Genomic DNA, 109743 nt, shown 5'->3' on the forward strand with positions numbered 1-109743 from the left:
GGCAGGTCGGGGTGGCCGGTCAGATCGAGGAAGGCGCGGTTCGTCGCGACGATCGCTCCGTCGCGATGGACCAGCACCGGCACCGGCAATCCGCCGAGGAGATCGGATTCCGGGGACGGCGGCGCGTCGGCGACCGGCTCGGCCTCCACCGGCCCGGTCTCGACATCGGGATCCGCGGCGGTCGCGCCGGTCTCCGCCGGACCGGCCTGCGGCGCCGGGAACGGCATCACCGCCCCTCCCGCGGTCCGGGGCGACCCCGATCCGGCCTCGTCACCGGCGTAGCGGGCGCCCAGCGCGCGGGCGATCTCGCGGAACGCGGCGTGCTCGTCGTTCGACAGCGGCGCGGCGACGGGATCCGCGTCGACCGCGACAGGAATCGCGACAGGGATCGCGGCGTCGCCGGTCCCGGCCGGGCCAGCAGCGGGCTTGGCAACCTCGGACGTTGCCGGCTCCGGCGTCGCGGAGGGCACGGGCTCGGGAACGCGCTCGGGCATGGGCTCCGGGGTCGGCTCCGGCAGCGCGACCGGTCTCGGGCTGCCGGGCGGGGCGCTGCGGATCAGGCCGAAGCCACCGAAGCCCGAGAAGGCCGCGTCGCCCCGCCCGAGCGGGGCTCCGGACAGGTCGACCCGGAACGCCCCGGTGCCGGCATCGAGGACCGCCGGTTCCCCGCGGAAGGTGCGCCGGTCGCGCAGGGCCGCCAGCACGGCGTCGGCGCCGGAGAGGCGCCCGCTCTTGGCCAGATCCTGCCAGCGCTGCCCGACCAGCCCGGCGAGCGCCTCCGGGCCTGTGAGGGTCGTCAGGACACCGGCGGCATCGAGGCGCCAGAGGAAGCGGTCGTCGCGCCGGAGCGGCGTCGCCGGAGGCGATTGCGGCTCCTGTGGAAGCGCCCGCGCCGCCACCGGATGCCCGGCGGGCGCGTCGACCGGTGGATCGAGCGGGCGGATCGGACGCGCGCGGCCAGCCGCCACCGGCGCGGTCGGGACGATGAGGATCGCGGGCCGGCCGTCGGCCTGCGCGCCGCGCGCCAGCCAGCACAGGACCGGCGGCGCGATCCGGCGGACATCGAGGCGCAGGCGCGCGAGGCGGGGCGCGGCGTCGCCCGCCACCGCGGTCGCGATCTGCCGGGTCAGGTCGGCGAGGGCCGGGCCGTCCAGAACCGCGACGAGACCCGCCGCCGCTTCGGACGCGGACAGGATCCGGGCCTCCGACGGATCGATCACGAGATGCACGGCGTCGCGCGCGCCCAGAGCGGCCGCCAGCGCGGGCAGGCGCTCCCAGGTCGCGAAGGCAGTCCCCAGCCCGGGCGGGGCTGCAGCGGCCGTCGGTGTCACTGTCGTCTCCAAAGCCCGCGACCTCGAACCCTAACGCGATCCTGACGCTCAACGGTCCCGCTTTGCCCGAGAAACGCGCGCGACCGTAGCCCTATTGTAAACTCCCCCGCGCCGCGGCGCTGGACTCTCGGCGCAACCGTCACACGTTTACGTTATGTCAACCTTAACGCCGTGAGCGCGGGTGGCATATGGCGGCGAATCAGTTATTGTGCACCGCACAAAGCGCCATCCACAGGCCAATGAAGAGAGGAGACGACGTATGAGCAACCCCCCGAACTACGAAGTTCCGGCCGAGATGCGCGACTTCGCCGAGAAGAGCGTCGAGCAGGCCCGGAAGGCGTTCGACAGCTTCATCGGCGCGGCTCGCCGCACCGCCGACACCGTGCAGGGCTCTGCCGAGCTGGCGCGCTCCAACGCGCTGGACGCGTCCTCGCGCGGCTTCGAGTATGCCGAGCAGAACGTGAACGCGGCCTTCGACCTCGCCCAGAAGCTCGTCCGCTCCCGGGACATGCAGGAGGCGATGCAGCACCAGGCCGAGTTCGTCCGCAGCCAGTTCGCCGCCATCCAGGCCCAGGCGAAGGAGTTCAGCGGCCTCGCGCAGAGCGCGATGCAGCAGGGCGCCGAGCGCGCCAAGTCGGCGATGCAGCAGGGTGCCGACGAGGCCCGCAAGGCCATGGAGCAGGGCCAGGACGCCGCGAAGCAGACGGCCCAGAACGCCCAGGACGCCGCCGAGCGCGCGTCGCACTGACGCTCGCACCGACGAACGGGGCCGCGGCCCGCTCCCGATCCGGGGGCGGGCCGTCTCGTTTTCGCCGGTATTGCCGCCGAGAGCCGCCGGGCGGACGCGTTGGGTCCGCGCCGAGTGAAGGGTTCAGGGATGCGCCTCACTGTTTCCGGCCGATCCGGCCTGCGTGGACCTCTCCGTCTGGCGGTCGCCGCCCTGGCGCTCGCCGCCGTCGCTCCGAGTAGCGCGGCCTTCGCCCAGTACTACGACGATCCGGGCTACGACGGCGGTTACCGGCCGGTCCCGCGCCGGGCGCAGCGCGCCCCGGTCGGCTACAATTGCGACGCCGTCCAGCAGGGAATCACCGGCCCGAAGCCGTATTCCTGCCCGCTGCCGGGGCCGCGGCCCCTCGGCGTGCGCTGCTTCTGCGACATGCCGATCGCGTCGTTCAGCCCGCCGCAGACGGCCGTCGGCCGCGTCGTTCCCTGAGGCGCAGCCCCGCGCAGGCGACTGCACACGCGACGGGCCGCGCCCCCGGGTGGGATGACGCGGCCCGTGCGGCACAGGCGGGCAAGGGGCGCGGGTGATTCCGCGCCGCGCGCTCAGTTCAGGACGACGACCTTGGCGCCGACCTTCACGCGCTCGTACAGGTCGGTGACGTCGTCGTTGGTCATCCGGATGCAGCCCGACGAGACCGCCTGACCGATCGTGTCCGGCTCGTTGGAGCCGTGGATACGGTACTCGGTGCTGCCGATATACATGGCCCGGGCGCCGAGGGGGTTCTCGATGCCGCCCGCCATGTAACGCGGCAGGTCGGGACGACGGGCGATCATGGCCTTCGGGGGCGTCCACGACGGCCACTCGCGCTTGGCGGTGATCTTGTTGGTGCCGCTCCAGCTAAAGCCCGGACGGCCGACGCCGACGCCGTAGCGGATCGCCTCACCGTTGCCGAGCACGTAGTACAGGCGCCGCTCGGCGGTGGAGACCACGATCGTGCCGGGCGCGTAGGGCGCGTTGAACGCGACGATCTCGCGGGGGATCGGCTGGACCTGCGCCTGCGGCGCGGCCTGCACGCCCTGGCCGAAGCCCGGGGCGTAAGAGCCCTGGTAACCGTACTGTCCCTGATCGGAGTAGTACTCGTCGGCATTATCCGTGCCGAAGGGATCGTACGACGAAGCGGCGAGGACGGGCGTGGCGGCAAGAACAGACACGCCGAGGAGCGCGGCGAGTGCGGTGACCGTGGTCTTCATGAGTGGCCTACCTGTGCAATAACCTTTGCCATTACAAGCGTGAGCATAGGCTAGCAGTTCCATACTTCCGCCCGGAATTTGCTGTCCGGCGGAATACGCAGGCCGGCTTGGCCGTGCGGTGCGCGATATCACGAACGCGTGCGCGGCTCAGGGGGCTTCGTCCGTGTGGACGTCGAAGCGCGCGAGGTGGGCGTAGCCGAAGTTCGTCGAGATGGCGCAGTCGGTGGCGTCGCGGCCGCGGGCCATGACGATGCGGCCGATGCGGGGCCGGTTGTGGCGGGCGTCGAACGTGTACCAGCGCGGCCCCTCGGGCCCTTCGAGGAAGACCTCGAACCACGCGGAGAAGTCCATCGGCGCCGGGTCCTTCGGCACGCCGATATCGCCGAGGTAGCCGGTGGCGTAGCGGGCCGGGATGTTCATGCACCGGCACAGGGTGATCGCCAGGTGCGCGAAGTCCCGGCACACGCCCTCGCGCTGCATGAAGGCGTCGTGCGCGCTCCGGGTCGCGTCGGCGCGCTGATAGTCGAAGCGGATCCGCTCGTGCGTGTAGTCGACGATCGCCTGGACGCGGGCCCAGCCCTCCGGCGTGCCGCCGAACAGGGACCACGCGGTCTGCGAGAGCTTGTCGGTGTCGCAGTAGCGCGAGCCCAGGAGGAAGATCAGGACGTCGTCGGGCAGGTCCTGGACCGGGATCTGCCGGGCGTCCGGCACGACCGGATCGGGCTCGCCCGAATCCTCGACCGTGAAGTCGGCCGCGATGGTCAGCTGACCGGGCGGCGCGACGATGCGGTGGCAGATGTTGTCGAAGCCGTCCCGGTACGTCCGCGCCTCGAGCGGCGGATCGAACCCGATCGCGTGCGGGGTCAGCACGTCGTCGATCCGCGAGGGATGGACGCTCAGCATCAGGATCATCGGTGTCGGCTGCGACAGCGTGAAAGCGATATCGAAACCGGTCCTGATCTTCATCGGGGCCACCTTGCTCTGTCGCCGTCCGCGCGGAGTCGCCACGCACGCTCGTTCCGAGTCCGGGTGCGCGCGAACTCAACGCGCCAGGGTCGTCTCCGGCCCCTGCACGGTTCGGGCCGCCGGCCCGTCGGCAGGCAGTTCCACCACGTCGACGTCGACGCGCATGCCGAGATCGTCGCTGGCGAGGCCGAAGAAGGAGCCGTGCAGCGGCACGGCCTGGGCCGGATCGCGGGTCACCGCCACGCGGATCAGGTCGCGGTTGCCCACGATGCCGTTGGTCGGGTCGAACTCGACCCAGCCGGCGCCCGGCAGGTAGACCTGCAGCCAGGCGTGGGTGGAGCCGCCGCCGACGTGACGCGCCCGGTCGTTGCGCGGGTTGTAGAGGTATCCGGAGACGAAGCGGGCGGCCATGCCGAGCGCCCGGACGCCCTCCATCATCAGCACCGCGAAGTCCCGGCACGAACCGAGCTTCGTGCGCAGGGTCGTGAGCGGGTCCTGCACGCCCTTCTCGGAGCGGGCGAGGTAGGTGAAGTTCGCCCGCACGCTGCGCGTCATCGCGGCCAGCAGCTCCTGCGTCGGGATACGGCCCTGCGGCGGCAGGAAGCTCCGCGCCCAGGCATCGACCTCGTGCCGCGGGTCCGGCCATTGCCGCTCGATGGAGCGGGCGAGGTCCGGCATGTCCTCGGCGCCGTAGCCGAACGGGTAGTGGGTCGCGTGCGGCGCCAGGGGGAAGACCGGCGCGTGCTCCGGGGTGTGGTCGAGGGTGATGCCGCAGTCGAAGGTCAGGGTCTCGGCGCGGGTGTCGAAGGTCGCGACCGCCACGCAGTTGCCGAACACGTCGAACAGCCAGCGCAGGGCGGCCGGCTCCGGGGCGATGTCGAGGGTCGCCGCGATCAGCCGCTGATCGTAGCTGTCGCGCGGCCGGAACAAGATCCGGTGCTCGCCGAAGGCGACCGGACGCCGGTACCGGTAGACCGTGCGGTGGCGGACGGAGAGGATCGGCAAGTCGCAGGCTCCGGGCTCGCGCCGACGCGGTCACCGGCGATGCAAGGGCCGGGCCCGGCCGCGCGGAACGCCTCAGACCACCGGCGGGGCCGGGTCGGCGGCGGCGCGCTCGGCCTCGACCAGCACGTCGAGGGGGCGCCACGGCTTGGCGATGAAGACGGCCTCGGCCGGCAGCTCGGGGCGGGGAATGCCGTGGCCCGAGGTGATCACCAGACGGGCCCGGGGCCACAGGGTCGCCACCGCGCGGGCGAGCTGGAGGCCGTCCATCTCGCCGGCCAGCCGGACGTCGGCGAAGACGAGGGCGACGTCGCCCCCGCGCGCCTGGAGGACCGACAGGGCGGCCTCGGCGCTGTCGCACCCGACCACGTCGAGTTCGGTTTCCTCCAAGAGGGTCTCGGCGAGCGCGCGGATCTCGGGATCGTCCTCCACGACGAGCGCGAGACGCGGCGGACCGGCCTCGGCCGCCACGACGCTCGGCGCGCCCAGGGCGGCCTCGTCGCCCTCGTTCTGCCGCACGCGGCGGACCAGGGCCGCGAGGTGTTCGGGCACACCCTCGGTGACCAGATCATCGTAGAACGACGCCAGTTTCTGACCGATCTGATCGAGCGGAATACCCGGTGACAGCGTATCGGTGAGCGGCAGGGGTGCGCTCGTCTGGTGCTTTTTCAAGGACTCCCCCCGAAGTCGACTTCCGCGCCGCCCGAGGATGCGGCGCTCGAAGGAGGAAAGTCGGCAATCCGCCGCTGGTTGCGCCGGGCGTTCGGAATCCCGCCCGGCGTCACAGAGCCGTTACTGCGTGGCGAGCCCGGCGTCGGCGTCGGCATACGCCATGATTCCAGAGACTTGGCGGACGTTCTGGTAGCGCGTCCCGCGGGTGCTCATCATCGCCTCGAACTTCTCGTGCACCTGTGCGACCGACAGGCTCAGGGGCTTGCGGTGGCGGCCGCGCCCGACGAAGCGCCCGGCGGCGAAGAAGATCGAGCGGTTGGCCCGGGCCGGCCCCGGGAGCAGGGCCGCCGCGGCGGCGGCCGGCTTGTTCACGACGTTGGCGAGGAACTCCTCGGCGTCGTCCGGTCCGAGGAAGTGGGCGAGGTAGACCTCGCCGAGGGTCAGCTCGCGGCCGATGCGCAGGGCGATGCGGGCCGCGTCGCGCTTCAGCATCTCGCCGGCCATCAGCGCCGAGAGGTACGGGTCGCGGCGCAGTTCCAGCACCCGGGCGCGCTCCGCCGGATCGGTGATCACCGGCCGGTCGTTGGCGTCGGAGGTGATCAGCGCCGCGTCCTTCTCCAGCCCGTACTTGGCGCCGAAGTCGCGAACCACGCCGAGCCAGGTCCGCTCGATGAACTGGTAGAGGCCCGTCGCCGAGGACGTCTTGGCCTGGACCGCCGTGACGAAGCTCGATTCCTTGTCGGCTACCGCCATCAGCAGCACCGGATCGGTCTGGACCGCCTGGGCCGCCCGGACGATCGTCTGCACGAGGTGGCGCCGGATCTTCATCGGGCCGAACTCGAGGATGTCGTTCGGATCGCCGACGGCGCTCTCGGAGAGCAGGAAGTCGTACGACACGCGGTCGACCGTGTTGGAGCCGAGTTCGGTGTCGAGGTCGTGCACCGGGGCGAAGCTCGCGGCGGCGCGCAGCGGCGTCTGCTCCAGCGGGGTGGTGAGGGCGACGGTGTGGATGCGCGGGCGCGGCATCGGGAGCTCGGTGGCGGCCTCCGCGACCGACACGGCCGGCGACAGGCCGACCTTGGCGAGGTCCACGCCCGACCCGATCAGCGCGGCGCTGAGGCCGCCGGCGATCATCGAGACGGTGAGCAGGGAGCGGAACAGCGCGGGGCGGCTGCCATGGGCACGGCCCAGCATGGGCTGTGCGGCGATCACGTCGGCGCGGCCCGAGCCGAAATGGCCCTGCTTGCCGGTGATGGTCCTCGGCGATCCGACCGTGCGGCCCTGCATCGTTATCCCGACTCTCCACACGCCGCTGTGGCGCTACGGACTCACCATCGCTTGACAGATGTGGCGACAACACGGCCGCGCTTGTGGCCGAGTTGCGGCGTCCCGTGGAGATTTCGGGGCAGGCCGCCCGTGACTCGCGCGGCATCCCTCCTTAAGAGGGCGCCATGCGGGCGCCGGGCGGATGACGCGCGGCCGCCCTTTCCCGTCCGTACTGCCAGAGTCAGCCCCGATGAGCGGCGTCAACGAGATCCGGTCGACCTTCCTCGACTACTTCGCCAAGGCGGGCCACGAGGTCGTGCCGTCCTCGAGCCTCGTGCCGAAGAACGACCCGACGCTGATGTTCACGAACGCCGGCATGGTGCAGTTCAAGAACGTCTTCACCGGGATGGAGAAGCGCGCCTACGACCGGGCGACGACGGCGCAGAAATGCGTGCGGGCCGGCGGCAAGCACAACGACCTCGACAATGTCGGGTACACCGCGCGCCACCACACGTTCTTCGAGATGCTCGGCAACTTCTCGTTCGGCGACTACTTCAAGGACCGCGCGATCGAGCTGGCCTGGACGCTGATCACCAAGGAGTTCGGCCTCAAGCCCGACAAGCTCCTCGTCACCGTCTACGCCGACGACGACGAGGCCGCAGGCCTGTGGAAGAAGATCGCCGGCTTCTCCGATGACAAGATCATCCGGATCGGGACCTCCGACAATTTCTGGCAGATGGGCGATACCGGCCCCTGCGGCCCCTGCTCGGAGATCTTCATCGACCAGGGCCCGGCGCTGCAGGGCGGCCCGCCCGGCTCGCCGGACGAGGACGGCGACCGCTTCCTCGAGTTCTGGAACCTCGTGTTCATGCAGTACGAGCAGCTGGAGCCGGGCGTCCGGAACCCGCTGCCGCGGCCGTCGATCGACACCGGCATGGGCCTGGAGCGCATGGCGGCGATCCTCCAGGGCGTCCACTCGAACTACGACACCGACCTGTTCCGCGCGCTCATCGACGCGGTGGCCCACGCGGTCTCGCGGGCGCCGGAGGCGGCCACGATGGCGTCCTACCGGGTGATCGCCGACCACCTGCGGGCGGCCTCCTTCCTAGTGGCCGACGGTGTGCTGCCGGGCAACGAGGGCCGCGGCTACGTGCTGCGCCGGATCATGCGCCGCGCCATGCGCCACGCCGAGATCCTGGGGGCCCGCGAGCCCACCATGTTCCGCCTCGTGCCGACCCTCGTGCGCGAGATGGGCCAGGCCTACCCGGAGCTGATGCGGGCCGAGAGCCTGATCGCCGAGACCCTGAAGCTGGAGGAGACCCGCTTCCGCCGCACCCTCGAGCGGGGCTTGTCGATCCTCGACGCCGAGAGCCGCGACCTGCGGGAGGGCGACAAGCTCTCCGGCGAGACCGCCTTCACCCTCTATGACACCTACGGCTTCCCCCTCGACCTGACGCAGGACGCGCTCAAGGCCCGCGGCATCGGCGTGGACACCGACGCCTTCGCGGCCGCGATGCAGCGCCAGAAGCAGGCGGCCCGCGAGGCCTGGAAGGGCTCGGGCGAGGCGGCGACCGAGACGGTGTGGTTCGGACTGCGCGAGCGCGTCGGCGCCACCGAGTTCCTGGGCTACGAGACCGAGACCGCCGAGGGCATCGTGACCGCGCTCCTGCGCGACGGCGCCGAGGTGAAGGCCCTTGAGGCTGGTCAGACCGGCCTCGTCCTCGTCAATCAGACGCCGTTCTACGGGGAGTCGGGCGGCCAGGTCGGCGATACCGGCCTGATCCTGGCGCCGGGCGTGCGGGCGCGGGTGACCGACACCCAGAAGAAGCTCGGCGACGTGTTCGTCCACCACGTCACCGTGGAGGAGGGATCGGTGAGCCTCGACCAGCCGGTCGAGCTGAAGGTCGACAACGCCCGCCGCAGGGCGATCCGGGCCAACCACTCGGCCACCCACCTGCTCCACGAGGCGCTGCGGCAGGTGCTGGGCGACCACGTCGCCCAGAAGGGCTCGCTGGTCAGCCCCGACCGGCTGCGCTTCGACATCAGCCACCCGAAGCCGATCGAGGCCGACGAGCTCGGCCGCGTCGAGGACATCGCCAACGCGGTGCTGCTGCAGAACGCGCCCGTCGTCACGAAGCTGATGGCCGTGGACGACGCGATCGCGTCGGGCGCCCGCGCGCTGTTCGGCGAGAAGTACGGCGACGAGGTGCGGGTGGTCTCGATGGGGCTGCCGATCGACGGCGACGCCGCGCAACCGCGCGCCAAGAACTTCTCCGTGGAGCTCTGCGGCGGCACTCACGCCGCGCGCACCGGCGATATCGGGGCGATCACCATCGTGGCCGAGAGCGCGGTGGGCGCGGGCGTGCGCCGGATCGAGGCGCTGACCGCCGACGCGGCGCGCCGTCACCGGGCCGAGGAGGCCCGGACGCTGGCGGCGCTCGCCGGCATCCTCAAGGCGCCGGTCTCGGAGGCGCCCGACCGCCTGACCGCGCTGATGGAGGACCGGCGCCGCCTGGAGCGCGAACTGGCCGAGACCCGTCGCAAGCTCGCCATGGGCGGCGAGGGCGGCCCGGGCTCGGGCGCGCGGCAGACCGAGATCGGCGGGGTGGCCTTCCGCCGCTCCGTCATCGAGGGGCTCGACATGCGCGACCTCAAGCCGATCGTCGACGAGGAGAAGAAGCGCCTGGGCTCCGGCATCGTGGCGGTGGTCGGCATCGGACCGGACGGCAAGGCCGGGTTGGTGGTCGGCGTCACCGACGACCTGACCGCGCGCTACGACGCGGTCGGGCTGGTCCGGGCCGGGGCCGGGGCGCTCGGCGGGAAGGGCGGCGGCGGCCGCCGCGACATGGCGCAGGCCGGCGGCCCGAACGGGGCCGGGGCCGAGGCCGCCCTCGACGCCGTCGCGCAGGCCCTCACCGAGGCCGCCTAAGGCGCGACGCGCTGCGGAAGGGCCGCACCGTCACGGGTGCGGCCCGATCGTCCTCGGCGAGACCGGCGCGGTCGCCCCGAGAGAGCCCCGCACCCGTTCTAGCCGCGGGCAGATATCACGGCCCCTCTCGCGGGTCCTGTGCCGCTCGGGTTACCGGGGATCAGGCGCCATCACCGGCTGCCGCCGCCGCCACCGCCCTGCGGCGCGACCCGCGACGGCTGGTTGGCATTGCCCGCCGCCGCCGAGTTGTTGGAGATCGTGTCGGCCGGCCGGCCGGTGGGCGAATAGCTCACGGCGGCTCCGTTCCCGGTGGCGTCGATCTGCTGGCTCACCACGCCCGGCGCGCCGGGAGCGGGCGCGACGGGCCGGGCCTCGACCTGGGCGCTGGCCGGCGCGACGGTGGCGAGGGCGAGAAGGGCGGCGAGACATGTCCGGGTCATGAGAATCCTTGCTGGTTCCAGACCCAGGCAACCTCAGTCGCGCGCGATCGATCCCGCGTTGTTGCGACGCGGCACCGCCTCGCCCCGGCGCCCTCCGCGCGCGATCACTTCACGCGCGTCCAGGTCTGCCGCTTGCAGAACACGCTCATGACGCAGCCGGAGACCTCGAGCGAGTCGGGGCCCGTGAGCTTCAGCGAACCGGAATAGGTCTTGCCGTCGTTCGGGTTGTAGAGCGACCCCGAGAAGCCGCCGCCTTCGGGCTGTCGCGCGTCGAGGATCTGGACGCCGACGACGCTGCGGCCTCGCAGGGCCGGGTCCGGGTTCTTCGCGTCGAGCCCCTTCCCGGGTGCGCTGATGATCGTGCCGCAGAAGCCGCCGCCGCAGGGCGCGATGCGGACCTTCGAACTGCCGGTTTCCGTCAGCCATACGCCGGCCGGATCGGCCGCCAGGGCCGGCGCGCACGCCGCGCCCGTCGCGAGCAGGGCCAGAACCGCGCGACGAAACCTCGAACCCATACCTGTTCCTCCCAACCAAGAACGCGGCTGGGTTCTACCGCGATGCCTGCGGCAGCGCACCGCCCAGATACGTCTCGACGACCTCGCAGAACGGCTGCCCGGCCCCGGTCGACAGCACGGCGTCGATCTCGAAGAGCGGATCGTCCGGTCCGGGCGCGGCGCTCCGGACCGGCGCGCGCACCTCGACGGTGCTGCGCACCGGGGCTAGGGGACGCACGACCCGGCCGAAGGGCGTGCGGGTGGTGTCCAGCGTCGCGTTCATCTCCGGCGTGAGCCGGGCCGGCACGTACCAGTTATCCGCCTCGGACAGGACGCGGTCCCCGCAGGCGAGACGGACGCGGCGGTAGCGCACCGGCTCGTCCGGGCCGATCGCGAGACGGGCGCGCTGCGCGGCCGTCAGGGGCTTGTCGGCCACGGGCACGCGCTCCGCCACGAGGTGCGGGTCCCCGGCGAGCTTGTAGTCGGCACACCAGCTCTCGAGAGCGAAGGTCGCGCTGTGCGCCGCGAGGATACGGCTCCGCAGCGAGGCGATGAGCGCCTGCGGCCCGTCGGCGGCGGACGGCGTATCGGCCGGCTTCGGCGCCTCGGCGGCATCGCGCGCCCAGCTCGGCGACCCGGTCACCGCGACCGACCCCAGCAGCACCGCGAGGGCCAGGGGCGGCACCCGGAGCGCCGGTGCGGCCATTGCGGGCCGCGGGGCCCCGCGCGAGAATCGATCCCGCGACAGTAATGACAAGATGTGGGCAGCGGGGCGGAAAGACGGTCCGGTTTGCCACAGCATCTCGGATCATATCCTCCCAGCTGAACCACCAGATCTTCGCCACGTACTGCCGAATCGAGGCCCGGCAGAACGCTCCGACCGGACGGCTTCCCGGCCGTGCCGGCGACGCGGGCCGAGATCTATACAAGACGCGGCGATCCGTCGAGCCGCCGGGCGCACCGGCCCGGCGCCGACGTCGTGTCTACCGGCGGGCGACGGGCGGCAGGTCGGTGCAGAGGCCGAGCCCGGCCTCCGCCGCGAGACCGATCGTCTCGCCGAGGGTCGGGTGGGGGTGGATCGTCCGGCCGATATCGGTGGCGTCGGCGCCCATCTCGATCGCCAGCGCGACCTCGCCGATCATGTCGCCGGCGCTCGGGCCGACGATGGCGCCGCCGACGACGCGCCTGGTCTGCGCGTCGAACAGCAGCTTGGTCAGGCCGTAATCGGCGCCGTTGGCGATGGCCCGGCCCGAAGCGGCCCAGGGGAAGCGCGCCGCCTCGACGGCCCGCCCGGCCGCCTTCGCGGCCGTCTCGGTGAGCCCGGCCCAGGCGATCTCCGGGTCGGTGTAGGCCACCGAGGGGATCACGGCGGCGTCGAACCCGGCCTTGTGGCCGGCGGCGGCCTCGGCGGCGACGTGGCCCTGATGCACCGCCTTGTGGGCGAGCATCGGCTGGCCGACGCAATCGCCGATGGCGAAGATGTGCGGCACGTTCGTGCGCATCTGGGCGTCCACCGGCACGAAGCCGCCGTCCAGCGCCACGCCGGCCGCGTCGAGGCCGAGCGTCGCCCCGTTGGGCCGGCGGCCGGCGGCCTGGAGAACGAGGTCGTAGGTTCCGGGCTCGGCCCCGCCCGAGAAGGTCACGGCGATCCCGTCCGGTTTCGCCTCGGCGGAGACGACCTCGATCCCCGTCAGGACGCGGTCGAAACGGTGGGCGTTGCGCTTCGTCCAGACGCCGACGAGATCCCGGTCGACGCCCTCGAGCAGGCCGGGCAGGCGCTCGACCACGTCGACCCGCGCGCCGAGCGCGCTGTAGACGGTCGCCATCTCCAGGCCGATGATGCCGCCGCCGATCACCAGGAGCCGGCGCGGCACGGCGGGCAGTTCCAGCGCCCCGGTGGAATTCACGATCCGCGGATCGTCCGGGAGCATCGGCAGGGCCACCGGCGCCGAGCCCGCCGCCACGACGGCGCCCGTGAAGGTGACGTCGCGCGTGCCGCCGTCGTGCAGCGTCACCGAGACCGTGCGGGGCCCGGTGAAGCGGGCTGTCCCTCGGACCACCTCGACCTTGCGCTGGCGCGCCATCTGGGCGAGCCCGTCGGTCAGGCGGCGGACGGTGCCGGCCTTGAAGGTCCGCAGCTTCTCCAGATCGACCGTCGGCGCGCCGAAGCTGATCCCGTGCGCGGCCAGCCGGACGGCCTCCTCGGTGACCGCGGCCACGTGGAGCAGCGCCTTCGAGGGGATGCAGCCCACGTTGAGGCAGACGCCGCCGAGGGTCGCGTGGCGCTCGACCAGGATGACCCGCTGCCCGAGATCGGCGGCCCGGAAGGCGGCCGAGTAGCCGCCCGGTCCTCCGCCGATCACCAGGAGATCGCAGCCCGCGCCGGCCTGCGGCTTCGGCGGCGGCGCGGCGGGCGTGGGCGTGGGCGCGGGGGTCGGGGCCGAGGCAGGGGCCGGTTCGCCGCGCGCGTCGGTCGCCTCGACCGCGAGGCGGGCGACGAGGGTGCCGGCCGAGACCGTGTCGCCGAGGCCGACCAGCATCTCGACGAGGCGGCCCGCCGCGGGGGAGGGGATGTCCAGCGTCGCCTTGTCGGATTCGACCACCAGCAGGGTCTGGTCCTTGGCGACCGGCTGGCCGGGCGCCACCGGGATCTCGATGACGGGCACGTCGGCGTAGTCCCCGAGATCGGGGACGCGGATGTCGAGGGTCTCGGGCATGGCGGCGGCGGTCACAGGAGGGCGCGGCGCAGGTCCGACAGGACCGAGGCCACGTGGCCGAGGAAGCGGGCGGCGGCGACGCCGTCCACGACGCGGTGGTCCCAGGACAGACTGAGCGGCAGGATCAGGCGCGGCTGGAAGGCCTTGCCGTCCCAGACCGCCTCGGTGCGCGAGCGCGCCGCGCCCAGGATCGCGACCTCGGGGGCGTTGATGATCGGGGTGAAGCCGTCGCCGCCGATGCCGCCGAGCGACGAGACCGAGAAGCAGCCGCCCTGCATGTCGGAACCCGGGAGGGTTCCGACCCGGGCCTTCTCGGCCATCGCGGCCATCTCGGTGGCGATCTCGATGAGGCCCTTGCGGTCGCAGTCGCGCACCACCGGCACCATCAGGCCCTTCGGCGTGTCCACCGCGAAGCCGACATGGACGTAGTCCTTCAGGACGAGGTCGCTGCCCTCCAGGGAGGAATTGAAGCGCGGATAGGCGCGCAGCGCCGAGGCCGCCGCCTTTATCAGGAAGGCCACCATAGTGACCCGGGCGGGCGGCGTGCGCGTCTCCGTGTTGAGGCCGACCCGGAACGACTCGATCTCGGTGACGTCGGCCCGGTCGAAGTTGGTCACGTGCGGGATCGTCAGCCAGTTGCGGCTGAGATTGGCCCCCGAGAGGCTCTGGATGCGCGACAGCGGCTCGCGCCGCACCGGCCCGTACTTGGCGAAGTCGACCTCCGGCCAGGGCGGCAGGCCGGCGCCGATGCCGGACGCGGCGGCGGGCGCCTGGGCCGGCGCGTTGAGGGCCGCCTTGACGAAGGCGTGCACGTCCTCGCGCAGGATCCGCCCCTTCGGCCCGGTGGCGGCGACGCGGTCGAGCCCGACGCCCAGCTCGCGGGCGAGCTGGCGGACCGACGGGCTGGCATGCACGTCGCCGCTCGTCGCCTGGATCGGATCGGCCTGAATCGGCTTCGGCGAGGCGCGACCGGCTTCCTCTCCCGTGAGGGACAGGATTGGAGTGAGGGGTGCGCCGTTTCCGGAAAACCCCGATCCCTCACCCTGTCCCTCTCCCGAACGGGAGAGGGGACCCGCGCTCCGCTCGGAGGACGCCGAGGTCGCGGCAGCCGGCGAGGTGTCCGGCACCGGTGCGACCCCGCCGCCCTCGGCAGGCTCCACCGTCAGGATCGGCGTGCCCTCGGAGACCTTCGACCCCACCGACACCAGCAACTCGCGCACGATGCCGGCGACCGGGGAGGGGACCTCCATGGTGGCCTTGTCGGACTCGATGCTGAGGATCAGGTCGTCCACCGCGAGGCGGTCACCGGGCTTCACCAGAAGCTCGATGACCGGCACGTCCCGGTAATCGCCGATATCCGGAAGGGCGATCTGCAGCGCGGCGCTCATGCGGGCGAATTCCGTGGCTCGGGCGTTCGGAGAAGGGGTGGGACGGATGGCGCCCCTCGACGGGGCGCCCGGCCTCAGATCGTCCAGGGCGCGGGCGCGTCGGCCGCGACGCCGTAGCGGCGGATCGCGTCCGCCACCGCGGCGCGCGGCACCGTGCCGGCCTCAGACAGGGCGTGCAGGGCGGCGATGACCACGTGCTGCCGGTCGACCTCGAAGAACCGACGGAGCGCGTTGCGGGTGTCGCTGCGCCCGAACCCGTCGGTGCCGAGGGCGACGAAGCGCGCGCCGACATAGGAGGCGATCAGCTGCGGGTAGGCCCGGACGTAGTCGCTCGCCGCGACGATGGGCGCCGTGCCCGGCAGCAGCGCCGCGACGTGGCTGACCGGCGCCTCGGCCTCCGGGTTGAGCATCGCCTGCCGCTCGGCCTCGCGGGCATCGCGGGCCAGCTCGCTGAAGCTCGTCACGCTGAACACCTCGGCCGCGACGCCGAAATCCTGCGCGAGCAGCGCCGCCGCCGCGATCACCTCCGGCAGGATCGCCCCGGAGCCGAGGAGCCGCACAGCGGCGCCCGTCCCTTGTCCGGCCTCCGGCCCCGACAGGCGGTACATGCCCTTCAGGATCCCGGCCTCCGCCCCCTGCGGCATGGACGGCTGGGCGTAGTTCTCGTTCATCGCCGTGAGGTAGTAGAAGGCGTCCTCGCCTTCCTCCATCATCGCCCGGGCGCCCCGGTCGACGATCACCGCCATCTCGTACGCGAAGGCCGGATCGTAGGCCCGGCAGTTCGGGATCGCGGCCGCCTGCATGTGGCTCGAACCGTCCTGGTGCTGCAGGCCCTCGCCGCCGAGCGTCGTGCGGCCCGCCGTGGCGCCGATCAGGAAGCCGCGGGCCCGCTGGTCGGCCGCCGCCCAGATCAGGTCGCCGACCCGCTGGAAGCCGAACATCGAGTAGTAGATGTAGAACGGCAGCATCGACAGGCCGTGGACGCTGTAGGACGTGGCCGCCGCCGTCCAGGACGAGATCGCCCCGGCCTCGGTGATGCCCTCCTCGAGGAGCTGCCCGTCCCGGGCCTCGCGGTAGTAGAGCATGGAGCCGGCATCCTCCGGCTCGTAGAGCTGCCCCTGCGGCGCGTAGATCCCGACCTGCCGGAACAGGTTGGCCATGCCGAAGGTCCGCGCCTCGTCGGCGACGATCGGCACGATGCGCGGCCCGAGATCCTTGTGCTTCAGGAGGTTGCCGAACAGGCGCACCACCGCGGTGGTGGTCGACATCTCCTTCCCGCCGGCCTCGAGGGCGAAGCCCGCGTAGGTGGAGAGTGCCGGGACCGGAACGGTCGGCGCCGTGCGGCGGCGGGCCGGCAGGACGCCGCCGAGCATCTCGCGCCGCTCGCGCAGGTAGCGCATCTCGGCGCCGTCCTCGGCCGGCTTGTAGAAGGCCAGGCCCTCCACCTGCGCGTCCGACAGCGGCAGGGCGAAGCGGTCGCGGAAGGCGCGCAGCGCGTCGACGTCGAGCTTCTTGGCCTGGTGGGCGGTCATGCGCGACTCGCCCGCGCCGCCCATGCCGTAGCCCTTCTTGGTCTTGGCCAGGATCACCGTCGGCCGGCCCTTGGTGGCCTTGGCGGCCGCGAAGGCCGCGTAGAGCTTGCGGAAGTCGTGGCCGCCGCGCTTCAGCCGGTCGACGTCGGCGTCCGACATGTGGGCGACGAGCTCGCGCACCTCCGGGTCCTCGCCGAAGAAGTGCGCGAGGTTGTATGCGCCGTCCTTGGCACCGAGCGTCTGGTACTTGCCGTCCACCGTGTCGGCGAAGCGGCGCAGCAGGGCGTGGTTGGTGTCGCGGGCGAAGATCCCGTCCCACTCCGAGCCCCACAGCACCTTGATGACGTTCCAGCCGGCGCCGCGGAACAGGCTCTCCAACTCCTGGATGATCTGGCCGTTGCCGCGCACCGGCCCGTCGAGCCGCTGCAGGTTGCAGTTGATGACAAAGGTCAGGTTGTCGAGATTCTCGCGCGCGGCGAGCGCCAGGCCGCCGATCGACTCGGGCTCGTCCATCTCGCCGTCGCCGAACACGCCCCAGACGTGCCGGCCGGTGGTGTCGGCGAGGCCCCGGTCGCCGAGGTAGCGCATGAACCGCGCTTGGTAGACCGCGTGGATCGGGCCGATGCCCATGGAGCCGGTGGGGACCTGCCAGAAATCCGGCATCAACCAGGGATGCGGGTAGGAGCAGAGCCCGTCGCCGGCGATCTCCTGGCGGTAGTGCTTCAGCTGCTCCTCGGACAGCCGGCCCTCGAGGAAGGCCCGCGCGTAGACGCCCGGCGCGGAGTGCGGCTGGAAATAGACGAGGTCGCCGTCCGTGCCGCCCTTGAAGAAGTGATTGAAGCCGACCTCGAACAGCTCCGCCGCCGAGGCGTAGCTCGCCACGTGGCCGCCGAGCTCGCCGTAGGCCATGTTGGCACGCACCACCATGGCCAGCGCGTTCCAGCGCATGATCGAGGTCAGGCGCTCCTCGATGTCGAGGTCGCCGGGGTAGCGCGGCTGCTTCTCCAGCGCGATCGTGTTCCGGTAGGGCGAGTAGGGCAGGGCCTCGTCGAGGATGCCGATCTCCTTCGAGCGCCGCTCCAGGCGATCGAGGATGAAGCGCGCCCGGGCCGCACCCTCGGTGCGGAAGACGGATTCCAGCGCGGCGAGCCAGTCCTGGGTCTCGGCCGGATCGTGATCCACCTCGGCGGACCGCGCGATCGTGGCTTTCGGCGGTATGGCGTTCATCGGCGCGGCCTCCCTGGTCGGCGCGATCATACGAGGATCGCGGCGGCGGGACATGCCGGATATTTGCCGCGATGCCGGGGTTCGCGGATTGATATTCCCTGATACGGGCTGTAGGCGGCAAAACATGCCGCATCCTGCGCCTCAGGCCGCGCACGCGGTTCCCGACCGGAGACCGATCGCATGCCCGCCCGACCGGCCGCCCTCGACGCCGCGAGCCTGCGCATCCTCGAGTGCCTGCAGCAGGACAGCGAGATCAGCATCGCGGATCTCGCGGAGCGTGTCGGCCTCTCGACGTCGCCGTGCTGGCGACGCGTCAACGACCTGAAGGAGGCGGGGGTGATCCGCGGCTGCGTGGCGGTTGTCGACCCGCTGAGCCTCGGGCTCGCGGTCAACGTCTTCGTCCACGTGTCGCTGGAGAAGCAGACCCAGGCCGCGCTCCAGGCCTTCGACGAGGCGGTGCGCAGCCGCCCGGAGGTGATGGAGTGCTACCTGATGAGCGGCGAGGCCGACTACATGCTGCGCGTCGTCGTCGAGGATCTGGGCCAGTACCAGAAGCTCGTCCTCGACCACCTCACGCGGATCCCCGGCGTGGCCAACATCCGCTCGAGCTTCGCCCTGGGGCAGGTGAAGTACACGACCGCGCTGCCGCTCGGTCACCTGACCCGCTGAGCCGGATTGATACAGCGAGGAGTCCCGATGCGGGCCTGGACGGCCGGGACGGGTTCCGCCTGAAACCCTCGGGCGATCTCCTCTCCGCCATCACGAGCAACGCGTGGTGACTCAGGACCGCGCGACCTCAGTCGTCGCGCCGACGGGATCGTTTCGCTGCGCGCGCAGGGACGGTGCTGTGGGGATCTGCCTGACGGCGCGGAAGGCCGGGACGGCCGCGTCGCGCCTGCGAGGAATGGTGGAGCCTAACGGGATCGAACCGATGACCTCTTCCATGCCATGGAAGCGCTCTCCCAGCTGAGCTAAGGCCCCATATTTTTAAACGCGGTCCGCGTCCCCGATAGGGCCGCGTCGCGCGAGGGTGGGATGGTGGAGCCTAACGGGATCGAACCGATGACCTCTTCCATGCCATGGAAGCGCTCTCCCAGCTGAGCTAAGGCCCCACTTTTTACATCCACCGCGGTTTGGGTACCGCGGGGTCTCGCCGGTCCGGGTCGCGGTCGGCGAGGCCGGTTCTATAGGCGGCTCGCATCGCGGACTCAACCCCCTTTTTCGCTGCCGCCGGGGGTTTTTGGTCGGGAGAGACGGAGGCCGCCTCAGCCCTCCTCGTCGTTCTCGATATCGCCGTCGATCAGGTCGGAGACGTCGTCGTCGCCGGAATCCTCTTCCTCCAGGAAGGTATCGTCGTCGGAGGATTCCCCGTCCTCGACCGAGTCGTCCTCGGGCGTCGGATCGGCGTCGTCCTCGGCGGCCTCGACCTCGTCGAGGGAGACCATCTCCGGGCCCTTCTCGTCCGTCTCGTCCTCATCGTCGGTGTTGGCCGGGCCCCGCGACAGCGCCGGGGGGGCCGCACGGCTGGAGGTGGCCACCGCCTGATAGACCGCGCCGCATTTCGGGCAGACCGCGGGATCGCGGGCGAGGTCGTAGAACTTCGCGCCGCAGCTCATGCACTGGCGCTTCAAGCCAAGTTCCGGTCGGGCCACGGGCGGACACCTCGTCGTCAGTACTGTCTCGGGGGAGGCGCCCCGTTAGTCGCGGTGAAAGCGCCTGTCAATCGAGCCCGCGCAGGGCGTTTCGGGCGGCGCGCCCCCGCGTGCGGCGCCCGGGATCGGCGCGGGCAGCGGATGGATGACGGCGGGCGGTGCCCGTGTTAACGGCGCGGCGATTTCACCGTCCGATTGCAGCGCCGCGGCAGGGCCGCGCGACGCGCCGGATCCAGGCCCACGTCTCAGAGCCCGAACGGACGTCCCGTGTCGCACGATTCGACCCCCCAGCCCCTCACCGCCGCGGCGGGCGCCCCGCTGCGTGGACGCCTGCGCCCGCCCGGCGACAAGTCGATCTCGCACCGGTCGATGATCCTCGGCCTGCTCAGCCAGGGCGAGACGCGGGTCGAAGGCCTGCTGGAGGGCGACGACGTCCTGCGCACCGCCGCTGCCGCGAAGGCGCTCGGGGCAGGGGTCGAGCGCCTCGGGGCCGGGAGCTGGCGGGTCCGGGGCGTCGGGATCGGCGGCCTCGGCGACCCGGCCGAGGTTCTCGATTTCGGCAATGCCGGCACCGGTTCGCGGCTGATGATGGGCGTGGTCGGCGGGCAGCCGGTGACCGCAACCTTCGACGGCGACGCCTCCCTGCGCTCGCGGCCGATGCGCCGCATCCTCGACCCGCTCACCCGGATGGGCACGCAGGTCCTGGCCGAGGCCGAGGGCGGCCGCGTGCCCCTGACCCTGCGGGGTCCCAGGGAGGCGATCCCGATCACCTACAAGACTCCGGCGGCCTCCGCGCAGATCAAGTCGGCGGTCCTGCTCGCCGGCCTCAACGCCCCCGGCGTCACGACCGTGATCGAGGCGGCCGCGACCCGCGATCACACCGAGCGGATGCTGCGCCTGTTCGGCGCCGCGGTCAGCGTCGAGCCGCACGGGCCGGGCGGCCACGGCCGCAGGGTCGCGCTGACGGGGCAGCCGACCCTGCGCGGCACCGACGTGGTGGTGCCGGCCGACCCGTCCTCGGCGGCGTTCCCGCTGGTGGCGGCGCTGATCGTGCCCGGCTCCGACGTGGTGATCGAGGGCGTGATGATGAACCCGCTGCGCATCGGGCTGATCACGACGCTCCTCGAGATGGGCGCGCAGATCGAGCGCGTGGCCGAGCGGGAGGAGGGTGGCGAGACCGTGGCAGACCTGCGCGTGCGCGCGAGCCGCCTGACCGGCGTCGACGTCCCGGCCGAGCGGGCGCCCGCGATGATCGACGAGTACCCGGTGCTGGCGGTGGCGGCGAGCTTCGCCGAGGGCCGGACCCGGATGAACGGCCTGCACGAGCTGCGGGTGAAGGAATCGGACCGGCTCGCGGCCGTGGCGGCCGGGCTCGCCGCGAACGGCGTCCGCCACGCGGTCGAGGGCGACGATCTCGTGGTCGAGGGCGACGGCACCGCGGCGCCGGGCGGCGGGACGGTGGCGACCCACCTCGACCACCGCATCGCCATGGCGTTCCTGGTGATGGGGCTCGCGGCGCGGAACCCGGTCACGGTGGATGACGGCGCGATGATCGCCACGAGCTTCCCGAGCTTCCTTCCGACCATGCAGGCCCTCGGCGGCCAGATCGGGGCGTGACCGCCATGCCGCTCGTCATCGCGATCGACGGACCGGCCGCGTCCGGCAAGGGTACCCTCGCCAAGCGTCTGGCCGACCATTACGGCCTGCCGCATCTCGACACCGGGCTCCTCTACCGGGCGGTGGCGCTTGCCCTGATCGACGCCGGTCTGTCGCTGGACGACGCCGCCGCCGCGGCGCGGGCGGCCCAGGCCCTCGACGCCGGTCGGCTCGACGATCCGCGCCTGCGCGAGCGGGCGATGGGCGAGGCGGCCTCCCGCGTCTCGTCGGTGCCGGAGGTCCGCGCCGGGCTGCTCGCGTGGCAGCGCCGCTTCGCTGCCGACCCGCAGGGGGCGGTACTCGACGGGCGCGACATCGGCACGGTCGTGTGCCCCGAGGCCGCGGTGAAGCTGTTCATCACCGCCTCGTCCGAGGAGCGTGCCCGCCGTCGCCACCGCGAACTGGCCGGCCGCGGCGAGGCGGCGACCTTCGCGGCGATCCTGGCCGACATCGAGGCCCGCGACGCCCGGGACGCGTCGCGCAGCGCCGCCCCCCTGCGCATGGCCGAGGACGCGGTCCGGCTCGACACCACCGAGCTCGACGCGGACGCGGCCTTCGACGAGGCCCGGGACATCGTGGAGCGGACCCGCGGCGACGCGGCCTGAGGGTTGTCCACCTCCGTCGTGTTGACCCCCCGGTCCCGCTCACCTATTGCGGACGCGCCGTCCCCGACGGGCCGCCGCGCGGCCCGGGACGCGAGCGCGTAGCTCAGCTGGTAGAGCAACGGACTTTTAATCTGTAGGTCCTGGGTTCGAGTCCCAGCGCGCTCACCAGATCATCGATCCTCACTTTTGACATCCGGCGCGGTCGGCGCCCTGCCCACATGAAAATCGGAACCCCTGGTTGCGCTTTGGGTTGGGGTCCCAACGCAACTGCGAAGGAGTCACCGATGCGCAAGCTCGCTCTCATCTCCGCCGTCACCCTGTCCCTCGGCGCGCTCGGCGCCACCGGCGCCCAGGCGCAGGGTTATGGCTACGGCTACGGCGGCCACCACGGCTACGGCTACGGCCGCGGCTACGATCGCGGCTACGGCCACCGGCGCGATTTCGGCTACCGCCGTCACCGCGGCTTGTCGACCGGGGCCGCCATCGGTCTCGGTATCGCGGGCGCGGCCGCCGGCGCCGCCGCGGCGGGCGCCTTCGACCGGGGCCCGGGCTATTACGGCCGCGGTTACTGAGCCGCCGCGCACCTGAGGGAGCAGAGCCCCGCCGCCACCGCGGCGGGGCTCTCGCTTTTAGAAGCGGCCGGGTTCAGCGCAGCCAGCGCCGGATCCGCTCCCGGAGCGTCGGGCGGACGGCCCGCCGCGCGCGCGCCGCCGCGAAGCGATCGATGCGGATCCGGTCGTTCGGAACCTGCCGCAGGAACCGCTCGGCGATCTCGAAGACGACGATGTCGGGCCGGACGTCCTCGACGTAGGCCCAGTCGATGTTCGCCGACCAGATCGCGTGCACCTCGGCGAAGGTCTCGGCCAGCATCGCCGTGAGCCGGGCGCCCGGGCTGTAGATGTAGGAATCGCCGAACAGCACCACGCGGCGCGGATCCGGCGCCTCCGGGTTCCTCAGGACGACGCGGGATCCGACGAACAATCCGCGCGGCCGCACCGCCCGGCCGGATTCCCGCACAGCCACCAGGGCGTTCGCGTCGATCCGTGCCGCGCGGCGCGCGAAATCGTAGGCGACGTACGCCTCGTCGACCGGCGGGACGAGCTTCTCGCCGAGGTCGAAGGTGAAGCGCTCGGTCGCGCCGGTCCCCGCGAAGACGTGCGCCGCCACCGGCGCGTCCAGGGCCTCGCAGAGCGCGCGGTACGCCGTCAGGTAGCCGCGGTAGGTCCAGTGGGTGTCCGTCCGCAGGTAGACGGGCTCCTCGACTCGCGCCGCCAGGAGCGGTGTCTGCAGGTCGACCATCGGGGCCCCGCTGTCCCCGGCGACCAGCCGGGCGAGCCGAACGCCGGGCGGATCGTCGAGCCCCGGGAAGGGGCGGCCGAGCAGGTCCGGATAGATCGCGAGCTTGTCGGGGACGACGGTGTGCACGTGCCGGATCCCGAGGTCGTCGAGGCGCCGTGCGCGCCGCCCGATGAGCCGCGTCCAGCGCTTCAGGATCCGCCGCGAGGTCGCGGTGTCGCCGTAGAAGGCTTCGACCTCGCGGGCGCGTCCGACCCAGTACAGCCAGTCATCGTGTCCGACGGCCACGCCGTTGCCGCTCGTCTTCAAAGCTTCCGGCCTCCCGCCGCCCGCCACAATCCCGTCGATGACGCTGGGCTCCCGCCTCGACGGATCCGCGCGGGATTGCAACCCCTTCGTCCCCGGGAGAGGCGGGAGCGCGCCGGCGGCTTTCCCGGCGCGCTGCCGCTTTCGCCCGCGTATCCGCGCCGCGGTGAAACTTTATGGCCGCGCCGCGGGTACTCCCGTCAGGCGCATCACACGGCGCGGCGTTGCGAAGAAGGGTCGACCCATGTCCGCGCTTGTCACGTTCGTCGGCTGCGGCCTGGTCCTGTCCGGGTTCGCGGCCGAGAAGTTCGCCGAGCGTCGCTGGCTCGCGGCGAGCCGGCCCGCACCCCTCGACACCCTCGCGGTCCTGGCGCTGGCGCTGCCGGCCGTCGGGCTCACGCTGATGGCGACGCTCGCGGTCTGAGCCCGCAGGGTCGACCTCTTACACGGCCTCGCCGCAGAACAGGACGCCGACCGTCCGCTCCTTCCGCCAGACGATCTGGACCGCGTAGCGCATCTCGGCGCTCGCCAGCACGAGGTCGAACACGTCCTCCAGCAGCACCGCCTGCGAACCCAGGAACTCCAGCATCGCGCCGCGATCGGAGATGTTCATGACCTGGCAGGGATAGCGGGCGCCGTCCCGTTGCTGGGCGAAGGCCAGCAGGGCGGTGGGTCTCCGCTCGGTCGCCCGGCGTTCCGCGACGGCGGCAGGGGTGCTGGCGTTGCGGGACACGGCCGAAGTTCCTGCCCTGGTCGGCCGGTATGGCGCGATATCAGTAAAAATGCGCCGGATTCGCTAACATGTTATTGATGATCGACATCCGAGCGTCAGAATAGCAAGTCGCGCCCTGTCTATCGGACCGGTCTCCGGTAATCACCGCCGGTCTCGTCTCGGCGGCCCTTCGCCGGCCTTGATGAACCGGCCGATCAGGAGGCCGAGCGGGATCGACACCAGGAACCAATTGCGCAGGAATCGCAGGGCGGTCATCGGCTCGCTCCCATGGCGCGGCGGGTGCCGCATCCGCGGGCGCCCGTGGCCGGCGTCGCCGATGCGATGCTGTAACCTATCTGGTCCCGCGGGCGGGTTCTGCCAGTGCGATCCTGGGCGAGGCCGCGCCGAGAGGATATCCGGAGACGATCATGCGCATCCGCCCCGGCACCGCCCTGATGGCGTGCTTCGCGATCGGCGTTCCGACGGTCGCGGCCGCCGAGGCGCCCGGACAGCCGCCGCGCGCCGCGCCGGCGACGGATCCGGCGTCCGCACCGCAGCCGTGGCCGCCGAATTTCTCCCGCAGCGTGCAGGGGACCGGGGTGATGGGCCTCGATGGCGGCCACGTCTTCCTCTGGAACCGGCCGCAAGGCTTCGATCCGGTCTCGACGCTGCGGGTCGACCGGCACGTGCCGGAGGGGTCGGGCGAGGCCACCCACACCTACAAGGCGCTCTGGGCGCTCGGATCCACCGGCCCGCACAACGCTGGCTACGAGTGGACGATCACGGGCGAGCTGCACAACCGCGCCCTCGCGAGCGCCGGCGCGCAGAACGTCGCGGTCAACGGCACGATCTTCAAGGAGCCCAACGGGCTGGGGCCAGTCGGGCCCTCCTGGGCCGGCAATTTCAACTGTGTCGACATGACCGACGAGGCCGATCCGGTCGCCTCCTGCATCGGCGCCGAGATCGACGTCTCGGCGCAGTCGCCGACCACCGACCGCAACCGCCAGCGGGTCGGACTGCAGATCTCCACCGGCGGCGTTCCGGGCGCCCATACCGGCTACGGGATCCTGATGGGCAACCTCACCGGCTCCATCACCGACCGGGCGATCTCGTTCCAGGGGGAGGGGACCTACGGCATCGGCATCGACGCCGCCGCCGCGCGCTTCACCGGCGTCCCGATGCTGCTCGCGGCCGGGCAGGCGATCGGGCTCGACGGCAACCGCGAGGGCGGCTTCTCCCGCAGCCTCGGCTTTGACGGGCGCGATCTGGTCTACGGCACGGCGGCCGGGCCGGTCATGCGCGTGAGCGACAACGGGCAGATCGAGGCCGCTTCCCTCCGCGAGAGCCTGCCGCGGCCGCCCGCGAGCAGCCGCGCGCCCTGCACCCCCGGCGACCACGCCTGGGACGAGGCCTACGAGTACCGCTGCGTCGCGCCCGACCGCTGGAAGCGCGCGGTGCTCAGCGACTGGTGAGCGCCGCCGCCGGCCGTCAGCGGTCCAGGATGCGCACCACCGCGCGGGTGTCGGGATCGACGACCACGATCTTGTCGCCCGGCGCCACGAAGTAGCCGAAGCGGCGCAGGCGCGGGTTCGGGGCCTCCGTGAAGGGCGCGAGCCGCACGTCGGGCGGCACGATGCTGCCGGGCCGCAGCGGGATCGATCCGACGATCGGGCCCGGACCCACCGGCCGGCGCACGATGTAGTCGCGCACCACCACGTCGTCGTCGGGGCCGAACTCGTCGGGCGTGACGATTACCGCCTGCGCGAGGGCGGAGCCGGTGAAGAGCGCGGCGAATCCGAGGGCTGCGGCGAGGCTGGCGCGGGTCGACATGGCGGACTCCCGTGGGGCCCCGGCGGAGTGCCCGGGCCGCCGGAAACATCGGGGTCGGCGTTCGGGTTCCCGGACGGGCCGGTCAGCGGCCGATCTGCCCGGCCTCCGCGAGGGGAACCGGCGACCAGCGGGTCAGCTGGACGTACCCGTCGAGGGCCGCCACCACGACGTGGCGGCGGTGGCGGTGCACCACCGCTCCGGGCGTGTGCGCGTGGCGCTCCTGCCACCCCTGCGCCTCCGCCACGTAGACCCGGGCATCGCCGAGCCGCGCGATCGTCTCGACCGTGCCGAAGGCCCGCACCCGGCGCAGGACCGTCTCGACGTCCTGCCGGAAGTCGAGTGTCCGGTCGGCGTCGGTCGCGCGCGGCCAGTAGGAGCCGTCCCCCTGCGGCTCGGAGCGCCGCCAGCGGTTGGGCAGGTCGCGGCCGAGGGGGCCCGCGGCGAGGCGGCGCGCCGCCATCTGGCACTTGGCGAGCAGCGTCTCGTGGCTCTCGCGGGGGCTCAGGGCGAAGATCTCCTGCGCCAGGATATCGCCGGTGTCGAACCCGTCGGCGAGCACGTGCGCGGTGACGCCCCAGGTCTCGTAGCGGTCGAGGACGGCCCGGAACAGCGGGTAGGGGCCGCGGCCCGTCGGGAGCGGGGAGGGATGGAAGTTGAGGCCGTAGGCGGCGCGGCCCTTCCAGCCCTTGATGAGCCAGGGATAGCCCGCGACCACGAGTGCCCAGTCGCGCCCGTGCTCGGCCTGGAGCGCCTCGATGTCCCGCTCGCGGATCCGCGAGAGCTGGATCGGCAGCCGCAAGGACCGGGCGCGGGCGACGACGACCTCGTTGTGGTCGTAGACCCCGTCGCAGGGGCGCGTGAACAGCTTCACCGGCGTCCAGCCGGCGTCCAGCAGACCCTCGAAGACCCCGCCGAGGAAGTCGATGCCGGCGAACGCGAACTTCATGTTTGCCGCCTGCGACCTTGTGCACGTGGAGGGCGCGGGTCCGCCGCCTGCCCGGCCGCGTCCCCGGGCCTACCTTGATTGGGCCGGCGGCGGTGGCAAGGGGGAACGGCGTGGTTCGGGTGATCTTCGACGGCGGGACCGGAGGGTTTGGCCGCGCCGCGGATGGCGGCCGCTCCGCCCCGCACGGGAAGGTCTGAGGCATGGCCGGGAAACGCCGCGCCGCGCCGTCCGGAACTCTGCGCTTCGTCCTCGGCGATCAGCTGACCCGCCGGGTGTCGAGCCTCGTCGACCTCGACGCCGAGCGCGACGTCGTCCTGATCGTCGAGGTTCGCGACGAGGCGACGTATGTCCGCCACCACAAGCAGAAGATCGCCTTCCTGTTCGCCGCCATGCGCCACTTCGCGGCCGAGCTGGAGGCGGAGGGCATCACGGTCGCGTACGTGCGCCTGACCGACGCGGGCAACACCGGCAGCTTCACCGGCGAGCTGGAGCGCGCCGTGGCGCGCCACCGGCCGGAGCGGGTCGTGGTGACCGAGCCGGGCGAGTGGCGCGTCTGGGAGATGATGCAGGACTGGCGCGAGACCCTGGCGATCCCGGTCGAGATCCGCGGCGACAACCGCTTCCTGTGCCCGCGGGAGGATTTCGGCCGCTGGGCGGAGGGCCGGCATCACCTGCGGATGGAGACCTTCTACCGGGGCATGCGGCGCCGGACCGGCCTCCTGATGGACGACGGCGAGCCCGCGGGCGGCCGCTGGAACTACGACCCCGAGAACCGCAAGCGCCTGCCCAGGGGGCATCGTCCGCCGGACCGGATCGGCTTCCAGCCCGATTCCGTCACGCGCGCGGTCATCGCCCTCGTGGAGGCCGAGTTCGGCGACCATTTCGGCGATCTCACCGGCTTCTCCTGGCCGGTGACCCGGGCCGACGCCCTCGCGGCGCTCCGGCACTTCCTGGCCGACGCCCTGCCGACCTTCGGCGACTATCAGGACGCGATGAAGACCGGCGCGCCGTTCCTGTACCACGCGCTCCTGTCGCCCGCCCTCAACGCCGGGCTGCTCACCGCCGAGGAGGTGTGCTGGGCCGCCGAGCGCGCCTACCGCGACGGCGCGGCGCCGCTCCACTGCGTCGAGGGCTTCATCCGGCAGATCCTCGGCTGGCGGGAATACGTGCGCGGCCTCTACTGGGCCCGGATGCCCGCCTACCGCGACAGCAACGCCCTCGGCGCGGGCCGCGACCTGCCGTGGTTCTACTGGTCCGGCGAGACGGCGCTGAACTGCGTCGCGCAGGTCGTCGCCGAGACGCGCGCCCACGCCTACGCCCACCACATCCAGCGCCTGATGGTGACCGGCAACTTCGCCCTCATCGCCGGCCTCGACCCGGCTCAGGTTGAGGAATGGTACCTGATCGTGTTCGCGGACGCCTACGAGTGGGTCGAGCTGCCCAACGTCCACGGCATGGTGCTGTGGGCCGACGGCGGCGTCATGGGCTCCAAGCCCTACGCGGCTTCGGGTGCCTATATCGACCGGATGTCCGATTACTGCGCGTCCTGCGCGTACGACGTGAAGGTCAAGGCCGGGCCGGAGGCGTGCCCGTTCAACTATCTCTACTGGAACTTCCTCATCGAGAACGAGGACCGGCTGGCGGGCAATCAGCGGATGGCCATGCCGTACCGGACGCTCCGCGGGCTGGGCGACAGGCGGCGCGCCGAGATCCGCCGCGACGCGGCCGCGTTCCTCGACGCCCTCGAGGCCCGGCCGGGCGCCGATCAGAGGGGCGACCAGACGGACAGGCTCAGGTAGGGGCAGGCGCGGCCCCGGCCGCTCTCGGACTGGAGGCCCGCCGACGCGCGGAAGCTGTACCGGCCGAGGGCGAAGTCGGTCCCGTGCAGCCCGACGCTCCACTTCGCGTAGCCGGTCCTGTCCGTGTAGAGGGCGGCCTCGGGACCCAGATAGGTCTCCCAGAGCCGGTAGCCCCAGGCGAGGCGCGCCCACAGGCTGTCGCGGGCCGACCCCGCGACGGCACTCGCCTGGAGCAGCGTCGCCTCGCTCGGGCGCGCCCAGACCTCGCCGTGGAGCCGGAGCCCGAAGCGCGTCGGCAGGGCGTCGAAGAGGGGCCCCGCGATCAGCATCTCCCGCGCGATTTCGGGCCCGGCAAAGGCCGCGACCGCGCCCCAGTCGAAGACCCACTGGTACCCGGCCAGGGCGGCGGCGGCGACCGTGTAGCGCGTGCGGGGGCCGTCCGGACCGGACTCCGCGCGCCGCCCGCCACCGACGCTCGCCAGTGCGGTGAAACCGTCCTGCGCGAGGGAGGTGAGGCCGGCCTTCGCCCCGACGGTCAGGAAGGTGTCGCCGCCGGCGTCGAGGCTGCCGAACAGCAGCGTGTCGATCTCGCTGCCGCCGGCGGGGTGCGAGACGGCCGCCTGTCCCGCGAGCAGAACCGCGAGAACGGGCGCGCGTCCAGCGATCTTCGGGCGAGGGCGCTGGTTCGGCACAGTCGAGCCTCCGACATCTGCCGAATAAGGTAAAAGAAAATTAACCGCGTTTCATCGCGATCCGCTCGCGATCCCCCGGAATTGTCGGATTCGCGCGCCGATCTTCGTGTCGCAGGGACGAGGTTGCTTCGGAAAGGTGCGTCGGTGCGCGCGCTGTGCTTGCCGGGACTTCGCGGGCCGTCCGCCGCGCGTCCGCCCGCGGGACGCCATCGCGCTGTCGCGAATCTGCCGTGCTTGGCGTGCCAGATGTTCTCGGCTAGAGCCCCCGCGGGAAAGCGAAGGTTGGCAGATCCTTGACCTCCGGTGCACGAACGTCGGACGTCCTCACCGTGCTGGCGAGCCAGGAGGGCGAGCGCCTCACCGTGGGCGACATCGTCGCGGTCCTGCGGGACCGTGCCTTCGCGCTGCTCGTGGTCCTGCTCGGGCTGCCGAACTGCCTGCCCATGCCGCCGCCGATCCCGCTGATCTGCGGCCTGCTCCTGCTCCTCGTGGCGATCCAGATCGCCGCCGGGATGTCGGCGCCGTGGCTGCCGCGGATGCTCCTCGGCCGCTCGATCGCCCTGACGGATGTCCGGCGCGCCGTCACCCGCGCGGTGCCGATCCTGCGCCGCCTGGAGCGCTGGTCGCGCCCCCGCGTCAGCGTGTTCGAGACCGCGCTCGGCATGCGCGGCATGGGGATCGTCCTGCTCGCCCTGGCGCTGGCGCTGATCGTGGCCGCGCCCATCGTCGGGCAGATCCCGCTGGGTCTCGCCGTCTGCCTGGTCGGGCTCGGTCTCGTCGAGCGCGACGGTCTGGTCGTGCTGGGCGGTCTCGTGATCGGGATGTTCGGCGTCGCCATCAACGCCGGCTTCGCCTACGCGGTGATCGCCGGGATCATCGGCCTGCTGAACCTCTGAGGGCGCGCCTCAGAGGCGGTAACGGATCTGATCGGTCCAGAAGCGCTCCAGGCGGGTGAGGGCCTGGTTCAGGCGAATGAAATCCTCCTCCGAGATCCCGCCGATCGGCGTGATCGTCCGGGCATGCTTGTCGTAGAGCCCCTGGATGATCTCGTGGACCTGGCGGCCCTTGTCGGTCAGGCTGATCCGGACGGAGCGCCGGTCGGTCTTCGAGCGGGCGTGGTGGAGATAGCCGGCCTCGACAAGCTTCTTCACGTTGTACGAGACGTTGGAGCCCAGGTAGTAGCCCTTGGTCCGCAGCTCGCTCGCGGTCAGCTCCTTGTCGCCGATGTTGTACAGGAGCAGCGCCTGGACGCTGTTGACGTCCTCGCGCCCGCGGCGCTCGAACTCGTCCTTGATCACGTCGAGCAGCCGGCGATGCAGCCGCTCCACGAGGTGCAGCGCCTCGAGGTAGGAGCCCTTGGTGGAGGCGGCTTCCTCGGGGGCCTCGATCTGCGCGACTCGGGCGTTCTGGGTCTTCATCTCTGCCTCGCCATCCGATGATCCGGCACCCGTTGGATGCGGCGCCGTTGATGATGGCTAAGCTAGGGCTCGGGAATGAAAGGCGATTTAAGCGACAGGATGAATTCGCGATTTACTCTTCGCGGTAAAGACAAACTGAATGAAGACAAGAACGGTTCGTTCACCGTGCTTCCTGCGCGGCCAGCCAGGACAGCAGGAAGTACAACGTCACGACACAGCCTCCGAATACGAGCAGCGGCACCGATAACGGCAAGAGTTGCGGTGTCAGGACAGCGAGCGTCATCGCCGACGTGACGGCGAGCAGCCAGATCACGCCGCCCCAGGCGCTCGTCAGCCACAATCCGATCGCCGCCGCGGCGTCGATCACCGCGAAGTAGACGATCGCGGATTGGCGGCCGAACGGCTCGGCCTCGAAGGGGCGCACGCCCGGCAGGACGTCGAGGATGGTCGCCCAGGCGAAGACGCTCTTCAGCAGCCAGACGAGGGCCGTGAGCCGCATGAACCAGATCAGCACTGTGTCCCACGTGCCGGACGCGGGGCCCTGGGCCCGCTCGATGCGGTCGCTCGGGATGCCGCCCGGCCGCGGCGTCCTGCGCCGGATCGGAAAGTAGCTGGGCACTATCGAGCGCTCGCGGATGATGGGGGCCGGTTCATGGCGAAGGGCCTGGATCCTGATCGATCGGTCGGGGGTCGCCGGGTTGAAGCGGTTCCGCCGTCCGGCGTCAACGGTCGGGTTTCGTTGCGCCGGCCCGGTGTGGTAGTCGATCGCCTCCGGCGCACGGGCGCCGCGCGATCCGCGGCGTGGTCCGCGCGAACGGTAGCGAAGCCGCATGTCAGACACCCTGCCAGAGCCGCGCCCTCTCGCCGTGGAGGCCGCCCGCGAGGGCGCCCGCGTGGAGGGTCTGAAGATCACCCAGCGCCCGCGCCGGAACCGGAAGGCCGACTGGTCGCGCCGCCTCGTCCGCGAGCACACCCTGACGGTCGACGACCTGATCTGGCCGATGTTCGTGATCGACGGCGAGGGCCGCCGCGAGCCGGTCGCCTCGATGCCGGGCGTCGAGCGCCTCTCGGTGGACGAGATCGTCCGCGACGCGGAGCGCGCCGCGAAGCTCGGCATCCCGGCGGTGTCGTTCTTCCCCTACACGGAGGTGTCGCTGCGCGACCCGACCGGCTCGGAGGCGCTGAACGCCAACAACCTCGTCTGCCGGGCGGTCCGCGCCGTGAAGCGGGCCGTGCCCGAGATCGGGATCATGACCGACGTGGCGCTCGATCCCTACACGAGCCACGGCCACGACGGCCTGATGCGGGACGGCGCGATCCTCAACGACGAGACGGTCGCGGTCCTCGTCGAGCAGAGCCTGATCCAGGCCGAGGCCGGGACCGACATCATCGCGCCCTCCGACATGATGGACGGGCGCGTCGGCGCGATCCGCGCGGGCCTCGACAAGGCCGGCTTCCTCGACGTGCAGATCATGGCCTACGCGGCGAAATACGCCAGCGCCTTCTACGGGCCGTTCCGGGACGCGATCGGCACCAAGGCAGCGCTGGTCGGCGACAAGCGCACCTACCAGATGGATCCCGGCAACTCGGCCGAGGCCCTGCGCGAGGTCCGGCTCGACCTCGACGAGGGCGCGGATTCGGTGATGGTGAAGCCGGGCCTGCCCTATCTCGACATCATCCGCCGGGTGCGGGACGAGTTCCAGGTGCCGACCTTCGCCTACCAGGTGTCGGGCGAGTACGCGATGATCGAGGCGGCCGCCCGCAACGGCTGGCTCGACGGCGACCGCGCGATGGTCGAGGCGCTCCTCGCCTTCAAGCGGGCCGGCGCCGACGGCGTCCTCACCTATCACGCGCCGCGGGTCGCGGAGCGCCTGCGCAACCATCCGTGAAGCGCGGGCACCGCTGGCTCCTCGGGGCCGCGGTCGTGGTCGGCTTCCTCGCGGGGCTCGTCGCCTGCCAGGACACCCTGCGCCGGGATCGCGTCGCCACCTGCCGCCGGGCGCTCCCGGCGGTCGCGCCGCAGGACGGGATCCGGCTCCTGCGCGCGGCGCCGGGGCCGGCGGCGAACTCGGTTCGCGTCGACTACGCCGACGGGAACCGGCAGCACTGGCTGACCTGCCGCTTCGATGCCGGCACGACCCTGGTCGCCCTCGCCACCGAGGCGAGCACCCTGTCGGGCCCGTCCCTCTACATGCTCAAGCGCTTCTACCTCGACACGCCCGACGCCGCGGCCGGAGACCCGGCCGGGCGCTGAGGCGCGCCCACGCCCGCGTCTCCTCACGGATCCCCTTGCGGCATCCGGCGCGCGCACCCACCTTCACGTCCGCAGCCTCGCTTGCAGGACGCGACACCATGCAGAACCCACAACCCGGATACGCGCAGCGCTTCGAAGCGCCCGGCTACGCCACCGCGTTGCCGATCCCGTTCGTGCGGGCGAGCCTGGGTGGCCGGACGGTCGCCTATCTCCTCGACATCCTGTTCATCTTCGGCTTCACGGCCCTGCTGACCCTCGCGATCACCGTGATCGGGGTGGTCACCTTCGGCCTCGGCTGGACGCTGTTCGCGGTCCTTCCGGCGAGCGGCATCATCTACAGCGCGATCACGGTGGGCGGGCCGAAGCAGAGCACGATCGGCCAGCGGATGATGGGCCTGCGGACCGTCGCGCCCGAGAGCGGCGCGCGGGTCGACGTCATCACGGCCGCGGTCCACGCGCTGCTGTTCTACGTGGCGATCTCGACCTTCCTGCTCTGGTGCGTCGACATCGCGTTCGGGCTCATGCGCTCCGACCGCCGCCTCGGGCACGACCTGCTCCTCGGCCTCGCCGTCGTCCACGCGCGCTGAGCCGCGATTCCCCTGATGAAAATCTGACGGTGCGACCGGCCGGGCCATTGAGCCCCGGCCGGTCGCCTGTACACTGTCACGCCGGCGCCGCGAGGTTGAACCCGGCGCAGGGTCTGTGAGAAGCGTGACCAGCCACCCGCGCGACACACCGCAATTCTACCTCACCGCCCCCTCGCCGTGCCCCTATCTGCCGGGGCAGGAGGAGCGGAAGGTCTTCACCCACTTGGTCGGACGGCGCGCCCGCGACCTGAACGAGATCCTGACCCAGGGCGGCTTCCGCCGCTCCCAGACCATCGCGTACCGGCCGGCCTGCGAGACCTGCCGGGCCTGCGTCTCGGTCCGCGTGGTGGTCGACGAGTTCGAGCCGAGCGCCAGCCAGCGGCGCATCCTGGCCCGCAGCGCCGACTGGGTCGGCACGCCGGAGCCGAACCGGCCCGCCTCCGAGCAGTACGCCCTGTTCCGCCGCTACCTCGACGCCCGGCACGGCGACGGCGGCATGGTCGACATGACCGTGCTCGACTACGCCATGATGGTCGAGGACAGCCACGTCGACACGCACCTCGTGTCGTATCGCCGGCACGGGCCGGACACGGCGATCACCGGCCGCGGCTCCGGACCGCCGCTCGCGTTCTGCCTGACCGACGTCCTCTCGGACGGCCTGTCGATGGTCTACTCGTTCTACGATCCCGCGGAGGCCGCGCGCTCGCCCGGGACCTTCATGATCCTCGACCACATCCGCCGGGCTCGCGGGCTCGGGCTGCCGTATCTCTATCTCGGCTACTGGGTCGAGGGCTCGCGCAAGATGGACTACAAGTCCCGCTTCCGGCCGCAGGAACGGCTGATGGGCCAGGGCTGGGTGCGGATCGACTGAGCCCGGTGCGGCGCGCGTTTCACGTCGGTTGCCGTCCCGGCATGCCCGATGCGCATTGAGCGGCCGGCCCGGCGCATGCTACCGGCCACGCACGCAATCCGGACCGTGCCGAGGCCCCCATGATCCCCCGCTATAGCCGCCCCGCGATGACGGCGATCTGGTCGCCCGAGAGCCGCTTCCGGATCTGGTTCGAGATCGAGGCCCACGCCACCACGGCGCTCGCCGAGATCGGTGTCGTGCCGAAGGCGGCGGCCGAGACGATCTGGACCAAGGGCAAGGACGCGGTCTTCGACGTCGCCCGCATCGACGCGATCGAGGCGGTGACGAAGCACGACGTCATCGCCTTCCTGACCCACCTCGCCGAGATCGTCGGTCCCGAGGCGCGCTTCGTCCACCAGGGCATGACCTCCTCGGACGTGCTCGACACCTGCCTCAACGTGCAATTGGTGCGGGCGGCCGATATCCTGATCGCCGACGTCGACTCGCTGCTCTCCGCCCTGAAGACCCGGGCCCTGGAGCACAAGCTCACCCCGACCATCGGCCGGTCGCACGGCATCCACGCCGAGCCGGTCACCTTCGGCCTGAAGCTCGCCCAGGCCTACGCCGAGTTCGAGCGCAACCGCCGCCGCCTCGTCGCGGCCCGCGAGGAGGTCGCCACCTGCGCGATCTCGGGCGCGGTCGGCACGTTCGCCAACATCGACCCGCGGGTGGAGCAGTACGTCGCCGAGAAGATGGGCCTGACCGCCGAGCCGGTCTCGACCCAGGTGATCCCGCGCGACCGGCACGCGATGTTCTTCGCCACCCTCGGCGTCGTCGCCTCGTCGCTGGAGCGGCTGGCGATCGAGATCCGGCACCTCCAGCGTACCGAGGTCCTCGAGGCGGAGGAGTTCTTCTCCGAGGGGCAGAAGGGCTCCTCGGCGATGCCGCATAAGCGCAACCCGGTCCTCACCGAGAACATCACGGGCCTCGCCCGGATGGTGCGGGGCTACGTCACCCCCGCCCTGGAGAACGTCGCCCTCTGGCACGAGCGCGACATCTCCCACTCGTCGGTGGAGCGGATGATTGGCCCCGACGCCACCGTCACCCTCGACTTCGCCCTGGCGCGGATGACCGGGGTGATGGAGAAGCTGCTGGTCTACCCGGCCAACATGCAGAAGAACCTCGACCGGCTCGGCGGCCTGATCCACTCGCAGCGCGTGCTGCTGGCGCTGACCCAGGCCGGGGTCTCCCGCGAGGATTCCTACCGGCTGGTCCAGCGCAACGCGATGCCTGTCTGGCGCGGCGAGGGCGATTTCCTGGCGCTGCTCAAGGCGGACCCGGAGGTCGCCGCGGCGCTCCCGGCCGAGCAGATCGAGGCGTGCTTCGATCTCGGCTACCACTTCAAGCACGTGGACACGATCTTCGGGCGGGTCTTCGGCGACCGCTGAGACTCCGCACGATTCCTGCTTCGACCCGCGCTCGCGGGCCCGCGTTTCCGGGCCCGCGCCGAACACAGGACAGCTCCCCGTGACCGCTCCCCGCATCGTCTACCTCAACGGCCAGTTCCTCCCCTACGAGGAGGCGCGCGTGCCGATCATGGACCGCGGCTTCCTGTTCGCCGACGGCATCTACGAGGTCTCGGCGATCATCGACGGCAAGCTCGTCGACAACACCGCGCACCTCGCGCGCCTCGACCGCTCGCTCGGCGAGATCGGCATCCGCAACCCGCACGACGCGGCGGGCTGGGAGCGCCTGCAGACCGAGCTCGTCGCCCGCAACGGCGTCAGCGAGGGGCTCGTCTACATGCAGGTGACCCGCGGGGTGGCCGAGCGCGACTTCGCCTTCCCGAAGGCCGGCACCGAGCCCACCGTGGTGATGTTCACGCAGGCCAAGACCGTGCTCGCCAACCCGCTCGCCGAGAGCGGCGCCCGGGTGATCACCGTCGAGGACCTGCGCTGGAAGCGGCGGGACATCAAGTCGGTGGCCCTGCTGGCGCAGGTGCTCGCCAAGCAGCAGGCGGCCGAGGCCGGCGTCGCCGAGGCCTGGATGGTCGAGGACGGCGCGGTCACCGAGGGCTCCTCCTCGACCGCGTTCATCATCGGCCGCGACCGCGTGCTCGTGACCCGGCCGCTCTCCACGGCGCTCCTGCCGGGCATCACCCGGGCCTCGGTGTTGCGCCTCGCGCAGGAGGCCGACCTGCGCATCGAGGAGCGGCTGATCCCGGTGGACGAGGTCTACGCGGCCCAGGAGGCCTTCTACACCAGCGCCTCCGCCTTCGTGATGCCGGTCGTCGAGATCGACGGGCGGTCAATCGGCGAGGGGCGGCCGGGCGCGCTGACCCGGCGCCTGCGCGAGCTCTACATCGAGGCCGCCCGCCAGGGTTGAGGCCGCCGGATCCGGTCCACAGGACGGGACGTCGGACCCGATCGCGGACAGGAACGGATCCCGTCTCCGACTGTTCCTCCCCGAATTCGTGTCTCGAACCGGGGAGGCCCTCGTGCCGAACAAGACCCTGCTCGCCGCCCTCGCGACGACCTTGGCGGCGACCGTCGCGGCAGTACCCGCCGGCGCCCAGACGACCAGTCCGGCCCCGGCGCCGCCCGAGCGCGTTCGCCCGAACGCGGACGCGCCGCCGCAGGACCAGTCGCTCAGCGACAAGCTCCAGAAGAACGACGGCGTGATCAAGCCGCCGGATTCCGGCACGACCGGCACTGTGGTGAAGCCCGATCAGTCCGGCTCCATGCCGGTGATCAAGCCGCACGAACTGCCCGGTCGCGACCCCGGTACCGAGGCCAAGTAAGCCGGTCGTGACCGGCTCCGGCCGACCGCCATGCGGTCCGAACATGCGGCCCCTTGCTTGATTTCGTTGCCCGGATCGCGGAAACGGCTCACGACGTACGTTGCCTGCACCCGTGGGCGGCGCCGTCCCGGTTTCCGTCGCGGGTAAGCAGGCAGGCATGGCCAACGTCGTCGTTGTGGGCGCCCAGTGGGGCGACGAGGGCAAGGGCAAGATCGTCGACTGGCTCTCCGAGCAGGCCGACATCGTGGTCCGTTTCCAGGGCGGCCATAACGCCGGCCACACGCTCGTCATCGACGGCGTGACCTACAAGCTGGCGCTGCTGCCGTCGGGCGTCGTCCGCGGCGGCAAGCTCTCGGTCATCGGCAACGGTGTCGTGGTCGATCCCTGGCACCTGATCGACGAGATCGAGCGGATCAAGGCGCAGGGCGTGGACGTCTCGCCGTCCTCCCTGCGGATCGCCGACAACGCGACGCTGATCCTGCCGCTCCACCGCGAGCTGGATCATTTCCGTGAGACGGCCAATGCCGGCCTGAAGATCGGCACGACCAAGCGCGGCATCGGGCCGGCCTATGAGGACAAGGTCGGCCGCCGCGCGATCCGGGTCGTCGACCTCGCCGACCCCGACGCGCTGCCGGCCAAGATCGAGCGCGTGCTGACCCACCACAACGCCCTGCGGCGCGGTCTCGGGATCGACGAGGTGAATGCCGAGGCGCTGCTGACCGAGCTGAAGGCGATCGCGCCGAAGATCCTGCCCTTCGCCGACACCGTGTGGTCGCTGCTCGACGAGGAGCGCCGGGCCGGCAAGCGCATCCTGTTCGAGGGCGCCCAGGGCGCGCTGCTCGACGTCGACCACGGCACCTACCCGTTCGTGACCTCCTCCAACATCGTGGCCGCCCAGGCGGCCACGGGCTCGGGCCTCGGCCCGGGGGCGATCGGCTACGTTCTGGGTATCGCCAAGGCGTACACGACCCGGGTCGGCGAGGGACCGTTCCCGACCGAGCTGTTCGACGAGATCGGCGAGACCATCGGCAGCCGCGGGCGCGAGTTCGGCGTCAATACCGGCCGCAAGCGCCGCTGCGGATGGTTCGACGCCGTGCTGGTGCGCCAGACGGTCCGGACCTCCGGCATCCACGGCATCGCGCTGACCAAGCTCGACATCCTCGACGGCTTCGAAGAGATCCGCGTCTGCACCGGCTACATGCTGGACGGCCAGCCGATCGACCATCTGCCGGCGAGCCAGGCCGCCCAGGCCCGGATCGAGCCGGTCTACGAGGTGATCCCGGGCTGGTCGGAGACGACAGCGGGGGCCCGGTCCTGGGCGGATCTGCCCGCGCAGGCGATCAAGTACGTGCGCCGGATCGAGGAGCTGATCGGGGCGCCGGTGGCGCTGCTGTCGACCTCGCCCGAGCGCGACGACACGATCCTCATGCACAACCCGTTCGAGGATTGACCCTTCGCGCGCTATCCCGTTGACGACGCGTGTTTTCGGCGGCCCTGCCTGTATCCAGTCCGCGCGGGCTTGATCTAGAACGGGCTGGCGGCCGGGCGGTCCGTATCGCGATCCGCCCGCCGTCTCGAAGGCAACCGGCGCGCGGGCCCTGATCCCGCGCGGCGGGATACGACAAACCGGCCGACGGCCGCGACCGGACCTGTCGGGCGGGCGCGGACCTCGGTCCCCGGCCTCCGACCGGCGTTGCCGGACGGCGGCCGAAGGGGCGGACCAGAGTATCATGGCCGATTACTACCCGCTTCTGGCCCGCGCGCTCGACGCGCTGCCGGACCGAACGCCCGCCCTGCGCAAGGCGGTCTACGACCGCGCGCGCAACGCCCTCATCAGCCAGCTGCGCTCCCTCGATCCGCCGCTGTCGGAGGCCGACATCGATCTCGAGCGCCGGGCGCTCGACGCCGCGATCGAGCGGCTCGAGGTCGATCACGGCGGCCTCCCGGCCCCCGCCAACGATGCCGCGCAGGCGCCCGTCACGCCCGCTCCGGCCCCGGCCACGGTTTCGGCGCCGGCACCAGCACCGGCCGTCCCCGCACCCGCCGCGCCAGAACCCGCCGTCCCCGAGCCGATCGTCCCCGCGGCGACGGAGCCGGAGATCCCGGAGCCTTCCCCGCCGGAGCCGGGATCCGGTCCCGCGCTGGCGCCCATCCTCCCGTCGGCGAAGCCGCCGTTCGCGGTGGCGGCCCGCGACGGGGATCGGGAGGCCGAGGACGGGCCGCGCGAGGCACCGATCCCGATCGCGCCGCCGCGTCCGGGCACGCCGCAGACGGCCGCGCCCGACACGGCCCCGCCGGTCGCCGAGACGTCCGGCGCCGAGACGTCCGGCGCCGAGGTGCCCGCCGTCGAGGACCCTGACGCCGAGGCGGCCGAGGGCGCGGGCGGGCGTCAGCGTCCGCGGATCGAGGTGGTCCCCCCGCGCACCGGTCGGTCGCGCGTGCTGCGCAACGTCTTCGTGGGCGGTGTCCTGGCTGTGGTGATCGGCCTGATCGCCGTCGCGGCCTTCCTGCTGCGCGACCGGCCGCAGAACCTGCCGTCGAGCGGCACGGAGACCGCGGACACGCAGCAGCCGGAAGGCGAGACGAAGTTCGGCGACCGGGTCGGCGGCGACGCCGCCCCGGCCCCCAAGGCCCCGACGCGCGTCGAGAACGGCGCGCCGGCACGGGCCGCGGCCACGCCCGCGCCGGCCGACGCGGGCGTCGCGGTCGCGCAGAGGGCGGAACTCGTCGAGGAGGCGACGGGGGCCGAGGGCGGTCAGCCGACCGTGACGCCGGGGCGGGTGACGTGGCGGCTCGAGACCGTCAACGGGGATCAGGGGCAGCCGGTCCAGAACGCCGTCGTCGCCACCGTGACCATCCCGGATGCCGGCCTGACGCTGGTGATGACCATCCAGCGCAATCTCGACGCGACCCTGCCGGCCTCCCACACGGTGAGCTTGGACTTCAGCCAGAGCGGCAGCAACGCCGCGTCCAGAACCGTCCAAGATGTCGGGTTGCTCCAGGCCAAGGACGAGCAGAGCGCCCGCGGCTCGCCGGTCTCGGGCCTGCCGGTTCGGGTCCGCGACAACCTGTTCCTGATCGGCCTGTCGTCGCTGCAGAACGACGTCGAGCGCAACACCGACCTGCTCCTCCACCGCAACTGGTTCGATATCGCGCTGCGCTACACGTCCGGCCGCCGGGCGGTGCTGACCTTCGAGAAGGGCGCCGCCGGCGCCCAGGTGATGCAGAACGCCTTCGACGCCTGGCAGTGATTGGTCGACGGCGCCCGCCGTCCGAGCCCTGACCCGAACCGGCGCGCCCGGCGCGTCGCGCGCCGGGCGCGCGGCTCAGCGGGCCTCGATGCCGGTCCGGGGCAGCTCGCGGCTCGCGATGTTGCGCTTGACCGCTTCCTGCACCTTCTCGAAGGCGCGGACCTCGATCTGCCGGACGCGTTCGCGAGACACGCCGAACTCGCCGGAGAGGTCCTCCAGGGTGATCGGGTCCTCGGCGAGGCGCCGGGCCTCGAAGATGCGGCGCTCGCGCGGATTGAGCACACCGAGGGCGTCCTTGAGCGCGGAGAGGCGGTTCTGACCCTCCTGCTCCCGCGCCAGCACGGTCTCCTGGCTCGGGCTGTTGTCCACGAGCCAGTCCTGCCACTCGCCCTCGCCCTCCTCGCGCAGGGGCGCGTTGAGCGACGTGTCGCCGGACAGGCGCCGGTTCATGTCGATCACGTCCTGCTCGGGCACGCCGAGACGGGTGGCGATCTGCTTCACCTGATCGGGCTTGAGGTCACCCTCGTCGAGGGCCGAGATCTTGCCCTTCGCCTTGCGTAGGTTGAAGAACAGCTTCTTCTGGTTCGCGGTCGTGCCCATTTTCACGAGCGACCACGAGCGCAGGATGTATTCCTGGATCGCCGCCTTGATCCACCACATCGCGTAGGTGGCCAGACGGAAGCCCTTGTCGGGATCGAAGCGCTTGACCGCCTGCATGAGGCCGACATTGCCCTCCGACACGACTTCGCCGATCGGCAGGCCGTAGCCGCGGTAGCCCATGGCGATCTTGGCGACCAGGCGCAGGTGCGACGTCACGAGGCGGTGCGCGGCCTCGCGGTCGCCGGCGTCGCGCCAGGCCTTCGCCAGCGTGAACTCTTCCGACGGCTCCAGCATCGGGAACTTGCGAATCTCGTCGAGGTAGCGCGAGAGGCCACCTTCGTTGGCGAGCACGGGCAGCGTACCGGCCATGGCATTCTCCTGGACCTTATGTCCCCCTGTCGGGCGGACGCGACGGACAACAGTGCCGTCCACTAGGGCCGCTCTTGAGCCGACCCTGCCGGCCCCCCATCTCGTACGGGACGCCGGGGAGCCGGTCGCGGTCGATGACACCCACGTCGTCAACAACGCGCCACCGGCGATTTTGGTCGTACCATGTCACGATGTGACGCGGTACGGCGTGATCTTTCGCACGCCGCGACGCGGCGGTTACGGGCGCGGCGGCCCGTCCTCTTCCGCCCTCAGGGCCTGCACCAGCGCGGCCATATCGGGCGGTAGCGGGCTCTCGAACCGCAGCGTCGCGCCGGTCCGCGGGTGGCTGAAGCCGAGCAGTTCCGCGTGGAGTGCCTGGCGCCCGAGCGCCGCGAGGGCGGCGCGGGCCTCCGGCGTCAGGCGGGCCGCCTTGGTCCGGAAGGCGCCGCCGTAGACCGTGTCCCCGAGCAGGGGGTGTCCGCGATGGGCGAGATGCACGCGGATCTGGTGGGTGCGGCCCGTCTCCAGGCGGCAGCGCACGAGGGCGGCCTCGCGATACGCCTCGGCCACCGCGTAGTGGGTCACGGCGTGGCGCCCGCTCGCGTCCGAGACGACGGCGATCTTCTCCCGGTGGAAGCGCGACCGCGCGAGGCTTGCCTGGATCGTCCCGGCCCGCGGCTGGGGCAGGCCCCAGACGACGGCGGCGTAGGCGCGTTCCAGCGGTCCGGACCGGCCGTGATCGGCGAACTGGGCAGTGAGGCCCTGGTGGGCCACGTCGTTCTTGGCGACGACGATCAGGCCGCTCGTGTCCTTGTCGAGGCGGTGGACGATGCCGGGCCGGCGGACGCCGCCGATGCCGGACAGGCTGGCTCCGCAATGGGCGATCAGGGCGTTGACCAGCGTGCCGCTCTCGTGGCCCGGGGCGGGATGGACCACGAGGCCGGCGGGCTTGTCGATGACGATCAGGTCGTCGTCCTCGTGGACGATCGGCAGATCCGCGGCCTCGGCCACCGGCTCCGCCGGGGCTGCCGGGGGCACCGTGAGCACGATGCGCGCGCCCGCGGCGACCTTGGCGGCCGGGTCGAGCGCCGGGAGACCGTCCCGCTGAACCTGGCCGGTGCGGATCAGATCCTGCAGCCGGGCCCGGGACAGATCCGGGAACAGCGCGACCAGCGCCCGGTCGAGCCGCACGCCTCCCTCGGCCACGATCCCGGCCCGCTCGTCCTGCACGTTGTCCACCACGACCGCTATTCGCCCCCGATCTGACCCGCCGCGGCGGATTTCCTGACGAAGGCACTTGCTCCCCCGCCGAGGGGTGGCTATAGCAGCCCCGCGCCGCCGGAAAGCTCCCATCGTCTAGCGGTCTAGGACGTCGCCCTCTCACGGCGAAAACAGGGGTTCGATTCCCCTTGGGAGCGCCACCGGCGCATTTTTCTTCATCTTTGCCAGTGGTTTACCGGAAGTGGGACCCTTACCCGCCTCCGCGGTGGGACCACGCCGCCCCGCGGCGAACCGTTTCCAGGCGCTGTCAGCGAGCCCAGCACGCTGCGCCTCCCGCGTGTAGCGCTCCACTTCCTCCAGCGTCTGATGGCCCGTGACGGCCATGATCTCGTGCGGCGTGCACCCGCGCTCGGCGAGTCGCGCCGCGGTCGCTTTCCGCAGGCCGTGCGCCGAGCAGTGCGGCAGCCCGGCCTGGTCGCACCACTCCCGGAAGCGGTTGCCGAACCCCGCCACGGAGAATGGCTTGCCGTAGTCCGTGACCAGAAAGGTCAAGTGCGAGGAGGGCAGGGCGGCGATCGCCTCTGCCAGATCCGGGAAAACCGGCACGTCGACCGAGATGGGCTTGCGGTGCTCGTTCTTCGCTTGGACGTAGCGCAGGCGGCCGTCGCGGATGTTCTGCGGGCCGAGGCGCGTCGCATCCTCGCGCCGGCAGGCCGTGTAGAGCAGCAGCGCGAACGCCAGCGGCGGCTTCGAGCCGAGCGGGTGTCGGCGCTCGAACAGGTCGACCTCGTCCAGCGTCCAGGTGTGGTGTCCCTTGGTGACGTACTGGGCGCGCTTCACATCTCGTGTCGGATCCGCGTCGACGATGTCCTCCTCCATGGCCCATTGGAACATGGCCCGGAGCGCCTTGAGCATCGTGTTGGCGGCAGCCGGCGTCTCGGCCTTCTCGTCGCGCAGGCGCCGCACATGGCGCGGCTGCATCAGCGCGACCGATGCCGTGCCCTTGTCGCTGGCGGCGATCTCGTTCAGTGCGCGCTTCTGCCAGCCCTGTGTCGAGGCATCGAGCTTCTTGAAGGTCGGGCTTGCGATGTAGCGCTGCGACACGTCGATGAACGAGCCAGCGGCCGGGCGGCCGCCCTTCGCCGGCGTGACCTCAGAAGCCCGGTCGCGAGCTGCCTCGTAGGCCTTCTGGAACTCGGCGGAGCCGGGCTTGCCATGGAGGCGCACCTTCTTCTCAGGCCGTCTGCGGAAGTAGTACCGGACGTTGCCGTGTCGATCGGTGTCGGCGACGACGAACGGCAGATCGATGCTGACCACGGAGTTCAGTCCCACGGGTTGTGGCCTGCATCATCGCCGCCGAGAGCGTCCCACGCCAAGTCGAGACGCCGGAGGTCCCAGACCACGCACCCGTCGATCCGTTTCGGCTTCGGCATTCGGCCGTCCCGGACCATCTCGTCGAATTTCGAGGGGCTGACGCCGACGTAGCGGGCCGATTCTTCGCGGCGCAGGCCGCGCCGGGGGCTGATCTCGAACCGAGCCGCCGGTAGAGGTGTCGCGTCATCCTGGCGGCCGCGTAGGCTCATCGCTTCGCATCCATCGCCACCGTCTATTCTGGGTTTGGCTGGCTGAGCCGAACAGGACCGGCAGCACGTCCTCAATGACAGTGTGCAGTTCGGTCAGCCGGCGGCAGGAAGCATCGCTCGCCTCGCCGCGGATCGTCTGCGCCCGCTTGCTACGGCCCGGCACCGGCTGATCCTTCGGGCCGAAGGCGTCGCCGGACACGAAGGCTTGAAACACCATATCGGTGGCGACGACGCCGATCCGGTCTTGGGTCTCGTCCGACAGACCGCGCCAGGGTGATCCGCCCCCAGTGAAGTGGTCTGCCCTGAAGTATGACCTTCGGGCCAGTTTGCTGGGTTAGGGGCAGCCGGTTTCGACCTCTAGCGGACGGCCCGCATGCGACCCAACTCGGCCAGTGGGACTGCCGTCGGAGCTTCTCCAAAGCGGCCGTCAAACGCCGATGTTACCGATGGCCAGCTTACGATCTCGCTCTGCCATTTCGCCATCGTCGCCGGGAAATAGCATCTGTATGCTGTCGATCGCGGCCCGTTCTTGTACTTGCTCAACGAACGGCCGTAGCCCTTCCTCATAAGCGTGAAATGCGGCGGCATGGTTGTCCGGATGCCGCGCCAGGGCGTCGGCCAGCCTTCCCGCGCCGATGATGGCCGTCGAGCCACCGAGGCCTGCGAACGGGGACACGCAATAGCCTGCGTCGCCGACAAGAACGATGCGCCCGTGAGACCACGTCGGCATCCTGATCTGGCTGATACGATCAAAATAGAAGTCGTTGTCCTCGCCCATACGAGCGAGCATATCCGGTACCTTCCACTTCAGACCGGAAAAATTTTCCCTGATCAGGCGACGTTGCTGATCCTTGTTCCGGTAGTCGTATTCGATCTCGCCGGCTGTGCGAAACCCGAAGCCAATATCTGTACGATCGTCATAGCCGTTCAGCATCGCCATCCGCCCAGGAATGGCAAAAAGCTCCGAGCTGTTCGGTTCGAGCAGTCCGGTGTCTGGCACGACTTTGAGGTAGAAATATCCGCCCATGAAATGGGTGAACTGCTCACCGTCGCCAAACGCCAGTCTGCGCGTATTGGAGCGATTTCCATCGCAACCACATATCAGTGCGAATTCGTGCTGACTTCCGTCGCTGAACGTAGCCGACACCGTCTCCGGACGCTCTTCAATCGCCACGATCGAACGGTTGAACCGCAGTTCCACATCGCCCTCGATCGCGCCGTACAGAACATCCAACAGGTCGTCGCGGTGGATCTCGTAGCGCGGCCCCCCCTCATCGTCTGGGTGGTGGGCCATATCGCCCAGCGTTGCGTTTTCCGCATCCTTGAAGGCGAAGCGTCGAGGGGGAAGCGTTCGAGCGCTAACAGCGTCCATCAAGCCCATGCGTGTCAGGATTGCGATTGTCTCGCCCTCGATGTCGACGGGCGTCCCGCCGCGCCGCAGACCCGGTGCGACCTCAACTACCGTGACGCGGTATCCAAGCTGGTTCAGCCAGAATGCTGTGGTCAAGCCGGCGAAGCTCGCGCCGCTGACGAGTGCGGCTTGCGTTTCGGTGGAGGACGCACCGGATATCACGGTTGACGTTGGCATGACGTCACCTCAGAATGATCTCGATATGAAACTATACTGAGTATATATAGACGTGCAGGATCAGGCAAGCCCCATGCTGGACAGGCGCACCCGGAAGCGGCTGGCGACGCGCCAAGCCATCTCCGATGCAGCCACGCGTCTGTTCATGGAGCACGGCTTCGACCGGGTGACGGTCGACGAGATCGCGGAGGCCGCCGATGTCGGCCGCATGACTGTATTCAATCACTTCCCTCGCAAGGAGGACATGTTCTTCGATCGTGAGGATGAGGTACGCGGAATGGTGGCCGCGGCCATCCACGGACGGGATGAGAGAGCAAGCCCGGTCACGGCACTGCGCTTGCTCGCTCATCGTTGTATCGAGGACCGGAACCCTCTCCTCCCGCTTTTCGGTGCGTCGCTGAGGTTCGTGGCGACGGCACTGGCCAGCGAGGCGCTGAAGGCGCGCGCCCGCCAGATGTGCAGCGAGTTCACGCGCGTTTTGGCAGAGATGATGGCAGAGGCGGTTGATCGACCCGCGGACGATCCCGACGCGCATCTGGTGGCGGGCTTGCTCGTGGCGACGTGGAGCGTCGCCTTCTTCGAAGGGTACAAGGTGGCTGAAACGCCCGGCGACGCCGCGGCTGCCGGTCGCGTCTTTCTTCGTTTGATCGATCGTGGTTTCCAAGCCGTCGCGGGCGCGGCAGCGGGAACTCCCTATGCCGAAGCGGGATGAGAATATTTGAAGGCGCAATGACTGGCAGCAGATATTGTGGGGGGTTGCTCAGGGCTGTGCGCGGTTACCGCGATTATATTCGCTACAACGAATCCGTTGCCCTGAAGCCGATCTGACAAATAAGTGGACGGCCTGCTATCGACCCACCATCGCCAAAGGGACGGCACAACAGCCTTCTTAAAAGCGGTCGCTTGAACCTGTGGATTCAGGCCCTTCTACAGTCCCGAAATCGAGATGCTTGAACGGCAAGCGGTTCGCTCGATTGCATCGGCAATGGTCCGGTACAAGGATGGCGGCAGATCGTGCCCCATCCCGGGGATCAACATCATCTCCGCATTCGGGATCGCGGCCGCGGTGTCCTCGCCGCAGGCAGGCGGAAACAGAGGATCCTCTGTCCCATGAACAACAAGGGTGGGCGCCGTGATCGCGGCGAGCCCTGACCGGCGGTCGCCAGCTAACCCAACCGCTGCGATCTGGCGTCCGAACCCACCCGGCGCACGGCCTCGCCGAACTTCCTCCCAGAGGAGAGCACGGTGGGCCTCTTCGTCGAATGGATGTGCCGTACCCGCAATGCGCCGCGCGAAGGCAACGCCGTGATCGAGGAAACCAGCCTCGTCCAAGGCGGGATCGGGGGCGGGGCGCATCAACATCGTCATGACGTCAGGCCCTGCCGATGGCAGGTCCGGATTTCCCGTGGTCGACATGATTGAGGCGACCGAGAGCACACGAGACGGGTGCTCGCTCGCCAGGATCTGGGCGATCATGCCGCCCATCGAGCGGCCGACAATGTGGGCTCGGCGGATGGACAGGGCATCGAGCAGACCGAGCGCGTCCGAGGCCATGTCGTCGAGCGTGTAGGCGAGTTCCAGCTGCCGTCCCTCAGTGAGCGCCGAGGCCAAGGTCGCAAAGTCCATCGCGCCATGCTCAGCGAAGTGGGTTGAGCGTCCCGTGTCCCGGTTATCGAACCGCACGACGCGGAAGCCGCGCGTCACCAACTCAAGGCAGAGGGCGTCCGTCCAGCGGATCATCTGCGTACCGAGCCCAGCGATCAGGAGGATCGTCTCAGCCGCCCCGTCGCCGAAGCTGTCGTAGGCCAGGGTGATGCCGTTGGCCGCCACATGGGCTGACCTAAGTTCCGAGCTCATATCCGGACGGCCCGGAGTTGCTCCGCCCACTGGATAAGGCGCTCCCTCATCACCCGGTCACGGACGTACGCGATCTCTTCAGCGTCCAACCGCTCGACGATCTCGAAGCTGAACGCCTCGGCTCCATGCGCATTCCACGCGGTCTGGAGCGAACGGTGCGTGTTCGTGCCCTGCCGGAGAGTGAACCAGAGGCGGTTCTGGATCTTGGACAGGTCGGGCGCGCCGCCGACCCAAACCTCACCGGAGGCCATGCAGTGGACAGCGTAGATGCCGCTGTCGACGTCTCGCTTCTTGTAGGCGCTCACGGCCGCCTTTCGGTCTTCCATTCTCATCATGTGCCCTCACAGCTTGGCGGCGACGCTATCGAAGGCACCCCGGTGACGCAATATCACCCGGGTAAAATTCACATCAAGTGGTCGATCCGGCTAAGGTGGAGAGGATGGAGGCGCCATGCCTGAAGACCCAATCAGGACGTTCACCGCGTTCGCGGGTGTGCAGCGGCTCGCCAGCGGTCGCTTGATCGACGTGGCTCTCGCCGTGAAAGCGCGGGCGGCGGAAGAAGGCGATCCGATCCTGACCTTCGACGACAGGTCGGGCTCCGTCATCGACCTCGATCTGCGTGGAACAGAGGCGGACATCACCGCACGGTTCGCCGAACTCGCGAATGCGGGAGACGCTACGAGCACCGTTGAGATCCGAACGGATCCTGATGGTGCGCCAAGAAGCCGAGGTCGCCCGAAACTCGGGGTCATCGCCCGCGAGGTGACGCTGCTTCCCCGTCAGTGGGAGTGGCTTGCATCCCAGCCAGGAGGTGCATCGCAAGCGTTGCGGCGCCTCGTTGATGAAGCGCGGCGGGCAGATGGTAGGCAGACCCTGATGAAGGCCGCGAGAGAGGCCGCCTGCCGCTTCCTTTCGGCGTTGGCTGGCGATCTGCCCGGGTTTGAGGAGGTGATCCGGGCGCTTTTCGCCGGGGATGCCAACGGCTTTGCCGAGCGCATGACGGCATGGCCACCGGACATCCGAGACCATGCGCTGAAGCTCGCAGCCCTCACCTAAGCCAGCGAACGACGGCCGATGGCTCAGGTCCGCCCCGTGCAGCGGCAGCTTTTCCAGATCCGCGTCAGAAAGCTGACATTCCGGAAGCTGACCTGACCGGCTGGCTTTGGACCGGGCTGATTGAGAGGATCAGTTGGGCCCGAAGGCGTTGGACATGGGGCGAGGTCAGAAGACGAGTGCGGAGCAGGTGGTGCTGAAGCTGCGCCAGATCGAGGTGCAGACGACCCAAGGCAAAAGCTTGGCGCTGGCGCGCAAGGAGGCGGAGATCTCCGAGCAGAGCTATCACCGCTAGCGCAAGGAGTACGGCGGTCTCCGATTCGATCAGGCCAGGAAGATGAAGAGCCTGGAGCGCGAGAACGCGCGGCTGTGGCGGCTGGTAGCCGATCTATCCTTGGGGAATCAGGTGCTGGCGGACGTCGCCTCGGGAAACTTGTAGCCCCCGAGCGACGCCGGCAGGCGGTGGACGGGATCCGGGAGAAGTACGGTCTCTTCCGAACGTCACGCCTGCCGGATCGTCGGTCAGCACCGCGGCACGCAACGCTACGTGCCGACCTTGTTGGCGGACGAGGATGAGCTGACCCGCGCCATCATCGCCCTGGCGTCCGAGTACAGGCGCTATGGCTATCGCCGCGTCACCGCGCTGCTGCAGGCGGCAGGGTGGCAGGTGGGCAAGGACCGCGTTCATCCTTCGAGAACCTCAGGATGAGGGCATCTGGCGTCGCGAGGGGCTGAAGGTCCCGCAGAAGCATCGGCCGCGCAGCCGGCTTTGGCTGAACGACGGCTCGGGCAAACGGCTGCGCCCGCTCCGCCGCAACCACGTCTGGAGCTTCGACTTCGTGCAGGCCCAGACGCACGACGGCCGAACCTTGCGCATCCTGACGCTGATCGACGAGCACAGCCGGGTGTGCCTCGCGCTGAAGGTGGCGCGGCGGATCAACAGCCTCGGTGTGATCGAGGCACTGGCCGACGCCATGTGCCTGCACGGCATCCCGGAGCACATCCGCTGCGACAATGGCCCTGAGATGATCTCGAAGGCGCTGGGCCAGTGGGTCGCCAAAGCTGGCTCGCAGATCCAGTACATCGCACCGGGATCGCCGTGGGAGAACGGGTACTGTGAGAGCTTCAACGGTAGGCTGCGCGACGAGTGCCTACGCCAAGAGATCTTCAACTCGCTGAAGGAGGCGCAGATCGTGATTGGTCTGTGGCAATCCACCTACAACCGCGTCCGACCGCACTCGTCGCTTGGCTATCGGCCACCTGCGCCTGTCAGCTTCCCAGATCTGGCCTTCCGGCTACCCATGGCCGCTACCATGCAGTAGCCTCCCACTCGGCCCGGGCCAAAATACCGGCCAGGTCAGGTGAGGGTCGTCGTCCCGGCAGCGTGGCAGTTCGCGGGCGCTCGGACAACGCGGAAGCGAGCGTTGATTCGGCTGACGGTGGTACGCTGGTGGTACGCTCGCCTGTCAGCGTACCACGGTCCCCTACTAAGTGCTTATGAGGATTGGAGCGGGCGATCGGGATCGAACCGACGACATTCAGCTTGGGAAGCTGACGTTCTACCACTGAACTACGCCCGCCGACATGGTCGGCACGGATAAGGTCTGTCGCGGAGCGCGAACTCCGAACGGCGCCGTGCGCTCATGTACGGCCATGGTCTAGCAGTTCGACGGCGATGGCGTCAAACGGGTCCGGCATCTCCCGGTCGTGATCCCCGGGCGACCCCGCGTGAGCCCGGCGCGGCGTCCCGGCCGGGTCGGCGGAACGCCGCGGCGCGCGAGCCGTTTCGCTCGAAGAAGCGCGCGTGGCGCCGGACCGAGACCCTGCTGACACCATGTGCGGAATCTGCGGCGAGATCTGCTTCGACCGGCCGGCGGACCCCGCCGCCGTCGACGCGATGATGGGATCTCTGCGGCCGCGCGGGCCCGACGCAGCGGGGCTCTTCGGTTCCGGCCGGGTCGTTTTCGGCCATCGCAGGCTCAAGATCATCGACCTGTCCGAGGCCGGGCAGCAGCCCATGATCGATCCCGCCCTCGGGCTCGCGATCGTGTTCAACGGCTGCATCTACAATTTCCGCGCGCTGCGCGCCGAACTCGAGGCGAAGGGCTACGCGTTCTTCTCGACGAGCGACACTGAAGTGGTGCTCAAGGCCTTCCACGCCTGGGGAACTGCCTGCGTCGAGCGCTTCGCCGGCATGTTCGCCTTCGCGATCCTGGAGCGGGATTCCGGGCGAGTCGTGCTGGCGCGCGACCGGCTCGGCGTGAAGCCGCTCTATTACAGCGAGACGAAGGGCCGCTTCCGCTTCGCCTCGTCGCTCCCGGCCCTGCTCGCCGCCGGAGACGTCGATACCGCGGTCGATCCGGTCGCGCTCCACCACTACATGAGCTGGCACGCGGGCGTCCCGGCCCCGCTCACCATCCTCAAGGGCGTGCGCAAGCTGCCACCGGCGACGATCCTGACGATCGAGCGGGACGGGACGCGGCACGCGTCGACCTACTGGACCCTGGCGATCGGCCCCCGCGCGGCCGACCGTGGCCGGACCGAGGCGGACTGGCGCGAGGCCGTCCTCGACGCCCTCGGCACCGCGGTCGAGCGCCGGCAGGTCGCCGACGTCCCGACGGGGGTTCTCCTCTCGGGCGGCCTGGACAGCTCGCTGCTGGTGGCCCTGCTGGCGCGCGGTGGCCAGCGCGGCCTCAAGACCTTCTCGGTGGGCTTCGACGCGGTGAACGGCGTCGAAGGCGACGAGTTCAAGTACTCGGACATCATCGCCGAGACCTTCGCCACCGACCACACGAAGCTCGCGGTCGACGGCACCCGGACGCTGGAGGCGCTGCCCGCGGCCATCGCGGCGATGTCGGAGCCGCAGATGAGCCACGACGCGGTGGCCTTCCTCCTGCTCTCGCAGGAGGTCGCCAGGCACGTGACGGTGATTCAGAGCGGGCAGGGCGCCGACGAAGTGTTCGGCGGCTATCACTGGTATCCGAAGCTGATGGGCTCGACGGACCCGGTCGCCGACTACGCGAAAGCGTATTTCGACCGCGACCATGCCGAGATGCGGGAGGCCCTGACGCCCGACATGATCGGCGGCGATCACAGCACCGACTACATCGCGACCTTCTTCGCGAACTCGCGGAGCGACAGCGCCATCGACAAGACTCTGCAACTCGACCAGGAGGTCATGATGGTCGACGATCCGGTCAAGCGGGTCGACAACATGACGATGGCCTGCGGCCTCGAGGCGCGGGTGCCGTTCCTCGACCATGACCTCGTCGAGCTGGCGGCCCGCATCCCGGCGGAGCTCAAGGTCCGGGACGGCGGCAAGTACATCCTCAAGGAAGCCGCGCGGGCTGTCGTCCCCGCCGAGGTGATCGACCGCAAGAAGGGGTACTTCCCCGTTCCCGCGCTGAAGCACATCCGCGGCCCGTTCCTCGACTACGTTCGCGACGTGCTGGACCGTCCCGAGGCGCGCGCGCGCGGCATCTTCAACCGCGCCTACGTCGATCACCTGCTCGCCGATCCCGACGGCACGCTGACGCCCAAGGGCAACTCGAAGCTCTGGCAGATTGCGCTCCTGGAGAGCTGGCTTCAGACGCACGGCGTCTGAAACGGGCCGCGGCACGCCTTTCGCGACGGATCGTGATCGACCGCGCGCTCAAGGTGCCGCGCTTTGTCCACGATCGTCTTGGATCAGCCGGTCGACAGACACCCGGAGAAGCCCGTCGATGTGCCGCTGGATCGCCTATGCGGGACGCACCATCCCGCTGGAGCACTACGTCACCGAGCCGTCCCACAGCCTCGTCTCGCAGAGCATCGCGGCGCTCGAATCGACCGCGGCGACCAACGGCGACGGGTTCGGGCTCGGCTGGTACGGCGATCACCCGGAGCCCGGCCGGTACCGCGAGGTCCAGCCCGCCTGGTCGGACGACAACCTGCGCTACCTGTGCCGGCACCTGCACTCGCACCTGTTCTTCGCGCACGTGCGCGCCGCGACCGGGACGCCGATCACCCGGCCGAACTGCCATCCCTTCGCCTGCGGTCCGTGGCTGTTCATGCACAACGGCTATATCGGCGACTGGAGCCGCCTGCGGCGCCCGGTCGAGGCGCTGATCCCGGACGAGCTGTACCCGTCGCGCGCGGGGACCACCGATTCCGAAGCGATCTTCCTCGGGCTGCTGGGCTGCGGCCTGATGGGACAGGGGCCGCGCCGCGATCCTGTCGAGGCGACGGCGCGCGCGCTCGCGCGCCTCACGGATCTCGCCGGGCCGCATCCGTTCCGGTTCACCGCGGCGCTGGCCGACGGGCGCGATCTCTACGCGTTCCGCTACGCCGCGAACGACAAGGCGAACTCGCTCTACTACCGCGCTTCGGAGGGCGGCGTGGTCGTCGCCTCGGAGCCGCTCGACCGGGATCACGGCACTTGGACGACGGTCGCCGAGAACAGCGTGCTCGTCGCGCGGCGGGACGCGCCGGTGGAGATCCTGCCGCTGGCGCAGTTCGGCCTGGCCGCGCCGCCGGTCGATGACTCGGTCCGCCGGCTGCGCGCCTGAGCGACTCCGCTCAGGCGACGCGGGAGAGGCTGCCGCTCTGCGAACCCTGCGTGCTGCGGGCGGAATCGTAGGCGCGATTGCGCAGGGCGGTCTCGCTCGGGAGCTGGTCGATCACGTTGCCGGACGACGGATCGACCACCTGGAACACGATCGAGCTGGTGTCCGGATCCTGGATGTACCGCGCCTTGCCGCCGTTCGTGCCGATGTCGAGCTTCACCGCGGGCTCGAGCGGCTTGGCGGAGGTCTCGGGCTCGGGCGCCTGCTGGGTCACGGCGGCGGCGGCCGTCGCTCCGAGCGCGTCGAGGCCTTGCGGCCCCGGCGTCGTGGATGTCAGCGTTCGGATCTCCATCGCCGGTCTCCTGCGATCCTGTGATCGAAGGATTGAGGCGCGGTCCTGCCTAATCGTTCCTTAATGGCGACCGCCGGTCCACCGGATGATGCGGCGGGATCGGAGATGCGATGAACATCGCGTTACCGGGGCGACACAAATCCGTGCTGAATTTTCTCCTGGGTCGACTCGGCGCCCAGCCGGTTCGTCTTCCCGCAACGGGACTGCGGCCCGCCCCGCGCAGCGTGGAGCACGCGATGTACAGGATCTCGGCGATGCTCGTCTTGGCGACCAGTCCCGCGCTCGCCGCGCCGGCCGCGGCTGGCGATCCGGGTACGCGCGCGCCGTTCATCCGCGAGCACCGCTGCGCCGTCGTGGAGCGTCTCGACGCCATCCACAGGCGCGGGCCGGTCGACGTCTCGCGCGACCGCTTCATCGTCGTCGCGCCGCACGGACAGGCACAGCGCTACGTCCAGTGCATCTTCCAGGATCGGGATACGCGGATGTTCTGCGAGGCCGCGTCGGGCGCCTACGGGCCACCCGGCCGAAGGCGCCTGCGGCTGGATGCGACGGCACGGCAGGCTCTGGCGGCGCTCGGATACGTCCAGGCGGACCCGGCGGAGAACTTCGCGCGCCAAGTGGAGCTGGGATCGCCGCCCGACACGGGCATCGCCGCGGATCTGATGCTCGCGGCGCTGCACGATGCCTACGGCGCCCGCCCGGGCGACATTCTCGATATCGAGGCCCCGCACGGCGGAACGCCGGGGCGGGGCTGCGGCGCGCCCGAATCCTGAGCGGACCGGGCGTGCCGCCATCTCACTCGGCGGCGTCGACGTAGAGCTTGCCGCCCTCGGCCAGGAATTCCTGCGACTTCGCCCGCATGCCGGCCTCGGCCTCGGCCTTCGACATCGCGGGCGCCGCGCCCACGACCTCGCCGGCCTCCTCCATCGCCAGCACCTCGGCGCGCAGGTCCTGCGTGATCTTCATCGAGCAGAATTTCGGCCCGCACATCGAGCAGAAATGCGCGACCTTGTGGGCGTCCTTCGGCAGGGTCTCGTCGTGGAAGCGCCGGGCGGTATCCGGATCGAGGCCCAGGTTGAACTGGTCCTCCCAGCGGAAGTCGAACCGGGCGCGGCTGAGCGCGTCGTCCCGGAGCTGCGCGGCGGGATGCCCCTTGGCGAGGTCTGCGGCGTGGGCGGCGATCTTGTAGGTGATGACGCCGGTCTTCACGTCGTCCCGGTCCGGCAGGCCGAGATGCTCCTTCGGGGTGACGTAGCAGAGCATCGCGGTGCCGAACCAGCCGATCATGGCGGCGCCGATGCCCGAGGTGATGTGATCGTAGCCGGGGGCGATGTCGGTGGTCAGCGGGCCGAGGGTGTAGAACGGCGCCTCGCCGCACTCCTTCAGCTGCTTCTCCATGTTGACCTTGATCTTGTGCATCGGCACATGGCCGGGGCCCTCGATCATCACCTGGCAGCCCTTGTCCCAGGCGACCTTGGTCAGCTCGCCCAGCGTCTCCAGCTCGCCGAACTGCGCGGCGTCGTTGGCGTCGGCGATCGAGCCCGGGCGCAGGCCGTCGCCCAGCGAGAACGACACGTCGTAGGCCCGCATGATGTCGCAGATCTCGTCGAACCGCTCGTAGAGGAACGATTCCCGGTGCCCGGCGAGGCACCAGCGGGCCATGATCGAGCCGCCGCGCGAGACGATGCCGGTGACGCGCCGCGCGGTCAGCGGCACGTGGGCGAGGCGCACGCCGGCATGGATGGTGAAGTAGTCGATGCCCTGCTCGGCCTGCTCGATCAGCGTGTCCTTGAAGACCTCCCAGTCGAGCTTGAGCGGGTCGCCGCCGACCTTCTCCAGCGCCTGGTAGATCGGCACCGTGCCGATCGGGACCGGGCTGTTGCGGATGATCCACGAGCGGATGTTGTGGATGTTGCGGCCGGTGGACAGGTCCATGACCGTGTCGGCGCCCCAGCGGATCGACCAGACGAGCTTCTCGACCTCGTCGGCGGCCGAGGAGGTCACGGCGGAGTTGCCGATGTTGGCGTTGATCTTGACCAGGAAGTTCCGGCCGATCGCCATCGGCTCCAACTCGGTGTGGTTGATGTTGGCCGGGATGATCGCCCGGCCGCGGGCGATCTCGTCGCGCACGAATTCCGGGGTGATGAAGGGCGGGACCGAGGCCCCGAAGCTCTGGCCGTCCGCGAGCGCGGCCTCGGCGCCCGCGAGCATGGCCTCGCGGCAGACGTTCTCGCGATGGGCGACGTAGATCATCTCCTCGGTGATGATCCCCGCGCGGGCGAACTCGTACTGGGTCACCATCTGGCCCGGGGCCGCCTTGCGGATGGTCCGCTCGGCGGGGCAGGGGGCCACGAGCTTGTCGCCCGCGAATCCGTTATCCTCGGGCTTCACCGCGCGCGGCGCGACGGCCGCGTAACCGCGGGCCGCGACCCAGGGCTCGCGCACGCCGGGAAGGCCGGCGTTGAGGTCGATACGGGCATCGGTCTCGGTATAGGGGCCCGACGGGTCGTAGACCCGCACCGGCTCCTCCTTCGGATCGGAGAGGACGATCTCGCGATAGGGAACGCGGATGTCCGGCCGCCCGGCCGGGTTCGCGTACGCCTTGCGCGATCCGGTGACCGGACCCGTGGTCACGGTCTCGGGGCTGCCTTTCACGTCCTTCGGGAGAACGGGTGCGTTCATCGTGGGCCTCTCCTCGTGCTGGAGCGGTCCGGTCCACGCGATGGCCGAGATGAGATGAGGTCGCGCGAGATGCGACCGCAGGTTCCCGTCCCTCCGCCGGTATGAGCCGGATCAGGTTCAAGGGTCAGGGCAGCGTGCCCAATCTCAGCCCTCTTCAGGGCCCCCCTCGGAACGGTTCCAGACTCGGGCCCACGGACGGCTTTGTCAATGCTGACCGGCCGCCCTAGAAAACACATCCCCGAAACCGTTCGTCCGAACGCACGCGTTCTCCCGCACCCAATCACACCGCGATCGCACCGCAATGCGCCTCATCGCCGGCCTCCTGCTCGCCGCGCTCCTCGTCTGCGGGCTGGCCTGCGCCGCGCTCGCGCTCGGGCAGCGCCGGTTCCTCTATCCGGGCGCCTTCGGGCCGCAGAACCCGTGGACGATCCCGCCGGGCCTCGCGACGATCACGGTCGCGACCCCCGACGGCGAGACCCTGCACGGCCTGTGGCGGCCTCCGCGGCCGGGCTGCGGCGTCGTCGTGAGCTTCCACGGCAACGGCTCCCGCCCCGAGCCGCACGCGGCCCGCTTCGCCGCGGAGCCCTGGCGGGCGCGCGGCTGGGGCGTGCTCACTGTGGCCTATCGCGGCTATCCCGGCTCCACCGGCAGCCCCAGCGAGGACGGGCTGATCCGCGACGGGCTGGCGGCCGTCGAGGCCGCGCGGGCGCGGGCGCCCGACGCGCCGATCCTCCTCCACGGACACTCCCTCGGGGCCGCCGTGGCCGTGGCCGTCGCCGAACGGGTGCCGACGATCGGCCTGTACCTGGAGGCGCCGTTCGATTCGATGACCCACACCGTGCGGCTGCATGTCCCGCTAGCCCCGATCTGGCTCCTGCGCGACACGTACCGCTCGGACCTGCGCATCCGCGACGGGTCGGCGCCCGTGCTGATCGTGCAGGGCCGCGACGACACGGTGGTGCCGGCCAAGCTGGCGCGGAACCTCGCCCAGGCGGCCGGCCCGCGGGCGCGGATCGACGTGATCCCGGGGGACCACGTCTCTATCCTGGGGAGCCGGGATCGCGAGGCCGAGGCGCTGTTCGGACAGGGCGTCGGTCCGGCCTGCCCGCAGCCGGTGGACCAGCAGGGGTAGGAGAGGGAGGCTCGCGTGGTCGGACGGCGCTCGCAGCGCTGGAGCGCCGAGGATCCGGACGCGCCGGGCGTCCCGGGCCCGCCGGACCCGGTCTGCCCCCTCTGCGAGCGCCCGATCCCTCGCTGCGCCCGCTCCAGCCTCCATCACCTCACGCCGAAGCTGAAGGGCGGGACCCATCGCGGCACGGTCCGGCTGCACCAGATCTGCCACTCGGCGATCCACGCCCGCTACAGCGAGGCGGAGATCGCCAAGCGCCTCGCCGACGTCGAGGCGCTGCGCGCCGATCCGGAGATCGCGCGCTTCCTCGTCTGGGTCCGCGGCAAGCCCGACGATTTCCACGCCGCCACGCGCATGACCCGCGAGCGGAAGTCGGCGCGCCGCAAGATCTGACACCTGCCCGGCCGGCGTTTACCGGGCGTTCGTCACATCCGCAGGTGGCCGCCGCCCCGTTCCTTGCCGTCAACCCGAACCGGTCCAGGATCGCCCCGATCGCGAGGGTTCGGACGATGGCCGGGGTCGGGGATACGGGGGATCGACTCGCCTGGGTCGATATCGCCAAGGGGATCTGCATCCTCTTGGTCGTCATGATGCATTCGGTCATCGGCACCGGCGAGGCCATGGGCGGCGAGGGCTTCCTCCACCCGGTCGTCGCCTTCGCGAAGCCGTTCCGCATCCCGGACTTCTTCCTGCTCTCCGGACTGTTCGTCGGGCGGGTGATCGACCGCGACTGGCGCCTGTTCTTCGACCGCCGGGTCGTCCACTTCGCCTATTTCTACCTGCTCTGGCTGGTGATCCAGTCGGCCGCCAAGTACGGCAAGATCGTCGGCGATGCCGGTCCTGCGGCCTTCGCGGCGCATCTCGCCCACGCGCTGATCGAGCCCTATTCCAGCCTCTGGTTCATCTACCTGCTGGCGGTGTTCTCGGTGGTCACCAAGGCCCTGCGCCGCGTGCCCGGCGGCGTGCTCCTCGCCGGCGCCGCCCTGCTGCAGATCGCCGACATCCGCAGCGACTCGACCCTGATCGAGGAGTTCTGCGCCCGCTACGTCTACTTCGTCGCGGGCTACCTGTTCGCCGGGCGGATCTTCGCGCTCGCCGACGCGGCGCGCCGCCGCGTCCCGCTCGCCCTCTGCGGCCTCGGCGCCTGGGCGGTCCTGGAAGGCTGGCTCGCGCTGACCCCGTCGGGCCTGCCGGATCATCCGACCCTCGCCAGCCTGCCGCTGGTGAGCCTCGCCCTCGGCGCGGCCGGAGCCCTCGCGATCGTGGTGGCGGCGGCTCTCATCGGCCGCGCCGGCGGTCCGGTCGCCGAGGCGGTCCGGACCTGCGGCCAGCGCTCGATCGTGATCTACCTCGCCTTCTCGCTGCCGATGGCGGCGACACGGGAGATCCTCGTGCGCACCGGCGCGATCACCGATATCGGCCTCGCGAGCCTGACCGTCATGGCGATGGCGGTAATCCTGCCGCTCATGCTGGAGCGGCTGGTCCGCGGGACGGCGCTCGACCTGCTGTTCGTCCGGCCGCGCCGGTTCCGGCTGGCCGGGTCCGGGCCTAAGCAGAGCCCGGCCCTGCAGGCGACCTGAGGGACCTCAGCCGTCGAAGGCGATACCGATCCGCCGGCTGCGCCGCCACGCCACGGTGGCCGGGCGCGGTTCGGTGCCCGTGCTGACACGAAGCGCGAAGCGGTCCGGCACGGCCTGATCGTCCTCGACCTCGATCTGCGCGCCGACGTCGGTGGCGTCCCAGACCAGGCAGCTCACCTCGCCGCCGTCGAGCAGCACGGCGCCGAACGTGAAGGCGTTCTTCCGGAAGGTGCCGCGGCGATTCTCCGTCATCAGCTCCTCCGTCCCGTCTCGTGGCTCCGCGGAGCCGGACGATGCCGGATCGCGGTTAACAGGGCAAATACGTTCCCGTGCCTGCCCTGCTCGACCGAGATCAGTACTCGTCGGGATCACCCCGGTAGCGGCGTGGCCCTGGCCCGTAATCGTCGTCGTAGGAGCGGCGCGGCGGCGGGCGGTCGTAGTCGCGGCGGTCGCGGTAGGCGTCGCGCCGGTCGTCGTAGCCGTCATTCCGGTAGCCGCCCCCGCCGCCGTAGGCACCCCCGCCGCCACCGCCGTAGCCTCCGCCGCCGTAGCCCCCACCGCCGCCCGCGTTGATCCGCGGGGCGTACCAGCAGCTCTTCGCCTGGCCCGGCGCCGGATCGCCGAAGGTCTGGGTGTTGCAGGGCACGACGCCGCCCTGCGGGAACGGCCGGCCGTTCGTCCGGCCGGGCACGCCATAATAGACGTTGGTGGGATAGGGCATCCGGCAGACGCCGCCCTCCTGCGCGCAGCCGACCAGGTTCACCGTGTCGAGCTGGTAGGCCTGGGCCGGGGCGGGTGCCAGCGCGCCACCTCCCAGCGTGATGGCCCCGAAGGCCAGAGCGATCCGAATCTGCACGTCCCCGATTCCCCCGTGGTTTGCGGTGCGGGTGCCGAATAATCCGGTCGGCGGCTTCCGGCCAGCGGCCGCGCTCGCTATGGCGTCGCACGTGGATGCGCGCGGGCCGGTCCGCGGCCGGCGCGACGGTGATCGGGCGGAACGCCCCGTCGTCGGACGGGAGACGGCGCCCCGGGAGGCCTTGATGAGGGATGCGTCCGCGCAGGAGCTTCTGCTGCTCAGCGCGCTCCAGGAATGCCGGATCCAGCTCGACGCGGCGCGCAAGGACGAGGCGGCCCGCGCCGCCGTCCGGGAGGAGCTCGATGCCGCGCTCCGGCGCGAGGCCGCTCTCGCGGCGGCGATCGTGGAGGAGCGCGAGCGGACCGAGGCCGTCCGCCTCGTGCTTCAGGCGCTGCTGATGAGCGTCCGCCGGTTCGGTCTGCGCCGGCGCCTGTTCGGGGCGCGCATCGCCCGGCTCGGCCGCGAGACGCCGGATTCCGGTCCGCAGGCGGCCCGCCATCCCGTGCTGCTCGCCGAGGCGCGACGGGTGCTGGGTAAGCCATCGCCCGAACTGCCTGCCGAGCGGTGACGGCGGTCGCCGCCCGAGCGCAGCGCGGCGCGGCTCTTCACGGCCTGGCGCCGGCGTCTCCGGGCGCCGCGGCCAGGACGATCAGGGCCGTCAGAACGCCTAGCGGCAGGACGATGCTGCCGAAGGCGAGATGGGCGATCCCGAAGGCGCCGAACAGCGCGCCCGCGGCGAAGGCCGCGATCGCCGGGAGCACGCGCAGGAACCTCTCCCGGGTCTGATCGCGCTGTGCGCCGCATCCCAGGACGAGGTCGGTCGCGTCGATGACGGCCTGGCTGACGCTCACCGTCATGACCGTCGTGGGGGCGAGATGGCCGAGAGACAGGCGGCCGATGGCGTTCTGTAACCCCATGGCCGCGACCGCGAGCATGCCGACGGCGATGGAGGCGGCACTGTCCGCTCCGCCGAGGGGCGACCACACGGTGCCACACAACCCGAATCCCGCGAGCAGGGTCACCTCGACGGCGAGGAGCCAGGGCAGGGGGTCGAAAGCCTGCCGCTCCAGCGCCAGGGCCAGGATTCGAGCCCCCGCCACCGCTCCGACGAAGACGGGCAGCGCCAGGAGCTTGGCAACCACGCCGCTGGAGCTCGCGACCAGCTCGGCGCCGATCAGGACGAAGTTGCCGGTGACGTGAGCGGTGAAGAGGCCGGTCAGGGCGATGAAGGCCGCCGCGTCGACGAAGCCGGCGACGAACGCCAGGGCGGCGCCGGCGAAGGGACCGCTCCCCGGTCTCCGAGCTCGCGCGGGACGGGTCATCGTCTCAGTCGGCGAAGGGCGTCGCCGTCAGGCCGACCGGCATCCGCGGATTGGCGAAGTAGTCGGGCCAGCGATCGCAGAGATACAGGATCGCGACCAGCACCGTGGCGATCGCCAGCAGGGAGGCGAGCACCTCGGTGACCTGCGTCGCCCATTTCCCGAGCGTCGGGATCGCCATGAGGCCGCCGACGAACAGCGTGGTCACGATAACGGGTGCGGACATCGGGCAAGGCTTCGCGGCGCGGCTCTGGGACGGGGCTGTCCCGAACCCTAACGCTGCGCGGCGCCCGCAGGTTACCGATATCGGTTATCGTGACTCATGATAGGCAACCCGAACATCGAGCTGCTGCGCTCGTTCCTGGCCGTCGTCGAGAGCCGCAGCTTCACCGCCGCGGCGCAGGCACTCGGTCTGCGGCAATCCACGGTGAGCGGGCACATCGCCCGGCTCGAGCAGGCGCTCGGTCGCGCGCTCCTAACGCGGGACACGCACCGGGTCGCACCCACGCCGGACGGTCAGGCCATGATCGGCTTCGCCCGTGACGTGGTGGACGCGCAGGACCGGCTGTGCGCCTTCTTCTCGCCGGAAGGCCTGCGCGGCCGCATCCGGCTCGGCGTCTCCGAGGATTACACCCTGTCGACCCTCGCACAGGTTCTGGCCCGCTTCGCCGATCGGCACGACGCGGTCGATCTGCAGATCACGGTCGGGCTGAGCCGCGCCCTCTACCAGGGCTACGATGCGGGCGAGCTCGACGTGATCTTCTGCAAGCGGCGGCGCGGTGACCCGCGCGGGACCTTGGCATGGGCCGAGGATCTGATCTGGACGGGCCGGCCCGGCCTCGTGCCGGATCGGGCCAAGCCCTTGCCCCTAGTGCTCTACCCGCCACCGTCGATGACCCGCACCCTGGCGCTCGACGCCCTCGAGGCGGTGGGCCGGTCCTGGCGGGTGGCCTGCACCAGCGGAAGCCTGATGGGGCTGCGGGCCGCCGTCGAGGCGGGCCTGGGCATCGCGCCGCACTCGGCCAAGATCCTGCCGCCGGGCCTCGCCGCGATCTCCGAGGCGGCCGGCCTGCCGCCGCTCGGCGCGGTCGAGTTCGTCGTGCTCGGCCCGGGTCGTCACCACGCGGCGGCGACCGCGCTGCAGGAGACGATCCTGGCGAGCACGGGCGAGCTTCAGGGCGCCGCGCGCTAGGGCGGCGTCCTCCCGGCACGCGGTGGCCGGTCTCGATCCCGAACGTCCGGCGCGGTCTTTAACGGATTGGCCAGCCTTTTTCCGCACCGTACCGCGAAGCGGTCACAAACGGTTTTGACAAGGATCGCCGGCGGTGCCGGCCCCGGTGTCGTTGCCGGACGGGGCGCGAAACCGCCGCATTTGGCGTGCGGAAACCGTCCTGCAGCGTGCCTGACGGTCGCGCGTCGCGGCGGAACATTCGAGAACGGGATGCATGGCCAAGGGTCGGGGCAGGATTGAGCCGAACTTCGACGTGCCCGAAGGGCGCGCGCGGGATCGCGGCGAACTCGACCTGCGCCTGACCCGTGAGGACCGCCCGGGGGCAGGAGACGGCGTGGCGAAGCGATCGGGCGGCGGAGCGCGGCAGCCGAGCAAGGCGCCGGCGCGGGCAACGGGGCGGGCGAAGGCCTCGGGTCGCGGCCGACGCCGGCGTTCCTGGCTCGGCCGCATCGTCTACGGCTGCGTCGTCCTCGGCCTCTGGGGGGTGATCGGGCTCGCGGGGCTCATCGCTTACCACGCCTCGCAGCTGCCGCCGATCGACCAGCTCGCGGTGCCGAAGCGTCCGCCCAACATCGCGATCCTGGCGAGCGACGGCTCCCTGCTCGCCAACCGTGGCGAGACCGGCGGCCGCGTCGTGTCGATCAAGGAGCTGCCGCCCTACCTGCCGCGCGCCTTCGTGGCGATCGAGGATCGGCGCTTCTACCAGCATTTCGGCGTCGACCCGGTCGGCATCATGCGGGCCATCGGCCAGAACCTGACCCGGCGCGGTGTGGCGCAGGGCGGCTCGACCCTCACCCAGCAGCTCGCCAAGAACCTGTTCCTGACCCCGGAGCGCTCGGCCTCGCGCAAGATCCAGGAGGCGATCCTCGCGCTCTGGCTCGAGCACAAGTACACGAAGGACGAGATCCTCGAACTCTACCTGAACCGCGTCTATTTCGGCGCCGGCGCCTACGGTGTCGAGGCGGCGGCGCAGCGCTATTTCGGCAAGCCCGCCAAGGAGGTGAGCCTCACGCAGGCCGCGATGCTCGGCGGCCTCGTGCAGGCGCCCTCGCGCCTTGCCCCGAACCGCAACCTCCCGGCCGCCCAGGCCCGCGCCGCGCAGGTGCTCGCCGCCATGCAGGAGCTGGGCTTCGCGTCGGGGCAGGACGTCAAGGTGGCACTCGCCCAGCCGGCGAGGCCCGCCAACGCCCGCGGCGGCGGGTCGGCCAACTACGTCGCCGACCTCGTGATGGACGTGCTCGACGATTACGTCGGCAAGTTCGACACCGACATCACAGTCCAGACCACGGTCGATCCGAGCCTCCAGGCGGCCGCCGAGAAGGCGCTCACCGACGAGCTCAACGCCAAGGGCACGCGCTACAACGTCAGCCAGGGGGCGCTGGTCTCGATGCGGCCGGACGGCGCCATCCGCGCCCTGATCGGCGGCCGCGACTACGCGCAGAGCCAGTTCAACCGGGCCACGACCGCCAAGCGTCAGCCCGGCTCCTCGTTCAAGCCCTTCGTTTACCTCGCGGCCGTGGAGCACGGCGCCACGCCCGACACGGTCCGGGAGGACGCGCCGATCCGGATCGGCAACTGGGCGCCGGAGAACTACTCCCACCGCTACGAGGGTCCCGTCACCCTGCGGACAGCGCTCGCCCAGTCGCTCAACACCGTCGCGGTGCGCCTCGGCCAGGAGGTCGGGCCGAAGACCGTGGTCCAGACCGCCCAGCGGCTCGGCATCACCTCGCCGCTCCAGGCCAACGGCTCTATCGCCCTCGGCACGTCCGAGGTCACGCTCCTAGAGATGGTCGGCGCCTACGGGGCCTTCGCCAACGGCGGCATCGGCGTGATCCCCTACGTGGTCACCGCCGTGAAGAGCCAGGACGGGAAGGTCCTCTACAAGCGCTCCGACAACGGTCTGGGCCGGGTCATCGACGCCAACGCCGACGGCATGATGAACGCCATGATGCACGAGACCTTCGTCAGCGGCACTGGCAAGAAGGCCGACATCCCCGGCTGGGACCTCGCGGGCAAGAGCGGCACCACCCAGGATTACCGCGACGCGTGGTTCATGGGCTTCTCGGGCAGCCTCGTGACCGGCGTCTGGCTCGGCAACGACGACGGCGAGCTCACCAAGAAGGTCACCGGCGGCAACCTGCCGGCGGAGATCTGGAAGACCTATATGACCCAGGCCCTGAAGGGGCAGACGCCGGTCCCGCTCCCGGGCCTCAACCGCTGGCGCCGCCAGCCGGAGACGACCGCCTCGGTGGCGAGCGCCGCTCCGGCGGGCCCGGGCGGGCTCCTGGGCCAGATCCTCGGCGAGCCGGAGGCCCCGGCGCCGCGCCAGGCCGCGCCGTCGCGGCGCGCGCCGAAGGACGACCGCAACTTCATCGAGAAGCTGTTCGGCATCGGTGACTGACGCTCCGCGGTCTCCGCATTCGTCGGGACCAGGCGGCGGCGCGCGTCGCGGGCGAGAGGCGGCCCGCGGCGCGCGCCGTCGCGCATCCGCGCGACTACGCCTGGGCTCCGGCTCAAGGCGACCGCGTCGAGGCGGGACTGACAGCCGCGGCGGCCTGTATTTGTATTAGCGGCGATTCAGCGCTTCTTAGTGCCGCCAATAACCGCTTTTTCAATCTTCGTGGACGTAAGATCGGGAGAACAGTAAGCCCGTCAACCGCAATGGCGCGGTTCGTGGCAGCCCGATCGAGCCCATGCTCCTGCGCGCGACCGCTACAGCGATCAGAGCTCACCTGGACGATCGCGCCTCGCGCCTGATCGCGGCGGCCGGCACATGCCTGCTGCTCTGCCTCGCGCTGCTCGGCGTCTATCTCTGCCTGGATCTGCGGGACGTCGCTTGGCACAACGCCCGCCGCAACGCCGGGAATCTCCTGGCGGTGATCGAGGAGGGCGTCGGCCACAGCCTGCGGGTCTACGACCTCTCGCTGCGGAACTCCGCACGGCTCGCGAGCCGCGCCGACATCGCGGCCCTGGACCCGGATATTCGGCGCCTGGCGCTGTTCGACACGGCTGTGGCGGGCTCCGGCCTCGGTCCGATCGCCGTCACGGACGCGGCCGGCGACGTCCGGCTGACGAGCGATCCCGGCGTGCGGACCCGGCCCAACATGCGCACGCTGCCGGAATTCGAGTTCCATCGGTCGAATCCCGAAGGCGGCCTGATCCTGTCCGGGCCGACCGTATCTCTCATGACCGGTGAGCCCATCATCCGCATGACCCGGCGGATCCGGACGCCCGACGGCTCATTCGCCGGGATCGTGTCGGGATCGATCAGGCTCGCGCATTTTCAGGCGCTGTTCGAGCGCCTGCACTTCGACGACGGCATCGCTCTGAACGTCTTCCACCGGGACGGGACGCTGCTGATCCGGGCGCCGGCACGGCCGGAGGCGCTCGGCCAGAACATCAGCGCGAGCCCCGGCTACAAGATGTACCGGGCCAAGCCGCGCGGCGAGTTCCAGGGACGCTCGTTCCTCGACGGCGTCGAGCGGGTCTACAGCTTCGCCGACCTCGACGACCTGCCGCTGATCGTGACCGTGGCGACGGACGTCGACAGCATCCGCAGCGTTTGGATCTACAAGGCGGCGATCGTCGCCGTCCTGATCCTGTGCCTCTGCCTCCTCGCCTTCGGCCTGACGATCCTGCTGCACCGGGAGGTCGGGCGCCACGTGGCCGCGGAAGCCTCCAGCCGCGAGGCCAACGCCGCGCTCGCCGTGCTCGCGCGGACCGACGGCCTGACGGGCCTGCCGAACCGGCGCAGCTACGACGAGCACTTCGCCGTGGAGTGGAAGCGGGCCGCACAGCTGCGGACGCCCCTGGCGCTGTTGATCGTCGATGCCGACCACTTCAAGCAGTTCAACGACCGCTTCGGTCACCAGCGCGGCGACGAGGCGCTGAAGGCGGTAGCGGAGTGCCTGCAACGCACCCTCGATACCGCCGGCCTGAGCTTCCGGATCGGCGGCGAGGAGTTCGTCGCCCTGTTGCCGGGCGTCGACGCGACGGCCGCCAGCGTCGCGGCGGAGCGCGTCCGCCGGGCCGTGGTGAACCTCCGCATCCCCCACGCCCCGGAGGTCGGGGGCATCGCGACGGTGAGCATCGGCGTCGCCTGTGCCGACCCGGCCGGCGGCGATCCGCCCGAAGGGCTGTTCACGGCGGCCGACGCGGCCCTCTACGCGGCCAAGAAGGCCGGGCGCAACCGCGTCCGCGCCGCCGCGCCGGCGGATCCCGTGGCCCTGGCGCTGCGGGCCTGAGCGGCCCCGCGGCTCACAGCATCGGCAGCATCCGGGGCCGCGGTCCGCGGGGGAAATGCGCGTCGATCAGGGCGATCTCGGCCGCACCGAGGTGCAGGTCCGCCGCGCCGGCATTCTCGACGGCCCGGTCCGGGCGACCGGTCTTGGGGATCGTGAACGTGCCCGGCAGCCGGGTCAGGTAGGCAAGGGCCACCGCGTAGGGCGTCGTGCCGTGGTTCTGCGCGATGCCCGCCAGGACGCGGCCGCCCGCGCTGGCCGGATCGGGGAAGTCGCCGCTGCCGAAGGGCGAGTAGCCCACCATGGCGACGCCGTGCTTCTCGCACCAGGGCAGCACGGCGTGCTCGATGGCCCGCTCGTTCAGGTGGTAGAGGACCTGATTGCAGGCGATCCGGTCCGGCCCCGCGATGGCCCGGACGCGATCGAGGTCCTCGACGTCGAAGTTGCTGACGCCCCAGGACAGGATCTTGCCGGCCCGGCGCAGATCCTCGAAGCCCGCGATCGTCTCCTCGAGCGGGTGCTGGCCCGGCCAGTGCAGCAGGTAGCAGTCCAGCCGGTCCGTCCGCAGACGCTGGAGCGACGCCTCGCACGCTCGCGCGACGCCCCGGCGCGTCGCGTTGCCCGGCACCACCTTGGAGACGAGGAACACCTCCTCGCGGCAATCCGCGACGGCGGCGGCGACGATCGCCTCCGCGTCCCCGTACATCTCCGCGGTGTCGATATGGGTCATGCCGGCGTCGATCCCGGCCCGCAGCGCTCGGACCGCGTCCGTCCGGTCCGAACTGTCGATGTGCCACGTGCCCTGGCCGATCACCGGCACAGAGACGCGCGTCGCGCCGAAGCTCCTGGCGTACATGGCAGCGCTCCCTCTTCGCTGTCACAGGGGGTTGCTGGCGGCGGTCCGGTCGAGTCCCGGGCCGCCGGCGTATCACGGCTCGGCCGCGCAACAACCCGGCACGCCTTACTCGCGCCATCTTGGGGCGTTGAGCAATGGCATGCGGCCTCCCGCGGCGCTAAACTTTAGGCCCATGCCCGAAGTCCGGCGGCGCGGGCTCGCCGAGTCTGCGCCGCCCCGCGCAGTGCCGCCGCGCAGGGCCACGCGACGCCCGGACCCGCGCACGGTCCGTCGGCTGGCCATGCTGGAGATGCCTCGATGCTGCCGGCCCACCGGATATTCTGGGGTCTGATCCTGCTGGCGGCGGCCGGCGCGGGGTTGCTCTACAACATCATCTTCGCGGCTGGCGCCTCGCCCCTCGCCGGCTTCACGTACGGCCTCTGCATGGGCGCCACGGTGCTGGCCTTCGACCGCGGGCTGATCCTGGCCAGCCTGCAGGCGAAGATCCGGCGGCTGCCGGCCTGGCTCTACGTGCTGGCCGCGGAACTCGCCTATGTCCTGATGATCATGGCGGGCAACGCCCTGGGCGGCCTGCTCGTCTGGGCGTTCGCCCTGACACCGGACGACCTCACGACCGCGACCCGCATGACCGCGCGGGTGCTCGCCTACGCCCTCGCCGTGTCGGGCCTGCTGGTCTTCGTCATACGGATGCGCGACCTGATCGGCGGCGAGGTGTTCGTGAACTTCATGATCGGCCGCTACCACAAGCCGGTGGCGGAGGAGCGGGTCTTCCTGTTCCTCGACGTGGTCGGCTCCACGGCCTTCGCGGAGACCCACGGCGACCTGCGCGCCCAGGAATATCTCAGCGCCGTGTTCGCCACGCTCGCCGAGCCGGTGCGGCGCAACGGCGGCTCGGTGGACGACTATATCGGCGATCTCGCCATGGTGACGTGGCCGATGGCCCGCGGCCTGAAGGACGCGCGCTGCGTCACCTGCGTGTTCGAGGTGCTTGACCGGATCGAGGCCGACGCCGCGGCCTGGACCGCCCGGTTCGGGACGGTCCCGCGGCTCCGGGCGGCGCTGCACGGCGGCTCGGTGGTCACGGCCGAAGTCGGGGTCGACCGCCACAAGATCGCGTATTTCGGCGACGCCGTGAACGTGACGTCGCGGATCGAGGCCCTGTGCCGCCCGCTGGGCGTCGGCATCCTGATCTCGCAGGATCTGCTCAACCGCCTCCCGCGCCTTCCGGCCGGCGTCCGGGCACGGTCCCTCGGCGCCCACGCGCTCCGCGGCCGCGGCGCGCCGCTGTCGGTGGCGACGCTCGAGCGCGGACCCGCCGAGACCGCGCCCGTGGCGGATCTGGCGCCGCGCCGCGCCGCGGTCGCCCGCTGATGGCCGGGGCGAGCACCGCGCGGGCGAACACCCTGATCGCCGTGAAGATGGCGCTGCGCTTCGGGCTGCCGCTGATCGGGCTCGCGGTCTTCGGCCGCGCCGTCGTTCTGTCGGTGGGCGGCGATATCGAGCACGGCCAGTTCGCCCTGGGCGTGCTCCTGATCCTGGCGGGTTTCACCTCGAAGCTGGTGCCCCGGCCATGAGCGACGCGCCGGCGCGCCCGCCGATCTACCTCGACGCCGATGCCTGCCCGGTCAAAGACGAGACCTACCGGGTCGCCGAGCGCTACGGCCTGACCGTCCACGTCGTCGCCAACAGCGTGCTGAACCTGCCGCGCGAGCCCTGGATCGAGCGCGTGGTCGTCGGCTCGGAACTCGACGCCGCCGACGACTGGATCGCCGCGCGGGCCGGACCCGGGAGCATCGTCCTCACCGCCGACGTTCCGCTGGCCGCGCGCTGCGTGAAGGCCGGCGCCACGGTCCTGGCGTTCACTGGGAAGCCGTTCAGCGAGGCCGGGATCGGTCTCGCCCTCGCGACGCGCGACTTGATGCAATCGTTGCGCGAGGCCGGGACCATCACGGGCGGGCCGAAACCGTTCTCGCGCGCCGACCGGTCGGCCTTCCTGTCCGCCCTCGACCGGGCGGTGAACCGGATCCTGCGCGAGCGGCCGAAGCCGGTCTGAGCACCGGTCCCAGGCGCGACGGCGTTCCCCGCGCGGGAGGTCTCAGGCCTCGGCCGCCGGGACGAGGGCCTTGAGCGCCTCGTTGATGCGGTCCTGCCAGCCCGGGCCGTCTTTCTGGAAATGCGCGAGCACGGCGCTGTCGAGGCGCAGGCTCACCACTTCCCGGGAGCCCGGGACCGTCGCCGGCCGCGGCGCGGCCTGAGGCGGCGGAGCGGCCGTCTTCGGGCTCGTCGCGGCCCGGAAGGCCGCCTCGGCTGCCGCGCGCGGGTCGGTGAAGCGGCGGCGGTTGCGGTCTTCGGCCATCGACCTCTAGCCCTTCGCGGTCGTCTTCTTCGGCGCGGCCTTCTTCGCGCTGCTCTTGGCGGCCGCCTTGGCTTCCTTCTCGGCCGCCTTGGCCTGCGCGTCCGCGGCCTCCTTGGCGAGCCGGAGCGAGCGCAGCCGCACCGTCCGCTCGTCCATCGCCTTGATGGCCGCGTGGTGCTCCGCCATCGCCTGGGCGCCCTCGCGAGCCATGCGCTCCGCCCGTTCCGCGCGCTCGGCGCGGTTCTCCGCCCGGGTCTTGGCTTCCGCCTCCGCGTCGCGGGTGGCATTCACCTCGTCGAGGTCGTACTCAGTGTCGTCGTTCATCCTGTCCCTTTCACCCCGGCTCGACGGGTCCGACCCGGCGCAGCCTGCGCGGGACGGGGTCTGAGCGGGTCCGGCCTGTTCGAGGGGCGGGGGGCAAGGCCGGATCGGCGCCCTCCCGCATCGCCGTCAGGCGCGCGGGGAAGGCAGGTTCACGAAGGCTTTAGCATGCCCGCGCGGCCGATGGCGAATCCGGATCGCCGGGTGGGACTGACGGCGCACACCATTCGTACGCGTTCGCCGGACGATCCGGATCGGGCTCGCGGTCGGCCGGGCGGGATCCGGCCCGGATCGTCCTCCGATCAGCGCACGCGGAAGTTGAGCGGAATGGAGACCGACAGGCTGGACTGCGTCACGCCGGGGGGCGCCGCCGGCATCGATCCGCGCACCGCCGCGAGGGCGGCGCTGTCGATCTGGCCGACGCCGCTGGACCGGGCCACGCCGGCGCCCGTCACCTGACCCGAGCGCATCACGGTGAAGCGCACCACCGCGGTCCCGCCGCCGGTGCCGACGGCCGCGTTCACGTTCATCCGGCTGTGGATCGCCGCGCTGATGGCGCCCTGCCACTGGCGCATGGCGCTTGGATCGTTGCCCGCGGCGGCCCGGCCGGCCGCGTTCGCCCGCGAGGCCGACGCCGAACTCCGCTCGGCGCCAGCCCGTGCCTTGGCCTCGCGCGCCTTCGCCTCGCGCGCAGCCTTGGCCTTGGCCTCGCGGATCTCCTCCAGGCGCTCCTGCCGCGCCTCCTCGCGCTTCTGCTCGCGGAGCTTCTCCTCCCGGATCTTGCGCAGCTTGGCCTCGCGCTCCGCCTTCAGCTTCGCCGGATCGGGCGTCGGCTTGGGCGGCTCCTCGGACTTGGCGACCTCGGTGGGCGGCGGCGCCAGCGGCTCGGCGGCCTCGGACGCGGAGGTGATCACCTGGCTCTGCGCCTCCACGGGCTGAGCCTCTTGCGGCATCTCGACCGCCTGGGTGTCCTCCGGCTTCACCTCGGTCATCTCGGTCGGCGGCGGCGGCTGGACGGCCTCGTCGGGCGGCGTGTCCACCGGCTTCGCCTCCGGCGGGGCTTCCTGGCTCATCTGCTGCTCCGCCGGGGCCTCGGTGGCCGCGTCGGTCATGAGCGGCGCGAGGTCGACGGTGATCTGCTGCTCGCCGGGCGGTGCGGGCGGGGAGAGCCGCAGGAACATCACGGCGGCGAGCACGCAGGCGTGCAGCCCGAGGGCGACCAGGAAAGCGGCGAGCAGCCCGGACGGGCGGCGCTCGCCGAGACCGGCCGGCATATCCGTCGACGTGTAGGTGCTCATCGGCTCAGCGCGCGGTCCCTGCGGGGGCGGCGGGGGCGGCCGGGGCGGCGCCAGGCGAGGCCGGAGCGGCGCCGCCGGGCGACTGCGCGATCAGCGACACCTTGGTGAAGCCGGCCTGCCCGACGAGGCCCATGACCTCCATGACCTTTCCGTAGGGCACGTCGCGGTCGCCGCGCACGAGGATCACCTGATCCTTGTCGGCCGCCGCCATCTCGCGCAGGCGCGGCACGATGCTCTCCATCGTGAACACCTCCTTGGCGATGGACGGGTTGCCGTCCTTGTCGACCGTCACCTCGGCGGGCTTCTTCGACTGCGCGACCTTGGGCGCCGCGGTCTTCGGCAGCTGGACCGGCACGCCGGTGGTCATCAGCGGCGCGGCGACCATGAAGATGATCAGCAGCACGAGCATCACGTCGACCATCGGGGTGACGTTGATGTCGGACATCGGCACGTCGTCGAGGTCGTCGTCGTCGTTCGCGCGAATGGATCCCATCGCCATGGGGCGTCTCCGGTACCTTTACGTTCGGCTCTCTGGGGGCTGGCGCCGGCCGCGCTACTCGGCGGCCGCGCGGTGGGCGCCGGCGCGGTCGCGCGCGAGGCGGTTGCCCAGGACCGAGATATAGGACGAGAAGGTGCTCTGGATGCCGCTCACGTCGCTCGAGAGCTTGTTGTAGGCCATCACCGCCGGGATCGCGACGACGAGACCGATCGCCGTGGCGAACAGCGCCTCCGCGATGCCCGGCGCTACGACGGCGAGGGAGGTGTCCTGGCTCCGGGCGATGGACGAGAACGAGTTCATGATGCCCCAGACGGTGCCGAACAGGCCGACGAACGGGGCCGTGGAGCCGGAGGTCGCCAGCAGCGACAGGCCGGTGCGCAGGCGCTTCACCTCGATGGCGAGGGCGCCCTTCATCGCCCGCTCGATGCGGTCGCGGCGCTCGGCCCGGGTCTCGGAGGAATCCTGATCGCGCCACGCGTCGATCGCCGCCTTCACCACGTGGCCGGCGATGCCGCGATGCTCGCCGTCGAGGCTGCCCCCGGAGCGGACCAGATTCGCGAAGGCCTTGGCCTGGCGCCGCGCGGCGGCGAGCCGGATGACCTTCTCGAACACCACCGTCCAGCAGGCGATCGAGGCGATCACCAGCAGGATCATCACGCCCTTCACGATCGGGTCGGCCTGCAGGAACAGGCCGAGGAACGAGAAGTCGTGGGCCGCCTCGATCGGGGCTTGTGTCGGGTCCATCGCGGGCTCCTGGCGTCCTGGTCTCACGCGGCGTCGCGCCGCCATCGTCTCGGGGTGCGGCGAAAGCCGCAGGCCGCCCGGCGGCTCTCGCCGCCGAGCGGTTTGGTCTCGTCAGCCGTCACACCATCCGCATCAGCGGTCGAACGGCAGGCCGGCCTTGCTGTCGGTCTCGGTCCGCTCGAGGCAGGCCTCGCGGCCCGGATCGCCGCCGTCGCAGGTCAGGACGTCGTTCAGGAGGACGCGACCGACCTTGTTGCAGGCGATGCCGGGGAAATCGAAGATCTTCACGATGGTCTTCTTCGGCGGCAGCGGCCCGAGTTCGACCGCCACACGCTTCTGCGCGACGCCCTCGGGGTCGAAGGCGAAGAGATCCACCTTGTAGGACTTGAGGCCCGAACCCTTGTTGTCGATCACCATGGTGATCCGGCAGGCCTCGCCCGCGGTCTCGATCTTGTTGAGCTGCAACTTGATCGGCGCCTTCTCGGACGCGTCCTGCGCCAGGGCCGACACGACGAGCAGCGCCGAGAGCGCGAAGCAGGCCGCCGTGTCGAGGGCGACACGCCCGATCCGACGGCGGTACAGGGGAGCGCGCAGGGCAAGCACCGTGACAAAGTCCTCTTCGAGTTCGCGCCGGCCGGCGGCTCGGGCCGCGCGGTCCGGGGTGACGGGGAGCCGGATCAGTGCAGCACCGTTCCGGCGGGGCAGGAGGCCGGGGCGAGGCGCTCGGCCGCCGCGTCGAGCGGCCCGACCGCGGCGCGGACCGCCGCCACGAGGCGCGGCGCCGCGTCCTGGCCGGTGATCTCGGCCGCGGCGGCCTCGAGATCCGCCCAGAGGCGCTGCCGGCCCCGGTTGATCAGCTTCACCAGCGCGCATTCGTGGCCGGTCACGCGGCAGCAGCTCGCCGGCATGAACGACCAGTCGCCGTCGCGTTCCGCGCGGAGCGCCCGGATGATCGCGACCACGCAGGCGACGAAGCGGCACCCTTCCGTCGGCCCGAGCAACTGCTCGGCCCCGTCGAAGGCCGCGTTCCAGCAGGCGACGTCGCTGGTCATGTAGCCGGCCGCCACGAAGCGGGCCACCGACAGGGCCAGGATGTCGGCCTCGTCGCCGCACACGTCTGCGACGCGCCGCATCGCCGCGTGGTCCGACGGGGTCATGGGCGTGCTCACGGCTCCGGCGCCTCGCGGAAATGGATCGCGGCGATCGAGCTCGGGAGCCGGATCGTCGCCTGCCGCGGCAGTATCCAGGCCCGCCGCCCGGATCAAGGCCCGGCGAGAAAATCAGATTAGTTCCAAACTGTTAGAAGAAAGCGTGGCCGTTGCAGGCTTTGCCTATCGATCCTGCATAAATTTGCCGAAATCTCCCGGAAATGCGCGACCACGGGTCGACGTCGATTCCGGTCCCCTCCCTTGATGGCCCGGAAGGCCTTGGCCATATCTTCGAGTTGCCGGCGTCGTCGCGTCCGGCGGAGCGCTGCCCCGGGCGGGCTCCTGTCGACGAGGTGCTCGAGCATCCCGGGATTGCGGCAGATCCCGGGGTCGGAGGCTTCGCTTTCTGGATGATGGCCGCGATGACTCGATCCTCGCCCTTCGGGCACCCGTTCCTGCTCGGCTTCGACGAGATCGAGCAGGCCCTCGACCGGGTCTCCAAGGCCGCCAACGACGGCTACCCGCCCTACAACATCGAGCGCCTGCCCCGCACCGAGAGCGAGCCCGAGCGCCTGCGGATCACCCTGGCGGTGGCCGGCTTCACCCGCGATCAGCTGGACGTGATGCTGGAGGAGAGCCAACTCGTCGTGCGCGGCCGGCAGGTCGATGAGCGCGAGCGCCACTTCCTGCACCGCGGCATCGCGGCGCGGCAGTTCCAGCGGGCCTTCCTGCTCGCGGACGGCATGGAGGTGCTCGGCGCCGACCTCGCCAACGGCCTCCTGTCGATCGATCTGGTCCGGCCGGAGCCGGACCGCATCGTGCGCAAGATCGATATCGGCGCCCGCGGCTGACGCCGACCGATTGATTGGCCGGCGCGGATCCCCACATCAGGGTGGAGCCGCCGGTGCCTTCAGGATCGGCGGTGGACGCTCTGCCACCCCAGGAGGGCTTTATGACCGATCTGAATCCGTCTCCTCTGACCCCCGCCGATCTCGATCCGGCCGATTTCCAGCCGGCCGATCTCGCGGCGCTGGGCGAGGGGCACATCGCCTACGTCCGGCCGATCCGGTCCGACGAGGTCCGCCGCTTCTTCCCGCAGGCCCCCGAGCTGACGCCCGGCCTCGACCTGTTCGCCCTGCTCTCGGCGAGCGGCGCGCCGATCATGCTCGCCGATTCACGGGACGTCGTGCTGGCCAACGCCGCCGCGCACGACCTGCAGCCCGTCAGCCTGCATTGACCCTGCACCCGACCCGCTGAGAGGCCTGGCCGGGAGACCGGTCAGGCGATCTCGGCCACCGCCGCCAAGAGCCGCGCGATGTCCTGCGGCCGCGACAGGCGGTGGTCGCCGTCGGCGATCAGCGTCAGCACCGTTCCTTCGGCCGGCAGGCGGTCGAGGATCCTCAGGGCGTGAGTGTAGGGGACGTCGGTGTCCCGCATGCCCTGGAGGATGTGCACCGGGCAGCCCGGATCGACTTGGCCGCCCAGCATGCAGTGCTGGCGGCCGTCGTCGATCAGAGCCCGCGTGATCGGGTCCGGCTCCGGCGCGTAGTCGCTGGGCTTCCGGAGGACGCCGTCGCGGATTAGCATGGCGCGCGCCGCCTCGCTGAGGCGGTTCCAGATCAGCTCCTCGGTGAAGTCGAGGGCCGGCGCGATGAGCACCAGCCCCGCCGTGGCCTCCCCGCGCGCGGCCCGGTCGCGGGCCGCCAGGCAGGCGATCCAGCCGCCCATCGACGAGCCGACGAGCACCGGCGCCTCCGTCACGTAGGCCGCCAGGACCGCCTGCGCGTCCTCGAGCCACGACGAGATGGTGCAGTCCGTGAACGTGCCGCCCGAGGCACCGTGAGCGGCGTAGTCGAACCGCACGAGCGCCCGGCCCGTCCGTTCGGCCCAGGCACCGAGCGCCGTCGCCTTGGTCGCGGTCATGTCGGAGCGAAAGCCGCCGAGCCAGACCACCGGCGGCCCGCCGCCCGCGCGCACCCGCACGGCGATGCGGCGGGCCTCGTCGCCGATGCCGACGGTCAGGAACTCGGGGGCCGTATCCGTCATCGTTCTCTCCGGTATCCCTGTCTCGACATGGAAGAAGTCCGGTCCTGAACGGTTCGGCTTCAACTCTCGTTTACCGGACCGTAAAGCCCGGCGGCGATGCTGGATCAATGGCAGCGAGCATTTGGCAGATACCGGCCGGGGGCCTGCGCGTCCTCGCCGAGGGCCCGCGAACGGGCGACGGACCCCACGCCCTGTCGGGTTTCCCGGCGGAGGTCGGGGCGCTGGCCGGCGCCCGCATCCTGCAGATCATCCCCGAACTCGACGCGGGCGGCGCCGAGCGGACCACCGTCGACGTCGCGGGCGGCCTCGCGGCCGTGGGCGCCCGCGCCCTGGTGGCGACCGAGGGCGGACGGCTCGTCGGCGAGTTGCAGGCCAAGGGCGGGCATTGGCTCCGATTCCCGGCCGCGTCGAAGAACCCGGCGTCGATGGCGGTGAACGTCCTGCGGCTGATGGCGCTCTGCCGCCGCGAGAAGGTGCAGATCATCCACGCCCGCTCCCGCGCGCCCGCCTGGGTCGCCCTCGGGGCGGCGCGCCGGCTCGGGCTCCCGTTCGTGACCACCTATCACGGCAGCTATTCCGGCCGGACCGGCGTGAAGGTCCTCTACAACTCGATCATGGCCCGCGGCGACGTGGTGATCGCCAACTCGCACTACACTGCGGACCTGATCCACCGGCTGCACGCCGAGCAGGCCGGCGACCGCGTGCGGGTCATCCACCGCGGCACCGACCTCGCGGTGTTCAACCCGGTGGCGGTCGGGGCCGCCCGGGTCGAGGCCCTGCGCCGAAGCTGGAACGTGGCGCCGCACGAGCGGGTGATCCTGCTGGCCGCCCGCCTCACGGCATGGAAGGGCCACCGCGTGCTGATCGAGGCCGCCGCGCGGATGCGCGATCGCGGCGTCCCGGACCTGGCCGTGGTCCTCGCGGGGGACCCGCAGGGCCGCGCCGCCTACGAGCGCGAGCTCGACGCGCTGATCGCCGCGCGCGGGCTCGAGGGCATCGTCCGCAGGGTCGGGCACTGCACCGACATGCCGGCGGCCTTCCGCGCCGCATCGGTGGTGGCGGTGCCGTCCGTGGAGCCCGAGGCCTTCGGCCGCTCGGCCGTGGAGGCGCAGGCGCTCGGCGCCCCTGTGGTCGTCTCGGATCTCGGCGCGGTGCCGGAGACGGTGCTGGCACCGCCCGAGACCCCCGCCGGCCAGCGCACCGGATGGCGCGTGCCGCCCGGGGACCCGGCCGCGCTCGCCGCCGCTCTGACCGAGGCCCTCTCCCTCGGCGCGAGCGCCCGCGACGCCCTCGGTCGGCGCAGCCGCGCGCATGTCGAGGCGCACTTCTCCCTGGAGCGGATGGTCGGCGACACGCTGGCGGTCTACGCCGAGCTGCTCGGCCGTTCGACCTGAGGGCGTCGGCATGGGACTCGAATCGCGACGCGGCGGCCGATTATTTCCGGCGTCGCGATGGTAGCCGGTTGACTCTGGCCGCGGTTCCACCAACGTTGTATGTCCGGATGAGACCGGAGCGGCTGGCGGTCAGGAGATCTTCCTGAAGATCCGCCGTTTCGCCGTTGCAGCAGGAGACCTAAGCCATTCGTAGACCGATGAGAGCCATGCCGGCCCCGCAGAAGGACGGGCCGCGCGCCAACCGCGACATTCGCGGTGTGCGGGAAGTGCAGCTGATCGACGACACCGGGCAGAACCGCGGCGTCGTTCCCTTCTTCGACGCCCTCAATCTGGCCGAGGAGGCCGGTCTCGATCTCGTGGAGATCGCGCCGAACTCCGTGCCGCCCGTCTGCAAGCTGCTCGATTACGGGCGCTTCCGCTTCAACGAGCAGAAGAAGCAGAACGAGGCCCGCAAGCGGCAGAAGACCGTCGAGGTGAAGGAGATCAAGCTCCGCCCCGGCATCGACAAGCACGACTACGACACCAAGATGAAGTCGGTGCACCGCTTCTTCGAGGAGGGCGACAAGGTCAAGGTGACCCTGCGCTTCCGCGGTCGTGAGATGGCTCACCAGGACATCGGTCTGCGCCTCCTGGAGCGCGTGAAGAGCGAGACCGCCGAGATCGCCAAGGTCGAGAGCGAGCCGATGCTCGAAGGCCGGCAGATGATCATGATCCTCGCGCCGCGCTGAGCGGCCCGGATCCGAGAGACGCGAGACCCGCGCCGCCTCCTCACCGGGGCGGCGTTTCGCGTTCCGAGCCGTCGAACAGCGGATCGTGCGGGGCTATATCGCTTCCTGCTGATCACCGCACCGCCGTCTCTGCGAGCGGAGCGAAGCCACCCAGTGTCGCGCTGCGCTGAGAGACGTCCCGCTGACCTGGGTCGCTTCGCTACGCTCGCGATGACGAGGTCGAAGCGTCGGCCGAGATTCCGACGAGCCTTCGAGACGCGCCCGATCCTTCCATGCGCGGCCACGGCAGTCTATGGGCAGGCCATGGCTCTCGCTCCCGATGAGATCGAACGCTACGCCCGCCACCTCGTCCTCGCGGAGGTCGGCGGTCCCGGTCAGGCCCGGCTCAAGGCCGCCCGGATCCTCATCGTCGGGGCGGGCGGCCTCGGCGCGCCACTGATCCAGTACCTCGCCGCCGCGGGGATCGGCACGATCGGCCTCGTCGACGACGACACGGTCTCGCTGTCCAACCTCCAGCGGCAGGTGATCCACGGGACGCCGGATCTCGGTCGGCCGAAGGTCGAGAGCGCGGCCGACGCGGTGGCGCGCCTCAACCCGCACGTGTCGGTGGTCCCGCTCCCGTTCCGGATCGACGCGGACAACGCCGTCGACCTGATCGCCGGCTACGACCTCGTGGCGGACGGGTCCGACAATTTCGCCACGCGCTACGCGGTGTCGGACGCCTGCTTCCGGGCGCGTCGGCCGCTGGTGACCGCGGCTCTGGGCCGCTTCGACGGCACGCTGACCACGATCCGGGCCCACGAGACGGGGCCCGACGGGACGCCGAACCCGACCTATCGCTGCCTCTTCCCGAACCCGCCGCCGCCCGGCAGCGTGCCCGCCTGCGCGGAGGCCGGCGTGCTCGGCGCGCTCGCCGGCGTCATGGGCTCGCTGATGGCCATGGAGGTGATCCGGGCCGTGGCGGGCTTCGGCGAGCCCCTCGTCGGGCGCCTCCTCATGGTCGACGCCCGCGCCATGCGGTTCGAGACCCTGAGCTACGGCTGGGATCCCGAGAACCCGCTCAGCGGCAGCGGCGCCTCAGCGGCCTAGGGGTTCCGGCGGCATCCAAGGCCCCTCCGCCTCCGCCTTGCCGAGGCAGCACTTCTTGAACTTCTTGCCCGAGCCGCAGGGGCAGGGATCGTTGCGGCCGACATCCTTGAACGTGTTGCGCTGCGGCTCGCCCGCGCCCTCCTCGGCCCAGTCGAGAGCCTCGACCGGATCGTCGAGGTAGCCGTACTGGTAGGGCCCGAGCCGGTCCCGGTCGTCCGGCTTGGTCTCGGCCTTGCGCAGGGCCTCCTTGAACCACCCGGCGTCGCTGATCTCGTCGGTGAGCCGTCCGTCGGCGCGGGCCGCGGCCGCGCGGGGCGCGAGGTCCCGGAAGCCGAGATGCGCGATCGTCTCCTCCCAGCCGACCCAGGCCGGCCCGTCCTCCACCGCGGCCTGCGCGTCGTCGAAACGGACCAGCAGGTCGTGCATCGCGGCCCGGTCGATCCGTCCCTCCAGGGTCAGGAAGGTGCAGGCGCACATCAGCGCCATGCGCGCGTGATCGTCGACCGTGCTGTCCAGGATCAGCCGGAACAGCGGCTGCGGATCGTCGTCGAACAGGCTCGCCACGACCTTGGCCAGCGTCGCCGTGACGGCGTCACCCAGCACCGCGTCGAGGGTCTCCTCGTCGTGCCGGAGCAGCCTGAGGAGCGGCGCGAGGGCGCGCGTGTCCCGGGCATGGGCCATGACGTGCAGGCCCCAGAACAGGAGGTTCGTCTCCTCCGCTGCCAGCTCGCGCCCGTCGGCAGCCGCCTCCAGCAGCGGCAGCGTCGCCTCCGCGACGGCGGCGGGGTGGTTCAGGGCCTCCCGCAACGCCGCCTTCGGCCGGTACTCGGCCGCCGCGAGGTCGTCGATGAGCAGGGCGATCCGGTCCATGGCGGCGCCTCAGGCCCGGAGCGTCGCGCCCGTCTTGCGGGTGACCTCGGCGACGATCCTGGCGCTCACCGCCTCGATCTCCGCGTCGGTCAGGGTCCGCTCGACGGGCTGGAGACGCACCGCGATCGCCACCGACTTCGCGCCGTCCGGCACGCCCGGCCCCTCGTAGAGGTCGAACACGTCGACACCCGTCACCAGCTTGCGCTCGGCGTTCTGGGCGGCCTTGACGATGTCACCCGCCGGCACATCGCGGCCGACCACGAAGGCGAAGTCCCGCGACAGCGGCTGGAATTCCGACAGTGCCAGGGCGGCCTTGGCCTTGGTCGGCTTGAGCTTGGGCAGGGGCAGGGCGTCGAGGACGATCTCGAAGGCCACGAGCGTTCCCTTCAGGTCGAGGGCCTGCAGCGTTCGCGGATGCACCTCCCCGAACCAGCCGATCTCCGTCTTCGGACCGAAGCGCAGCGTGCCGGAGCGGCCGGGATGCAGCCAGGACGGGCCGCCGGGCGTGATCTGGAGGCCGCCGGTCGGCACGCCCAGGCTGCCGAGCAACGCGATGGCGTCCGCCTTGGCGTCGAACGCGTCGACGGTCGCCGCCGTGCCGTCCCAGTGCCGCCCGGCGCCGGCCAGGGTCGCGCCGCCGCGGCGGACCGCCGCCGCGCGGACGGTCTGGCCCTCCGGCACGTCGGAGGCGAAGCACTGGCCGACCTCGAACAGGGCGGCGTCCGGGTAGCCGCGGTCGGCATTGCGTTGCGCCGCGCGCAGGAGGCCCGGCACCAGGCTCGGCCGCATGTCGGACAGCTCCGAGGCGATCGGGTTGGCCAGCACGAGGTCGGCCCCGCCGCCGCCGAACAGGACGGCGTCGTCGTGCGGCACGAACGACCACGTGACCGCCTCCATGAGGCCGCGGCTCGCCAGGGCGCGCTTGGCGAGGCGGGTCCGCTTCTGCATCACGGTGAGCAGCGGGCGGCCGATCCCGGCGAGCGGCGGCAGGGGCTCGGCCACGATCCGGTCGAGCCCGGCGATGCGGACGACCTCCTCGACGAGGTCGGCCTTGCCCTCGACGTCGGGCCGCCAGGTCGGGGGCAGCACCGTCACCCGGTCCCCGGTGCCGGAGACGTGGAAGCCCAGCGTCTCGAGGATCTGCTGCATCTCGGTGCGCGGCACGTCCAGGCCGGCGAGGCGGCGGACCTCGGTCCAGGGGAAGTCGATGCTGCGCCGGGATTCGGGCGGCGCGCCGGCGACGTGCGCCTCGGTCGGCGTTCCGCCGCAGAGATCGACCACCAGCCGCGTCGCGAGGTCGAGGCCGGGAACCGTGAAGGCCGGGTCGACGCCCCGCTCGAAGCGGTAGCGCGCGTCGGTGATGATGCCGAGCCGTCGGCCCGACTGGGCGATGTTGGTCGGGTCCCACAGGGCCGACTCGATCAGCACGTCCGTGGTGCCGGCGTCGCAGCCCGACGCCTCGCCGCCCATGATGCCGGCGATGGATTCGACGCCGTTCGCGTCGGCGATCACCACGGTGTCGTCGGTCAGCGTGTGGGTCCGGCCGTCGAGGGCGCGCAGGCTCTCGCCCGCCCGCGCCCGCCGCACGGTCAGCGTGCCGTCGACCTTGGCGGCGTCGAAGACGTGCAGTGGCCGCCCGCGGTCGAAGGTGACGTAGTTGGTGATGTCGACGAGGCTGTTGATCGGCCGCAGGCCGATGGCGCGCAGCCGGGCCTGCATCCAGGCCGGCGACGGGCCGTTCCGGACGCCGCGCACGAGCCGCAGGGCGAACATCGGGGCGAGGTGCCGGTCGGCCGGATCGAGGGCGAGCTCGACCGCGACCGGGCAGGGACCCTCGCCGCGCAGCGCCGGCAGCGCCTCGCCCTTGAGCGTGCCGAGGCCGGCCGCCGCGAGGTCGCGGGCGATGCCGTGCACGGAGGTGCAGTCCGGCCGGTTCGGCGTCAGGTTGATCTCGATGACCGGGTCGTCGAGCCCGGCGTAGAGCGCGTAGGCCTGGCCGACCGGCGCGTCGGTCGGGAGCTCCAGGATGCCGTCGTGGTCGTCGCCGAGACCGAGCTCGGCGCCCGAGCACAGCATGCCGTGACTCTCGACGCCGCGGATCGTGCCCACCGACAGGGTGATGTTCTTGCCCGGGACGTAGGTGCCGGGCGGCGCGAAGACCGAGACGAGGTCGGCCCGGGCGTTCGGGGCGCCGCAGACCACCTGCACGGGCGCGCCCGCGCCGGTGTCGACCGTGCAGACCCGGAGCCGGTCGGCGTTCGGGTGCTGCTCGGCCGTCAGGATCCGGGCGATCACGTAGGGCCTGAGCGCGGCGGCCTTGTCCTCGACGCCCTCCACCTCAAGGCCGATCCGCGTGAGCGTCTCGGCGACGGTGCCGAGGGAGGCCTCGGTGTCGAGGTGGTCCTTGAGCCAGGAGAGGGTGAATTTCATGATGGACCTTCGAGAGCCCGGTATCGGCTCGACCGTCGGAGGAACAGGATCGCGGGGCCGTCGCCGGGGCCGGGGGGCCGCGGCGGGGCCGGGGCGGCTCAGCCCGTGAGGCCGCCCACGAGGCTCGGCACGTCGAGCGGGCGGAAGCCGTAATGGTCGAGCCAGCGGACGTCGGCCTCGAAGAACGGGCGCAGGTCCGGCATGCCGTATTTCAGCATGGCGATGCGGTCGATGCCGACACCGAAGGCGAAGCCCTGCACCGCGTCCGGGTCGAGCCCGCAATTGCGCAGCACGTTCGGGTGGACCATCCCGCAGCCCAGGATCTCCAGCCAGTCGTCCCCCTCGCCGAAGCGGATCTCGCCGCCCTTGCGCGAGCACTGGATGTCGACCTCGGCGGAGGGCTCGGTGAAGGGGAAGAAGGACGGGCGGAAGCGCATCTTCACGCCGTCGACCTCGAAGAACGCCTTGCAGAACTCCTCCAGCACCCATTTCAGGTTGGCGATGTTGGCCGCCTTGTCGATCACCAGCCCCTCGACCTGGTGGAACATCGGCGTGTGGGTCTGGTCGGAATCGTGCCGGTAGGTCCGCCCCGGGATGATCACGCGGATCGGTGGCGTCTGCGCCCGCATGGTCCGGACCTGTACGGGCGAGGTGTGGGTGCGCAGCACCTTGCGCTGCCCGTCGCGGTCGGGCGCCAGGAAGAAGGTGTCGTGCATCTCGCGGGCCGGGTGGCCGGGCGGGAAGTTGAGCGCTGTGAAGTTCAATTCGTCCGTCTCGATGTCCGGACCCTCGGCGACCGCGAAGCCCATGTCGGCGAAGATCGCGGTGATCTCGTCGATCACCTGGGAGATCGGGTGGATCCGGCCGCGCACCTCGGGGGCCTCGCGGACCGGCAGCGTCACGTCGACCCGCTCGGAGGCGAGGCGGGCCTCCAGGGCGGCCTCGGCGAGTTCGGTCTTGCGGGCGGTGACGGCGCCCTGGACCCGGTCGCGCAGCCCGTTGATCAGGGGCCCGCGCTCCTTGCGCTCGTCCGGCGTCATCGACCCGAGCGTCTTCAGCAGATCCGAGACGCTGCCCTTCTTGCCGAGCGCGGCGACGCGGACCGCGTCGAGGGTGGCCTCGTCGGAGGCCGCGCTCACCTGGGCCAGGAGGTCGCGTTCCAGGGTGTCGAGATCGGTCATCGCTGTCTTCGAGCAGGGTTGGCGGAGTCGGCCGTCGGGCCGTGCTCTCGCGCGTTGCGGGCGCCGGCGCAAGCGCGGGGCGCGGGACCTCGTAAACGACGAAGGCGCGGCTCCCTGGGGAACCGCGCCTTCCGTCCGTCTCGCCTCAGGCCTGGATCAGGCGGCCTTGGCGGTGTTCTGCGGCAGCGCGGCCTTCGCCTTCTCGACGACGGCGGCGAAGCTCGCCGGCTCGTGGATCGCCAGCTCCGACAGGGCCTTGCGGTCGACGACGATGCCGGACTTCGCCAGGCCGTCGATGAAGCGCGAGTAGGTCAGGCCGTGCTCGCGGACCGCCGCGTTGAGGCGCTGAATCCAAAGGGCGCGGAACGTGCGCTTCTTGTTCTTGCGGTCGCGGTAGGCATATTGCATGCCCTTCTCGACCGCCTGCTTGGCGATACGGATCGTATTCTTGCGCCGGCCGTAATAGCCCTTGGCGGCCTTCAGAACCTTCTTGTGCTTCGCGTGACTGGTCACGCCGCGCTTGACGCGGGCCATCGGTTATCTCCTGGATTCGACGAAAGACAGTGGCAACGGGTGTTGAAGGACTTACCGCGCGTTCGGCAGGAAGTACTTCTTCACGTTGGCGGCATCGCCCTCGAACAGGGTCGTGGTGCCGCGCAGGTTGCGGATCTGCTTGGTCGTCCGCTTGATCATCCCGTGGCGCTTGCCGGCCTGGGCGTACATCACCTTGCCGGTGCCGGTGATCTTGAAGCGCTTCTTCGCGCCCGATTTCGTCTTCAACTTGGGCATTTGGCTCTCCGTTGCGCGAAATGATCCCGGACCGACCCGGGAGGATCGGATGAGGTTCGCGCGCTGATGCTTCTGGTGGAGCAGCACGAGCCGCCACGGCAGCCCTATCGGCCGGGCGGTTCGACGCGGGGCGGCTTATGACAGAAAGCTGACGCGGCGGCAACGCCCGCGGATCGGAGCACGAGATCGAGATCCGAGGGAACGCGTCGCCGGGCTCCGGCGTATCGAGCCCTGGGACCGGGCTTCTCTGCACGACACCCGCGCCGGCGAGCCGGCAACGGCGGGGCGGCGGCCGTTTCGCCCGTGCTGATTCGGAGGAATTCGGGGACGGCTTGCGCGCCGCACAAAACGGCGAGGGACAGCGGGTGCGCCAGGAACCATAACCTTAGCCGTCGGTTTCATTCATGTCCCGCTCAGGCCGGCAGGGTTAGACCCCCCGTCAAATTGGCCAACCAGGAGACACTTCGTGCGCATTGCCCAGATCGCTCCGTTGTCGGAGGCCGTCCCTCCGAAGTTCTACGGCGGCACCGAGCGCGTCGTCAGCTGGATTACAGAGGAACTGGTTCGCCAGGGCCACGAAGTCACGCTGTTCGCGAGCGGTGACTCCGAGACGACTGCCAAGCTCGCGGCCTGCACGCCCGAGGGTCTGCGCCTGCTCGGCTACCGGGATCACACGGCCAGCCACCTGGCGATGCTGCATCAGGTGCACCGCCGCGCGCACGAGTTCGACATCCTGCACTTCCACATCGACCTGCTTCAGTACCCGATGTTCGAGGATCTGAACCACAAGTGCATCACCACGATGCACGGTCGCCTGGACGTGCCGGACTTCATGCCGGTCTACCGCACCTTCACGGGCATGCCGCTGGTCTCGATCTCCGACAACCAGCGCCTGCCCATGCCGCCGACCTCCAACTGGCTGGCGACGATCCATCACGGCCTGCCGGCCGAGAACTGCCCGTACTATCCGGAAACCAAGGGCGGCTACCTCGCCTTCCTCGGCCGGATCTCGCCCGAGAAGCGGCCCGACCGCGCGATCGAGATGGCGATCCGCTCCGGCACGCCCCTGAAGATCGCCGCCAAGGTCGACAAGGCCGATCAGGATTACTGGGACGAGGTCATCGAGCCGATGATCCACCACCCGCTGATCGAGTACATCGGCGAGATCAACGAGGAGCAGAAGAAGGACTTTCTCGGCAACGCCCTGGCGCTCGCCTTCCCGATCGACTGGCCGGAGCCCTTCGGCCTCGTGATGATCGAGGCGATGTCGGCCGGCACCCCGGTGATCGCGTTCCGCAACGGTTCCGTGCCGGAGGTCATCAAGGACGGCGTGGGCGGCGTTCTCTGCGAGAACATGGACGACGCCGTGGCCGCGGTCGCCAAGGTGAAGACCATGAGCCGCGCCGGCGTGCGCCGCCACTTCGAGAGCGCCTTCACCGCCGAGTGCATGGTGAAGAAGTACGTCGCCGCCTACGAGGACCTGCTCGCCCGCGGCGCCGACGTGATCAAGCTGCCGAAGTCCGGCTTCATGCCGCAGTACGGCGAGGTCAACGGCTCCGCGCGTCCGGCGATCCCGGTCGCCGCCATGCCGGCCTGAAAGCCGGCACCGGGCTTGCGAGGCGGGGCCGGCTCGGCCTAGCGTCTTAAAGGCGACTCATCCGTAGGGTGAACAAGGGCTGCTGCATCGAAGGGATGCAGCAGCCCTCTCGATTCGCACCCCTCACTTGCACCCGGAGATGCCCTGCATGGCGGCGGACAACACGGCAGCGGCCCACGATGCGAAGGCCCGGACCGCGGCGAGCGCCGGAAGCGTGGCGCACGGATTCCAGGACGCGGACGACGTCCTCCCGACCTATCACATCGAGGCGCAGACCTCCCTGGTCGAGCGGCCGCTGCGCTCGCTGAAGTTCGGCGAGGCCTTCGGCGTCCTCGATTCCTACGGCGACATCGGCGTCCAGCCCGGGCCGGAAGGCCTCTATTTCCAAGACACGCGCTACCTCTCGCGCCTGGAGGTGACGGTCGAGGGCCAGCGCCCGCTGATGCTCTCCTCGGTGATGCAGGACGATAACGGCGCCCTCAGCGTCGACATGACGACGCCCGACATCCGCATCGACGCCCACGACGAGACCTCGATCCCCCGCGAGACGATCGCGATCGAGCGCACCAAGTTCCTGTTTCGCGGCGCCTGCTACGACCGGATCGGCCTCCGTTCCTACGATTCGAAGCACCGTCGCCTGCGCATCGCCGTCACCTTCGACGCGGATTTCCGCGACCTCTTCGAGGTCCGCGGGACAGATCGACAGGAGCGCGGCAAGCGCGGCGTGCTCGTGGCGAGCGACCGCGAGGTGCAGTTCCGCTACGTCGGCCTGGACGAGATCGTCCGGACGACCTCCCTGCATTTCGGCCCGAAGCCCGATTCGATCGAGCCCGGCAAGGTCGTGTTCGACGTGTCGCTCCCGCCGGAGGGCCGGACCTCCCTGTTCATCCGCGTCACCTTCGAGGCGCACCGGGCCTTCACCAAGCCCCCGACCGACACGATGGTCGGCGAGGACGCGGCCGCCAAGCTGACGCTCGCCGCCAATGCCGGCGGTGCCCGGCGCGAGCCGAAGGATCTCGGCGAGGGGACGATCTTCGCCCGCGCTTACCGCGATTCGCGGCGCGACCTGCGGGCGCTGACGGCGGGCATCACCACGATCATCTCGTCGAACGACCAGTTCAACGAGGGGCTGTGCCGGGCGACCGCCGACCTCTACATGCTCGCGAGCCGAACCCCGGAGGGCATCTACCCCTTCGCCGGCATCCCCTGGTACTCCACGGTGTTCGGGCGCGACGGCATCATCACCGCGATGATGGCGCTCTGGATCGACCCGAAATTCGCCCGGGGCGTGCTGCGCTACCTCGCCTCGACCCAGGCCAAGGCGGTCGATCCGGCCGCCGACGCGCAGCCCGGCAAGGTCCTCCACGAGACCCGGCGCGGCGAGATGGCGATGCTCGGCGAGGTGCCGTTCCGGCACTATTACGGCACCATCGACGGCACGCCGCTCTTCGTGATGCTGGCCTGGGAGTACTACGCGGTCACGGGCGACCTCGAGACCGTGCGGGCGATCTGGCCGGCCCTCGAACTCGCGCTCGAATGGATGGACCGCTATGGCGACCGCGACGGCGACGGCTTCGTCGAGTACGCCCGCGACACCGACAAGGGTCTGGAGAACCAGGGCTGGAAGGACAGCCACGACTCGATCTTCCACACCGACGGTCACCTGGCCAAGGGCCCGATCGCCCTCTGCGAGGTGCAGGGCTACGTCTACGCCGCCAAGAACGGCATGGCGAAGCTCGCGGCGCTCCTCGGCCACGACCCGATGGCGGAGCGCCTCACCCAGGAGGCGGCGAGCCTGCGCGAGCGGTTCGACGCGGCGTTCTGGAACGAGGAGATCGGCACCTACGCGCTGGCGCTCGACGGCGCCAAGAAGCAGTGCGCGGTGCGCTCCTCCAATGCCGGCCACGCCCTGTTCACCGGCATCGCCAAGCCGGAGCGGGCGGCGCGAGTCGCCGAGACGCTGCTGTGCAAGGACGGCTTCAACGGCTGGGGCGTGCGCACGATTGCCAAGGGCGAGGCGCGCTACAACCCGATGTCCTACCACAACGGCTCGATCTGGCCGCACGACAACGCGCTGATCGCGATGGGTCTGGCGCGCTACGACCGCAAGCACGAGGCCGCGCGCATCTTCCAGGGGATGTTCGACACCTCGCTCTACCAGGACCAGAAGCGGCTGCCGGAGCTGTTCTGCGGCTTCATGCGCCGCAAGCAGCGCGGCCCCGTCTCGTACCCGGTCGCCTGCAGCCCGCAGGCCTGGGCGGCGGCGGCGCCGTTCGCGTTCCTGGCGGCCTGCCTCGGCCTCGAACTGGACCACGAGCGCAACCGTGTCCGGCTCAAGAACCCGATCCTGCCGGGCTTCCTCGACGGGGTGACGCTCTACAACGTCAAGCTCGGCGGCTCGCGCCTGGACATCCGGTTCCAGCGCTATGACGACGACGTCACCGTGTCGGTGCAGCGCCGCCACGGCGACGTGCAGGTCGTGGTGACCAAGTAGGGCCCGGGACGGGAGTTCCGGGGCGGCCCGCTTCGGGTTAAGCGGGCCGCGCGGCACGTCGCGCCGCCGAGGACGGGTTCATGCCGGCAGATCATCACGCCCCCGACGCGGCCCTGCGCCTCGCGCAGGACCTGATCCGGTGCCCGTCCGTGACGCCGGAGGATCGGGGCGCCCTCGACGTCGTCGCCGACGCGCTCCGGCCGGCCGGCTTCGCGGTCGAGCGGCCGGTCTTCTCGGAGCCCGGCTACCCCGACACGCCGAACCTCTACGCCCGCGTCGGGCGGGACGGTCCGTGCCTCGTCTTCGCCGGCCACACCGACGTCGTGCCGGAGGGCGAGGGCGCGTGGCGCCACGATCCCTTCGCGGGCGCCGTAGCCGACGGGATGCTGTACGGGCGGGGAGCGGCCGACATGAAGGGCGGCGTCGCCTGCATGCTCGCGGCGACCCTCGCCTTCCTCGACCGGCGCGGCGCCGATTTCGGCGGCTCCATCGCGTTCCTGATCACCGGCGACGAGGAGGGACCGGCGGTCAACGGCACCGTGAAGCTCCTCGACTGGGCGCGGCGCCGGGGCGAGCGGTTCGACCACTGTGTCCTCGGGGAGCCGACCAATCCGGGCCGGCTCGGCGAGATGATCAAGATCGGCCGGCGCGGGTCGCTGACCGGCAAGCTCACCGTTCTCGGCCGGCAGGGCCACGTCGCCTACCCGCACAAGGCCGAGAACCCGATCCCGGGCCTGCTGCGCCTCGCCTCGGCGCTGGTCGCCGAGCCGCTGGATCGCGGGACGGCGCATTTCGACGCCTCGAACCTCGAATTCACCACGATCGACGTCGGCAACCCGGCCACCAACGTGATCCCGGCGACCGCCCGGGCGACCTTCAACGTCCGCTTCAACGACGACTGGACGGCCGAGAGCCTGGGCGAAGAGATCCGTCGGCGCCTGGAGCAGGCGGCCGGGAACGCGGTGCGCTTCAGCCTGGATCTGCAGCCCTCGAACGCGCCGGCCTTCCTGACGCGGCCGGACGCCTTCGTGACGCTGGTCGCGGAGGCGATCCGGGCCGAGACCGGCCTGACTCCGACGCTCTCCACGACGGGCGGCACGTCGGATGCCCGCTTCATCAAGGATGCCTGCCCGGTGATCGAGTTCGGCCTCGTCGGCGAGACCATGCACCAGACCGACGAGTGCGTGGCGGTCGCCGACCTAGAGCGGCTGACGGCGATCTACGGGCGCGTGCTCGACGCCTACTTCCCCGGTTCGTAGTCGACGCCCACGAAGGTCAGCCCGGCGGCCGGGGCCAGCGGCCCGCACCGGCGCTTGTCGCCCGAGGCCAGGATGGCGGCGACCTCGTCCGCCGAGAGGCGGCGGCAGCCGGCGAGCATCAGCGTGCCGACCATCGCCCGCACCTGATGGTGCAGGAACGAGCGCGCCGACGTCGCCACAACGATCTCGTCGTGGAGCGCCATCGGCGCGCGGGCGACGTCGAGCTGCTCCAGCGTGCGGATCGGGCTGTTCGCCTGGCACTCGGCGGCCCGGAAGGCCGAGAAGTCGTGGCGGCCGACGAGGCGCTGGGCGGCTTCGTGCATGAGGTCCGCGTCGAGGGTCCACGGCACGTGCCAGACATGGGCACGCGTCAGCGCCGCGGGGCTGCGCCGGTTGAGGATGCGGTAGCGGTAGTGCCGGCGGATCGCCGAGTGGCGGGCGTCGAAGCTCTCCGGCACGGTCTCGGCGGACAGGATCGCCACCGGCTGCGGCCGCAGATGGGCGTTCAGGGCGTCCCGCACCGTGTCGGTCCGCCAGTCCTTGGCGAGGTCGAGATGGGCGACCTGATGGATCGCGTGCACGCCGGCATCGGTCCGGCCCGCGCAGGTGAGCCGGGCCTCCTCGCCGGAGAAGCGCGTGACCGCCGCCTCGATCGCGCCCTGGACCGTGGGATCGTCCGCCTGCCGCTGCCAGCCGCAGAACGGACCGCCGTCGTACTCGATGACGAGCTTGTAGCGGGGCATCAGCCGGCCCCCTCAAGGTCTCTCGATAGCGCTCCGATGTTCGATCTCGGGATACGGCACAGAGCTTCGGAAAGCTGCGCGCGCGATCGTCTCTGCGAGCGTGCCGAAGCGATCCGGCGTCGCGCCGAGCCTCGCCAGGGTGCGCTGCCCTGGGTCGCTTCGCTGCGCTCGCGATGACGGGTCGGGCCGCGCGCCGAATGCCGTGAACGGGCGACGCGCATCAGCCGAGGCGGGCGCCGGGCGTCAAGCGGGCGCCGCGGACGAACTCGGCCCCGTTGGCGCTGCCGCCCTTCCCGGCACGGCGCAGCTCCAGGAGCCGGACGGCGCCGTCCCCGCAGGCGACGGTGCCTTCGGAATCGCGCAGCGTGCCCGGCGCGCCCGAACCCTCCGCCGGGGCGGCGCGGAGCACCTTCACGCGCTCGGAGCCCTTGCCGAGATCGACCTCGAAGAAGGCACCGGGGAACGGCGACAGCCCGTTGATCCGGTTGGCGACCTCGGCCGCCGGGCGGGACCAGTCGATCCGCGCCTCGTCGTTGGTGATCTTGTGGGCGTAGACGATTCCGTCCTCCGGCTGCGGCGCGAAGGTCAGCGTGCCCGCGTCGAGCGCCGCGAGGGCCCGCGCCATCAGGTCGGCGCCGAGGGGCATGAGCGCGTCGTGCAGGGCGCCCGCCGTCATGCCCGGGGTGATCGGCAACCGCGCCTCGAGGGCGACCGGGCCTGTGTCGAGACCGGCCTCCATCCGCATGACGCCGACGCCGCTCTCGGCGTCGCCCGCCATCACGGCGCGCTGGATCGGCGCCGCGCCGCGCCAGCGCGGCAACAGGGATCCGTGCAGGTTGAGACAACCGTACCGCGGCGCGTCGAGGATCGCCTGCGGCAGCAGCATCCCGTAGGCCACGACGACCGCGACGTCCGCCCGGTGCGCCGCGAAGGTCTCGGCGGCTTCGGGCGTGCGGAGCGTCGCGGGCGTCAGGACCGGCGCGCCGAGCGTGTCGGCGAGCGCGTGGACCGGGGAGGGGCGCAGGCTCATGCCGCGGCCGGCCCTGGCGGGCGCGCGGGTGTAGACCGCCGCGATGTCGTGCCCGTCCTGCACGAGCCGCGCGAGCGTCGGCACCGCGAAGTCCGGCGTGCCCATGAAGACGACGCGCATGGCCGGCTCAGGCCGCGTCGCGCTTGGCCGCCTTGGTGAACTTCTTGATCACCCGGTCGCGCTTCAGTTTCGACAGGTGGTCGATGAACAGCACGCCGTTGAGATGATCGATCTCGTGCTGGATGCAGGTCGAGAGCAGGCCGTCGGCCTCGATCTCCTGCTCCTTGCCGTCGAGGTCTCGGAACTTCACGCGCACCCGGTCCGGGCGCTCGACCTCGGCGTAGTAGTCCGGGATCGACAGGCAGCCCTCGTCGTAGACCCGCTTCTCCTCGGACGACCAGACGATCTCGGGATTGATGAAGACCCGCGCGTCTCGGACGCCTTCCTCCTTCGACGTGTCGATCGTCACGACGCGCTTCGCCACGCCGATCTGGATCGCCGCCAGCCCGACGCCGGGGGCGTCGTACATCGTCTCGAACATGTCGGCGACGAGGGTCCGGATCTCGGCGGTGATCGGCCCGACCGGTTCGGAGCCCAGGCGCAGGACGGGATCGGGAAGGATGACGAGCGGGCGGATGGTCATGGCGGGAACCGGCAGGGAAGGCGCCGGGACGGGTCCGGGCTCACCGTCGAATAGGATGCGGCCGAGGACCGGTCAAATACCGGTTCGCGACCTGTCGCCGGCCCTCAGAACACCGTCCGGCTGCGGATCGCCGCCGAGAGCGTGCCCTCGTCGAGGTAGTCGAGCTCGCCGCCGACCGGCACGCCGTGGGCGAGGCGCGTAACCTTCACGTCGCAGTGCCGGATCGACTCCGTGACGTAGTGGGCGGTGGTCTGGCCGTCGACGGTGGCGTTGAGCGCCAGGATCACCTCGGTCACCTCGGGCCGGGCCACGCGCTCCACGAGGCTCGCGAGGTTCAGGTGCTCCGGACGGACGCCGTCCAGCGCCGAGAGGACGCCGCCGAGCACGTGGTAGCGCGCCTTCACGGCCCCGGACCGCTCCAGCGCCCAGAGGTCGGACACATCCTCCACGACCACGAGCGTCGTCGGATCGCGCTCGGCGTCCCGGCAGATCGTGCACGGGTCTGAGGTGTCGACGTTTCCGCAGCTGGTGCAGACGATGATGCGGTCGGCCGCCACCCGCATCGCGTCGGCGAGGGGCCCGAGCAGCGTGTCGCGCTTCTTGATGAGCTGCAGGGCGGCCCGCCGCGCCGAGCGCGGTCCGAGGCCCGGCATGCGGGCGAGGAGCTGGATCAGGCGCTCGATCTCGGGGCCGGCGACGGCTTGGGGCATCGTGCCTCTGGGGCGAGGAAGGGGCTGCGGATCGGGACGGGCATAGACGGCGCCGGGCGCCGCGCAAGGGTCCGCGCGCCGATGCGGTCCATCGTATGTGGTATATGGGTATTCCGACGTCGCTGCGCCGGTGGCATTATGCTGCACGACGGACGGAACTGCTTACAGACCTGGGTTCCTGAGTCCACGACTGTGGTCTAACCTGTTTGTACACGTTGCGGGCTCCCGGCGGAGCCCATTATGACAGCGAAGCTTCGCCGCCTACGCGTGAGTGGGATGGCGAGCGGCCGGGAACGGAGAACCTGCGTGCGGCGGTCCTGTACGACCGCACGGACGTCTCCCGGGCAAACCCGGACGGCGGTGCCGTCCGGCTCAGTCGCGTCGACGGTCGAACAGGGGCCCGGGAGATACGATCATGACCAACATCGGTGATCACAACGCGGCCCACGGCGCCGAGGCGGCGGGCTTCCGCGACCTCAAGGCCGTCCACTGGAATTTCGAGGCCCCGCGCCTCTACGAGGAGGCCCTGTCCCGCAAGGAGGCGCAGCTCGCCCGCGGCGGCGCCCTCGTCGCCACCACCGGCAGCCATACCGGCCGTTCGCCCAAGGACAAGTTCGTGGTGCGCGACGCCGGCACCGAGAACGAGGTCTGGTGGGACAACAACGGCGCCATCACGCCCGAGCAGTTCGAGACCCTGCGCCAGGACTTCCTGAAGCACGCCGAGGGCAAGGAGCTGTTCGCCCAGGACCTCTACGGCGGCGCCGATCCGGCCTACCGGGTCAAGGCCCGGGTCTTCACCGAGTTCGCGTGGCACTCGCTGTTCATCCGCAACCTGCTGATCCGTCCGGACCGCTCCGAGATCGCGTCCTACGTGCCGGACATGACGATCATCGACCTGCCGAGCTTCCAGGCCGATCCCGCCCGGCACGGCTGCCGGTCGAAGACCGTGATCGCCATCGACTTCTCGAAGAAGCTCGTGCTGATCGGCGGCTCCGCCTACGCGGGCGAGATGAAGAAGTCGGTCTTCACCTACCTGAACTACATCCTGCCCGGCCAGGGCGTGATGCCGATGCACTGCTCGGCCAACGCGGCGCTCGATGCCGAGGGCGGCTCGGCGATCTTCTTCGGCCTCTCGGGCACCGGAAAGACGACGCTGTCGAACGACAGCTCCCGCCAGCTGCTGGGCGACGACGAGCACGGCTGGTCGAACGAGGGGATCTTCAACTTCGAGGGCGGCTGCTACGCCAAGACCATCCGCCTCTCGCGCAACGCCGAGCCGGAGATCTACGCCACCACCGAGCGCTTCGGCACGGTGATGGAGAACGTGATCATCGATCCGGTCACCCGCGCACCGGATTTCGACGACGCGTCTCTCACCGAGAACACCCGCTGTGCCTACCCGCTGGACTTCATCGCCAACGCCAGCGCCTCCGGACGGGCCGGGCATCCGAAGAATATCGTCATGCTGACCTGCGACGCCTTCGGGGTGATGCCGCCGATCGCCAAGCTCACCGGCGCCGAGGCGATGTACCATTTCCTCTCGGGCTACACCGCCAAGGTGGCCGGCACCGAGCGCGGCCTGACCGGGCCCGAGGCGACCTTCTCGACCTGCTTCGGCGCGCCGTTCATGCCGCGGCATCCGAGCACCTACGGCAACCTGCTGCGCGACCTCATCGCCAAGCACAGCGTCGATTGCTGGCTGGTCAACACGGGCTGGACCGGCGGCGGCGTCGGCACCGGCCGGCGGATGCCGATCCGCGTGACGCGCCGCCTGCTGAGCGCCGCCCTCGACGGCTCGCTGGCGCAGGCCGAGTTCCGCCGCGACCCGTATTTCGGCTTCGCGGTGCCGGTCTCGGTTCCGGGCGTCGAGCCGCACATCCTGACCCCGGTGAAGACCTGGGCCAACAAGGGCGCCTTCGTGGAGACGGCGGCGCGGCTCGTGAAGATGTTCGACGACAACTTCAAGCGGTTCGAGGCCCATGTCGACGCCGACGTGCGCGCCGCCGGGCCGACCGCGCAGGCGATCGCGGCGTAACCGAAAGCGGGCGGCCCGCGGGGCCGCCCGTCCCGTTCGTCTTCGCGAGTGCAGGGAAGCTATCCAGGGCAGCGCGACATCTGCGAGCGTAGAGCGACCGGGTTGCTTCGCTGCGCTCGCGAAGACGGTTCGGACGTCCTGTCCGGGATGCGTCCTAGAACGGCAGCTTCATGCCCGGCGGCAGGGGCAGGCCCTTGGTCAGCTCGGCCATGCGCTCCTGCATGGTCGCCTCGGCCTTCCCGCGGGCGTCGTTGCAGGCCGCGACGATCAGGTCCTCAAGAATCTCGCGCTCGTCCGCCACCATCAGCGAGGGGTCGATGCTGACTCCCTTCATCTGGCCCTTGGCGCTCATGGTGACCCGGACGGAGCCGCCGCCGGAGGCGCCGGTCACCTCGATCTCGTCCATCTCGGACTGCAGGTTGGCCATCTTCTCCTGCATGGCCTGAGCCTGCTTCATGATGCCCATCAGGTCGCGCATGCGGCTCTCTTTCCGTTTCCTCGTCTGATCTGGGTATGGCGCGGCCCGGGCGCCACCATGCGTCAGGCGTCGTCGTCCTCGACCTCGCCGACCCGCGCGGCGTCACCTTCCCCGAGGATCTCCTGCTCGGCGGAGGGGAGGGCCTCGGAGATTGTCTCGCGCACGTCGACGATCTCGGCCCCGGGGAAGCGCGTCAGAACCTCGCGCACGAACGGGTCGGCGGCGGCGTTCTCCCGGCGTGTCTCGGTCGCGGCACGGGCGGCCGCGTCGAGGGTCGGGGCGCCCTCGTCCTTCGACAGGGCCACCACCCAGCGCCGCCCGGTCCAGCGCTCGATGGCGGCGCCGATGTCGTTGGCGAGGCTCGACCGGCCGCCGGAGGCGAGGCGGAACTCGATCCGGCCCTCCTCGAAGCGCACCAAGTGGACGTCGCGCTCCAGCGCGGTCCGCAGAAGGATGTCCCGGTTGGCGTCGGCCAGCGCGATCAGGTCCTCGAACCGACCGAGACGCGGCGTCGGCGGTGCCGCGGGCGCCGGCCTCGGCGCCGGCGCACCGACGGGCGCACTTGCGGGCGCGCTGATCGGGACGCTCGCCGGCGCGTTCACCGCGACGGGCGCGGCCAGGGGCGCCGCGACCGGGGCGGGCTCCGGCGCGACCGTGCGGGGTGCCGCGGCGAGCGCCGCGGAACCGCCGCCGCGCAGGTCGGGAATCGGCGGGAGGGGCGGCCGGACCGACGCGACCGGGGCCTCGTCCGCGGGCGCGGCGGCGGCCTCGGCCCGGAGCTGGCGCAGGGCCTCGTCGGGTGTGGGCAGGTCGGCCGCGTAGGCGAGGCGCACGATCGCCATCTCGGCGGCCGCGAGGGGCCGGGGCGCCGCCTGGACCTCGGGAATCGCCTTCAGCAGGATCTGCCACGCCCGCGACAGGGCGCGGATCGAGAGTTTCTCGGCGAACGCGGCGCCGCGGACGCGCTCGGTCTCGCTGAGCGTCGGGTCGGCGGCGGCTTCCGGCACCACCTTGAGCCGGGTGACGAGGTGCGTGAAGGCCGCGAGATCCGAGAGCACGACCGACGGGTCCGCGCCGGAATCGTACTGCGCCCGCAGCTCCGCGAAGGCGGCCGGCACCGCGCCGCGCATCACCGCCTCGAACAGGTCGAGGATTCGGGCGCGGTCAGCGAGGCCCAGCATGTCGCGCACGCTCTGCGCCGTGATCGTGCCGGCGCCGTGGGCGATCGCCTGGTCGAGCAGCGAGAGCGCGTCGCGCACCGACCCTTCCGCGGCGCGCACGATGGCGCCCAGAGCCTCGTCCTCGACCGATACGCCCTCGGCCGCGCAGACCTTCGCGAGATGCGCGTGCAGGGTCGGCGCCTCGACCCGGCGCAGGTCGAATCGCTGGCAGCGGGACAGGATCGTCACCGGGACCTTGCGGATCTCCGTGGTGGCGAACACGAATTTCGCGTGCGGCGGCGGCTCCTCCAGCGTCTTCAGGAAGGCGTTGAACGCCTTCTCGGAGAGCATGTGGACCTCGTCCACGATGTAGACCTTGTAGCGCGCCGAGACCGGCCCGTAGCGGATGCCGTCGATGATCGCCCGGACGTCGTCGATGCCGGTATGCGAGGCGGCGTCCATCTCCAGCACGTCCATGTGCCGGGATTCCATGATCGCCGCGCAGTGGAGGCCGAGTTCCGGCATCGACACGGTCGGGCCGGTGTCGGGCTGTCCGGCGCGGGCGTAGTTGAGGCCGCGCGCCAGGATGCGGGCCGTCGTGGTCTTGCCAACTCCGCGGACGCCGGTGAGCATCCAGGCCTGCGGGATGCGGTTGGCCGCGAACCCGTTGGCGAGGGTCCGCACCATCGCGTCCTGGCCGATCAGGTCGCCGAAATTGGTGGGGCGGTACTTGCGCGCGAGCACCCGGTAGGGCGTCGCCGCGGCGGGGGGCGCTGGAAACCCGGGCAGGCCCGGCTCGTCGTCAGGCGTGCCGGTCGTAGCGTCCATGCCGTGTCTGGGTCCGGCTGCCGCGCGCCGTGGAATGAGGTGGGAGGCTGGACGAAGACCCGCTCGGTCTCGTTAGGGCTGCTTCCTTCCGGACCTGACCCGGTTGGCGAGTGAAACGTCCCTCGCCAACCCCCCGCCGGCTATATGGCCGGGCCTCGGCCCGAACGCAAGCGCTGCTGAAGCCGAGTCGAAGCGCAGCCGAAGCGCTGCCTCACTCGGCCTTGCGCTTCACGATGGCCAGGGTCTTCGGATCGAGCTTCAGGTCGAACTGCTTGCCGCTCGCGTCGATCGCGTCGTCGACCTCGATCATGCCGTCGTCGAGCTCGATCTCCTTCCACTTGGTGAAGCCCTCCTGCTTGAGCATGGCCTCGACCTTGGCCTGCTGATCGGGCGGAAGCTTCTCGTCGGCGCGGGCGGCGAGGCCGGTGCCCGCGATCAAGGTCAGGGCGAGAAGGGACGTGGTCAGGCGCATGGCTGTCTCCGATCCGGCAATTGTTTCCGGCTGTGAACAGGCGTGCCGCGGCGGAGTTCCATGGCGACGATCCCCTTGAGCCGCCACCGAATCTGCCGCACATCTTGGCCGTACCGGAACGCGGCGGCGAGGACACTGCACGGATGGTCACCCGCGTCGCCACCGTGGCCTTCGAGGGCATCGAGGCGCGGGCGGTGGACGTGCAGGTCCAGATCGTGCCGGGCTCGGTGGTGTTCACCGTCGTCGGTCTGCCCGACAAGGCGGTGGCGGAATCGCGCGAGCGGGTCCGCGGAGCGCTGATCGCCTCGGGGCTGGCGCTGCCGGCCAAGCGCATCACGGTGAACCTCGCTCCGGCGGATCTTCCCAAGGAAGGCTCGCATTTCGACCTGCCGATCGCTCTGGGCGTCATGGCGGCCATCGGCGCGATCCCGGCGGACGCGCTCGCCGGCTACTGCGTCCTGGGCGAACTCGCCCTCGACGGCAGCATCACGGCGGTGAGCGGCGTGCTGCCGGCCGCGATGGCGGCGGCCGATCGGGGACTCGGGCTCATCTGCCCGGCGCCCACAGGGCCGGAGGCGGCCTGGGCGGGGGGCGACCTCGACGTGCTCGCGCCGCGCTCGCTGATCCAGCTCGCCAACCACTTCAAGGGCAGCCAGGTAATGGCGCGGCCGGAGCCCGCCGTCGCCGCGCCGGCCGGGCCGCTGCCGGACCTCGCCGACATCAAGGGGCAGGAGGGCGCCAAGCGCGCACTGGAGATCGCGGCCGCCGGGGGCCACAACCTGTTGATGAACGGGCCGCCCGGCTCGGGCAAGTCGATGCTGGCGGCGCGTCTTCCCTCGATCCTGCCGCCGCTCACGCCGCGCGAGCTGCTCGACATCTCCATGATCCAGTCGGTGGCGGGCGCGCTGAAGGACGGGGCGCTCTCGAACCGCCGGCCGTTCCGGCAGCCGCACCATTCCGCCTCGATGGCGGCCCTGGTGGGGGGCGGCCTCGGGGCGCGGCCCGGTGAGGTCTCCCTGGCCCATGGCGGCGTGCTGTTCCTGGACGAGCTCCCCGAATTTTCCCCGCAGGTGCTCGACAGCCTGCGCCAGCCGATGGAATCCGGGGCGGTGATGATTGCCCGGGCCAACCACCGAATCACCTACCCGGCGCGGTTCCAGCTGGTCGCGGCGATGAACCCGTGCCGCTGCGGCCACGGTCTCGAACCAGGCTACGCCTGCCGGCGCGGGCCGAACGCGCGCTGCATGGCGCAGTATCAGGCGCGGATCTCCGGCCCGATCCTCGACCGCATCGACCTGCGCGTCGAGGTGGCGGCGGTGACGGCCGCCGACCTGATCCTGCCCGCGCCGGCCGAGGGCTCCCGCGAGGCGGCCGCGCGGGTGTCGGCGGCCCGCGCGCTCCAGGGCGCGCGCTACGCCGCGCGCGGCCTGCCGGAATCCACCACCAACGCGACCTGTCCCGCGACGCTGATCTCGGACGTCGCGAGCCCCGACGCAGACGGGACGGCGCTGATCCGCCAGGCGGCCGAGAGCATGCGCCTCTCCGCCCGCGGCTTCCACCGGACGCTGCGCGTCGCCAGGACCCTGGCCGACCTCGACGGCGAGGCGCAGGTCCGCCGGCTCCACCTCGCCGAGGCGCTGTCGTACCGCGGCCGGGGCGACAGCGCGGCGGCCGCCGCTTGAGCGCCGGACCGCGCGGCCCGGCCGACCTGACGGTCACGATCGGCCAGCACAGCAGCGCCGGCCGCAAGGCCGCCAACCAGGATTTCAACGGCGCGCTGGTTCCCGTCCAGCCGGCGCTGGGCCTGAAGGGGATCGCGGTCGCCCTCGCCGACGGGATCAGCAGCAGCGCGGCGGGCGCGGCGGCGAGCGAGACCGCGGTCAAGAGCTTCCTCAGCGACTACTACGCCACGCCGGACACGTGGTCGGTGAAGACCTCGGCGCAGCGCGTGATCGCGGCCACGAATTCCTGGCTCTACGCCGAGACGCGGCGCGGCGCCGATCCGAACGATGCCGACCGGGGCCACGTCACGACCTTCGACGCCCTCGTGCTGAAATCCCGCGTGGCCCACCTCTTCCACGTGGGCGATGCCCGGATCTGGCGGGTGTCCGGCCGGTCGCTCGAGCAGCTCACCGAGGACCACCGGGTCGTCGTCTCCGCGGCGGAATCGTATCTCGGCCGCGCCCTCGGAGCGCAGGGCCGCGTCGAGATCGACTACCACGCCGTGGGCGTCGAGGCCGGTGACACCTTCGTGCTGACGACGGACGGCATCCACGAGCATGTCCGGCCCCGCGACATGGTCGCGGAGATCGCGCGGGCCGGGACCCTGGGCGCGGCCGCGCGGGCGATCGTCGAGATGGCCCTGGCGGCCGGCAGCCCGGACAACCTGACGATCCAGATCGTGCGGGTCGAGACCGTGCCGGAGGGCGAGCCAGCCGACCTCCTCGGCGAGGCCGAGGGGCTGGACCCGGCGCCGCTCCTCGACCCGCCCGCGGAGCTCGACGGCTTCCGCCTACTGCGGATCCTTCACTCCGGTCCCCGGAGCCGCGTCTACCTGGCGGTCGAGGCGGAGACCGGCGCCCAGGTCGCGCTGAAGGTGCTGTCGCTGGACCTGCGGGACGATCCCGCCCAGCGGAAGCGCTTCGTCATGGAGGAGTGGATCGCGCGGCGGATCGACAATCTCCACGTGCTGAAGGCCCATCCCCAGGCCGGCCGCCGCAGCCACCTCTACACGGTGATGCGCTACGTCGAGGGCCAGACCCTGACCCAGTGGATGCGCGACCACGCGGCGCCCGAGCTGGAGGCGGTGCGGGGGCTCGTCGAGCAGCTCGCCCGGGGCGTGCAGGCCTTCCATCGGCGGGAGATGGTCCACCAGGACCTGCGGCCCGACAACGTCCTGATCGACCCGGCCGGCACCGTCCAGATCATCGATTTCGGCGCGACCCAGGTCGCCGGAGTCGTCGAGGGCGACCCGCGGAACGACCCGGCGGAGATCCTGGGCACGGTGCAGTACACGGCGCCGGAGTGCTTCCTCGGCGCCCCGGGGACCGCCCAGTCGGACGTCTTCGCGGTCGGCGTGATGACCTACCAGATGCTCACGGGGCGGCTGCCCTACGGCGACGCGGTGCCCCGGGCCCGGACGCGCGCGGCGCAGCGGCGGCTGCGCTACGCGTCGGCGCTGACCGTGCGCCCGCTGCTGCCGGTCTGGGTCGACGGCGCGCTGCGCAGGGCCGTCCATCCCGATCCGCAGCGGCGCTACGCGACCGTGTCGGCCTTCGTCCACGACCTGCGCCACCCCAACCCGGCTTTCACGGATGGCCGGCGGGCGTCGCTCCTGGAGCGCGACCCGCTGCTGTTCTGGCGCCTGCTGTCGCTGGTGCTCGGGCTCGTCGCGCTGGTGCTCGCGGCGATCCTGATCGCCGGCCCGCGTCGGTGAGCCCCGGCTCGCGTCTCAGGGATCCAATTCCGGGTAGCGGCGGAAGATGCCGTCCTCGTTGAACGGGATCCGGCGCGCGCTGGCGAGGTAGGCGGCGAGCCGCGGGCGCCGCGCCACGGTCTCGTGGAGCCGCGCCACCTGCGGGGTTCTCCGGAGGGCCGCGGCGGTCGCCTTGGGGAAGGCGTAGAGCAGGCCGTCGACGAGCTGGAACAGCGACAGGTCGGCGTAGCAGAGATCCGCGCCGACGAGGCGGCGGCCGCCGTTGGCCGCAAGCACGCGCTCGAAATAGCCGAGATATTTCGGGATACGATCGTGCCGGAACTCGGCCGCCCGGCGCAGCGCCTCGACCTTCTGATCCGCGTAGTACAGGCCGACGCCGACGGGATGGTGGGTGTCGTGCGCCTCGTCGACCGCGTCGGCGACGGTGAGCTGGAGCTGATGGGTCCAGATCCGGTCGCGCTCCGACGGGCCCACGAGCCCGAGGCGCGGTCCGAGATAGAGCAGGATCGCGGCGCTCTGCCCGACGACGACGTCGCCGTCGCGCAGGAAGGGCGGTGCCAGGGGCGGTCGCGGATCGGCGGGGTCGGACAGTCGGTCGAGCATCGGTCCGATGCCGCCGGAATCGTCGTCCTGGCGGGCCACGTCGACGTAGTCGGCGCCGGCCTCCTCGAGGGCGAGGCGGACGAACTCGCCGCGCCCCTGGATCATCGGCCAGTAATGGAGCTCGTAGGGCATTGCCGCCTCCGGGTCGGGGAAGGCGCGGCGACCCCGGACGGTTCCCGCTCAGTTGTTCTCGGCCGGCTCCTCCGCCGAGGCCTTCTCGAGCGGCGGCTCGGCGCTGGCGACGGCCTTGCGGGCGAACATCGGCTGAAGGCGCTCGGCGAGCTGCTGGTCCAGATGCTTGACGTACGCGCCCTTGAAGTAGCGCTCACCGGTCTTCGCGCCGTAGAGGTTGTCGTGGGTCCGGATCATCGCGGCGACCTCCGGGCGGCACAGGAAGCCCGTGATGCCGACGGCCTCGTACCAGCGGCCGGCGCGCGCCTCTGCCGTCGCCTTCGGGTTCGACAGCACCGTCTCGGCGAAGCACGCGGTGGCGGCCTGCCGCAGCGGCGCCAACACCTTCTCGGCCTCCGCCGCGTTCACCTTCGGGGCGGCCGGGTGCCGGTGAGGCCGCGCCTCGGCGGCCGAGACGAGCGCGAGGACGGCGAAGGTGGCGAGGATCGAAGTCTTCATACGGGCGGCCTCGTCGGGTGTCCGAACCGTGTTCAGCTCTCGCTCATGATTGCGTCGGGATCGGGGCTGGCGGTTCGGTCCGGGTGCCCGATTCCGGGCAAGATCCGGGCTGTTTCGCGACGGCCACAGCCGCGCTCAGCCGCGCCGCTCCGCGTTCCAGTGTCCCCGGCAGGCGAAAGCCCCGGTCGAGACCCAGGTTCCGGCACCGAAGCCGTCCGAGCCCAGGCGTCCCCGCACGTCGGCGGTGGCGGCGCCGTTGGAGATCGAGCCGCGGATCGCCCCGTTCCGCGCGACGCCACCCTCGACCACGAAGGCGGTCCCGATGAAGCGCGCCCGCCCGCGCTCGATCCTCACCGGGTAGCGGTAGGCACGGTCGCAGTTCCCCGTCTCGGTGATGATCTCGACGCTCCAGGTGCCGTCGAACCGATCGGGCAGGGCGGCGGCGCGGGGGGCGGACGCGGCGGGCAGCGTACCGGCGAGGAGCAGGGCGACGGCGATGCGGGGCGTCATGCGGATCCGGAGTGCCGTGGGCTTCGGGGAGACCGGCGCCCCGTCAGCGCGGCGCCTGCGGCGCGGGCGTCCGCATGGCCGCACGGAGTGCCACGTTGAGAAGAGCGAGGAGGTCGCAACCGACATGCAGGAAGGCGGCCACGCCCGCCTGCTTCAGCGGCTCGGCCAGGTCCGTCGGCTTCCCGGCGAGGTAGACCGGTCCGGCGCCGGCCCCGGTCAGCGCCTCCGCGGTCGCGACCGCACGCTCGGCGTAGATCCCGTCGGTGGAGCAGATGCAGGCGAGGCTCGCGCCGGATTCCCGGAACGCCGCCGCCGCCGCCTCGGCATCGGGGAAGCCCTCGTTCGACAGAGCCTCGAGCCCGCCGGCCGCGAAGGCGTTGGCCGCGAAGGTCGCCCGGGCGTTGAAGGCCGCCACCGGGCCGAGATTGGCCAGGAACACGACCGGCCTGCGACCGGTCTTGGCGAGGAAGGCGTCCGAGGCGTCCCGCAGGGCCTCGTAGGGCTCCGCGAGGCGCTGGGACGGCAGCGCGTCGCAGGCGACCGCCGAGCCCGCGCCGAAGTTGGTACCGCGCACCGCCGCCACGGGCGGCACGTCGAGAACCGTGACCGGCTTCTCGGGGAGGTTCGGAAACTCGCTCGCACCCGTGAGCGGTTCGCGGCGGGTCGCCACCGCCTTGGCGCGGGCCTCACGGGTCAGCTCGATCCGCCGCTGGAGCTTGCCGACGCTGAGCGAGGCGACGATCCCGCCCTCGGCCTCGATCGCCTGGAACGCCGCCCAGCCCGCCTCGGCGAGCTCGGCCGTCAGGGCCTCGAAACCGCCGGTGCCGGCCGCGGGGTCGCTGACCCGCGCGAGGTGCGATTCCTCGATGAGCACGATCTGGCTGTTGCGCGCCACGCGCCGGGCGAAGGCGTCGGGCAGGCCGAGGGCCTGCGTGTACGGCAGGACCGCGACGCTGTCGGCGCCGCCCATGCCGGCCGAGGCCGCCGCCATGCCGGTCCGGAGGATGTTCACGAACGGGTCGCGCTTGGTCATCATCCGCCACGCGGTCTCGGCGTGGAGGCGCAGCGGCTTCGGGTCGAGGCCGCAGGCCTGCTCGACGCGCGCCCAGAGGCGCCGCATCGCGCGGAACTTCGCGACGGTGACGAACTCGTCGGCATCGGCCGCGAGCAGCACGGCGACGCCGTCGCGCGCGCTCGCGAGATCGTGACCGGCCGCTTCCAGGGCGCGGAGGTAGGCGACGGCGGTGGCGAGCACCGCGCCGAGTTCCGCCGCCTCGCCGGCGCCGGCCTCGTGGTAGGGCCGGCCGTCGGCCAGGAAGGCCCGGCCGCGGAAACCCGCCGCCTCCAGCTCGGCCACGACCTCGGCGAGGCGGGGCGCGATGTCGGTCCAGACGGCTCCGAGGCTGCCGGTGGCTGCCAGGACACCGACGGGATCGAGCCCCAGATCGACGTCGTAGGTCGAGAGATCCTCGCCGCGGCGCTCCGCCAGCGCCTTGACCAGCCGGGCCACCTCCAGGCCACGGCCGCCGGCATCGATCCGCAGGGCGATCAGCGGCAGCATCACGCCCTTCAGCGCGGTGTCGAGCTCCTCGACGCTCGCCGCGGTGAGACCGTAGCCGCGGGCGCCCGGCGCACCCGCGAAGGCGAGCACGAGGGCATCGGCCCCGCCCTCGAGGTCGGTGAGCGCCTGCGTGTTCGCGGTTCCGAGGTCGGGATGGTCGACCCGCTGGGCGATCCGCCAGGGTCCCGGCTCGCGCACCGGCTGCGCCGCCGGCTCGGCCGGTCCGTAGAGGGGTTCGATCCGCAGTCCGTCGGCCGTCCGCGACACCAGCCGCTTCTCGAAATCGGCGCCCTTCAGGACGCCTTCGACGAGGCCGAGCCAGCGCGCCCGGTCTGCGGGCTCGAAGAGGTCGGCGAGCGGTCTGTCTTCCATCGGTACGTCCCAGGGCGCGGCGTCTTCTGCACCGCTTTCATGCGTTTGCCTCGCACGCCGCTCCGCCGCTGGCAATCGCCCGATGGTTGAGGAAAGCTCAAGCCGCGGATCACCGATTTTTGAGTGATGCGGCGCAGGTGCGGTGAGGGGCACCTGCCGATCCGGATCGCGAGTCCGAGCCGCTGCCGGCGAGCTCGAGCCGACCGAACGGGGCGCGATCCCGCCCGCGTCAGCCGAGGATGATCAGGCCGGCGAAGCCGAGGGCACCGACGATGATCCGCCACCACGCGAACAGCCAGAAACCGTGGCGGGAGACGTAGTCGAGGAGAAACCGCACCACGAACAGCGCCGAGACGAACGACACGATGAAGCCGATCGCGATCAGCCCGACATCGTTGCTCGAGAGGTATTTATAGTTGTCGAGCAGGTCCTTGGCGAAGGCGCCCGCCATGGTCGGCATCGCGAGGTAGAAGGAGAACTCGGTGGCCGAGCGCTTGTCGGCGCCCATCAGCATCGCGCCCACGATCGTGGCGCCCGAGCGCGAGACGCCGGGGATCATCGCTAGGCACTGGAAGATGCCGATCTTCAGGTCCATGGGCAGCGAGAAGTCGTAGACGTCAGTCTTCTTCACCTCGAGGTCGGTGTCGTCGATTACGAGGAGCACGAGCCCGCCGGCCACCAGGGTCGCGCAGACGATCCACGGGTTGAACAAGTAGGCCTTGATCAGCTTCGAGAAGAGGCCGCCGATGATCGCCGCCGGCAGGAACGCCACCAGGATGCCGAGCACGAAGCGGCGCGCCTTCGGATCGGACGGCAACGCGGTGGCGATCCCCAGGAGGCGGCGGAAATACACCAGCAGGATCGCCAGGATCGCGCCGAGCTGGATCAGCACCTCGAAGGTGTTGTTGGGCGAGTGGAAGCCGATGAAGTGCCCCACCAGCAGCTGGTGGCCGGTCGAGGAGACCGGGATGAACTCGGTCGCCCCCTCCACCAGGGCGAGCAGCACTGCCTTGCCGATGCTTGCCGGATCCATCGCGACGCCCTGTGCCGCGCGCGCGGAGGCCCCCGTCGGGCCACCGCCTGCCACGCGAAATGGTTGTACCCGAGGCTTCGCCGATCAGGGTTGACGGGCAGTTACCGGGCCGGGCCGCGCGTGTTAAGGGCTCGGCAACGGTCGGGCAATAACGCTCGGTCCGAAGTCCTCTGCGCCGAAGACCCGCGCTTCAGGACCCACGACGAGCGCGGGACCGGCCGCGCTGGCAGACCGAACGTCCCGCACGGCCTCGATGGCAACCCTCTACCATTTCCCCTTCTGCGCGAATTCCCGATTCATCCGTCTCGTGCTCGCCGAGATGGGCATGGAGCCGACGCTGTTCGAAGAACGGCCCTGGGAACGGCGCGACGACTTCCTGCTGATCAACCCGGCGGGCGTCACGCCCGTGCTGCTGGAGCAGAACGGCCTCGTGGTTCCCGGCGCCGGCGTCATCGCCGAGTACCTCGACGAGACCCGCGGCCTGGGGCTCTCGGGGCGGCGGATGCTGCCGGAGGACACCGTCGAGCGCGTGGAGGTCCGGCGCCTGCTCGACTGGTTCCTGGTCAAGTTCGAGTCCGAGGTGACCGCCTACCTCGTCAACGAGAAGATCTCGAAGCGCTTCATGTCGGCCAACGAGGGCGGCGGCCCGCCCGACATGAACGCGATCCGCGCGGCGCGCTCCAACGTGCGCTACCACCTCAAATACATCGGCTACCTCATCGCGCGGCGGCGCTGGATCGCCGGCGACAACCTGACCTATGCCGATCTCGCGGCGGCCGCCCATCTCTCCTGCGTCGACTACCTGGGCGACGTGCCCTGGGACGAGGACGAGATGGCGCGGAACTGGTACGCGCGGGTCAAGTCACGGCCCTCGTTCCGCGCCCTGCTCGCCGACCGGGTGGCCGGGATGGCACCGGCCGCCCACTACGCGGATCTGGATTTCTGAACGCCCGACGGACCTACCACGGCGCCGACCTGCGCCGCCTCGTCGAGACCCGGGCGCGGACGCTCGGGTTCTGCGGCTTGCGCGTGACCCGACCCGACCGGCTGCCCGACCTGCCCGGCCGCCTGTCCGCCTGGCTCGCCGAGGGCGCGCAGGGCACCATGGACTGGATGGCGGAGCGGGCCGACCAGCGCGCCAGCCCGGTCGCGCTGTGGCCCGGTCTGCGCAGCATCCTGGTCCTGGCGATGAGCTACCGGCCGGAGCACGATCCCCTCGACCTCGTGGCGCTTCGCGACCGCGGTGCCGTCGCCGCCTACGCGCAGCGGCGGGACTATCACGAGGTTTTGAAGGGCCGCCTGAAAGAATTGGGTGGGTATCTGTCGGCCAAGGGCGACGTGCGGGTGAAGGTCTTCTGCGACACCGCCCCCGTCATGGAGAAGACCCTGGCGGAGGCGGCCGGCCTCGGCTGGCAGGGCAAGCACACGGTGCTGATCTCCCGCGGGCACGGCAACTGGCTGCTCCTCGGCGCGATCTACACGAGCGCGGAATTCGAGCCCGACCCGCCGGAGCCCGACCGTTGCGGCTCGTGCCGCGCCTGCCTGGACGTTTGCCCCACCGACGCCTTCCCGGCGCCTTACCGGCTCGATGCCCGCCGCTGCATCTCGTACCTGACGATCGAGCATGCCGGGCCGATCCCGGCGGCGTTCCGGGCGGCAATCGGCAACCGGGTGTTCGGCTGCGACGATTGCCTGGCCGTCTGCCCCTGGAACAAGTTCGCCCGCACCGCGGCGGAGAGCCGGCTCGCCGCGCGGGTGGACCTGGCGGCCCCGGCGCTCGCGGATCTCGCGGGCCTCGACGACGCGGCGTTCCGCACCTTCTTCGCCGGCACGCCGGTGAAACGCACCGGGCGCGACCGCTTCCTCCGCAACGTCATGATCGCGATCGGGAATTCCGATGACCCGTCGCTCGCGGAGGCGGCCGTCGCGCGCCTGCGCGACCCGTCCCCGCTGGTGCGCGGCATGGCGGTCTGGGCCTGCGGCCGGCTGCTGGCGCCCGAGGCCGTGCGCGCGCTCGGGCGCCAGCACGGCGATTCCGAGACCGACGCCCACGTGCGGGACGAGTGGCGGGCCGCCACCGGCTTGACGGAACCGCGAACGGACGAGACATCCGCGGCATGAACCTCTTCGTCTTCGGGCTCGGCTTCACGGGCCGTCACTTCGCCGAGCGGGCGCGGCCGCGTTTCGGGACCGTCCGCGCCACGGTGACCGACCCCGCGGCCGCCGACCGCGTCGCCGCGGAGACGGGCTTCGCCATGCGCGCCTTCGGGCCGGAAGCCGACGATCCCCGGATCGCGGCGGATCTCGCCGACACGGACGTGCTCCTGGTCTCGGCGCCCCCCGGCGAGGCCGGCGACCCGGTGCTGGCCCGCTACGCCGACGCCGTCGCGGCGAGCCGGATCCGGTGGATCGGCTACCTGTCGACTATCGGTGTCTACGGCGACCAGGGCGGCGCCTGGATCGACGAGACCGCGCCGGCAACCCCGCGCAGCGCCCGGTCCAAGGTGCGCGTCGACGCCGAGGCGGCGTGGCTGGCGCTCGGCGCCGCGACCGGCAAGGCCGTGCAGGTGTTCCGGCTCTCGGGCATCTACGGACCCGGGCGCAACCCGATCGTGAAGCTGCGGGAGGGGCGCTCGCAGCGCATCGTGAAGGCCGGGCAGGTCTTCAACCGCATCCACGTCGACGACATCGCCACGACGCTGCTCGCCTCGATCGACCGGCCGCGGCCGGGGGCGATCTACAACGTCACCGACGACGAGCCGACCGCGCCCCAGACCGTGACCGAGCACGCCGCGGCCCTCACAGGCCTGCCGCTGCCGCCCGAGATCGATTTCGAGACCGCCGACCTGTCGCCGATGGCGCGCAGCTTCTACGGCGAGAACAAGCGCGTCCGGAACCGGCTGATCCGCGACGAGCTGGGCGTCGCGCTCGCCTACCCGACCTATCGCGAGGGACTCGCCGCGCTCAAGGACGAGCCCTGATCAGGCCTCGAGGTGGCGCGGCCGGACGAGGCGGCGGAGCAGGCCGTCGCGCGGGCCGACCATCATCGAGGCGACGTAGAGGGCACCGGCCGCCAGCACGATGGCCGGCCCGCTCGGCACGTCGTAGCGGTACGACAGGCTGAGCCCCGACACGCTCGCCAGGGCCGCGATCAGCATCGAGACCGGGATCAGGCCGGCCAGGTCGCGGGCCCAGAACCGGGCCGCCACCGCCGGCAGCAGCATCAGCCCCACCGCCAGCAGCGTGCCGAGGGCCTGGAACCCGCCGACGAGGTTCACCACCACCAGCGCCAGGAAGGCGAGGTGAACCGGGCCGCCGCTGCGGCTGACGCTCCGCAGGAACAGGGGATCGACGCATTCCATCACGAGCGGCCGGTAGATCAGGGCCAGGGCCAGCAGGGTCAGCGTGCTGATGCCACCGAGCAGCCACAGCGCGGCGTCGTCGAGCGCCAGGACCGAGCCGAACAGGAAATGCATGAGGTCGATCTGCGAGCCGCGCAGGGAGACCAGCAGCACGCCGGCCGCGAGCGAGATGAGGTAGAAAGCCGCGAGATTCGCGTCCTCCCGGACGACCGTCGCGCGGGTGACGGCGCCCGCGAGGAGA

Annotated in this window: 110 protein-coding genes, 5 tRNA genes, 1 other RNA gene, 1 pseudogene and 1 riboswitch (2 of these 118 cut by a window edge); of the genes and pseudogenes, 53 read left to right on the plus strand and 64 right to left on the minus strand. The window is 71.1% G+C overall.

Annotated features, from left to right (window positions below; translation table 11 throughout):
• Positions 1–1331, minus strand: partial view of a sensor histidine kinase gene (locus BMY19_RS02560; protein WP_244534812.1) — the 5' portion only. The gene continues 1252 nt to the left of window position 1, outside the view; the window shows 1331 of its 2583 coding nt (coding positions 1–1331); the start codon lies at positions 1329–1331; its stop codon lies beyond the left edge, outside the window.
• Positions 1332–1590: 259 nt separating this feature from the next.
• Here BMY19_RS02560 and BMY19_RS02565 point away from each other — a divergent pair, with 259 nt between their 5' ends.
• Together BMY19_RS02565 and BMY19_RS02570 are read left to right on the plus strand one after the other, a co-directional pair.
• Positions 1591–2079: a phasin gene (locus tag BMY19_RS02565; protein WP_012322487.1), complete on the plus strand. Its 489-nt coding sequence runs from the start codon at positions 1591–1593 to the stop codon at positions 2077–2079.
• A 129-nt stretch (positions 2080–2208) separates the two neighbouring features.
• A complete protein-coding gene (locus BMY19_RS02570) occupies positions 2209–2544 on the plus strand; it encodes a hypothetical protein (RefSeq protein ID WP_020092880.1) in 336 nt (111 codons plus the stop codon).
• 113 nt (positions 2545–2657) lie between these two features.
• On the opposite strand, the gene BMY19_RS02575 is transcribed toward BMY19_RS02570, so the two are convergent.
• From BMY19_RS02575 to BMY19_RS02595, 5 genes are all read right to left on the minus strand, one after another.
• Positions 2658–3305 (minus strand): L,D-transpeptidase, encoded by a 648-nt coding sequence (locus BMY19_RS02575; protein ID WP_100250765.1) that lies wholly within the window; start codon positions 3303–3305, stop codon positions 2658–2660.
• Positions 3306–3452: 147 nt separating this feature from the next.
• Positions 3453–4271 (minus strand): transglutaminase-like domain-containing protein, encoded by an 819-nt coding sequence (locus tag BMY19_RS02580; RefSeq protein ID WP_042672245.1) that lies wholly within the window; start codon positions 4269–4271, stop codon positions 3453–3455.
• A gap of 75 nt (positions 4272–4346) precedes the next feature.
• A complete protein-coding gene (locus BMY19_RS02585; RefSeq protein WP_100250766.1) occupies positions 4347–5276 on the minus strand; it encodes a transglutaminase family protein in 930 nt (309 codons plus the stop codon).
• Between the two features lie 72 nt (positions 5277–5348).
• Positions 5349–5945, minus strand: coding sequence for a NepR family anti-sigma factor (locus BMY19_RS02590; RefSeq protein WP_020092876.1), 597 nt, complete (start codon positions 5943–5945; stop codon positions 5349–5351).
• A 120-nt stretch (positions 5946–6065) separates the two neighbouring features.
• Positions 6066–7232, minus strand: a complete 1167-nt coding sequence (locus BMY19_RS02595) for a transglycosylase SLT domain-containing protein (protein ID WP_020092875.1) — start codon at positions 7230–7232, stop codon at positions 6066–6068.
• Positions 7233–7461: 229 nt separating this feature from the next.
• Between BMY19_RS02595 and alaS the strand changes: the two genes are divergently transcribed.
• Positions 7462–10140: an alanine--tRNA ligase gene (gene alaS / locus BMY19_RS02600; RefSeq protein WP_100250767.1), complete on the plus strand. Its 2679-nt coding sequence runs from the start codon at positions 7462–7464 to the stop codon at positions 10138–10140.
• Between the two features lie 170 nt (positions 10141–10310).
• Here alaS and BMY19_RS02605 read toward each other — a convergent pair whose 3' ends face one another.
• The 6 genes from BMY19_RS02605 to mdeB all read right to left on the minus strand — a co-directional run bounded on the left by BMY19_RS02605 (position 10311) and on the right by mdeB (position 17938).
• Complete coding sequence (locus tag BMY19_RS02605; protein ID WP_100250768.1) at positions 10311–10580, minus strand: hypothetical protein; 270 nt, start codon at positions 10578–10580, stop codon at positions 10311–10313.
• Positions 10581–10684: 104 nt separating this feature from the next.
• Positions 10685–11095 (minus strand): DUF2147 domain-containing protein, encoded by a 411-nt coding sequence (locus BMY19_RS02610; protein ID WP_020092873.1) that lies wholly within the window; start codon positions 11093–11095, stop codon positions 10685–10687.
• 34 nt (positions 11096–11129) lie between these two features.
• The gene (locus tag BMY19_RS02615) at positions 11130–11780 is read right to left on the minus strand and encodes a hypothetical protein (protein ID WP_244534813.1); all 651 of its coding nucleotides are present in this window, start codon (positions 11778–11780) and stop codon (positions 11130–11132) included.
• Positions 11781–12057: 277 nt separating this feature from the next.
• Entirely contained in the window at positions 12058–13791 is a 1734-nt protein-coding gene (gene lpdA, locus BMY19_RS02620; RefSeq protein WP_100250849.1) for a dihydrolipoyl dehydrogenase, read from the minus strand.
• Between the two features lie 11 nt (positions 13792–13802).
• Positions 13803–15179, minus strand: a complete 1377-nt coding sequence (locus tag BMY19_RS02625) for a 2-oxo acid dehydrogenase subunit E2 (RefSeq protein WP_100250769.1) — start codon at positions 15177–15179, stop codon at positions 13803–13805.
• Positions 15180–15253: 74 nt separating this feature from the next.
• On the minus strand, positions 15254–17938 hold the full coding sequence (mdeB, locus tag BMY19_RS02630; protein WP_100250850.1) for an alpha-ketoglutarate dehydrogenase: 2685 nt from the start codon (positions 17936–17938) through the stop codon (positions 15254–15256).
• Between the two features lie 180 nt (positions 17939–18118).
• Between mdeB and BMY19_RS02635 the strand changes: the two genes are divergently transcribed.
• The gene (locus BMY19_RS02635; protein ID WP_020092868.1) at positions 18119–18607 is read left to right on the plus strand and encodes an Lrp/AsnC family transcriptional regulator; all 489 of its coding nucleotides are present in this window, start codon (positions 18119–18121) and stop codon (positions 18605–18607) included.
• Between the two features lie 236 nt (positions 18608–18843).
• Here the strand turns inward: BMY19_RS02635 and BMY19_RS02640 are convergent.
• From BMY19_RS02640 to BMY19_RS02650, 3 genes are all read right to left on the minus strand, one after another.
• Positions 18844–18919 (minus strand) — tRNA-Ala (locus tag BMY19_RS02640).
• Between the two features lie 55 nt (positions 18920–18974).
• Positions 18975–19050, minus strand: a tRNA-Ala gene (locus BMY19_RS02645).
• 153 nt (positions 19051–19203) lie between these two features.
• Positions 19204–19590, minus strand: coding sequence for a TIGR02300 family protein (locus BMY19_RS02650; protein ID WP_026604880.1), 387 nt, complete (start codon positions 19588–19590; stop codon positions 19204–19206).
• 267 nt (positions 19591–19857) lie between these two features.
• On the opposite strand from BMY19_RS02650, the gene aroA reads away from it, so the two are divergent.
• From aroA to BMY19_RS02670, 4 genes are all read left to right on the plus strand, one after another.
• A complete protein-coding gene (gene aroA / locus BMY19_RS02655) occupies positions 19858–21207 on the plus strand; it encodes a 3-phosphoshikimate 1-carboxyvinyltransferase (RefSeq protein ID WP_100250770.1) in 1350 nt (449 codons plus the stop codon).
• Between the two features lie 5 nt (positions 21208–21212).
• A complete protein-coding gene (gene cmk / locus BMY19_RS02660; RefSeq protein ID WP_051123743.1) occupies positions 21213–21851 on the plus strand; it encodes a (d)CMP kinase in 639 nt (212 codons plus the stop codon).
• Between the two features lie 92 nt (positions 21852–21943).
• Positions 21944–22019: transfer RNA gene (locus tag BMY19_RS02665), tRNA-Lys, on the plus strand.
• Positions 22020–22135: 116 nt separating this feature from the next.
• A complete protein-coding gene (locus tag BMY19_RS02670; protein ID WP_012322505.1) occupies positions 22136–22423 on the plus strand; it encodes a hypothetical protein in 288 nt (95 codons plus the stop codon).
• A gap of 73 nt (positions 22424–22496) precedes the next feature.
• On the opposite strand, the gene BMY19_RS02675 is transcribed toward BMY19_RS02670, so the two are convergent.
• On the minus strand, positions 22497–23435 hold the full coding sequence (locus BMY19_RS02675; RefSeq protein ID WP_244534814.1) for an alginate O-acetyltransferase AlgX-related protein: 939 nt from the start codon (positions 23433–23435) through the stop codon (positions 22497–22499).
• A gap of 262 nt (positions 23436–23697) precedes the next feature.
• On the opposite strand from BMY19_RS02675, the gene BMY19_RS02680 reads away from it, so the two are divergent.
• On the plus strand, positions 23698–23877 hold the full coding sequence (locus BMY19_RS02680; RefSeq protein WP_020092863.1) for a hypothetical protein: 180 nt from the start codon (positions 23698–23700) through the stop codon (positions 23875–23877).
• 18 nt (positions 23878–23895) lie between these two features.
• Here BMY19_RS02680 and BMY19_RS02685 read toward each other — a convergent pair whose 3' ends face one another.
• Entirely contained in the window at positions 23896–24186 is a 291-nt protein-coding gene (locus BMY19_RS02685; protein WP_100250772.1) for a PilZ domain-containing protein, read from the minus strand.
• A gap of 407 nt (positions 24187–24593) precedes the next feature.
• On the opposite strand from BMY19_RS02685, the gene BMY19_RS02690 reads away from it, so the two are divergent.
• Positions 24594–25637, plus strand: coding sequence for a hypothetical protein (locus BMY19_RS02690; RefSeq protein WP_100250773.1), 1044 nt, complete (start codon positions 24594–24596; stop codon positions 25635–25637).
• A 16-nt stretch (positions 25638–25653) separates the two neighbouring features.
• Here the strand turns inward: BMY19_RS02690 and BMY19_RS02695 are convergent, their stop codons facing one another.
• Both BMY19_RS02695 and BMY19_RS02700 read right to left on the minus strand, forming a co-directional pair.
• Complete coding sequence (locus BMY19_RS02695) at positions 25654–25995, minus strand: hypothetical protein (protein ID WP_020092859.1); 342 nt, start codon at positions 25993–25995, stop codon at positions 25654–25656.
• Between the two features lie 82 nt (positions 25996–26077).
• A complete protein-coding gene (locus BMY19_RS02700; protein WP_091681999.1) occupies positions 26078–26941 on the minus strand; it encodes a formyltransferase family protein in 864 nt (287 codons plus the stop codon).
• A 200-nt stretch (positions 26942–27141) separates the two neighbouring features.
• Between BMY19_RS02700 and BMY19_RS02705 the strand changes: the two genes are divergently transcribed.
• Positions 27142–28740, plus strand: a complete 1599-nt coding sequence (locus BMY19_RS02705; protein WP_100250774.1) for a cryptochrome/photolyase family protein — start codon at positions 27142–27144, stop codon at positions 28738–28740.
• On the opposite strand, the gene bcsS is transcribed toward BMY19_RS02705, so the two are convergent.
• Positions 28707–29432 (minus strand): cellulose biosynthesis protein BcsS, encoded by a 726-nt coding sequence (gene bcsS, locus BMY19_RS02710; RefSeq protein ID WP_091681995.1) that lies wholly within the window; start codon positions 29430–29432, stop codon positions 28707–28709. The two genes, BMY19_RS02705 and bcsS, sit on opposite strands and share 34 nt — an antisense overlap.
• A gap of 293 nt (positions 29433–29725) precedes the next feature.
• On the opposite strand from bcsS, the gene BMY19_RS02715 reads away from it, so the two are divergent.
• Entirely contained in the window at positions 29726–30328 is a 603-nt protein-coding gene (locus BMY19_RS02715; RefSeq protein WP_267965786.1) for an exopolysaccharide biosynthesis protein, read from the plus strand.
• 9 nt (positions 30329–30337) lie between these two features.
• Here BMY19_RS02715 and BMY19_RS02720 read toward each other — a convergent pair whose 3' ends face one another.
• Together BMY19_RS02720 and BMY19_RS31745 are read right to left on the minus strand one after the other, a co-directional pair.
• On the minus strand, positions 30338–30850 hold the full coding sequence (locus tag BMY19_RS02720) for a transcriptional regulator LdtR (protein WP_056527383.1): 513 nt from the start codon (positions 30848–30850) through the stop codon (positions 30338–30340).
• 160 nt (positions 30851–31010) lie between these two features.
• Entirely contained in the window at positions 31011–31421 is a 411-nt protein-coding gene (locus BMY19_RS31745; protein WP_042672025.1) for a DUF6163 family protein, read from the minus strand.
• A 259-nt stretch (positions 31422–31680) separates the two neighbouring features.
• Here BMY19_RS31745 and hemB point away from each other — a divergent pair, with 259 nt between their 5' ends.
• The 9 genes from hemB (at position 31681) to BMY19_RS02770 (ending at position 40592) form a co-directional block, all read left to right on the plus strand.
• The gene (hemB, locus tag BMY19_RS02730) at positions 31681–32739 is read left to right on the plus strand and encodes a porphobilinogen synthase (protein ID WP_026604877.1); all 1059 of its coding nucleotides are present in this window, start codon (positions 31681–31683) and stop codon (positions 32737–32739) included.
• Positions 32736–33104 (plus strand): hypothetical protein, encoded by a 369-nt coding sequence (locus BMY19_RS02735; protein ID WP_091681993.1) that lies wholly within the window; start codon positions 32736–32738, stop codon positions 33102–33104. Before hemB ends, BMY19_RS02735 begins: the two co-directional genes overlap by 4 nt.
• Positions 33105–33202: 98 nt before the next feature.
• Complete coding sequence (locus BMY19_RS02740) at positions 33203–33691, plus strand: RDD family protein (RefSeq protein WP_042672022.1); 489 nt, start codon at positions 33203–33205, stop codon at positions 33689–33691.
• A 124-nt stretch (positions 33692–33815) separates the two neighbouring features.
• Positions 33816–34562 carry an arginyltransferase gene (locus BMY19_RS02745; protein ID WP_091925038.1) on the plus strand — a complete coding sequence of 249 codons (747 nt, stop codon included), beginning with the start codon at positions 33816–33818 and terminating at the stop codon, positions 34560–34562.
• Between the two features lie 119 nt (positions 34563–34681).
• A complete protein-coding gene (gene purB, locus BMY19_RS02750) occupies positions 34682–35989 on the plus strand; it encodes an adenylosuccinate lyase (RefSeq protein ID WP_026604876.1) in 1308 nt (435 codons plus the stop codon).
• A 79-nt stretch (positions 35990–36068) separates the two neighbouring features.
• Positions 36069–36926, plus strand: a complete 858-nt coding sequence (locus BMY19_RS02755; RefSeq protein ID WP_100250775.1) for a D-amino-acid transaminase — start codon at positions 36069–36071, stop codon at positions 36924–36926.
• Positions 36927–37038: 112 nt separating this feature from the next.
• On the plus strand, positions 37039–37341 hold the full coding sequence (locus BMY19_RS02760; protein ID WP_020092845.1) for a hypothetical protein: 303 nt from the start codon (positions 37039–37041) through the stop codon (positions 37339–37341).
• A 157-nt stretch (positions 37342–37498) separates the two neighbouring features.
• Positions 37499–38791, plus strand: coding sequence for an adenylosuccinate synthase (locus BMY19_RS02765; protein ID WP_091925032.1), 1293 nt, complete (start codon positions 37499–37501; stop codon positions 38789–38791).
• A gap of 280 nt (positions 38792–39071) precedes the next feature.
• Positions 39072–40592, plus strand: coding sequence for a histidine kinase (locus BMY19_RS02770; protein ID WP_100250776.1), 1521 nt, complete (start codon positions 39072–39074; stop codon positions 40590–40592).
• Between the two features lie 75 nt (positions 40593–40667).
• Here the strand turns inward: BMY19_RS02770 and rpoH are convergent, their stop codons facing one another.
• Together rpoH and BMY19_RS02780 are read right to left on the minus strand one after the other, a co-directional pair.
• Positions 40668–41561, minus strand: coding sequence for an RNA polymerase sigma factor RpoH (gene rpoH / locus BMY19_RS02775; protein WP_042672026.1), 894 nt, complete (start codon positions 41559–41561; stop codon positions 40668–40670).
• Between the two features lie 237 nt (positions 41562–41798).
• Positions 41799–42803: an RluA family pseudouridine synthase gene (locus BMY19_RS02780; RefSeq protein WP_170862891.1), complete on the minus strand. Its 1005-nt coding sequence runs from the start codon at positions 42801–42803 to the stop codon at positions 41799–41801.
• A gap of 103 nt (positions 42804–42906) precedes the next feature.
• On the opposite strand from BMY19_RS02780, the gene BMY19_RS02785 reads away from it, so the two are divergent.
• Positions 42907–42982: transfer RNA gene (locus BMY19_RS02785), tRNA-Glu, on the plus strand.
• Here the strand turns inward: BMY19_RS02785 and BMY19_RS31190 are convergent.
• Positions 42942–43763 (minus strand): tyrosine-type recombinase/integrase, encoded by an 822-nt coding sequence (locus BMY19_RS31190; protein WP_348529850.1) that lies wholly within the window; start codon positions 43761–43763, stop codon positions 42942–42944. The genes BMY19_RS02785 and BMY19_RS31190 overlap by 41 nt on opposite strands.
• On the opposite strand from BMY19_RS31190, the gene BMY19_RS31195 reads away from it, so the two are divergent.
• Complete coding sequence (locus tag BMY19_RS31195) at positions 43690–43875, plus strand: hypothetical protein (RefSeq protein ID WP_234082252.1); 186 nt, start codon at positions 43690–43692, stop codon at positions 43873–43875. The two genes, BMY19_RS31190 and BMY19_RS31195, sit on opposite strands and share 74 nt — an antisense overlap.
• 229 nt (positions 43876–44104) lie before the next feature.
• On the opposite strand, the gene BMY19_RS02795 is transcribed toward BMY19_RS31195, so the two are convergent.
• Positions 44105–44365 (minus strand): helix-turn-helix transcriptional regulator, encoded by a 261-nt coding sequence (locus BMY19_RS02795; RefSeq protein ID WP_020092840.1) that lies wholly within the window; start codon positions 44363–44365, stop codon positions 44105–44107.
• Between the two features lie 427 nt (positions 44366–44792).
• The gene (locus BMY19_RS02800; RefSeq protein ID WP_100250777.1) at positions 44793–45953 is read right to left on the minus strand and encodes an FAD-dependent monooxygenase; all 1161 of its coding nucleotides are present in this window, start codon (positions 45951–45953) and stop codon (positions 44793–44795) included.
• Between the two features lie 73 nt (positions 45954–46026).
• Between BMY19_RS02800 and BMY19_RS02805 the strand changes: the two genes are divergently transcribed.
• Positions 46027–46665 carry a TetR/AcrR family transcriptional regulator gene (locus BMY19_RS02805; RefSeq protein ID WP_100250778.1) on the plus strand — a complete coding sequence of 213 codons (639 nt, stop codon included), beginning with the start codon at positions 46027–46029 and terminating at the stop codon, positions 46663–46665.
• 215 nt (positions 46666–46880) lie between these two features.
• Here BMY19_RS02805 and BMY19_RS02810 read toward each other — a convergent pair whose 3' ends face one another.
• Both BMY19_RS02810 and BMY19_RS02815 read right to left on the minus strand, forming a co-directional pair.
• Complete coding sequence (locus BMY19_RS02810) at positions 46881–47783, minus strand: alpha/beta fold hydrolase (protein WP_244534815.1); 903 nt, start codon at positions 47781–47783, stop codon at positions 46881–46883.
• A 23-nt stretch (positions 47784–47806) separates the two neighbouring features.
• On the minus strand, positions 47807–48142 hold the full coding sequence (locus tag BMY19_RS02815; RefSeq protein WP_026604874.1) for a GIY-YIG nuclease family protein: 336 nt from the start codon (positions 48140–48142) through the stop codon (positions 47807–47809).
• Positions 48143–48260: 118 nt separating this feature from the next.
• Here BMY19_RS02815 and BMY19_RS02820 point away from each other — a divergent pair, with 118 nt between their 5' ends.
• Positions 48261–48866, plus strand: a complete 606-nt coding sequence (locus tag BMY19_RS02820) for a DUF2239 family protein (protein ID WP_100250780.1) — start codon at positions 48261–48263, stop codon at positions 48864–48866.
• Positions 48867–49020: 154 nt separating this feature from the next.
• Positions 49021–50185: pseudogene (locus BMY19_RS02825) on the plus strand (IS3 family transposase).
• 183 nt (positions 50186–50368) lie between these two features.
• Here BMY19_RS02825 and BMY19_RS02830 read toward each other — a convergent pair.
• Positions 50369–50443: transfer RNA gene (locus tag BMY19_RS02830), tRNA-Gly, on the minus strand.
• A gap of 254 nt (positions 50444–50697) precedes the next feature.
• Between BMY19_RS02830 and BMY19_RS02835 the strand changes: the two genes are divergently transcribed.
• Together BMY19_RS02835 and BMY19_RS02840 are read left to right on the plus strand one after the other, a co-directional pair.
• Positions 50698–52467, plus strand: coding sequence for an N-acetylglutaminylglutamine amidotransferase (locus BMY19_RS02835; RefSeq protein ID WP_100250781.1), 1770 nt, complete (start codon positions 50698–50700; stop codon positions 52465–52467).
• 118 nt (positions 52468–52585) lie between these two features.
• Positions 52586–53410, plus strand: a complete 825-nt coding sequence (locus tag BMY19_RS02840; RefSeq protein WP_100250782.1) for a class II glutamine amidotransferase — start codon at positions 52586–52588, stop codon at positions 53408–53410.
• A 10-nt stretch (positions 53411–53420) separates the two neighbouring features.
• Here BMY19_RS02840 and BMY19_RS02845 read toward each other — a convergent pair whose 3' ends face one another.
• On the minus strand, positions 53421–53759 hold the full coding sequence (locus tag BMY19_RS02845) for a flagellar protein FlaG (protein ID WP_020092829.1): 339 nt from the start codon (positions 53757–53759) through the stop codon (positions 53421–53423).
• 236 nt (positions 53760–53995) lie between these two features.
• Here BMY19_RS02845 and BMY19_RS02850 point away from each other — a divergent pair, with 236 nt between their 5' ends.
• On the plus strand, positions 53996–54532 hold the full coding sequence (locus BMY19_RS02850; protein WP_100250783.1) for a TY-Chap domain-containing protein: 537 nt from the start codon (positions 53996–53998) through the stop codon (positions 54530–54532).
• A 22-nt stretch (positions 54533–54554) separates the two neighbouring features.
• Here BMY19_RS02850 and thiC read toward each other — a convergent pair whose 3' ends face one another.
• The gene (thiC, locus tag BMY19_RS02855) at positions 54555–56441 is read right to left on the minus strand and encodes a phosphomethylpyrimidine synthase ThiC (RefSeq protein ID WP_091680898.1); all 1887 of its coding nucleotides are present in this window, start codon (positions 56439–56441) and stop codon (positions 54555–54557) included.
• A gap of 71 nt (positions 56442–56512) precedes the next feature.
• Positions 56513–56618: riboswitch (TPP riboswitch) on the minus strand.
• A gap of 124 nt (positions 56619–56742) precedes the next feature.
• Between thiC and BMY19_RS02860 the strand changes: the two genes are divergently transcribed.
• From BMY19_RS02860 to BMY19_RS02870, 3 genes are all read left to right on the plus strand, one after another.
• Positions 56743–57573 carry an alpha/beta hydrolase gene (locus tag BMY19_RS02860; protein ID WP_091680858.1) on the plus strand — a complete coding sequence of 277 codons (831 nt, stop codon included), beginning with the start codon at positions 56743–56745 and terminating at the stop codon, positions 57571–57573.
• A 15-nt stretch (positions 57574–57588) separates the two neighbouring features.
• Positions 57589–57963 (plus strand): restriction endonuclease, encoded by a 375-nt coding sequence (locus BMY19_RS02865; protein WP_091680856.1) that lies wholly within the window; start codon positions 57589–57591, stop codon positions 57961–57963.
• Positions 57964–58079: 116 nt separating this feature from the next.
• Entirely contained in the window at positions 58080–59150 is a 1071-nt protein-coding gene (locus BMY19_RS02870) for an acyltransferase family protein (RefSeq protein ID WP_091680855.1), read from the plus strand.
• A 6-nt stretch (positions 59151–59156) separates the two neighbouring features.
• On the opposite strand, the gene BMY19_RS02875 is transcribed toward BMY19_RS02870, so the two are convergent.
• Complete coding sequence (locus BMY19_RS02875; protein ID WP_020092823.1) at positions 59157–59402, minus strand: hypothetical protein; 246 nt, start codon at positions 59400–59402, stop codon at positions 59157–59159.
• A 100-nt stretch (positions 59403–59502) separates the two neighbouring features.
• Positions 59503–60006: a hypothetical protein gene (locus BMY19_RS02880; protein ID WP_091680853.1), complete on the minus strand. Its 504-nt coding sequence runs from the start codon at positions 60004–60006 to the stop codon at positions 59503–59505.
• Between the two features lie 184 nt (positions 60007–60190).
• On the opposite strand from BMY19_RS02880, the gene BMY19_RS02885 reads away from it, so the two are divergent.
• Positions 60191–60574: an ATP-dependent helicase gene (locus BMY19_RS02885; RefSeq protein WP_100250853.1), complete on the plus strand. Its 384-nt coding sequence runs from the start codon at positions 60191–60193 to the stop codon at positions 60572–60574.
• A gap of 37 nt (positions 60575–60611) precedes the next feature.
• On the opposite strand, the gene BMY19_RS02890 is transcribed toward BMY19_RS02885, so the two are convergent.
• Positions 60612–61328, minus strand: coding sequence for a YoaK family protein (locus BMY19_RS02890; protein WP_100250784.1), 717 nt, complete (start codon positions 61326–61328; stop codon positions 60612–60614).
• 4 nt (positions 61329–61332) lie between these two features.
• Complete coding sequence (locus tag BMY19_RS02895) at positions 61333–61551, minus strand: hypothetical protein (protein WP_020092819.1); 219 nt, start codon at positions 61549–61551, stop codon at positions 61333–61335.
• A gap of 96 nt (positions 61552–61647) precedes the next feature.
• On the opposite strand from BMY19_RS02895, the gene BMY19_RS02900 reads away from it, so the two are divergent.
• From BMY19_RS02900 to BMY19_RS02910, 3 genes are all read left to right on the plus strand, one after another.
• Complete coding sequence (locus BMY19_RS02900) at positions 61648–62517, plus strand: LysR family transcriptional regulator (protein WP_170862892.1); 870 nt, start codon at positions 61648–61650, stop codon at positions 62515–62517.
• Between the two features lie 253 nt (positions 62518–62770).
• Positions 62771–64957, plus strand: a complete 2187-nt coding sequence (locus BMY19_RS02905) for a transglycosylase domain-containing protein (RefSeq protein ID WP_100250785.1) — start codon at positions 62771–62773, stop codon at positions 64955–64957.
• A gap of 292 nt (positions 64958–65249) precedes the next feature.
• Positions 65250–66800 carry a GGDEF domain-containing protein gene (locus BMY19_RS02910; RefSeq protein WP_042672294.1) on the plus strand — a complete coding sequence of 517 codons (1551 nt, stop codon included), beginning with the start codon at positions 65250–65252 and terminating at the stop codon, positions 66798–66800.
• Between the two features lie 13 nt (positions 66801–66813).
• On the opposite strand, the gene BMY19_RS02915 is transcribed toward BMY19_RS02910, so the two are convergent.
• Positions 66814–67653: an aldo/keto reductase gene (locus BMY19_RS02915; protein ID WP_056527978.1), complete on the minus strand. Its 840-nt coding sequence runs from the start codon at positions 67651–67653 to the stop codon at positions 66814–66816.
• Positions 67654–67950: 297 nt separating this feature from the next.
• Here BMY19_RS02915 and BMY19_RS02920 point away from each other — a divergent pair, with 297 nt between their 5' ends.
• The 3 genes from BMY19_RS02920 to BMY19_RS02930 are packed head-to-tail and all read left to right on the plus strand — an operon-like array spanning position 67951 to position 69706.
• Positions 67951–69024 (plus strand): adenylate/guanylate cyclase domain-containing protein, encoded by a 1074-nt coding sequence (locus BMY19_RS02920; RefSeq protein WP_100250786.1) that lies wholly within the window; start codon positions 67951–67953, stop codon positions 69022–69024.
• On the plus strand, positions 69024–69227 hold the full coding sequence (locus BMY19_RS02925; protein ID WP_056527984.1) for a hypothetical protein: 204 nt from the start codon (positions 69024–69026) through the stop codon (positions 69225–69227). The genes BMY19_RS02920 and BMY19_RS02925 overlap by 1 nt, the downstream gene beginning before the upstream one ends.
• Positions 69224–69706: a YaiI/YqxD family protein gene (locus BMY19_RS02930; RefSeq protein WP_091680845.1), complete on the plus strand. Its 483-nt coding sequence runs from the start codon at positions 69224–69226 to the stop codon at positions 69704–69706. Before BMY19_RS02925 ends, BMY19_RS02930 begins: the two co-directional genes overlap by 4 nt.
• 42 nt (positions 69707–69748) lie before the next feature.
• Here BMY19_RS02930 and BMY19_RS02935 read toward each other — a convergent pair whose 3' ends face one another.
• The 7 genes from BMY19_RS02935 to BMY19_RS02965 form a co-directional block, all read right to left on the minus strand.
• Positions 69749–70009 carry a BrnA antitoxin family protein gene (locus BMY19_RS02935; RefSeq protein WP_056527989.1) on the minus strand — a complete coding sequence of 87 codons (261 nt, stop codon included), beginning with the start codon at positions 70007–70009 and terminating at the stop codon, positions 69749–69751.
• Positions 70010–70015: 6 nt separating this feature from the next.
• Entirely contained in the window at positions 70016–70333 is a 318-nt protein-coding gene (locus BMY19_RS02940) for a hypothetical protein (RefSeq protein WP_100250787.1), read from the minus strand.
• Positions 70334–70632: 299 nt separating this feature from the next.
• Complete coding sequence (tolA, locus tag BMY19_RS02945; RefSeq protein WP_056527992.1) at positions 70633–71628, minus strand: cell envelope integrity protein TolA; 996 nt, start codon at positions 71626–71628, stop codon at positions 70633–70635.
• A 4-nt stretch (positions 71629–71632) separates the two neighbouring features.
• The gene (locus BMY19_RS02950; RefSeq protein ID WP_056527994.1) at positions 71633–72127 is read right to left on the minus strand and encodes an ExbD/TolR family protein; all 495 of its coding nucleotides are present in this window, start codon (positions 72125–72127) and stop codon (positions 71633–71635) included.
• Between the two features lie 54 nt (positions 72128–72181).
• The gene (locus BMY19_RS02955; protein ID WP_020092809.1) at positions 72182–72871 is read right to left on the minus strand and encodes a MotA/TolQ/ExbB proton channel family protein; all 690 of its coding nucleotides are present in this window, start codon (positions 72869–72871) and stop codon (positions 72182–72184) included.
• A gap of 132 nt (positions 72872–73003) precedes the next feature.
• Positions 73004–73474: a Tat pathway signal protein gene (locus tag BMY19_RS02960; RefSeq protein ID WP_100250788.1), complete on the minus strand. Its 471-nt coding sequence runs from the start codon at positions 73472–73474 to the stop codon at positions 73004–73006.
• Positions 73475–73548: 74 nt separating this feature from the next.
• Positions 73549–74028 carry a hypothetical protein gene (locus BMY19_RS02965; RefSeq protein WP_020092807.1) on the minus strand — a complete coding sequence of 160 codons (480 nt, stop codon included), beginning with the start codon at positions 74026–74028 and terminating at the stop codon, positions 73549–73551.
• Positions 74029–74441: 413 nt separating this feature from the next.
• On the opposite strand from BMY19_RS02965, the gene BMY19_RS02970 reads away from it, so the two are divergent.
• Both BMY19_RS02970 and BMY19_RS02975 read left to right on the plus strand, forming a co-directional pair.
• Positions 74442–74870 carry an Hsp20 family protein gene (locus tag BMY19_RS02970; RefSeq protein WP_012320108.1) on the plus strand — a complete coding sequence of 143 codons (429 nt, stop codon included), beginning with the start codon at positions 74442–74444 and terminating at the stop codon, positions 74868–74870.
• 101 nt (positions 74871–74971) lie between these two features.
• Positions 74972–75256 (plus strand): BQ00720 family protein, encoded by a 285-nt coding sequence (locus tag BMY19_RS02975; RefSeq protein WP_020092805.1) that lies wholly within the window; start codon positions 74972–74974, stop codon positions 75254–75256.
• 41 nt (positions 75257–75297) lie between these two features.
• On the opposite strand, the gene BMY19_RS02980 is transcribed toward BMY19_RS02975, so the two are convergent.
• Complete coding sequence (locus tag BMY19_RS02980) at positions 75298–76065, minus strand: alpha/beta hydrolase (RefSeq protein ID WP_100250789.1); 768 nt, start codon at positions 76063–76065, stop codon at positions 75298–75300.
• A 107-nt stretch (positions 76066–76172) separates the two neighbouring features.
• On the opposite strand from BMY19_RS02980, the gene BMY19_RS02985 reads away from it, so the two are divergent.
• From BMY19_RS02985 to moeB, 3 genes are all read left to right on the plus strand, one after another.
• Positions 76173–77459: a glycosyltransferase family 4 protein gene (locus tag BMY19_RS02985; protein WP_020092803.1), complete on the plus strand. Its 1287-nt coding sequence runs from the start codon at positions 76173–76175 to the stop codon at positions 77457–77459.
• Between the two features lie 206 nt (positions 77460–77665).
• On the plus strand, positions 77666–78187 hold the full coding sequence (infC, locus tag BMY19_RS02990) for a translation initiation factor IF-3 (protein WP_020092802.1): 522 nt from the start codon (positions 77666–77668) through the stop codon (positions 78185–78187).
• A 303-nt stretch (positions 78188–78490) separates the two neighbouring features.
• On the plus strand, positions 78491–79276 hold the full coding sequence (gene moeB, locus BMY19_RS02995) for a HesA/MoeB/ThiF family protein (protein ID WP_100250790.1): 786 nt from the start codon (positions 78491–78493) through the stop codon (positions 79274–79276).
• On the opposite strand, the gene BMY19_RS03000 is transcribed toward moeB, so the two are convergent.
• The 5 genes from BMY19_RS03000 to rpmI all read right to left on the minus strand — a co-directional run bounded on the left by BMY19_RS03000 (position 79265) and on the right by rpmI (position 84546).
• Positions 79265–80146, minus strand: coding sequence for a DUF1186 domain-containing protein (locus tag BMY19_RS03000; RefSeq protein WP_100250791.1), 882 nt, complete (start codon positions 80144–80146; stop codon positions 79265–79267). The genes moeB and BMY19_RS03000 overlap by 12 nt on opposite strands.
• A 9-nt stretch (positions 80147–80155) precedes the next feature.
• Positions 80156–82576, minus strand: coding sequence for a phenylalanine--tRNA ligase subunit beta (gene pheT, locus BMY19_RS03005; protein ID WP_100250792.1), 2421 nt, complete (start codon positions 82574–82576; stop codon positions 80156–80158).
• Between the two features lie 98 nt (positions 82577–82674).
• Positions 82675–83757, minus strand: a complete 1083-nt coding sequence (gene pheS, locus BMY19_RS03010) for a phenylalanine--tRNA ligase subunit alpha (protein WP_042674687.1) — start codon at positions 83755–83757, stop codon at positions 82675–82677.
• Between the two features lie 156 nt (positions 83758–83913).
• Positions 83914–84291: a 50S ribosomal protein L20 gene (gene rplT, locus BMY19_RS03015; RefSeq protein ID WP_012320099.1), complete on the minus strand. Its 378-nt coding sequence runs from the start codon at positions 84289–84291 to the stop codon at positions 83914–83916.
• Positions 84292–84342: 51 nt separating this feature from the next.
• Positions 84343–84546 (minus strand): 50S ribosomal protein L35, encoded by a 204-nt coding sequence (rpmI, locus tag BMY19_RS03020; protein WP_007561407.1) that lies wholly within the window; start codon positions 84544–84546, stop codon positions 84343–84345.
• 466 nt (positions 84547–85012) lie between these two features.
• On the opposite strand from rpmI, the gene BMY19_RS03025 reads away from it, so the two are divergent.
• From BMY19_RS03025 to dapE, 3 genes are all read left to right on the plus strand, one after another.
• Positions 85013–86143: a glycosyltransferase family 4 protein gene (locus BMY19_RS03025; protein WP_100250793.1), complete on the plus strand. Its 1131-nt coding sequence runs from the start codon at positions 85013–85015 to the stop codon at positions 86141–86143.
• Positions 86144–86291: 148 nt separating this feature from the next.
• Positions 86292–88637, plus strand: a complete 2346-nt coding sequence (locus BMY19_RS03030) for an amylo-alpha-1,6-glucosidase (RefSeq protein WP_020092796.1) — start codon at positions 86292–86294, stop codon at positions 88635–88637.
• A gap of 80 nt (positions 88638–88717) precedes the next feature.
• Positions 88718–89896 (plus strand): succinyl-diaminopimelate desuccinylase, encoded by a 1179-nt coding sequence (gene dapE / locus BMY19_RS03035; RefSeq protein ID WP_100250794.1) that lies wholly within the window; start codon positions 88718–88720, stop codon positions 89894–89896.
• Here dapE and truA read toward each other — a convergent pair.
• From truA to recR, 4 genes are all read right to left on the minus strand, one after another.
• Positions 89878–90639 (minus strand): tRNA pseudouridine(38-40) synthase TruA, encoded by a 762-nt coding sequence (truA, locus tag BMY19_RS03040; protein WP_100250795.1) that lies wholly within the window; start codon positions 90637–90639, stop codon positions 89878–89880. The genes dapE and truA overlap by 19 nt on opposite strands.
• A gap of 220 nt (positions 90640–90859) precedes the next feature.
• A complete protein-coding gene (gene fmt, locus BMY19_RS03045; protein ID WP_100250796.1) occupies positions 90860–91789 on the minus strand; it encodes a methionyl-tRNA formyltransferase in 930 nt (309 codons plus the stop codon).
• A gap of 7 nt (positions 91790–91796) precedes the next feature.
• Positions 91797–92312 (minus strand): peptide deformylase, encoded by a 516-nt coding sequence (gene def / locus BMY19_RS03050; protein WP_020092792.1) that lies wholly within the window; start codon positions 92310–92312, stop codon positions 91797–91799.
• Positions 92313–92416: 104 nt separating this feature from the next.
• Positions 92417–93022 (minus strand): recombination mediator RecR, encoded by a 606-nt coding sequence (gene recR, locus BMY19_RS03055; RefSeq protein ID WP_020092791.1) that lies wholly within the window; start codon positions 93020–93022, stop codon positions 92417–92419.
• Positions 93023–93437: 415 nt separating this feature from the next.
• On the opposite strand from recR, the gene BMY19_RS03060 reads away from it, so the two are divergent.
• Positions 93438–95057 carry a phosphoenolpyruvate carboxykinase gene (locus BMY19_RS03060; protein WP_020092790.1) on the plus strand — a complete coding sequence of 540 codons (1620 nt, stop codon included), beginning with the start codon at positions 93438–93440 and terminating at the stop codon, positions 95055–95057.
• 154 nt (positions 95058–95211) lie between these two features.
• Here BMY19_RS03060 and BMY19_RS03065 read toward each other — a convergent pair whose 3' ends face one another.
• The 4 genes from BMY19_RS03065 to BMY19_RS03080 form a co-directional block, all read right to left on the minus strand.
• Positions 95212–95535: a YbaB/EbfC family nucleoid-associated protein gene (locus tag BMY19_RS03065; protein WP_020092789.1), complete on the minus strand. Its 324-nt coding sequence runs from the start codon at positions 95533–95535 to the stop codon at positions 95212–95214.
• A gap of 62 nt (positions 95536–95597) precedes the next feature.
• Positions 95598–97523: a DNA polymerase III subunit gamma/tau gene (locus BMY19_RS03070; RefSeq protein ID WP_100250797.1), complete on the minus strand. Its 1926-nt coding sequence runs from the start codon at positions 97521–97523 to the stop codon at positions 95598–95600.
• A gap of 37 nt (positions 97524–97560) precedes the next feature.
• Positions 97561–97659, minus strand: an RNA gene (gene ffs / locus BMY19_RS03075) — signal recognition particle sRNA small type.
• A 75-nt stretch (positions 97660–97734) separates the two neighbouring features.
• The gene (locus BMY19_RS03080) at positions 97735–97995 is read right to left on the minus strand and encodes a PepSY domain-containing protein (protein ID WP_020092787.1); all 261 of its coding nucleotides are present in this window, start codon (positions 97993–97995) and stop codon (positions 97735–97737) included.
• 143 nt (positions 97996–98138) lie between these two features.
• Here BMY19_RS03080 and BMY19_RS03085 point away from each other — a divergent pair, with 143 nt between their 5' ends.
• Complete coding sequence (locus BMY19_RS03085) at positions 98139–99677, plus strand: YifB family Mg chelatase-like AAA ATPase (protein WP_100250798.1); 1539 nt, start codon at positions 98139–98141, stop codon at positions 99675–99677.
• Positions 99674–101431 carry a bifunctional protein-serine/threonine kinase/phosphatase gene (locus BMY19_RS03090; RefSeq protein WP_100250799.1) on the plus strand — a complete coding sequence of 586 codons (1758 nt, stop codon included), beginning with the start codon at positions 99674–99676 and terminating at the stop codon, positions 101429–101431. The genes BMY19_RS03085 and BMY19_RS03090 overlap by 4 nt, the downstream gene beginning before the upstream one ends.
• Before the next feature lie 15 nt (positions 101432–101446).
• Here the strand turns inward: BMY19_RS03090 and BMY19_RS03095 are convergent, their stop codons facing one another.
• From BMY19_RS03095 to BMY19_RS03115, 5 genes are all read right to left on the minus strand, one after another.
• Positions 101447–102166 (minus strand): glutathione S-transferase, encoded by a 720-nt coding sequence (locus tag BMY19_RS03095; RefSeq protein WP_100250800.1) that lies wholly within the window; start codon positions 102164–102166, stop codon positions 101447–101449.
• Positions 102167–102214: 48 nt separating this feature from the next.
• The gene (locus BMY19_RS03100; protein ID WP_091680812.1) at positions 102215–102664 is read right to left on the minus strand and encodes a hypothetical protein; all 450 of its coding nucleotides are present in this window, start codon (positions 102662–102664) and stop codon (positions 102215–102217) included.
• A gap of 135 nt (positions 102665–102799) precedes the next feature.
• A complete protein-coding gene (locus tag BMY19_RS03105) occupies positions 102800–103174 on the minus strand; it encodes a hypothetical protein (protein ID WP_100250801.1) in 375 nt (124 codons plus the stop codon).
• A gap of 43 nt (positions 103175–103217) precedes the next feature.
• Complete coding sequence (locus tag BMY19_RS03110) at positions 103218–105107, minus strand: methylmalonyl-CoA mutase subunit beta (RefSeq protein ID WP_100250802.1); 1890 nt, start codon at positions 105105–105107, stop codon at positions 103218–103220.
• Positions 105108–105336: 229 nt separating this feature from the next.
• Entirely contained in the window at positions 105337–106140 is an 804-nt protein-coding gene (locus BMY19_RS03115) for an undecaprenyl-diphosphate phosphatase (RefSeq protein WP_020094652.1), read from the minus strand.
• Between the two features lie 253 nt (positions 106141–106393).
• On the opposite strand from BMY19_RS03115, the gene BMY19_RS03120 reads away from it, so the two are divergent.
• From BMY19_RS03120 to BMY19_RS03130, 3 genes are read left to right on the plus strand one after another with little or no spacing between them, the layout of a single operon-like run.
• On the plus strand, positions 106394–107086 hold the full coding sequence (locus BMY19_RS03120; RefSeq protein ID WP_020094651.1) for a glutathione S-transferase family protein: 693 nt from the start codon (positions 106394–106396) through the stop codon (positions 107084–107086).
• Between the two features lie 29 nt (positions 107087–107115).
• Positions 107116–108261, plus strand: coding sequence for a tRNA epoxyqueuosine(34) reductase QueG (queG, locus tag BMY19_RS03125; protein ID WP_100250855.1), 1146 nt, complete (start codon positions 107116–107118; stop codon positions 108259–108261).
• Entirely contained in the window at positions 108258–109121 is an 864-nt protein-coding gene (locus BMY19_RS03130; RefSeq protein ID WP_100250803.1) for an SDR family oxidoreductase, read from the plus strand. Before queG ends, BMY19_RS03130 begins: the two co-directional genes overlap by 4 nt.
• Here BMY19_RS03130 and BMY19_RS03135 read toward each other — a convergent pair whose 3' ends face one another.
• Positions 109122–109743 carry the 3' portion of a metal ABC transporter permease gene (locus BMY19_RS03135; protein WP_100250856.1) on the minus strand. Its footprint extends 203 nt past the window's final position, so only the last 622 of its 825 coding nucleotides appear in the window; the start codon falls outside the window, past its right edge; it ends in the stop codon at positions 109122–109124. It lies immediately after the preceding gene.

Origin of the sequence: Methylobacterium sp. UNC300MFChir4.1, assembly GCF_900110155.1 — a bacterium.
Taxonomy (GTDB): domain Bacteria; phylum Pseudomonadota; class Alphaproteobacteria; order Rhizobiales; family Beijerinckiaceae; genus Methylobacterium.

Bases quoted from the DNA above. Each gene is read 5' to 3' on its own strand.
- BMY19_RS02565 (WP_012322487.1), top strand. From the start codon at position 1,591: ATGAGCAACCCCCCGAACTACGAAGTTCCGGCCGAGATGCGCGACTTC.
- BMY19_RS02570 (WP_020092880.1), top strand. From the start codon at position 2,209: ATGCGCCTCACTGTTTCCGGCCGATCCGGCCTGCGTGGACCTCTCCGT.
- BMY19_RS02575 (WP_100250765.1), bottom strand. From the start codon at position 3,305: ATGAAGACCACGGTCACCGCACTCGCCGCGCTCCTCGGCGTGTCTGTT.
- BMY19_RS02580 (WP_042672245.1), bottom strand. From the start codon at position 4,271: ATGAAGATCAGGACCGGTTTCGATATCGCTTTCACGCTGTCGCAGCCG.
- BMY19_RS02595 (WP_020092875.1), bottom strand. From the start codon at position 7,232: ATGCAGGGCCGCACGGTCGGATCGCCGAGGACCATCACCGGCAAGCAG.
- alaS (WP_100250767.1), top strand. From the start codon at position 7,462: ATGAGCGGCGTCAACGAGATCCGGTCGACCTTCCTCGACTACTTCGCC.
- BMY19_RS02605 (WP_100250768.1), bottom strand. From the start codon at position 10,580: ATGACCCGGACATGTCTCGCCGCCCTTCTCGCCCTCGCCACCGTCGCG.
- BMY19_RS02610 (WP_020092873.1), bottom strand. From the start codon at position 11,095: ATGGGTTCGAGGTTTCGTCGCGCGGTTCTGGCCCTGCTCGCGACGGGC.
- BMY19_RS02615 (WP_244534813.1), bottom strand. From the start codon at position 11,780: ATGGCCGCACCGGCGCTCCGGGTGCCGCCCCTGGCCCTCGCGGTGCTG.
- lpdA (WP_100250849.1), bottom strand. From the start codon at position 13,791: ATGCCCGAGACCCTCGACATCCGCGTCCCCGATCTCGGGGACTACGCC.
- BMY19_RS02625 (WP_100250769.1), bottom strand. From the start codon at position 15,179: ATGAGCGCCGCGCTGCAGATCGCCCTTCCGGATATCGGCGATTACCGG.
- mdeB (WP_100250850.1), bottom strand. From the start codon at position 17,938: ATGAACGCCATACCGCCGAAAGCCACGATCGCGCGGTCCGCCGAGGTG.
- BMY19_RS02635 (WP_020092868.1), top strand. From the start codon at position 18,119: ATGCCCGCCCGACCGGCCGCCCTCGACGCCGCGAGCCTGCGCATCCTC.
- cmk (WP_051123743.1), top strand. From the start codon at position 21,213: ATGCCGCTCGTCATCGCGATCGACGGACCGGCCGCGTCCGGCAAGGGT.
- BMY19_RS02670 (WP_012322505.1), top strand. From the start codon at position 22,136: ATGCGCAAGCTCGCTCTCATCTCCGCCGTCACCCTGTCCCTCGGCGCG.
- BMY19_RS02680 (WP_020092863.1), top strand. From the start codon at position 23,698: ATGTCCGCGCTTGTCACGTTCGTCGGCTGCGGCCTGGTCCTGTCCGGG.
- BMY19_RS02690 (WP_100250773.1), top strand. From the start codon at position 24,594: ATGCGCATCCGCCCCGGCACCGCCCTGATGGCGTGCTTCGCGATCGGC.
- BMY19_RS02695 (WP_020092859.1), bottom strand. From the start codon at position 25,995: ATGTCGACCCGCGCCAGCCTCGCCGCAGCCCTCGGATTCGCCGCGCTC.
- BMY19_RS02700 (WP_091681999.1), bottom strand. From the start codon at position 26,941: ATGAAGTTCGCGTTCGCCGGCATCGACTTCCTCGGCGGGGTCTTCGAG.
- BMY19_RS02705 (WP_100250774.1), top strand. From the start codon at position 27,142: ATGGCCGGGAAACGCCGCGCCGCGCCGTCCGGAACTCTGCGCTTCGTC.
- BMY19_RS02720 (WP_056527383.1), bottom strand. From the start codon at position 30,850: ATGAAGACCCAGAACGCCCGAGTCGCGCAGATCGAGGCCCCCGAGGAA.
- hemB (WP_026604877.1), top strand. From the start codon at position 31,681: ATGTCAGACACCCTGCCAGAGCCGCGCCCTCTCGCCGTGGAGGCCGCC.
- BMY19_RS02740 (WP_042672022.1), top strand. From the start codon at position 33,203: ATGCAGAACCCACAACCCGGATACGCGCAGCGCTTCGAAGCGCCCGGC.
- purB (WP_026604876.1), top strand. From the start codon at position 34,682: ATGATCCCCCGCTATAGCCGCCCCGCGATGACGGCGATCTGGTCGCCC.
- BMY19_RS02765 (WP_091925032.1), top strand. From the start codon at position 37,499: ATGGCCAACGTCGTCGTTGTGGGCGCCCAGTGGGGCGACGAGGGCAAG.
- BMY19_RS02770 (WP_100250776.1), top strand. From the start codon at position 39,072: ATGGCCGATTACTACCCGCTTCTGGCCCGCGCGCTCGACGCGCTGCCG.
- rpoH (WP_042672026.1), bottom strand. From the start codon at position 41,561: ATGGCCGGTACGCTGCCCGTGCTCGCCAACGAAGGTGGCCTCTCGCGC.
- BMY19_RS31190 (WP_348529850.1), bottom strand. From the start codon at position 43,763: ATGCAGCCGCGCCATGTGCGGCGCCTGCGCGACGAGAAGGCCGAGACG.
- BMY19_RS02795 (WP_020092840.1), bottom strand. From the start codon at position 44,365: ATGAGCCTACGCGGCCGCCAGGATGACGCGACACCTCTACCGGCGGCT.
- BMY19_RS02800 (WP_100250777.1), bottom strand. From the start codon at position 45,953: ATGCCAACGTCAACCGTGATATCCGGTGCGTCCTCCACCGAAACGCAA.
- BMY19_RS02805 (WP_100250778.1), top strand. From the start codon at position 46,027: ATGCTGGACAGGCGCACCCGGAAGCGGCTGGCGACGCGCCAAGCCATC.
- BMY19_RS02815 (WP_026604874.1), bottom strand. From the start codon at position 48,142: ATGAGAATGGAAGACCGAAAGGCGGCCGTGAGCGCCTACAAGAAGCGA.
- BMY19_RS02820 (WP_100250780.1), top strand. From the start codon at position 48,261: ATGCCTGAAGACCCAATCAGGACGTTCACCGCGTTCGCGGGTGTGCAG.
- BMY19_RS02835 (WP_100250781.1), top strand. From the start codon at position 50,698: ATGTGCGGAATCTGCGGCGAGATCTGCTTCGACCGGCCGGCGGACCCC.
- BMY19_RS02840 (WP_100250782.1), top strand. From the start codon at position 52,586: ATGTGCCGCTGGATCGCCTATGCGGGACGCACCATCCCGCTGGAGCAC.
- BMY19_RS02845 (WP_020092829.1), bottom strand. From the start codon at position 53,759: ATGGAGATCCGAACGCTGACATCCACGACGCCGGGGCCGCAAGGCCTC.
- BMY19_RS02850 (WP_100250783.1), top strand. From the start codon at position 53,996: ATGTACAGGATCTCGGCGATGCTCGTCTTGGCGACCAGTCCCGCGCTC.
- thiC (WP_091680898.1), bottom strand. From the start codon at position 56,441: ATGAACGCACCCGTTCTCCCGAAGGACGTGAAAGGCAGCCCCGAGACC.
- BMY19_RS02860 (WP_091680858.1), top strand. From the start codon at position 56,743: ATGCGCCTCATCGCCGGCCTCCTGCTCGCCGCGCTCCTCGTCTGCGGG.
- BMY19_RS02870 (WP_091680855.1), top strand. From the start codon at position 58,080: ATGGCCGGGGTCGGGGATACGGGGGATCGACTCGCCTGGGTCGATATC.
- BMY19_RS02875 (WP_020092823.1), bottom strand. From the start codon at position 59,402: ATGACGGAGAATCGCCGCGGCACCTTCCGGAAGAACGCCTTCACGTTC.
- BMY19_RS02885 (WP_100250853.1), top strand. From the start codon at position 60,191: ATGAGGGATGCGTCCGCGCAGGAGCTTCTGCTGCTCAGCGCGCTCCAG.
- BMY19_RS02890 (WP_100250784.1), bottom strand. From the start codon at position 61,328: ATGACCCGTCCCGCGCGAGCTCGGAGACCGGGGAGCGGTCCCTTCGCC.
- BMY19_RS02895 (WP_020092819.1), bottom strand. From the start codon at position 61,551: ATGTCCGCACCCGTTATCGTGACCACGCTGTTCGTCGGCGGCCTCATG.
- BMY19_RS02900 (WP_170862892.1), top strand. From the start codon at position 61,648: ATGATAGGCAACCCGAACATCGAGCTGCTGCGCTCGTTCCTGGCCGTC.
- BMY19_RS02905 (WP_100250785.1), top strand. From the start codon at position 62,771: ATGGCCAAGGGTCGGGGCAGGATTGAGCCGAACTTCGACGTGCCCGAA.
- BMY19_RS02910 (WP_042672294.1), top strand. From the start codon at position 65,250: ATGCTCCTGCGCGCGACCGCTACAGCGATCAGAGCTCACCTGGACGAT.
- BMY19_RS02915 (WP_056527978.1), bottom strand. From the start codon at position 67,653: ATGTACGCCAGGAGCTTCGGCGCGACGCGCGTCTCTGTGCCGGTGATC.
- BMY19_RS02920 (WP_100250786.1), top strand. From the start codon at position 67,951: ATGCTGCCGGCCCACCGGATATTCTGGGGTCTGATCCTGCTGGCGGCG.
- BMY19_RS02925 (WP_056527984.1), top strand. From the start codon at position 69,024: ATGGCCGGGGCGAGCACCGCGCGGGCGAACACCCTGATCGCCGTGAAG.
- BMY19_RS02930 (WP_091680845.1), top strand. From the start codon at position 69,224: ATGAGCGACGCGCCGGCGCGCCCGCCGATCTACCTCGACGCCGATGCC.
- BMY19_RS02935 (WP_056527989.1), bottom strand. From the start codon at position 70,009: ATGGCCGAAGACCGCAACCGCCGCCGCTTCACCGACCCGCGCGCGGCA.
- BMY19_RS02940 (WP_100250787.1), bottom strand. From the start codon at position 70,333: ATGAACGACGACACTGAGTACGACCTCGACGAGGTGAATGCCACCCGC.
- tolA (WP_056527992.1), bottom strand. From the start codon at position 71,628: ATGAGCACCTACACGTCGACGGATATGCCGGCCGGTCTCGGCGAGCGC.
- BMY19_RS02950 (WP_056527994.1), bottom strand. From the start codon at position 72,127: ATGGCGATGGGATCCATTCGCGCGAACGACGACGACGACCTCGACGAC.
- BMY19_RS02955 (WP_020092809.1), bottom strand. From the start codon at position 72,871: ATGGACCCGACACAAGCCCCGATCGAGGCGGCCCACGACTTCTCGTTC.
- BMY19_RS02965 (WP_020092807.1), bottom strand. From the start codon at position 74,028: ATGACCCCGTCGGACCACGCGGCGATGCGGCGCGTCGCAGACGTGTGC.
- BMY19_RS02970 (WP_012320108.1), top strand. From the start codon at position 74,442: ATGACTCGATCCTCGCCCTTCGGGCACCCGTTCCTGCTCGGCTTCGAC.
- BMY19_RS02975 (WP_020092805.1), top strand. From the start codon at position 74,972: ATGACCGATCTGAATCCGTCTCCTCTGACCCCCGCCGATCTCGATCCG.
- BMY19_RS02980 (WP_100250789.1), bottom strand. From the start codon at position 76,065: ATGACGGATACGGCCCCCGAGTTCCTGACCGTCGGCATCGGCGACGAG.
- BMY19_RS02985 (WP_020092803.1), top strand. From the start codon at position 76,173: ATGGCAGCGAGCATTTGGCAGATACCGGCCGGGGGCCTGCGCGTCCTC.
- infC (WP_020092802.1), top strand. From the start codon at position 77,666: ATGCCGGCCCCGCAGAAGGACGGGCCGCGCGCCAACCGCGACATTCGC.
- moeB (WP_100250790.1), top strand. From the start codon at position 78,491: ATGGCTCTCGCTCCCGATGAGATCGAACGCTACGCCCGCCACCTCGTC.
- BMY19_RS03000 (WP_100250791.1), bottom strand. From the start codon at position 80,146: ATGGACCGGATCGCCCTGCTCATCGACGACCTCGCGGCGGCCGAGTAC.
- pheT (WP_100250792.1), bottom strand. From the start codon at position 82,576: ATGAAATTCACCCTCTCCTGGCTCAAGGACCACCTCGACACCGAGGCC.
- pheS (WP_042674687.1), bottom strand. From the start codon at position 83,757: ATGACCGATCTCGACACCCTGGAACGCGACCTCCTGGCCCAGGTGAGC.
- rplT (WP_012320099.1), bottom strand. From the start codon at position 84,291: ATGGCCCGCGTCAAGCGCGGCGTGACCAGTCACGCGAAGCACAAGAAG.
- rpmI (WP_007561407.1), bottom strand. From the start codon at position 84,546: ATGCCCAAGTTGAAGACGAAATCGGGCGCGAAGAAGCGCTTCAAGATC.
- BMY19_RS03030 (WP_020092796.1), top strand. From the start codon at position 86,292: ATGGCGGCGGACAACACGGCAGCGGCCCACGATGCGAAGGCCCGGACC.
- dapE (WP_100250794.1), top strand. From the start codon at position 88,718: ATGCCGGCAGATCATCACGCCCCCGACGCGGCCCTGCGCCTCGCGCAG.
- truA (WP_100250795.1), bottom strand. From the start codon at position 90,639: ATGCCCCGCTACAAGCTCGTCATCGAGTACGACGGCGGTCCGTTCTGC.
- fmt (WP_100250796.1), bottom strand. From the start codon at position 91,789: ATGCGCGTCGTCTTCATGGGCACGCCGGACTTCGCGGTGCCGACGCTC.
- def (WP_020092792.1), bottom strand. From the start codon at position 92,312: ATGACCATCCGCCCGCTCGTCATCCTTCCCGATCCCGTCCTGCGCCTG.
- recR (WP_020092791.1), bottom strand. From the start codon at position 93,022: ATGCCCCAAGCCGTCGCCGGCCCCGAGATCGAGCGCCTGATCCAGCTC.
- BMY19_RS03060 (WP_020092790.1), top strand. From the start codon at position 93,438: ATGACCAACATCGGTGATCACAACGCGGCCCACGGCGCCGAGGCGGCG.
- BMY19_RS03065 (WP_020092789.1), bottom strand. From the start codon at position 95,535: ATGCGCGACCTGATGGGCATCATGAAGCAGGCTCAGGCCATGCAGGAG.
- BMY19_RS03070 (WP_100250797.1), bottom strand. From the start codon at position 97,523: ATGGACGCTACGACCGGCACGCCTGACGACGAGCCGGGCCTGCCCGGG.
- BMY19_RS03080 (WP_020092787.1), bottom strand. From the start codon at position 97,995: ATGCGCCTGACCACGTCCCTTCTCGCCCTGACCTTGATCGCGGGCACC.
- BMY19_RS03085 (WP_100250798.1), top strand. From the start codon at position 98,139: ATGGTCACCCGCGTCGCCACCGTGGCCTTCGAGGGCATCGAGGCGCGG.
- BMY19_RS03095 (WP_100250800.1), bottom strand. From the start codon at position 102,166: ATGCCCTACGAGCTCCATTACTGGCCGATGATCCAGGGGCGCGGCGAG.
- BMY19_RS03100 (WP_091680812.1), bottom strand. From the start codon at position 102,664: ATGAAGACTTCGATCCTCGCCACCTTCGCCGTCCTCGCGCTCGTCTCG.
- BMY19_RS03105 (WP_100250801.1), bottom strand. From the start codon at position 103,174: ATGACGCCCCGCATCGCCGTCGCCCTGCTCCTCGCCGGTACGCTGCCC.
- BMY19_RS03110 (WP_100250802.1), bottom strand. From the start codon at position 105,107: ATGGAAGACAGACCGCTCGCCGACCTCTTCGAGCCCGCAGACCGGGCG.
- BMY19_RS03115 (WP_020094652.1), bottom strand. From the start codon at position 106,140: ATGGATCCGGCAAGCATCGGCAAGGCAGTGCTGCTCGCCCTGGTGGAG.
- BMY19_RS03120 (WP_020094651.1), top strand. From the start codon at position 106,394: ATGGCAACCCTCTACCATTTCCCCTTCTGCGCGAATTCCCGATTCATC.
- BMY19_RS03130 (WP_100250803.1), top strand. From the start codon at position 108,258: ATGAACCTCTTCGTCTTCGGGCTCGGCTTCACGGGCCGTCACTTCGCC.